General features: G+C 66.6%; 98 protein-coding genes, 2 tRNA genes and 1 pseudogene (1 of these 101 only partly in view). 50 read left to right on the top strand and 51 right to left on the bottom strand.

Annotated elements, in window-relative coordinates:
- Nucleotides 1-128, top strand: partial view of an NAD(P)H-dependent flavin oxidoreductase gene (locus IEY68_RS23050; protein ID WP_058856124.1) — the 3' end only. It extends 850 nt beyond the left edge of the window; only the last 128 of its 978 coding nucleotides appear in the window; the start codon falls outside the window, past its left edge; the stop codon is at nt 126-128.
- 150 nt (nt 129-278) lie between these two features.
- Here IEY68_RS23050 and IEY68_RS23045 read toward each other — a convergent pair whose 3' ends face one another.
- Entirely contained in the window at nt 279-1,232 is a 954-nt protein-coding gene (locus tag IEY68_RS23045; RefSeq protein ID WP_189094452.1) for an MBL fold metallo-hydrolase, read from the bottom strand.
- 279 nt (nt 1,233-1,511) lie between these two features.
- Here IEY68_RS23045 and IEY68_RS23040 point away from each other — a divergent pair, with 279 nt between their 5' ends.
- A complete protein-coding gene (locus tag IEY68_RS23040) occupies nt 1,512-3,491 on the top strand; it encodes an acyltransferase domain-containing protein (RefSeq protein WP_082681537.1) in 1,980 nt (659 codons plus the stop codon).
- A 152-nt stretch (nt 3,492-3,643) separates the two neighbouring features.
- Here IEY68_RS23040 and IEY68_RS23035 read toward each other — a convergent pair whose 3' ends face one another.
- Together IEY68_RS23035 and IEY68_RS23030 are read right to left on the bottom strand one after the other, a co-directional pair.
- The gene (locus IEY68_RS23035; protein ID WP_058856121.1) at nt 3,644-4,048 is read right to left on the bottom strand and encodes an RNA-binding S4 domain-containing protein; all 405 of its coding nucleotides are present in this window, start codon (nt 4,046-4,048) and stop codon (nt 3,644-3,646) included.
- 3 nt (nt 4,049-4,051) lie between these two features.
- On the bottom strand, nt 4,052-4,690 hold the full coding sequence (locus tag IEY68_RS23030; RefSeq protein ID WP_308434988.1) for a C40 family peptidase: 639 nt from the start codon (nt 4,688-4,690) through the stop codon (nt 4,052-4,054).
- Nucleotides 4,691-5,089: 399 nt separating this feature from the next.
- On the opposite strand from IEY68_RS23030, the gene IEY68_RS23025 reads away from it, so the two are divergent.
- From IEY68_RS23025 to IEY68_RS23005, 5 genes are all read left to right on the top strand, one after another.
- Nucleotides 5,090-6,277 carry an ATP-binding protein gene (locus IEY68_RS23025; protein ID WP_058856120.1) on the top strand — a complete coding sequence of 396 codons (1,188 nt, stop codon included), beginning with the start codon at nt 5,090-5,092 and terminating at the stop codon, nt 6,275-6,277.
- 397 nt (nt 6,278-6,674) lie between these two features.
- Nucleotides 6,675-6,965, top strand: a complete 291-nt coding sequence (locus IEY68_RS23020; protein WP_058856119.1) for an Rv0250c family protein — start codon at nt 6,675-6,677, stop codon at nt 6,963-6,965.
- A 308-nt stretch (nt 6,966-7,273) separates the two neighbouring features.
- Nucleotides 7,274-8,107: a succinate dehydrogenase subunit SdhC gene (gene sdhC, locus IEY68_RS23015; RefSeq protein ID WP_058856118.1), complete on the top strand. Its 834-nt coding sequence runs from the start codon at nt 7,274-7,276 to the stop codon at nt 8,105-8,107.
- Between the two features lie 15 nt (nt 8,108-8,122).
- Nucleotides 8,123-10,093: a fumarate reductase/succinate dehydrogenase flavoprotein subunit gene (locus tag IEY68_RS23010; RefSeq protein WP_058856117.1), complete on the top strand. Its 1,971-nt coding sequence runs from the start codon at nt 8,123-8,125 to the stop codon at nt 10,091-10,093.
- Between the two features lie 4 nt (nt 10,094-10,097).
- Nucleotides 10,098-10,844 (top strand): succinate dehydrogenase/fumarate reductase iron-sulfur subunit, encoded by a 747-nt coding sequence (locus IEY68_RS23005; RefSeq protein WP_058856116.1) that lies wholly within the window; start codon nt 10,098-10,100, stop codon nt 10,842-10,844.
- Between the two features lie 21 nt (nt 10,845-10,865).
- On the opposite strand, the gene IEY68_RS23000 is transcribed toward IEY68_RS23005, so the two are convergent.
- Both IEY68_RS23000 and IEY68_RS22995 read right to left on the bottom strand, forming a co-directional pair.
- Nucleotides 10,866-11,063, bottom strand: coding sequence for a hypothetical protein (locus tag IEY68_RS23000; protein WP_058856115.1), 198 nt, complete (start codon nt 11,061-11,063; stop codon nt 10,866-10,868).
- 72 nt (nt 11,064-11,135) lie between these two features.
- Nucleotides 11,136-11,372 (bottom strand): DUF397 domain-containing protein, encoded by a 237-nt coding sequence (locus IEY68_RS22995; protein ID WP_058856114.1) that lies wholly within the window; start codon nt 11,370-11,372, stop codon nt 11,136-11,138.
- Nucleotides 11,373-11,651: 279 nt separating this feature from the next.
- Between IEY68_RS22995 and IEY68_RS22990 the strand changes: the two genes are divergently transcribed.
- Entirely contained in the window at nt 11,652-11,852 is a 201-nt protein-coding gene (locus IEY68_RS22990) for a hypothetical protein (protein WP_058856153.1), read from the top strand.
- Between the two features lie 102 nt (nt 11,853-11,954).
- Here the strand turns inward: IEY68_RS22990 and IEY68_RS22985 are convergent, their stop codons facing one another.
- Nucleotides 11,955-12,902, bottom strand: a complete 948-nt coding sequence (locus tag IEY68_RS22985) for a DNA-3-methyladenine glycosylase family protein (RefSeq protein ID WP_058856113.1) — start codon at nt 12,900-12,902, stop codon at nt 11,955-11,957.
- Between the two features lie 278 nt (nt 12,903-13,180).
- A complete protein-coding gene (locus IEY68_RS22980; RefSeq protein ID WP_062999075.1) occupies nt 13,181-15,988 on the bottom strand; it encodes an FAD-binding and (Fe-S)-binding domain-containing protein in 2,808 nt (935 codons plus the stop codon).
- Nucleotides 15,989-16,357: 369 nt separating this feature from the next.
- Between IEY68_RS22980 and IEY68_RS22975 the strand changes: the two genes are divergently transcribed.
- Together IEY68_RS22975 and IEY68_RS22970 are read left to right on the top strand one after the other, a co-directional pair.
- Nucleotides 16,358-16,669 (top strand): hypothetical protein, encoded by a 312-nt coding sequence (locus IEY68_RS22975; RefSeq protein ID WP_062999077.1) that lies wholly within the window; start codon nt 16,358-16,360, stop codon nt 16,667-16,669.
- A complete protein-coding gene (locus IEY68_RS22970; protein ID WP_058856110.1) occupies nt 16,666-18,417 on the top strand; it encodes a hypothetical protein in 1,752 nt (583 codons plus the stop codon). Before IEY68_RS22975 ends, IEY68_RS22970 begins: the two co-directional genes overlap by 4 nt.
- 805 nt (nt 18,418-19,222) lie before the next feature.
- Here IEY68_RS22970 and IEY68_RS36840 read toward each other — a convergent pair.
- The gene (locus IEY68_RS36840) at nt 19,223-20,020 is read right to left on the bottom strand and encodes an MFS transporter (protein ID WP_199804976.1); all 798 of its coding nucleotides are present in this window, start codon (nt 20,018-20,020) and stop codon (nt 19,223-19,225) included.
- 190 nt (nt 20,021-20,210) lie between these two features.
- On the opposite strand from IEY68_RS36840, the gene IEY68_RS22960 reads away from it, so the two are divergent.
- A complete protein-coding gene (locus IEY68_RS22960; RefSeq protein ID WP_058856109.1) occupies nt 20,211-21,308 on the top strand; it encodes a DNA polymerase IV in 1,098 nt (365 codons plus the stop codon).
- An 89-nt stretch (nt 21,309-21,397) separates the two neighbouring features.
- The gene (locus IEY68_RS22955) at nt 21,398-23,278 is read left to right on the top strand and encodes an ABC transporter ATP-binding protein (RefSeq protein WP_058856108.1); all 1,881 of its coding nucleotides are present in this window, start codon (nt 21,398-21,400) and stop codon (nt 23,276-23,278) included.
- Nucleotides 23,279-23,303: 25 nt separating this feature from the next.
- Here IEY68_RS22955 and IEY68_RS22950 read toward each other — a convergent pair whose 3' ends face one another.
- The 4 genes from IEY68_RS22950 to lon all read right to left on the bottom strand — a co-directional run bounded on the left by IEY68_RS22950 (nt 23,304) and on the right by lon (nt 29,370).
- Entirely contained in the window at nt 23,304-24,902 is a 1,599-nt protein-coding gene (locus IEY68_RS22950) for a molybdopterin-dependent oxidoreductase (protein ID WP_082681536.1), read from the bottom strand.
- A 208-nt stretch (nt 24,903-25,110) separates the two neighbouring features.
- Entirely contained in the window at nt 25,111-25,986 is an 876-nt protein-coding gene (locus IEY68_RS22945) for an anti-sigma factor (RefSeq protein WP_058856107.1), read from the bottom strand.
- On the bottom strand, nt 25,979-26,638 hold the full coding sequence (sigK, locus tag IEY68_RS22940) for an ECF RNA polymerase sigma factor SigK (protein ID WP_058856106.1): 660 nt from the start codon (nt 26,636-26,638) through the stop codon (nt 25,979-25,981). Before sigK ends, IEY68_RS22945 begins: the two co-directional genes overlap by 8 nt.
- 443 nt (nt 26,639-27,081) lie before the next feature.
- A complete protein-coding gene (gene lon, locus IEY68_RS22935) occupies nt 27,082-29,370 on the bottom strand; it encodes an endopeptidase La (protein ID WP_058856151.1) in 2,289 nt (762 codons plus the stop codon).
- Between the two features lie 342 nt (nt 29,371-29,712).
- Here lon and IEY68_RS22930 point away from each other — a divergent pair, with 342 nt between their 5' ends.
- Both IEY68_RS22930 and IEY68_RS22925 read left to right on the top strand, forming a co-directional pair.
- The gene (locus IEY68_RS22930; protein ID WP_058856105.1) at nt 29,713-30,039 is read left to right on the top strand and encodes a hypothetical protein; all 327 of its coding nucleotides are present in this window, start codon (nt 29,713-29,715) and stop codon (nt 30,037-30,039) included.
- A gap of 5 nt (nt 30,040-30,044) precedes the next feature.
- Nucleotides 30,045-30,221, top strand: a complete 177-nt coding sequence (locus tag IEY68_RS22925; protein ID WP_058856104.1) for a cold shock domain-containing protein — start codon at nt 30,045-30,047, stop codon at nt 30,219-30,221.
- A gap of 366 nt (nt 30,222-30,587) precedes the next feature.
- Here the strand turns inward: IEY68_RS22925 and IEY68_RS22920 are convergent, their stop codons facing one another.
- Together IEY68_RS22920 and IEY68_RS22915 are read right to left on the bottom strand one after the other, a co-directional pair.
- Entirely contained in the window at nt 30,588-31,766 is a 1,179-nt protein-coding gene (locus IEY68_RS22920; RefSeq protein WP_062999079.1) for a hypothetical protein, read from the bottom strand.
- 75 nt (nt 31,767-31,841) lie between these two features.
- Nucleotides 31,842-33,209 carry a hypothetical protein gene (locus tag IEY68_RS22915; RefSeq protein ID WP_229718929.1) on the bottom strand — a complete coding sequence of 456 codons (1,368 nt, stop codon included), beginning with the start codon at nt 33,207-33,209 and terminating at the stop codon, nt 31,842-31,844.
- Nucleotides 33,210-33,394: 185 nt separating this feature from the next.
- On the opposite strand from IEY68_RS22915, the gene IEY68_RS36835 reads away from it, so the two are divergent.
- A complete protein-coding gene (locus IEY68_RS36835; RefSeq protein WP_267886587.1) occupies nt 33,395-33,520 on the top strand; it encodes a hypothetical protein in 126 nt (41 codons plus the stop codon).
- An 18-nt stretch (nt 33,521-33,538) separates the two neighbouring features.
- Nucleotides 33,539-33,754 (top strand): hypothetical protein, encoded by a 216-nt coding sequence (locus IEY68_RS22910; RefSeq protein WP_058856100.1) that lies wholly within the window; start codon nt 33,539-33,541, stop codon nt 33,752-33,754.
- A gap of 431 nt (nt 33,755-34,185) precedes the next feature.
- On the opposite strand, the gene IEY68_RS36830 is transcribed toward IEY68_RS22910, so the two are convergent.
- From IEY68_RS36830 to IEY68_RS22900, 3 genes are all read right to left on the bottom strand, one after another.
- Nucleotides 34,186-34,317, bottom strand: coding sequence for a hypothetical protein (locus IEY68_RS36830; protein ID WP_267886586.1), 132 nt, complete (start codon nt 34,315-34,317; stop codon nt 34,186-34,188).
- A gap of 283 nt (nt 34,318-34,600) precedes the next feature.
- Nucleotides 34,601-36,328: a thiamine pyrophosphate-binding protein gene (locus IEY68_RS22905; RefSeq protein WP_082681535.1), complete on the bottom strand. Its 1,728-nt coding sequence runs from the start codon at nt 36,326-36,328 to the stop codon at nt 34,601-34,603.
- Nucleotides 36,325-37,125: a cyclase family protein gene (locus tag IEY68_RS22900; protein WP_058856098.1), complete on the bottom strand. Its 801-nt coding sequence runs from the start codon at nt 37,123-37,125 to the stop codon at nt 36,325-36,327. Before IEY68_RS22900 ends, IEY68_RS22905 begins: the two co-directional genes overlap by 4 nt.
- A gap of 142 nt (nt 37,126-37,267) precedes the next feature.
- Between IEY68_RS22900 and IEY68_RS22895 the strand changes: the two genes are divergently transcribed.
- From IEY68_RS22895 to IEY68_RS22880, 4 genes are all read left to right on the top strand, one after another.
- The gene (locus tag IEY68_RS22895) at nt 37,268-38,623 is read left to right on the top strand and encodes a DUF445 domain-containing protein (protein WP_058856097.1); all 1,356 of its coding nucleotides are present in this window, start codon (nt 37,268-37,270) and stop codon (nt 38,621-38,623) included.
- A 135-nt stretch (nt 38,624-38,758) separates the two neighbouring features.
- Nucleotides 38,759-39,562, top strand: a complete 804-nt coding sequence (locus IEY68_RS22890; protein WP_058856096.1) for a TIGR03084 family metal-binding protein — start codon at nt 38,759-38,761, stop codon at nt 39,560-39,562.
- A gap of 366 nt (nt 39,563-39,928) precedes the next feature.
- Nucleotides 39,929-40,402 (top strand): SRPBCC family protein, encoded by a 474-nt coding sequence (locus IEY68_RS22885; protein ID WP_058856095.1) that lies wholly within the window; start codon nt 39,929-39,931, stop codon nt 40,400-40,402.
- Nucleotides 40,403-40,411: 9 nt separating this feature from the next.
- Complete coding sequence (locus IEY68_RS22880; RefSeq protein ID WP_058856094.1) at nt 40,412-40,984, top strand: ribonuclease H family protein; 573 nt, start codon at nt 40,412-40,414, stop codon at nt 40,982-40,984.
- 131 nt (nt 40,985-41,115) lie between these two features.
- On the opposite strand, the gene IEY68_RS22875 is transcribed toward IEY68_RS22880, so the two are convergent.
- From IEY68_RS22875 to IEY68_RS22830, 10 genes are all read right to left on the bottom strand, one after another.
- On the bottom strand, nt 41,116-41,745 hold the full coding sequence (locus IEY68_RS22875) for a hypothetical protein (RefSeq protein WP_062999082.1): 630 nt from the start codon (nt 41,743-41,745) through the stop codon (nt 41,116-41,118).
- A 39-nt stretch (nt 41,746-41,784) separates the two neighbouring features.
- Nucleotides 41,785-42,771: an Rv1363c family protein gene (locus IEY68_RS22870; protein WP_156426419.1), complete on the bottom strand. Its 987-nt coding sequence runs from the start codon at nt 42,769-42,771 to the stop codon at nt 41,785-41,787.
- A 133-nt stretch (nt 42,772-42,904) separates the two neighbouring features.
- Nucleotides 42,905-44,068 carry an MlaD family protein gene (locus IEY68_RS22865; protein ID WP_373292999.1) on the bottom strand — a complete coding sequence of 388 codons (1,164 nt, stop codon included), beginning with the start codon at nt 44,066-44,068 and terminating at the stop codon, nt 42,905-42,907.
- Complete coding sequence (locus IEY68_RS22860) at nt 44,068-45,162, bottom strand: MCE family protein (RefSeq protein WP_058856983.1); 1,095 nt, start codon at nt 45,160-45,162, stop codon at nt 44,068-44,070. Before IEY68_RS22860 ends, IEY68_RS22865 begins: the two co-directional genes overlap by 1 nt.
- Nucleotides 45,159-46,253, bottom strand: coding sequence for an MCE family protein (locus tag IEY68_RS22855; RefSeq protein ID WP_156426420.1), 1,095 nt, complete (start codon nt 46,251-46,253; stop codon nt 45,159-45,161). Before IEY68_RS22855 ends, IEY68_RS22860 begins: the two co-directional genes overlap by 4 nt.
- A gap of 2 nt (nt 46,254-46,255) precedes the next feature.
- Nucleotides 46,256-47,254 (bottom strand): MCE family protein, encoded by a 999-nt coding sequence (locus IEY68_RS22850; protein ID WP_308434987.1) that lies wholly within the window; start codon nt 47,252-47,254, stop codon nt 46,256-46,258.
- A complete protein-coding gene (locus tag IEY68_RS22845; RefSeq protein WP_058856985.1) occupies nt 47,251-48,282 on the bottom strand; it encodes an MCE family protein in 1,032 nt (343 codons plus the stop codon). Before IEY68_RS22845 ends, IEY68_RS22850 begins: the two co-directional genes overlap by 4 nt.
- Complete coding sequence (locus IEY68_RS22840) at nt 48,279-49,832, bottom strand: MlaD family protein (protein WP_058856986.1); 1,554 nt, start codon at nt 49,830-49,832, stop codon at nt 48,279-48,281. The genes IEY68_RS22845 and IEY68_RS22840 overlap by 4 nt, the downstream gene beginning before the upstream one ends.
- A gap of 3 nt (nt 49,833-49,835) precedes the next feature.
- Nucleotides 49,836-50,699: an MlaE family ABC transporter permease gene (locus IEY68_RS22835; protein ID WP_058856987.1), complete on the bottom strand. Its 864-nt coding sequence runs from the start codon at nt 50,697-50,699 to the stop codon at nt 49,836-49,838.
- A gap of 4 nt (nt 50,700-50,703) precedes the next feature.
- The gene (locus IEY68_RS22830; protein WP_229718928.1) at nt 50,704-51,522 is read right to left on the bottom strand and encodes an MlaE family ABC transporter permease; all 819 of its coding nucleotides are present in this window, start codon (nt 51,520-51,522) and stop codon (nt 50,704-50,706) included.
- 609 nt (nt 51,523-52,131) lie between these two features.
- Between IEY68_RS22830 and IEY68_RS22825 the strand changes: the two genes are divergently transcribed.
- Nucleotides 52,132-52,824, top strand: coding sequence for a chymotrypsin family serine protease (locus IEY68_RS22825; protein WP_058856989.1), 693 nt, complete (start codon nt 52,132-52,134; stop codon nt 52,822-52,824).
- Nucleotides 52,825-52,928: 104 nt separating this feature from the next.
- On the opposite strand, the gene lppU is transcribed toward IEY68_RS22825, so the two are convergent.
- Nucleotides 52,929-53,573, bottom strand: a complete 645-nt coding sequence (gene lppU / locus IEY68_RS22820; RefSeq protein ID WP_058856990.1) for an LppU family putative lipoprotein — start codon at nt 53,571-53,573, stop codon at nt 52,929-52,931.
- Between the two features lie 641 nt (nt 53,574-54,214).
- Between lppU and IEY68_RS22815 the strand changes: the two genes are divergently transcribed.
- Nucleotides 54,215-55,102, top strand: a complete 888-nt coding sequence (locus IEY68_RS22815) for a L,D-transpeptidase (RefSeq protein ID WP_058856991.1) — start codon at nt 54,215-54,217, stop codon at nt 55,100-55,102.
- A gap of 156 nt (nt 55,103-55,258) precedes the next feature.
- Here the strand turns inward: IEY68_RS22815 and IEY68_RS22810 are convergent, their stop codons facing one another.
- The 3 genes from IEY68_RS22810 to IEY68_RS22800 all read right to left on the bottom strand — a co-directional run bounded on the left by IEY68_RS22810 (nt 55,259) and on the right by IEY68_RS22800 (nt 58,703).
- Nucleotides 55,259-57,262, bottom strand: coding sequence for a M13 family metallopeptidase (locus tag IEY68_RS22810; protein ID WP_062999084.1), 2,004 nt, complete (start codon nt 57,260-57,262; stop codon nt 55,259-55,261).
- A gap of 59 nt (nt 57,263-57,321) precedes the next feature.
- Entirely contained in the window at nt 57,322-57,801 is a 480-nt protein-coding gene (locus IEY68_RS22805) for a DUF4190 domain-containing protein (RefSeq protein WP_058856992.1), read from the bottom strand.
- Between the two features lie 122 nt (nt 57,802-57,923).
- Complete coding sequence (locus IEY68_RS22800; RefSeq protein ID WP_058856993.1) at nt 57,924-58,703, bottom strand: pirin family protein; 780 nt, start codon at nt 58,701-58,703, stop codon at nt 57,924-57,926.
- Nucleotides 58,704-58,903: 200 nt separating this feature from the next.
- Between IEY68_RS22800 and IEY68_RS22795 the strand changes: the two genes are divergently transcribed.
- The 5 genes from IEY68_RS22795 (at nt 58,904) to IEY68_RS22775 (ending at nt 63,391) form a co-directional block, all read left to right on the top strand.
- Complete coding sequence (locus IEY68_RS22795; protein ID WP_058856994.1) at nt 58,904-59,407, top strand: NUDIX hydrolase; 504 nt, start codon at nt 58,904-58,906, stop codon at nt 59,405-59,407.
- A gap of 79 nt (nt 59,408-59,486) precedes the next feature.
- Nucleotides 59,487-60,809: an MFS transporter gene (locus IEY68_RS22790; RefSeq protein ID WP_058856995.1), complete on the top strand. Its 1,323-nt coding sequence runs from the start codon at nt 59,487-59,489 to the stop codon at nt 60,807-60,809.
- A 258-nt stretch (nt 60,810-61,067) separates the two neighbouring features.
- Nucleotides 61,068-61,823 carry a LamB/YcsF family protein gene (locus IEY68_RS22785; protein ID WP_058856996.1) on the top strand — a complete coding sequence of 252 codons (756 nt, stop codon included), beginning with the start codon at nt 61,068-61,070 and terminating at the stop codon, nt 61,821-61,823.
- 66 nt (nt 61,824-61,889) lie between these two features.
- Entirely contained in the window at nt 61,890-62,531 is a 642-nt protein-coding gene (locus IEY68_RS22780; protein WP_373293005.1) for a 5-oxoprolinase subunit B family protein, read from the top strand.
- Nucleotides 62,528-63,391, top strand: coding sequence for a 5-oxoprolinase subunit C family protein (locus tag IEY68_RS22775; RefSeq protein WP_058856998.1), 864 nt, complete (start codon nt 62,528-62,530; stop codon nt 63,389-63,391). Before IEY68_RS22780 ends, IEY68_RS22775 begins: the two co-directional genes overlap by 4 nt.
- Before the next feature lie 19 nt (nt 63,392-63,410).
- Here the strand turns inward: IEY68_RS22775 and IEY68_RS22770 are convergent, their stop codons facing one another.
- Complete coding sequence (locus IEY68_RS22770; RefSeq protein ID WP_082681667.1) at nt 63,411-65,075, bottom strand: glycoside hydrolase family 183 protein; 1,665 nt, start codon at nt 65,073-65,075, stop codon at nt 63,411-63,413.
- A 170-nt stretch (nt 65,076-65,245) separates the two neighbouring features.
- Between IEY68_RS22770 and IEY68_RS22765 the strand changes: the two genes are divergently transcribed.
- Nucleotides 65,246-66,070 carry a hypothetical protein gene (locus IEY68_RS22765; protein ID WP_058857003.1) on the top strand — a complete coding sequence of 275 codons (825 nt, stop codon included), beginning with the start codon at nt 65,246-65,248 and terminating at the stop codon, nt 66,068-66,070.
- A gap of 9 nt (nt 66,071-66,079) precedes the next feature.
- Here the strand turns inward: IEY68_RS22765 and IEY68_RS22760 are convergent, their stop codons facing one another.
- Complete coding sequence (locus IEY68_RS22760) at nt 66,080-67,540, bottom strand: CCA tRNA nucleotidyltransferase (RefSeq protein ID WP_058856999.1); 1,461 nt, start codon at nt 67,538-67,540, stop codon at nt 66,080-66,082.
- 483 nt (nt 67,541-68,023) lie between these two features.
- Nucleotides 68,024-68,143, bottom strand: coding sequence for a hypothetical protein (locus IEY68_RS37150; RefSeq protein ID WP_373293004.1), 120 nt, complete (start codon nt 68,141-68,143; stop codon nt 68,024-68,026).
- A 45-nt stretch (nt 68,144-68,188) separates the two neighbouring features.
- Between IEY68_RS37150 and IEY68_RS22750 the strand changes: the two genes are divergently transcribed.
- From IEY68_RS22750 to IEY68_RS22715, 8 genes and pseudogenes are all read left to right on the top strand, one after another.
- On the top strand, nt 68,189-68,725 hold the full coding sequence (locus IEY68_RS22750; protein WP_062999086.1) for an NUDIX hydrolase: 537 nt from the start codon (nt 68,189-68,191) through the stop codon (nt 68,723-68,725).
- Complete coding sequence (locus IEY68_RS22745) at nt 68,722-71,355, top strand: DUF6049 family protein (RefSeq protein ID WP_063916342.1); 2,634 nt, start codon at nt 68,722-68,724, stop codon at nt 71,353-71,355. Before IEY68_RS22750 ends, IEY68_RS22745 begins: the two co-directional genes overlap by 4 nt.
- Before the next feature lie 1,257 nt (nt 71,356-72,612).
- On the top strand, nt 72,613-76,440 hold the full coding sequence (locus IEY68_RS22740) for a lipid II flippase MurJ (RefSeq protein ID WP_062999088.1): 3,828 nt from the start codon (nt 72,613-72,615) through the stop codon (nt 76,438-76,440).
- 269 nt (nt 76,441-76,709) lie between these two features.
- Nucleotides 76,710-77,288 carry an RNA polymerase sigma factor SigM gene (sigM, locus tag IEY68_RS22735; protein ID WP_062999089.1) on the top strand — a complete coding sequence of 193 codons (579 nt, stop codon included), beginning with the start codon at nt 76,710-76,712 and terminating at the stop codon, nt 77,286-77,288.
- 134 nt (nt 77,289-77,422) lie between these two features.
- Nucleotides 77,423-78,277 (top strand): RsmA family anti-sigma factor, encoded by an 855-nt coding sequence (locus IEY68_RS22730; protein WP_189094450.1) that lies wholly within the window; start codon nt 77,423-77,425, stop codon nt 78,275-78,277.
- 559 nt (nt 78,278-78,836) lie between these two features.
- Complete coding sequence (trxB, locus tag IEY68_RS22725; RefSeq protein WP_062999095.1) at nt 78,837-79,826, top strand: thioredoxin-disulfide reductase; 990 nt, start codon at nt 78,837-78,839, stop codon at nt 79,824-79,826.
- A 25-nt stretch (nt 79,827-79,851) separates the two neighbouring features.
- Nucleotides 79,852-80,199 (top strand): annotated as a pseudogene (gene trxA / locus IEY68_RS22720) (thioredoxin); the annotation flags it as partial.
- 175 nt (nt 80,200-80,374) lie between these two features.
- The gene (locus IEY68_RS22715) at nt 80,375-81,568 is read left to right on the top strand and encodes an N-acetylmuramoyl-L-alanine amidase (protein ID WP_062999099.1); all 1,194 of its coding nucleotides are present in this window, start codon (nt 80,375-80,377) and stop codon (nt 81,566-81,568) included.
- Between the two features lie 23 nt (nt 81,569-81,591).
- Here IEY68_RS22715 and IEY68_RS22710 read toward each other — a convergent pair whose 3' ends face one another.
- From IEY68_RS22710 to rpmH, 10 genes are all read right to left on the bottom strand, one after another.
- Entirely contained in the window at nt 81,592-82,317 is a 726-nt protein-coding gene (locus tag IEY68_RS22710; RefSeq protein ID WP_062999101.1) for a hypothetical protein, read from the bottom strand.
- Between the two features lie 217 nt (nt 82,318-82,534).
- Complete coding sequence (locus IEY68_RS22705; protein WP_062999109.1) at nt 82,535-83,551, bottom strand: ParB/RepB/Spo0J family partition protein; 1,017 nt, start codon at nt 83,549-83,551, stop codon at nt 82,535-82,537.
- Between the two features lie 73 nt (nt 83,552-83,624).
- The gene (locus IEY68_RS22700) at nt 83,625-84,581 is read right to left on the bottom strand and encodes a ParA family protein (protein ID WP_189094449.1); all 957 of its coding nucleotides are present in this window, start codon (nt 84,579-84,581) and stop codon (nt 83,625-83,627) included.
- A gap of 1,554 nt (nt 84,582-86,135) precedes the next feature.
- Nucleotides 86,136-87,260: a DDE-type integrase/transposase/recombinase gene (locus tag IEY68_RS37345; protein WP_189094448.1), complete on the bottom strand. Its 1,125-nt coding sequence runs from the start codon at nt 87,258-87,260 to the stop codon at nt 86,136-86,138.
- 306 nt (nt 87,261-87,566) lie between these two features.
- The gene (gene rsmG / locus IEY68_RS22690; RefSeq protein WP_189094447.1) at nt 87,567-88,313 is read right to left on the bottom strand and encodes a 16S rRNA (guanine(527)-N(7))-methyltransferase RsmG; all 747 of its coding nucleotides are present in this window, start codon (nt 88,311-88,313) and stop codon (nt 87,567-87,569) included.
- 172 nt (nt 88,314-88,485) lie between these two features.
- Nucleotides 88,486-89,031 (bottom strand): Jag family protein, encoded by a 546-nt coding sequence (locus tag IEY68_RS22685; RefSeq protein ID WP_058854863.1) that lies wholly within the window; start codon nt 89,029-89,031, stop codon nt 88,486-88,488.
- Nucleotides 89,032-89,106: 75 nt separating this feature from the next.
- Entirely contained in the window at nt 89,107-90,210 is a 1,104-nt protein-coding gene (gene yidC, locus IEY68_RS22680) for a membrane protein insertase YidC (protein ID WP_058854862.1), read from the bottom strand.
- Nucleotides 90,211-90,214: 4 nt separating this feature from the next.
- Nucleotides 90,215-90,562 (bottom strand): membrane protein insertion efficiency factor YidD, encoded by a 348-nt coding sequence (gene yidD, locus IEY68_RS22675; RefSeq protein ID WP_058854861.1) that lies wholly within the window; start codon nt 90,560-90,562, stop codon nt 90,215-90,217.
- The gene (rnpA, locus tag IEY68_RS22670; RefSeq protein WP_058854860.1) at nt 90,559-90,963 is read right to left on the bottom strand and encodes a ribonuclease P protein component; all 405 of its coding nucleotides are present in this window, start codon (nt 90,961-90,963) and stop codon (nt 90,559-90,561) included. Before rnpA ends, yidD begins: the two co-directional genes overlap by 4 nt.
- A 105-nt stretch (nt 90,964-91,068) precedes the next feature.
- Nucleotides 91,069-91,212: a 50S ribosomal protein L34 gene (gene rpmH, locus IEY68_RS22665; protein WP_058854877.1), complete on the bottom strand. Its 144-nt coding sequence runs from the start codon at nt 91,210-91,212 to the stop codon at nt 91,069-91,071.
- A gap of 564 nt (nt 91,213-91,776) precedes the next feature.
- Here rpmH and dnaA point away from each other — a divergent pair.
- The 9 genes from dnaA (at nt 91,777) to IEY68_RS22620 (ending at nt 106,374) form a co-directional block, all read left to right on the top strand.
- On the top strand, nt 91,777-94,008 hold the full coding sequence (gene dnaA / locus IEY68_RS22660) for a chromosomal replication initiator protein DnaA (RefSeq protein ID WP_058854859.1): 2,232 nt from the start codon (nt 91,777-91,779) through the stop codon (nt 94,006-94,008).
- A 224-nt stretch (nt 94,009-94,232) separates the two neighbouring features.
- The gene (locus IEY68_RS22655) at nt 94,233-94,814 is read left to right on the top strand and encodes a putative glycolipid-binding domain-containing protein (protein WP_058854858.1); all 582 of its coding nucleotides are present in this window, start codon (nt 94,233-94,235) and stop codon (nt 94,812-94,814) included.
- Nucleotides 94,815-96,594: 1,780 nt separating this feature from the next.
- On the top strand, nt 96,595-97,770 hold the full coding sequence (dnaN, locus tag IEY68_RS22650; RefSeq protein WP_058854857.1) for a DNA polymerase III subunit beta: 1,176 nt from the start codon (nt 96,595-96,597) through the stop codon (nt 97,768-97,770).
- Nucleotides 97,771-97,951: 181 nt separating this feature from the next.
- Nucleotides 97,952-99,166 carry a DNA replication/repair protein RecF gene (recF, locus tag IEY68_RS22645; protein WP_058854856.1) on the top strand — a complete coding sequence of 405 codons (1,215 nt, stop codon included), beginning with the start codon at nt 97,952-97,954 and terminating at the stop codon, nt 99,164-99,166.
- A 346-nt stretch (nt 99,167-99,512) separates the two neighbouring features.
- Nucleotides 99,513-100,079, top strand: a complete 567-nt coding sequence (locus IEY68_RS22640; protein WP_058854855.1) for a DUF721 family protein — start codon at nt 99,513-99,515, stop codon at nt 100,077-100,079.
- Between the two features lie 307 nt (nt 100,080-100,386).
- Nucleotides 100,387-102,429, top strand: coding sequence for a DNA topoisomerase (ATP-hydrolyzing) subunit B (gene gyrB / locus IEY68_RS22635; protein ID WP_058854854.1), 2,043 nt, complete (start codon nt 100,387-100,389; stop codon nt 102,427-102,429).
- Nucleotides 102,430-102,501: 72 nt separating this feature from the next.
- On the top strand, nt 102,502-105,000 hold the full coding sequence (gene gyrA, locus IEY68_RS22630; RefSeq protein ID WP_058854853.1) for a DNA gyrase subunit A: 2,499 nt from the start codon (nt 102,502-102,504) through the stop codon (nt 104,998-105,000).
- 42 nt (nt 105,001-105,042) lie between these two features.
- Complete coding sequence (locus tag IEY68_RS22625; protein WP_058854852.1) at nt 105,043-106,152, top strand: DUF3566 domain-containing protein; 1,110 nt, start codon at nt 105,043-105,045, stop codon at nt 106,150-106,152.
- A 148-nt stretch (nt 106,153-106,300) separates the two neighbouring features.
- A tRNA-Ile gene (locus tag IEY68_RS22620) sits at nt 106,301-106,374 on the top strand.
- A gap of 32 nt (nt 106,375-106,406) precedes the next feature.
- On the opposite strand, the gene IEY68_RS22615 is transcribed toward IEY68_RS22620, so the two are convergent.
- On the bottom strand, nt 106,407-106,955 hold the full coding sequence (locus IEY68_RS22615) for a DUF1772 domain-containing protein (RefSeq protein ID WP_063916344.1): 549 nt from the start codon (nt 106,953-106,955) through the stop codon (nt 106,407-106,409).
- A gap of 77 nt (nt 106,956-107,032) precedes the next feature.
- Between IEY68_RS22615 and IEY68_RS22610 the strand changes: the two genes are divergently transcribed.
- Nucleotides 107,033-107,506, top strand: coding sequence for a MarR family winged helix-turn-helix transcriptional regulator (locus tag IEY68_RS22610; protein ID WP_058854851.1), 474 nt, complete (start codon nt 107,033-107,035; stop codon nt 107,504-107,506).
- Nucleotides 107,507-107,729: 223 nt separating this feature from the next.
- On the opposite strand, the gene IEY68_RS22605 is transcribed toward IEY68_RS22610, so the two are convergent.
- Entirely contained in the window at nt 107,730-108,230 is a 501-nt protein-coding gene (locus IEY68_RS22605; RefSeq protein ID WP_058854876.1) for a TetR/AcrR family transcriptional regulator, read from the bottom strand.
- Nucleotides 108,231-108,647: 417 nt separating this feature from the next.
- Between IEY68_RS22605 and IEY68_RS22600 the strand changes: the two genes are divergently transcribed.
- Together IEY68_RS22600 and IEY68_RS22595 are read left to right on the top strand one after the other, a co-directional pair.
- A complete protein-coding gene (locus IEY68_RS22600; RefSeq protein WP_058854850.1) occupies nt 108,648-109,925 on the top strand; it encodes an oxygenase MpaB family protein in 1,278 nt (425 codons plus the stop codon).
- Between the two features lie 94 nt (nt 109,926-110,019).
- Nucleotides 110,020-110,092: transfer RNA gene (locus IEY68_RS22595), tRNA-Ala, on the top strand.
- 219 nt (nt 110,093-110,311) lie between these two features.
- Here the strand turns inward: IEY68_RS22595 and IEY68_RS22590 are convergent.
- Nucleotides 110,312-110,656, bottom strand: coding sequence for a winged helix-turn-helix transcriptional regulator (locus IEY68_RS22590; protein ID WP_058854849.1), 345 nt, complete (start codon nt 110,654-110,656; stop codon nt 110,312-110,314).
- A gap of 141 nt (nt 110,657-110,797) precedes the next feature.
- Between IEY68_RS22590 and IEY68_RS22585 the strand changes: the two genes are divergently transcribed.
- On the top strand, nt 110,798-111,676 hold the full coding sequence (locus IEY68_RS22585) for an NAD(P)-dependent oxidoreductase (protein WP_058854848.1): 879 nt from the start codon (nt 110,798-110,800) through the stop codon (nt 111,674-111,676).
- 75 nt (nt 111,677-111,751) lie between these two features.
- Here the strand turns inward: IEY68_RS22585 and IEY68_RS22580 are convergent, their stop codons facing one another.
- Both IEY68_RS22580 and IEY68_RS22575 read right to left on the bottom strand, forming a co-directional pair.
- Nucleotides 111,752-112,279, bottom strand: a complete 528-nt coding sequence (locus tag IEY68_RS22580; RefSeq protein ID WP_063916346.1) for a helix-turn-helix domain-containing protein — start codon at nt 112,277-112,279, stop codon at nt 111,752-111,754.
- A gap of 156 nt (nt 112,280-112,435) precedes the next feature.
- Nucleotides 112,436-113,077, bottom strand: a complete 642-nt coding sequence (locus tag IEY68_RS22575) for a class I SAM-dependent methyltransferase (protein WP_058854847.1) — start codon at nt 113,075-113,077, stop codon at nt 112,436-112,438.
- 113 nt (nt 113,078-113,190) lie between these two features.
- Between IEY68_RS22575 and IEY68_RS22570 the strand changes: the two genes are divergently transcribed.
- Nucleotides 113,191-113,490 carry a cold-shock protein gene (locus IEY68_RS22570; protein WP_058854846.1) on the top strand — a complete coding sequence of 100 codons (300 nt, stop codon included), beginning with the start codon at nt 113,191-113,193 and terminating at the stop codon, nt 113,488-113,490.
- On the opposite strand, the gene IEY68_RS22565 is transcribed toward IEY68_RS22570, so the two are convergent.
- Entirely contained in the window at nt 113,487-113,996 is a 510-nt protein-coding gene (locus tag IEY68_RS22565; RefSeq protein WP_058854845.1) for a thioesterase family protein, read from the bottom strand. The genes IEY68_RS22570 and IEY68_RS22565 overlap by 4 nt on opposite strands.
- A 91-nt stretch (nt 113,997-114,087) precedes the next feature.
- Entirely contained in the window at nt 114,088-114,993 is a 906-nt protein-coding gene (locus IEY68_RS22560) for an oxygenase MpaB family protein (RefSeq protein WP_058854844.1), read from the bottom strand.
- Between the last annotated feature and the right edge of the window lie 350 nt (nt 114,994-115,343).

Here is a 115,343-nt window from a genome sequence, read left to right as displayed (position 1 = left end):
GGTCGGTCGGCCTGTGTCAGGGCCTGATCGAGGACATCCCGTCCTGCGCCGAACTCATCGGCCGGATGGTCGGCGAGGCCGAGGAACTGATCAGCGCCCGGCTCGCCGGTTTCGTGGCTTCGGCCTGATCGGGAGACGGTCGATCCGCTCCCGAGACCCCCGCGCCTCGTCGGAACAATGGCGATTCGATCCGACGCAGGAAACGCGGGAAGCCATCCGGGAAAGGCTGGCTTCCCGCACTCTCCGGCCCTGACCGCGCGGCGCCGGCACCGTATGGCTCAGTGGGCCGCGAGCGCGGCCACCGCCTCGTAGTCGTGCGCCGCGACCACCTCGATACCGTCGGGCAGCGCGTGCAGCCGATGGATGGTCTCGAAGGCGATATCACGATCGGCGTCGAACAATTGCCCGGGCATGGGCGCCTTCTCCCGGATCAGCTCGACCTGCAGCCGGTTCCACACCGAATCACCGGCGAGCAGTATCCGGCGGCCGTCCCGCGTGGCCAGTAGGACACCGATACTGCCCGGGGTGTGCCCCGCCAGATCCACCAGTACTACCGAACCGTCGCCGAACAGGTCCAAGCTTCGGGCGAAGGTGAGCACCGGCGGGCCGTCGAGTTCGAGTGGTTCCAGCGGACGGCCCTGTAGCGGCCCCCGGACCACCCCGACCGGCGCGTACGGACCGTCCAGCGCCCAGCGCAGTTCGTGGGAGGGCAGCCGCACCGGTACCGAAGCCGGTAGTTCGAGCACCCCGGAAATATGATCCCAGTGCAGGTGGGTGGGTAGTACGAAATCGATGGCGGCGGGGTCGAGATCGCGGGCGGCCAGCGCGTCCGCCAGCCCGAGCACCGGCTCGTCCGGTGCCACGAGAGACGGAATCGGAAAGGGCAGTCCCGGCAGCACCCGCCGGCGCACCTGGGCGCACAGTGCCGGGTCGACCAGAAACCGTGCCGAAGGATGCTCGACGATATAGGCGCCCATGACCATCGGCAGATGCCCGAGACTGCGGACCCCCTCGGCGACGATGGTCGTCGGCGCGGACATCCGGCCCTGCACGAGGATGGTCAGTTCTACGCTCGTCCGGGCCGCCGGGAGCGGCGCGGATACCAGCCGCGCCAGGAACCCGGTATCGGCGCGGCGTGGCCGCAGCAGCCGCGCCGGGGTGGCGGCCAGTGCCGCGCAGCAGCGCAGCACTGTCGGAAGGGTGCGGGTACGTCCTGCTGCGGAATCGGCCACACAGCAACGGTACCGGTCACGCCTCTCGGACGAGGTAGGGATAACGCCCCGTGTTCCGGGCCCCTTCCCGGCGCGGATCTCGCCGGGAGAGCCCCGGGAAGGAGATCCCCCACCGCTGCTCGTCCGAGATCGGTCCGGTCCAGACCACGAGGATGGAAGCCACACGGCGCCAACAGTTTCGGAAATCCGGGCAACCGGATCTGTCCGGCATAATCGAGTCGTGAGGCCATCCGTTCGCCACGGCCGCCAGGCAGTCCGTCCCTCCACAATGACACTACGATGATCGGTCCTCGCGACGGAGTGCTCTTCCTGTTCCCAGGAGAAGGTGGGGAACACGAGCGGATGGGCCGAATGCTGGCCGGGCGCTATCCGGCCTTCGCCGACGCGGTGACCGCCGCCGGCGACGCCGTCACCGCGGCCGGCGGCCCCCGGATCTGGACCCCCCGGTTCGGCTTCCGGCAGTCCGTCGCACGCATCGACGCAACGAATCCGGGCGCGACCCCGTCACACCCGGAATTCGTCCAACCGGCCCTGTTCGCCTACCAGGTGGCGATCGCCGCATTACTGGCCGCCTGGGGTGTGCGGCCGGATGCGGTGGCCGGATGCGGGATCGGGGAGGTCGCCGCCGCGGTGACAGCCGGAGCACTGCCGTTGGCCGAGGGCGCGCGGGTGGCGGTGGCGCGTGGTCGCGCGACGGGCCGGATGGCGGGTTCGGGTGCGGCCGCCGAGTTGCTGACCTCGGAGTCCGAGGCGATCCGGCTGGTGCGGCCACTGGCGGAGCAGGTGGCGATCGCGGCGATCAACGGACCACGATCGGTGCTGGTCTCGGGCACACCTCGCTATGTGGATGTGGTGGTGCGCCGGGCCGAACGCCGCGGTATCACCGCCGCCCGTACGAGTTCGGATCTACCCGTGCACAGTCCGGCCATGGCCGAGGTGGTTCCAGAGTTCCTCGCCGACCTCGGCCGGATCCGGCCGCAGGCCCCGCATACTCGGCTCTACTCCAGCGTCCACGGGGGCACAATCGTCGATTCGGCGAAAATGCTGCCCGGATATTGGGCCGAGAACATCACCTGCCGGGTGGAACTCGGCGCGGCGCTGCGGCAGGCGGCCGACGACGGTCTGGCAATGGTGCTGGAGCTCGGGCCCGAACCGCTTCTCGCGGCGGCCGTCCGAGCCGTGCCGGAGTTCGCCCACACCACCTACAGCAGCGCGGACCGCGACGACGAGGGCACGGCCTTTCTCACCTGCCTCGCCCAGTTCCACGCGACACGGGCGCTGGGTGCGAGGGGCACCGCCGACCGACCGGAGACCGGCCGCGACGGGACGGTGTGCCCGCTCCCCCATGGAACGGAGATGGGGGCAGGCGAAGAAGCCGGGCACCAAGAGTTCTCACCGACAGAACAGCGCCCGGACCCCGGTGGCCACGGATCAGGACTTCCGGCAACATCTTTCGAGAGTTCGAGTTCCGCTGGGACAACGGGCCGATCGCGGAGTTCGGGGGGCGAGGCCGGGGCCGATCGAGACCGGATACCCAACGGAGAAGGTATACGGGCGGAGGTCACGGGTGCCGGAACGCTGGCATCGATACGGCTCGCCGATGACCCCCCACCCACAGATATCATCGCATGGACTCGGGTGGTCGATGCCAATAGGGCTATCCGCTTCATAGCGGGCCGGGTCGCGCTCGAGCCGCCCATGGCGATCGATCGAGCCGGAACCTATGTCGTCAGCGGTGGTCTGGGCGCGCTCGGTTCGGTGATGGTGCGCCGCCTGCTCGCCGCGGGGGCCCGCGATGTGGTGGTGCCGACGCGCTCGCCGCGTCCGGTCCCACCGCTGCTCGAGGGATTCGAGGACCGGATCGTGGTGGTGCGCTGCGATACCGCCGACCGCCACGACCTCGACAACGCATTGCGCGATATTCGCGAAACCGGCTGCACCATTCGCGGAGTGGTCCATGCCGCACAGGTTTTCGAGGACACGGTGATCGGATCCGCCGTATCCGCCGATACCGCAGGCAGTCCGGAGAACGGGGTACCCGAGCCCGGGGCGACCGTCGAGCACCGGGACTCGCAGCAGCAGGATCCCGCACTCGACGCAGGACGACTGGCACGCAGGTTCACGCGGATCTCGGCGGCGGCGGCCAATCTCATCGAGCTCACCGCGGCCGACCCGGTAGCTTTCATCGCGGTGTTCTCCACCCCGGTCATCGGATCGCCACGACCGGCCGAATCGATTACCGAGGGCCCTTGGCCGTAGGTGGACATAGCGGATCCCCTCGAACCCACGACCGGTATCCGGGAGAACCGACCGAACCGGTATGACCCGAGCACATGGATCACACCGTTTCGGTAGAGGTCGGATCTACCCGGTGGGCAGGTAGAACGTCGAAGGATCTGCCGACACCGGTTTCAGCTGTCGGCGCGGCCGAGTAGCCGATCGGTTTCGCGGCGCTCCCGTTTCGTCGGGCGGCCGGTTCCACGATCACGCTGCGGGAGGGTGGCGAGAACTTCCCGCGGCGGAGGCGGCGGACTACGGTCGATCATGCATTGGGCGGCGATCGGAGCACCGACCCGTTTGGTGATCGCCCGTTCCACGACGACGATCCGCTCGATGCCGTTGTTCCGGATCCGGATCTCGTCACCCGGCCGTACCGGCTGTGCGGGCTTGGCCGTCGCACCGTTCACGCGTACATGCCCGGCTCGACAGGCGGTGGCAGCAGCCGACCGAGTTTTGAACAGGCGGACAGCCCAGACCCAGGAGTCGACCCGGGCTTGGGTGTCGCCGTTGTTCGGCTCGGTAGCGGCTCGGTTCACCCGCTATACGATACGGCGCGCGGTGACCACATCGTCGGCGGAAAGATGGGTGTAGGTGACCGGCTCGCCGGACTGCACCGCGTTCAGCAGGAGGCCGTCACCGGCGTACATGCCGACATGGCCGCCACCGTTGGTGATGACGATATCGCCTGGCTGCAGACTCGCGAATGAGATCGGCGCACCGACGTGGGACTGTTCGAAGCTGGTGCGCGGCAGTTTGATACCGGCCTGCTTGTAGGCCCACTGGACCAGACCGGAGCAGTCGAAGTTGGCCGGGCCGGCCGCACCCCAGGAGTACATGGCGCCGACCTTGGTCTTGGCGGCGTCGAGCGCGATATCGCCCAGACTCTGCTGCACCGGCGCGGGGGGCGCGAAGTTCGGCAGCGCGGGAGCGGCGGGCATCGCGTGCGGGGCCTGCTCGATGACCTGATTCAGCTGCTGGTTGAGCTGATCCGCCTGCGCGGCGTACTGGTCCGGCACCTCGACATCGAATTTGCCGATACCGGGAACGTCGATCGTGGCCGTCGCGGCCGAGGCGATCGCGGGCATCGTGCCCGTTGTCGCGGCCAGCGTGCCCATGACCAGCGCGCCCTTGACAGAATTAGGCAGCTTGGATTCTCGCTGCAAGCTGTGCTTACCCACCGAGCTACGTCTCCGATCCTTCGTGCTCTCCGTCGCTCCGATCGCGCGTCCTACTCGATTCGCGGCGATCGGCTGTGGCGGTGACCGAGTGGCGCCGCCTCACTTACGAAACGACTCGACTCCACTAAGTCACAAGAAGGTTACGATGCCTGTCCGATGTTGTCCAGCCGAACGGGTGTCCTTTTCGCGCCAACAGGGAGTACATGTGTAAACCACTGTGGCGACAGCGCTTTTCGGCTCGGCGACAGGTCACGCGAAGGTCTCGCCCGGGCGTGTCCGGTCCGCGTCCGGCCATCCGCCGATGCGCGACGACCGCGTGCCGCCGCCGCTGCTGGGCCTCTCTAGAACACGGAGTAGATACGGCCAGATTTCCCGATCGGCCCGCTACGGTGTGAGGGTATGGACCCCGTGCGGAACCCGTATGCGCCCGGCGCTGGTCAGCGTCCACCAGAGCTCGCCGGACGCGGTAAACAGCTCGATGCCTTCGATATCGTTCTCGAACGGATCGCACGGGGCCGCCCCGAACGCAGTGTGATGCTCACGGGCCTGCGCGGCGTCGGGAAGACGGTACTGCTCAACCAGCTGCGGTCGGCCGCGGTGTCGCGCGACTGGGGCACCGGCAAGATAGAGGCCCGCCCGGATCAGGAACTGCGCCGACCGCTGTCGTCGGCGCTGCACATGGCCGCGCGGGCAATCGCCAAAACTCATCACAACCAGGAACGGGTCGACGATTTCCTGGGCATTCTGAAGGCATTCGCGCTACGGGCGACCGCGGACAAGGGTATGCGGGAGCGGTGGCAGCCGGGTATCGACGTACCGGCGGTCACCGGCCGCGCCGATTCCGGTGATATCGAAATCGATCTGGTGGAACTACTGATGGAGGCCGCCGCGCTGGCCCAGGACATCGGCGCGGGTATCGCCGTGTTCATCGACGAGATGCAGGATCTGGGCCCGGCCGATATCTCGGCTATCTGCGGCGCCTGCCACGAGCTCAGCCAGGACGCCGCTCCGCTGATCGTGGTGGGGGCGGGTCTCCCCCATCTACCGGCCGTTCTGTCCGCCTCCAAGAGCTATTCCGAACGACTTTTCAGCTATCACCGCATCGATCGGCTGGATCGGGTTTCGGCCGACCGGGCGCTGATCGCGCCCGCCGAACGCGAGGACGTGAAGTTCTCCGACGAAGCTCTCACCGCGCTCTACCGCAAAGCCGACGGCTATCCGTACTTCGTCCAGGCCTACGGAAAGGCGACCTGGGACCAAGCGCCGGGTAGCCCGATCACCGCGGAGGATGTCGAGGTCGCGGCGCCGACGGCCGAGGAGGAACTGGCGGTCGGGTTCTTCGGGTCGCGGTACGAACGGGCGACCCCGGCCGAACGGGAGTACATGCGGGCCATGGCGGACCTGTCCGGCGACGAGGGCCCGGTCGCCACTTCCGCGGTCGCGGTCGAACTGGGCCGTAAGCCCGCATCGCTGTCACCCGCCCGCGACGGGTTGATCAAGAAGGGCCTCATCTATTCGGCAGAGCGCGGCACCATCGGGTTCACCGTGCCGCATTTCGGGCGCTACCTGCGCAGTGTCGCCACCTGACCGACTTCCTACCGATCTATCGGAACAACTACTACATTTCATAGAGATCGCTAGAGAGTCCGATTCCTCGGCAGATCTGGGCTTTATTCGCATTTATAGCTGCAACCCTAGATTGATCCATACAGGGATAGAGACCCCGATCGGGCGCTGTATACGTATTTCTGACCCAGCCGCTAGAGACCCGAATACGCCCCGAGGCGTCTGCGCCTTCCTGTCCGAGTTGTGCACATCGGCTCCCAACCGCAACCCGATCTTGATCATCGGACGAGCCGGAATCGGGATTTTGCCGTACTGTGTTGTAGATCACCATGTGTGGTCGGTCACAAGCCACGCCGGGCGGCCGATGCAGTCCGGGCGGCGTTCGCACCGCGACCGGTTAGCAACTCAGGAGGTATCCATGACACGCAGCGACATCGCGGAACTCCGATACGCCGTAAACCAGCTCCGGCGCTCCATCGGGGTGCTCCGCACCCACTATGGAGACGCCGGCACCGTACGCCGGCTGGAGAACGACCTGGAGCGGCTCTGCATCGATGCCGACGAACTCGAACAGAGCCCGCCGCCGCAGGTGGCAGCACCCCGCGGCCAGGAACCCATCTACGTACCGGACAGCAAATCCGACGAATCGGCGTGGATGGGCGCCCAGGACGAGGGCCTCGGCTTCCATTCGCGGCCGCGCACCCAGTAGTACCCGCCGGGATCCACCCGGCCTCGCGGGATTCACCGCCGGATAACTGAACACCGGACATCGGGCCCGAACCCGATGATCAGTGGACGACCGGGCGCCGGGCAGGCGACCGGTCGCTCGCGTTTGCGGCGGGTTCACCGAATCAAGATCGGCAGTAAATGTGGCGCAAATCACTACACCCTGAGGACACCGAGATTGCGCGGACCCTGCTCTTTCGATAGCGGGCCGGGCGTATGGTGCTCAGCATCACATTCGATCGCGGAGGTACCCATGACCACCCGCACCGCCGATCAGCGAGGCATCGACCAGTGAGTGCCGCAACGACAACAACCGCTCCCGAAGCGGGTACAGGCGTATTCAGCAGGGCCCGGGCCCGGATCACCACCCGGACCCTACGCACGGACCGGTGGTGGCTACCGCCACTGATCACGGTGATCGGCCTGGCCGCGTTCGTCATCTACGCGACCGTCAGATCCTTTGTGCGTACGGCCTATTGGGTGCCCGACTATCACTATCTGACGCCGTTCTACTCCCCCTGCCTGAGCACATCGTGCGTCGAGGGCGCGAGTCATTTCGGCACCCCGTTCGGCGATCTGCCGATGATCCTGCCGCTCGGTTTCCTGGTGTTGCCGTTCCTGCTCGGATTCCGGCTCACCTGCTACTACTACCGCAAGGCCTACTACCGGTCGGTGTGGTTCTCACCGCCGGCCTGCGCGGTCGCCGAACCGCATACGAACTACACCGGTGAGACCCGGCTTCCGCTGATCATCCAGAACGCGCACCGCTATTTCTTCTATGTCGCGGTGATCATCTCGTTGATCAACACCTATGACGCCGTCATCTCCTTCCACGGCAAGACGGGTGGTTTCGGCCTGGGGCTGGGCAGCCTGATCATCACCGGAAACGTGATCCTGCTGTGGGCCTACACCCTGTCCTGCCATTCCTGCCGGCATATCGCGGGCGGACGGCTCAAACACTTCTCCGCGCATCCGGTGCGGTACTGGTTCTGGACCCAGGTCTCCAAGCTCAACACCAGGCATATGCAGCTCGCCTGGACAACGCTGGGCACCCTCGTGCTCACCGACTTCTACGTGATGTTGGTTGCCAGCGGCACGATTTCCGATCTTCGCATCATCGACTGAGGAGTTTGCACGGCTATGCCCGAAGTGGAGCGGCACACCTACGACGTCGTGGTGATCGGTGCCGGCGGCGCCGGCCTGCGCGCGGTGATCGAAGCCCGGGAACACGGCCTTTCGGTGGCCGTGGTCTGCAAATCGCTGTTCGGCAAAGCCCATACCGTCATGGCCGAGGGCGGCTGCGCGGCGGCGATGGGCAATGCCAACGAAAAGGACACGTGGGAGACCCATTTCCGCGACACCATGCGCGGCGGAAAGTTCCTGAACAATTGGCGCATGGCCGAACTCCACGCCCGGGAGGCCCCCGACCGGGTCTGGGAGCTGGAAACCTACGGCGCCCTGTTCGACCGGACCGCCGACGGCCGGATCAGTCAGCGCAACTTCGGTGGCCACACCTATCCGCGGCTGGCGCACGTGGGCGACCGCACGGGGCTCGAACTGATCCGCACCATGCAGCAGAAGATCGTCTCGCTGCAGCAGGAGGACTACGCGCAGACCGGTGACTACGAATCGCGTATCAAGGTTTTCGCCGAATGCACCATCACCGACCTGCTCAAGGACGGGGACCGGATCAGCGGCGCCTTCGGCTACTGGCGCGAATCCGGCCGCTTCATCCTGTTCGAGACCCCGGCGGTCGTCCTGGCCACCGGCGGAATCGGCAAGTCCTACAAAGTGACCTCGAACTCCTGGGAGTACACCGGCGACGGTCACGCCCTCGCGCTGCGCGCCGGCGCACGGCTGATCAATATGGAGTTCCTGCAGTTCCATCCCACCGGAATGGTGTGGCCGCCGAGTGTGAAGGGGATCCTCGTCACCGAGGGCGTCCGAGGGGACGGCGGGGTGCTGAAGAACACCGATGGTAAACGGTTCATGTTCGACTACATTCCGGCCGTCTTCAAAGGGCAGTACGCCGAGAGCGAGGAAGAGGCCGATCAGTGGCTGCGCGACAATGATTCGGCGCGGCGTACCCCCGATCTGCTGCCCCGTGACGAAGTCGCCCGGGCCATCAACGAAGAGGTCAAGGCGGGCCGGGGCACCGAACACGGCGGTGTCTACCTGGATATCTCCTCCCGGCTCACGCCGGAGGAGATCATCCGCCGGCTCCCGTCCATGCACCACCAGTTCAAAGAACTGGCCGATGTCGATATCACCAAGGAGCCGATGGAGGTCGGACCCACCTGCCACTACGTGATGGGCGGTATCGAAGTCGATCCCGATACCGGTGCGGCGCACGTGCCCGGCCTGTTCGCCGCGGGTGAATGCTCGGGCGGTATGCACGGGTCCAATCGCCTCGGCGGCAACTCCCTGTCGGACCTGCTCGTCTTCGGTCGGCGGGCCGGGCTGGGCGCGGCGGAGTACGTCGAAGGACTCACCGGGCGTCCGGCAGTCGCCGATACCGATATCGCGACAGCAGCACGATCGGCCCTCGCCCCGTTCGATCCGCCGGAGGGCGGTTCGGGTGAGAATCCGTACACCCTGCACACCGATCTGCAGCAGACCATGAACGATCTGGTGGGCATCATCCGCAAAGAGCACGAGGTGAGCGAGGCGGTCAGCCGGCTCGAGGCGCTGCGCGAACGGTTCGAGCACGTCACCATCGAGGGGCACCGGCAGTTCAACCCGGGCTGGCATCTGGCCCTGGATATGCGGAATATGCTGCTGGTCAGCCAATGTGTGGCGCAGGCCGCGCTACTGCGCACCGAGAGCCGCGGCGGACATACCCGAGATGATCACCCGGGAATGGACCCGCAGTGGCGCAACAAGCTACTCGTCTGCGCCACCGCCGGTGGGGGTGTCGCGGACATCCCCGATATCTCGGTGAACGTGCGGGAGCAGACGCCGATGCGCGACGAACTGCTCGCCCTCTTCGATTTCGGTGAATTGGAAAAGTACTACACCCCAGCCGAACTCGCCGGTCACCCGACCGCGACGAGCGGCAGCGCGGCAGGGTCGACGCCCGAGGACCGCGTTTCGGACAGCAAGGAGGCGTGAGCGGATGAGTTACGACGCCCAGTTCCGGGTATGGCGCGGCGATACCGACGGCGGGGAACTACGGGATTTCACGGTGCCGGTGCACGAGGGCGAGGTGGTTCTCGACATCATTCACCGCCTGCAGGCCACGCAGGCACCGGATCTCGCGGTCCGGTGGAACTGCAAGGCGGGCAAATGTGGTTCGTGCTCGGCCGAGGTGAACGGAATGCCGAAGCTGCTCTGCATGACTCGTATGTCCACATTCACCCCGGAAGATGTCGTCACTGTGACGCCGCTGCGAACATTTCCGGTGATCCGCGACCTGGTGACCGATGTCTCCTACAACTACCGAAAGGCCCGGGAGATACCGTCGTTCACCCCGCCACCGGATCTCCGGCCCGGTGAGTACCGCATGCAGCAGGTGGATGTGCAGCGCTCGCAGGAGTTCCGTAAATGCATCGAATGCTTCCTGTGCCAGAACACCTGTCATGTGGTGCGTGATCACGACGAGAACAAGGAGGCCTTCGCCGGGCCGCGGTATCTGATGCGTATCGCGGAGTTGGAAATGCATCCGCTGGACGTGGCCGATCGCCGGGATGCCGCCCAGGAACAGCACGGCCTCGGCTACTGCAATATCACCAAATGCTGCACCGAGGTGTGCCCGGAGAACATCAAGATCACCGATAACGCGCTGATACCGATGAAGGAGCACGTCGCCGACCGGAAATACGATCCGATCGTCTGGCTCGGCAACAAACTCTTCAGGCGCTGACCGGTATCGAACCGGCGGGCGTCACAACATCGCGACAACACCGGTCGTGACCAGCCCCACCAGCACTCCGACGAACAGCGCCGAGAGCACAGAGCCGGTGAGTACGAACACACCCACCCCGGATGCCGCAAAGAGCAGGCCGACGATCAACCATGCGACGCCGTCGCCGGGCCCGAACTTGCGGAGCCGGGGATACAAATTCTTGATCCCTGGGTCCACATATCGTTGTGTACCCGTTACCTTATGGACCCAAACGCAGTGCTCGCGGCATGCGCAGCCGGAAGAAAGGGATCAGGGCCGGTCGAACTCGCCGTCGCGCACACCGGCGGTGAACGCCGCCCACTCCCCGGGGGTGAAGACCAGAACCGGTCCATCGGGGTTCTTACCGTCGCGCATCCCGACGTGACCGTCGGCGAGCATCGCGATCTCCACGTTATGGGTACCCGGCACGCCGGCGCTCGCACCGTCCGCGCCACTCACCCAGTGGGCGCCGGACAGGTCCACCTTCGTACCGTTGTCGATGCTCATCCAGGTTCTCCTTCGCCGCCGTGGAAATCGCCGTGTTTCGTGTCGAGGGCCCCGGCGCAGCGCGCCACCAGCATGTATCGCGATGCTACGCGCAGCCTCGTCGGCGCCGGGTTTACACCCGTCTACAAGAAATTTCGCAATTCGGTACCGGTAAAACCCCCGAATCTCACACCATATGCGCCGTTCTCGGCCTATGGTGAGCTGTTGGTCGTATGTACACACCCGGAAAACCACCGCGGACAACAGGAGTCGGCCGCGGGTTCAGAAGGAGGTCGTGTGATGCGGTTGAATCTGGACGCCCCGGTCCCCACACTGCTCGCCTGCGGTGCCGATCCCGGCGTGATGACCCTTGAACAAGCCCATTCGGCAATGCAGTTGCACTTGGACTGCACAGTCGACGAGTGCCGGGTCCGCCGGCGCGCCCGAGCCACCCTCGTAGAGTCGGGGCGCTGCGTTCTGGACAACCGCGCCCTCCAGTAGCGGCCCGGTTCCGCCGCCGTAACGGCCGGTCACCGGCCCGATTCGGGCGGCCCGATGGACCTGAGAACACCCGGTTCCGCGTTCGCGAATCCCGCTACCGGCTCAGTGCCAGCGGTGATCGGTGACCGAAGCGCGCGGACCGAACCGCGGCTTACGAGCTTGCCCGCTGATCTCGAGCAGACGGATGGTGCGGTATCGATGTGGACGTACCGGTTCGAGGTAGTTGATCATCTCGGCGTCGTCCATATCGCGACCGAGCAGAGTCCAGCCGACGATCGACGCCAGATGGAAATCACCCACCGAGAGCGCGTCGGCGTCGCCGAAAGCGCGCTGGGCGGTTTCCGCGGCCGTCCACTCCCCTATTCCGGGGATCGTACGGAGCCGGCGCGCGGCCTCACCCGGCGGCAGGGCGACCGTCCGCTCCAGCGAGTCGGCGACACGAGCCGCGCGTACGACCGTCTGCCAGCGCTGCGGCCCGACATTGGCGCGGTGGAAGCCCCATGACGGGATCCGGCTCCAGGTCGCCGCATCCGGCGGCACCCGCATTCCCTCCGGGGCCGGACCGGGCGGCGGGCTACCGAAGCTGTGCAGCAGGCGGCGCCACGCGGCGTGGGCGGAAACAATGGTCACCTTCTGTTCCAGGATCGCGGGGACCAGTGCTTCGAGTACCCGGCCGGTGCGCAGCATCCGCAGCCCGGGGTGCCGCTGGTGCGCGGCCGCCACCGTGGGATGGATGGCGACGAAATCGTCGACCTTCTCATCCAGGCACAGCATGCGATCGAGCCCGTCGAGGAACTCCGCGGTGCCCGCACCCCAGGCATCCGCGGTGACGGTGACCGGATCGTCCTGGACCAGCCGGTAGGTGACCGGCCCGGTCGGCATCCGCGAGGTATGCCAGTGCGCCCCGTCCGGGGTGATCTGGTGACAGGGGTCGCCGGGCCCGCGGCGCAACGGCGCGAGAGTATGGGCGAGGTGGACCGGGGCGTCGGCGGACACTGTCCGGGTCGCCCACGCGTCGTCGGCGGGTCCCGCTGTTCGGACTGGCACCATGTCATTGTGCGCTGCCGCGAGTAACAGTGCCCTATTGCACGACGATGAAGACGAGGGTTGAGCAAATATACGGTTCTTGCCGTGAATGGAGGGTTCCTATGATCACCGAGGCACTCAATTGGCTGCTCGAACTTTGGGGGTCGGTATTCGCGGGCAGCTCCGGGTACGAGATTCCACCCGGGACTCTTCCTTTCGGAAGTTGATCTTTCCGGAGGTGTGGCCGCCCCGTACGGATCGGCCGCTCCCCCGGCTGCCACGGAGCCGCTGAACAATCGAAATCAGCTGTCCTCCAATAGAATCTGCGCGAGATGTCTGCCCTGTCGCGCGGCCAGGTGGGCGGCCTGGGTGCGACAGGAGAATCCGTCTGCGACGACCACCGCATCCGGACCGGCTCCGTCGATCGCCGGTAGTATTCCGTTGGCCGCCACCGCTGCCGATATCTCGTAATGCCCTTTCTGCATTCCGAAATTTCCGGCCAGACCGCAGCATCCCGCAACTTCGGTCACCTTCACCCCCATCTGGGCAAATATCCGGCGATCGGCCTCGAATCCCAGCACCGAATAATGATGGCAGTGCGGCTGCACCACCATCGACAAACCCGGACGACTCGGCGGCTGCCAGTCCGGGTGCGCGGTCAGGAACTCGGCGAGCGTACGAACCGCGGCCGCGACCGGTGCGGAACGGGGATCGGAGGGCAACAGTTCCGGCAGATCGGCGCGTAGTGCCGCGGTACAGGAAGGTTCGAGACCGACCACCAGGCCACCGGCCCGTACATGGGCTTCCAGAGCACCGAGCGTGGCACGTAACCGCGCCCGGGCGCCGTCCAATTGCCCGGTACTGATCCAGGTCAGCCCGCAGCACACCGGCCGGCGCGGCACCACCACCCGGTATCCGAGGGAGTTGAGCAGGCGCACGGCCGCCAGCGCGATCTCCGGATCGAAGGCGTTGGTGAAGGTATCCACCCAGAGCATCACGGTGGTCGCGTTCGCTTCCGTAACCTGCTGGTTCTCCGATTCCCGCCGCCAGATCCGCCGGAACGGACGCGGCGCGAGTTCCGGTACGCCGCGGCGCGGATCGACCCCGGCCGCCCGCATACCCAGCCTGCGCAATGTCCCGGCGCCGGCCAGGGCGTTGATCAGCCGCGGCACCCGGGTCGCACCGGAGAGCCAGCGTGGGAGCATGCCCAGCGTGTAGTGGTCGCGGGGGCGCAACCGCCGCCGGTAGCGGCGATACAGGGTCTCGGATTTGTAGGTCGCCATATCGACACCCGCCGGGCAATCCGTCCCGCAGGCCCGACAGGAAAGACACAGATCCAGTGATTCGGCCACCGCGGGCGCCGACCAGTCCAGTTCGCCCCGGACGACCTCCTGCAGCACCCGAGCTCGGCCCCGGGTGGTGTCCTTCTCATCGGCTGTCGCCAGGTAGGAGGGGCACATGAAACCACCCACGGCTCGGGTATCGGCCCGGCATTTGCCCACACCGACACAGCGGTGCACCGCGGTCGACAGGTCCCCGGCGTCGCCGCCGAACGCGAAACCATCGGCCCGCGGCAGCGGCGGCAGGCCCACCAGCCGTAGATCGGCGTCCAGTGGGCGCGGATCCACCAGAACACCCGGGTTGAGGATGTTCGCGGGATCGAACAGTGCCTTGTAACCGGCGAAGACCGCGCGGACCTCGGCTGAGTACATGATCTCCAGCAGTTCCGAACGGGCCCGGCCGTCGCCGTGTTCGCCGCTGAGCGAACCACCGTGGCCCACCACCAGATGCGCCGCGTCGGTCAGGAATGCCCGGAATCGCTCCGGCGCGGTCGCTATCGGCAGGTCCAGCCGCACATGGATACAACCGTCGCCGATATGCCCGTAGAGCAGTCCGTCGACCTTGTGCTCGCGTGTCAGCTCCTCGAAATCGCGCAGGTAGGCACCGAGCCGGGCAGGCGGAACCGCCGCGTCCTCCCAGCCCGGCCAGGCCGGCTCGCCGTCGCGGGTCCGGCCGGCCAGACCCGCCCCGTCGGCCCGGATACGCCACAGCGCGGCCGCGGCTCGCGGATCCTCGATGATCCGCGTATCCAGGGCCCCGGCCGCCGCGCACAGCGTCCGCGCGACGGCATGGGTCGCGGCCGTGTTCTCCCCGGCCAGTTCCACGAAAAGCCAGCCGTTACCGCGTGGAAGGTCGGGGACCCGGCGGCCGTGCGCCCGCACCATATCGACCAGCCGGGCGTCGATACCCTCCACCGCGACCGGCGCGACCGACACCACCGCGGCGATATCGTCGGCGGCGGCAGCCAGATCCGGGTAGCCGAGTACGACCAGCAGGGTCGCGGGCGGAAGCTCCACCAGTTCCACCTCGGCCTCGAGCAGCACACCGCAGGTCCCCTCGGCACCGACGAAGGAACCCGCCACCGACCCGCCCCGTTCCGGCAGCAGATGTTCCAGGCCGTAGCCCGATGCCTGCCGCTCGAATCGGCCCAGATCGGTGCGCAGCACGGCGAGCGAGCGCGCGGTGAACTCGGGCAGTCCCGGAACCGCGTCCAGGGAATCCGCCAGCCGGCGGTTCGCACCGGTGCCGTCGATGATCCGCAGCTCCCGGACCCGGTCGGAGGTACGACCCCAGGCGATGGCATGTGGCCCGCAGGCGTTGTTGCCGATCATCCCGCCGAGAGTGCAACGGTTCTGGGTGGACGGATCGGGTCCGAAGCGCAGTCCGTGTTCCCGCGCCCGGCGCTGCAGGTCCGACAGCACCACGCCCGGCTGCACCCGGACGGTCCGGCGCTGCGGATCGATATCGGCGATACCGGTCATGTACCTGCTGAAATCGACGACGATGCCGGGGCCGACCGCGTTCCCCGCGACCGAGGTGCCGCCGCCACGCGGGGTGAGGACCGTCCCCTCGGCTCGCGCGACCTCCAGTACCGCGGCCACGTCCTCGTCGGTGCGGGGGAAGACGACCGCCTCGGGTAGCACCCGGTAGTTCGAGGCATCCGATGAGTACTCCACCCGCCGGCGGCGGGAGATATCCACCGCGTCGATACCGATCCGCGCGCGCAGATGCCGCGCGAGGGTGTCCCGTCGTACGTCCTGGTCGGTCACACGAACCAGCCTAGGCTCGCGGCCCGGGTTCTATCGGGACTCGCCACCGCGCTGCCGTCCTCGGTGAGTTGTCGCAGAAGAAGTCCGCGACCGCAGGGCTCGGTCTCGGTCGGGGACCGCACGCGTGGGCGCCGGGACGCCCACGCGGCCGCACCTTCCCGGGCTCACGGGGACGGCGATCTGCCCGAACAGCTCTCGGCGCCGTGAACGGCAAGGAAAATTCCGGTCGGTCGGGAACCTGCCTTCGTTCACTGCCGTCCAACCTTGTAGCAGAGCAGGATTCGCGCCGGCCCGGACGGATCCTGTGGTCCGTCGTCCGGGCGGACCCCGGCGGTGCGGATTGCCGCCGAAGCACGGGGAGAGATCGATATGTTGATGGATATCGCAGCGGTGCAGGGCATCGCAGGGGAACTTCGGGGATCGGCCGGGGAGATCAATGCCGCCGCACTACGCGCCGCGGACTGCCTGCGCGGGTTCGAATCCTCCGACGCGGGCCGCGATTACCGCACCACCGGCGAACGCCTGGGCCAGGGCCTCGCCGATATCAGCCGCTACCTGTTCTCCTGGGCCAACTGCGTGAACGATTGCGGGACGGCGTTACGCGCCAGCGCGGACAGTTGCGCCGGTGTGGATCAGGCCACGGCCACCAACCTCGGCGCGGTCGCGGGAGTATTCGAATGAGAACCGCCGATGACGCCGGCGCCGATGCCGTCCTGGATACCGGCACGGAGGGGCTGCGGTACTTCGAGGTCTTCCTTCCCCGCTACCGCGAATGGACCGGGCGTGTTCCGGCGGGCGGGGACTACCACACGCTGGCCGCCGCCTACGACCAGCAGCGCGGGCTGGATCTCGCCACCCTGCGCGATTTCGCCACGGTCCTGGCCGAGGAGCTGGACGGACGGGTCGACGACGAGGCCGGGACCCAGACCGCGTGGTTCGGGCGAGTGCCCGGTTTGTGGAACGGATCCGCCGCGGCCGCCGATGCCCAGCAGTTCCTCGACGACGCGGGCAGCCGGATCAGTACCGGCCTGGATTCTCTGACCGCCGTCCGGACGGCCGCCACCACCGCGGTCGAACAGATCGACGGTGCCTTACGGCAGAAAGCCGACGCCGCCCGAACCGGTTTCGATCCGGACGCGGCCGCGGGCAAGACGGCTCAGCAGATCGACGGGTTCATCGATATCGCTCGCGGACAGGGCGATACCGCCGGCGAATCGGTACGGGAGCGGCTGCGCACCGAACTCCCCGAAACGTACGCGGACGGCGTGGATCCGGAAACGGTCTGCCGCAATTGGCTGGACCAGGTCTTCGTGCCCGAAATCGATGCGCGGATCGCCACGTTCACCACGCTGTGCACCGACGCGCACACGACCGTATCCGGCGCCTACGAGCAACTGCTCACCGCCCTGGACGCGGTGCGGCCCGGCGCCTTCGTCTCACCCGGGGGTCTGCTCGCAGCCGAGTCCGACCTCACCTACACGGCCGGACAACCTACCTACTCGGCCGTCCTCGGCTCACCCATCGCGGCAACGGCACCGAGCGGGGAGACACCGCTTACCGGGACGACTCCCGCAGCGGTGACGCAGAGCCCGAACAGTAGTCAGGACGCACCGTCCAGCCTTGCGCTGACCACGACACCGGCCTCCACCGAAAGTCCCGCGACCACCGGAAACCCCGCGACCACCGGAAACCCCGCCACCACCGGAAACCCCGCCACCACCGGAAACCCCGCCACCACCGAAAGCCCCGCCACCACCGGAAACCCCGCCACCACCGGAAACCCCGCCACCACCGAAAACCCCGCCACCGACACTTCCGGAAGCTGGTCCCCCTCCGATATCACCGCCATGGTCACCGCGGTCGGCACGATCACCGGAACCATTCCCGACATGATCTCCGCGGTCGCGACACTCGCCGGAAATCTCGACGAGATCATCACGGCCGGAGGCGAGGCCACCGCCGCGATCATCGACGCGGTCGACAACCAGGGCGCAACCGATTCCGCGGCATCACCCGGTTCCCCGACGGGTTCGTCCGCCCCGGCCGGTGCCTCGGCCACCGGCGACAGCGCCACCGAATTCCCAGCCACCGGATCCCCAGCCACCGGCGACAGCGCAGCTGCCGCTCCGGTGGCCCAGGATGCGGGCAATAAGTCCCAGGGCGGGGAAGCCGCCGCGCCCGAACAACCGGCGAAGACCGAAACCCAGTCGGTGCAGGGCTCCGTCGGCAACGAGAGCCCGGCGCCTTCCTCCACCGGACTCGCCCGGACGGCAGTAGACGATACGAACACGGCCACCGCCTTTTCCAGCCTGCGGGGCCTGGCCACAGCGCAAGCCGCCCGGCCCGCAGGCGATGAAGACCGGGTGCGGCCCACCTCCAGCATCGTGCTCGCTACGGAACCGGAGAGCGAAAGCGCCGGTCAGCGATGAGCCCCGAGGCTGTTCCGGCGCAACGACATCCGTCACCGGCGGTCGCGGTGCCCGGCTCGGTGGTGACCACAGCCGGGCGCGGCAGTGGGGTTCGAGCATGATTGCCGATCGTCCGGCACGTGTGGGTTCCGCACCGCCGCGTCACGAAACAGCTGTAGCTCGCCGCGTAGTGCGTCGAAATATGAGCGCGACAACGATCGTCACCGCCATCGCCGCTGCCCCGAGCCAGGCCGCCGTCGTATATCCCGCGGGGTCGGGGAAGGTAGCGCCCGCCGGTATGTAGGCAGCCAGCGTCAACCCGCCCAGCGCACTACCGATGGAGAAGCCGACACTGCGGACCACCCCGTTGAAACTCATCGCGCTGGAGGTTTCGGCCGCCGGGGTGACCGCGAGGATCGCCGCCGGCATCGCCGCCGAGAAGATACCGACGCCCAGCCCGAGCACACCCATCACGGTGAACGCGAGCCACAGCTGGCTCCGGCAGGCGGCGAACAGGGCGAGCGCCACCAGGACCGCGGTGGCTCCGGCGGCGAGCACCGTCGCCGTGGCGAATCGCCGGCGCAGCGGTGGCACCACCTTTCCGCCCACAAAACCCAGTACGGAGAACGGCACCAGCACCAGGCCCGCGACGAAAACATCCACGCCGAAGCCGTACCCCGCCCCGGCGGGCGTCTGCACGTAGCGGGTCACCAGGGTCAGCAGCAGATACATACCGATACCGCCGAGCAGCATGACGATATTCGCGCCCGCCACCGCCGGGGTGCGCAGCAGGGTGAGGTCCACCAGCGGGTCGGCGCACCGGCGTTCATGGTGGATCCAGCCGGCGAACAGTACGGCGGCCGCGGCCACCAGCGCGAACGCGACTGCCGGACGGTCGGTCCACAGCGCGGTCTGACCGATTGTGAGCAGCAGTGCCACCAGCCCGCCACCCAGCAGTACGGCCCCTGGTGCATCGACCGCCGACGAACGCCCGGGCGGCGACTGGGGCATCGACCGCCGACGAACGCCCGGGCGGCGACTGGGGCATCGTCGCCCATGCCGCCGCCCACGCGATCACGGTGATCAGCAGACCGAGGCCGTAGGCCGGGCCCAGTCCGCCGACCTCGGTGAGAAGTCCCGCCAGCGGATAACCGACACCGATACCGACGGCGGAGGCGACCGAGAGCAGCGCGATGACCGGACCGGACCGTTCGGCCGGCAGATGGTCGCGAGCGATACCCATCATCAGCGCGGTCAGCCCCAGTCCCGCGCCCTGGGCCACCCGCCCGGCCAACAGCCAGCCGAACGACGGTGGTATCACGGTCAGCAGCCCGCCCACCACAGCCAGGGCGAGCGTTACCAGCACTACTCGGCGCCGGTACGGACCGGCGCCGAGCCGGCCCAGTACGGGCGTGGCGATCGCGCCGACCAGCAGCGGCGCGGTGAGGGTCCACTGCGCGGCCGTCAGCGATACCTCGAACTCGTCGGATACCGAGGTGATCAGGGGCGCGCCGAGGCTGCCGACGACAGCTACGACCAGCGCGACGAGCAGAAGGGCCGGGACCAGCCGGCGCGTGGCCGCCGGAGTCACGAGCGCCGCCGCCCCACTGAGATCTGCCGTCACCGCCACCTCCCGATAGGAAACAGGTGATGCCCCAGTAACCTACGGCTTTCGGCGGGCTGCCCGACACCCCCGGACGACGTCGCGAATCCCACATTCACGGGGCCGGACCGAGCCCGGACACCGGGCGTGCACCCGGGACGCTCTGCCCGATATCCACCGTCTTGTCACCCCGGTGGAGTAAGACGGAGTCGTGGCCAGATGGCTCTTGCACGTCGACCTCGACCAATTCCAGGCCGCGGTGGAGTTCCGGCGCCATCCGGAACTGCGCGGACAGCCGGTGATCGTGGGCGGAAACGGCGACCCGGAGGAACCGCGCAAGGTCGTGACCTGCGCGTCGTACCCGGCGCGCGCCTTCGGAGTGCGTGCGGGAATGGCGTTGCGGTCGGCGGCGCGCAGATGTCCGGACGCGGTGTTCCTGCCCTTGGACGTCCCCTGCTACGAGGAGGCGTCCGAGGAAGTCATGGCGCGGCTGCGCTCGTTCACCGACCAGGTCGAGGTCTGGGGATGGGACGAGGCGTTCGTGGCGGCCGATACCGACGATCCCGAACAGTTGGCACGGGCGATCCGGGCCGCCGTCGCGGAACTGGACCTCACCTGCGCGATCGGTATCGGCGACAACAAACTCACCGCGAAAATGGCCACCGGTTTCGCCAAATCGGTCGGGAAATCCGGTGATACCAGGGGCGACCCTCCGGGAGCGCACAGCGGGATGTTCCGGCTCACCGCCGCCAACTGGGCGGAGGTGATGGCACATCGTCCGACCGACGCGCTCTGGGGAATCGGTAGCCGGATCGCGGCCCGGCTGGCCGAACTGGATGTGCGTACGGTCGGGGATCTGATGGCCGCCGACCGGTCGCGGCTCGCGGCCGAGTTCGGGCCGGCCAACGGGCCCTATCTGTGGGTCATGGGGCGCGGCGCCGGTGATACCGAGGTGGTGACCAAACCGCCACCGGCGGTGGGGCGCAGCAGGTCGGAGACCTTTCCCCGAGATCTCGAGGACCGTGCGGAGATCGGCGCGCAGGTCGCCCGGCTGGCGGCGGAGGTCGCCGCGGAGATCACGGCGGCGGGTCGTATCGCGACCCGGGTGGCCGTCACCGTGCGCACCAGCACCTTCTACACACGCAGCAAACAGTCCAAACTGCCCGAGCCCACCACCGATATCCCCACGATCGTCGAAGCCGCGCTGCGGGTGCTGGATCGCTTCCCATTGGATCGCCCGGTCCGCTTGCTCGGCGTCCGCCTCGAACTCGCACCGGTCGCGGAGACATCCGGCACCGGCGACTCCTGATCGATCGGCGCTTGACCTCGAGGATGGTTGAGCTTTTAGTGTCGGTGCACTGGAGTTGAATCGAGCTCCGGAGCGGAAGGACATGTCAGATGAGCATGGAATCGGTGGCCTGGGACCAGATGTACCGGCGCATGCACGCACCCGAGGAGCAGCGGGCGTTCAGCCTCACCACGGCACGGCGCATCCTGCGGTTCGCCCGGCCGCATCAGCGGCGGCTGAGCGCCTTCCTGGTACTCAGTGTGGCCGCGGCGGTACTGGTGGTCGCCACACCGCTGCTAGCGGGCCGGGTGATCGACGATATCTTCGCCGGATCGCCGCCACGGACGGTGATCCTCCTCGCGTCGGCGATCGCGGGGCTCGCGATTCTCGATGCCGGAATGGGCCTGGCCATCCGATGGCTGTCGGCACGTATCGGCGAGGGCCTGATCCTCGACCTGCGGACCGCCGTATTCGATCACGTACAGCGCATGCCGGTCGCGTTCTTCACCCGGACCAGGACCGGTGCGCTGGTCAGCCGGTTGAACAACGATGTGATCGGCGCGCAGCGCGCGTTCAGCGACACGCTGTCCGGCGTGGTCGCCAATATCGTCACTGTGGCGCTCACCCTGCTGGTGATGCTCCAATTGTCTTGGCAGATCACGTTGCTCGCGTTGCTCCTGCTACCGGTATTCGTGATCCCCGCCCGGCGGATGGGCGACCGGCTGGCCGATATCCAGCGTGAGGCAGCGGGATTGAACGCGTCGATGGGCACACAGATGACCGAGCGCTTCTCCGCGCCGGGCGCGACCCTGGTGAAACTCTTCGGCCGACCGGCTCAGGAATCGGCCGAGTTCGCCGTGCGCGCGCAACGCGTACGCGATATCGGCGTGCGCACCGCGATGTTGCAGACCGTGTTCGTCACCGCGTTGACACTGGTTTCGGCCCTGGCCGTCGCGCTCGTCTACGGCCTGGGCGGATGGTACGCACTGCGCGGGCAACTGGACGCGGGCGCGGTGGTGGCCCTGTCGCTGCTGCTGACCAGGCTGTACTCACCGCTCACCGCACTGGCCAGTGCCCGGATGGAGATCATGTCCGCGCTGGTCAGTTTCGAGCGGGTCTTCGAGGTCCTCGATCTGCGGCCCCTGATCGAGGACGCACCCGATGCGCGGCCGGTGCCCACCGGACCCGTAGCGGTGGAACTCGACGATGTGCGATTCGGATACCCCGCCGCGGACAAGGTTTCGCTCGCTTCACTGGAGGAGGTGGCGACACTGGACACCCGCGGCGGTGAGGAAGTGCTGCACGGGGTGTCGCTACGAGCCGAGCCCGGTCAGCTCATCGCCCTGGTCGGTTCCTCGGGTGCCGGTAAATCGACTATCGCACAGCTGGTTTCGCGCCTCTACGACGTGGATTCGGGCGCTGTCCGGCTCAACGGCGCCGATATCCGCGGACTCACCATGGAATCGATTCAGGAAACCGTCGGCCTGGTCACCCAGGACGGGCATCTGTTCCACGACACCATCCGGGCCAATCTGTTGCTGGCGGCCCCGGAGGCCGAGGAGGAGCAGCTGTGGGACGCGCTGGAACGGGCACGCCTGGGCGATCTGATCGCCGACCTGCCCGACGGTCTGGACACGGTGGTCGGGGAACGCGGCTATCGCCTTTCCGGCGGGGAGCGCCAGCGACTCACCATTGCCCGGCTGCTGCTCAAACAGCCGCGCGTGGTGGTGCTGGACGAGGCGACGGCTTCCCTCGACTCCACCTCCGAGGCAGCGGTGCAGGCGGCATTGACCGCAGCGTTGCAGGGCCGGACCGCCTTGGTTATCGCCCACCGGCTCTCCACCGTGCGTGCGGCCGATCAGATCCTGGTGGTCGAATCGGGTGGCATCGTGGAACGCGGATCGCATACCGAACTGCTCGCCGCGGGTGGGCGCTACGCCGAGCTGTACCGGACCCAGTTCGCCGACGACCCGGCACCGGTGGCCGCATAGCGCCCAGCGGACCGGACGGTCACCGTCATCGGACGGTGACCGTCCGGCTGTGCCGGCCGGTCGCGCCGTCCGGCACAGGGTCGGCGCGTTCCTCGGTCTGCACCCGCCCCGTCCCGTCGGTGGCGCGCACCCGCAGTGTGTGCGAACCGGGTGTCGCGTCCCAGCGCCAGGTCCACTGACGCCAGGTGTCCAGCGAGTACTCCGGTGCCAGTTCGGCCGGCTGCCAGGGACCGTCGTCGACCTGGACCTCCACGGCGGCCACTCCGCGATGCTGAGCCCAGGCCACCCCGGCCACCACCGCCGGTCCCGGAGCGACACTGCCGAAGGCCGCCGGAACATCGATACGGGAAGCGGTTTTGATCGGGCCGAACGCCGACCAACCACGGCGAGTCCAATAGGCCTGGGCCCGATCGAATCTGGTGATCTCCAGATCGACGACCCATTTCGTGGCACTGACGTATCCGTAGAGACCGGGCACCACCATCCGGGCCGGGTAACCGTGCGCGACCGATAACGGTTCACCGTTCATACCCACCGCGAGCAGGGCGTCGCGACCGTCGGTGAGCGCTGCGACGGGTGTGCCCGCGGTGAAACCGTCAGCGCTGGTGGACAGCACCATATCCGCGTCCGGCCGGACCCCGGCCTCGGCGAGGAGGTCGGCGAGCGGGTATCCGATCCAGGTCGCGTTACCGATCAGATCACCGCCGACCTCATTGGACACACACGTCAGGGTGATCACCTTCTCCACGGCGGGCCGCCGCAGCAGATCGTCCATGGTGAGCTCGATTTCGCGCTCCACCATGCCGTGGATCCGCAGCCGCCAGTCGGCACTGGTCAACGCGGGTATCCGCAGTGCGGTGTCGATCCGGTAGAACGTGTCGTTGGGGGTGATGAAATCGGTGATTCCCGGTACGGGCGGATCGGTGCCCGGTGGTACGGGTGCGGCCGCGACCTGTGGACGCGGGACCACGAACCGCCGCAGATCGGCGGTCACCGCCCGCGCTCGTTCCCCCGCCCACCGCCCGGCCGCGGCGGATCCGGCGGCGAGGACAAGGGCCCCGGCGGCCAGCCCCAGGAACCGCCGCCGCGACGCGTCGGTGCCGTCCGTAGCTGTGCCCTCCGCGGATCCGCCGGCGGCGGCGTGGCGTGGCGCCCTGGTGATCAGCACCCGGAGCGTGCACACCCCGGCCGCGGCTCCGAGCAGGATCGGCACCGTGAACGCCGCGGTCGCGTTCGGCCGCTGCAACACGGCGACACCCACGGCCACCGCGAGCCCCGCCAGCAGCGCACTGCCGTAGGGCCGACGCCGTTCCAGCAGGCCCGCCACCACGGCGAGTACCACCATCATCAGACCCATGCACAGGAAAAGCACGAGTTTGTCGCGCGTACCGAACTGTTCGATGGCAAACTCGCGTAATGCCCGGGGTGTGTGGTCGACGACGGTCGCGCCGGTGGCCAGGAAGGGCGAGGCCTCCGGGGCGATCAAGGCCGCCGCCAGTTCACCGATACCGAGGACGACCGCGGCGGCCGCCAGACCGCTCAGTGCCGCCGCGAACCGTCCGGTGGTATCCGGGTCCTGCTGATCCGGCCCGGTGGGGCCGGTCGAACTCGTTGTGTCCTGCATCAGCGTCCTCGTTCATCCGCCGGGGCGGGGCGTCCGGCAGCTGGGAATTCGTCACATCGTCCACTCCGGATGGTGTCACTCCTGGCCGCAGCGGGGAAGACACCGGTGCTGCTGTCCTGGGCATCTGACCGGGACGGCCGTGGCCCACGCTGCGCTCGACCGCAGAGCGGGCCCACGGCGTGGGTGCGTCCCTGCCCGGACGCCGGGCTCAGCCCAGCGTGAGCGCCGCGAGCGGATCGCTGGTGGGCGCCGGTGATCCGCCGTCCGGCTCCAGGGTGATCGCGAGCTGATCCGAACCGGTGAACTCGGTGACATACGGATCGCTCGCACCCGGAAGATCGGTCAGCACACCTGCCGAACGCGGTATCCCGCTCGCGTCGATCAGCCACAGCTGATAGTCGCTGCCAGGGGGCGGCGCGGGTGTCGCGGCGAAGGACACGGTGGCCGCGCTCAGCGCATCGGAAACGTGGACGGTGAGGACACCGGCGGCACCGATCGGAGTACTGGCGGTCCGGGCGTCGGGCTGGGCCAGCACCTCCTGCGCGGTCACGGTCCCGGCGGGCTCGTCACCACGCTGCGCGACCACGCCCACACCGACCGCGATACCGACGGCCACCACCACCGCGGCCGCCGCGCCCGCCAGCGCCCACCGGCGCGAAAGCGCCCGCTTACGGTCGCGGGCGTGGGCCGATTCGGCTGCGCCGCCGGCACCGGGCCGGGTAGTCGCCGGATCGGCTTGCGTGGATTCGGTCGAGCCGAGCGCATCGTCCGGCGGCGAATCGGGCCGCGCGATCCCCTGCACCGTGGACCGGGCTCCCGGCACGCCATCGAGTGCCGCGCGAATTCGGGCCTCGACCCGGGCCGGGGGTGCTTGGGCATCGAGAACCGACAGCGCCGCCATCGCTTCCCGCACCTCTCGGACAGTGCCATCGAACGCGCGGACGGTCGAGGGATCGGCGGTGTGCAAACGCTGTTCGATTTCCGCGCCCTCGGCGGTGGCGACCGCGTCGAGGGCGTACGGAAAGGCGAGATCCAGTAGGTCGCCGCTGTTCTCCGGCGAATCGGGTGGTGAGGTATCAGGCATCGGAGACAACCCCTGCGAGGCAATTCTGGAGCCGCTTCAAACCATCGCGGATGCGGCTCTTGATCGTGGGTAGCGGAGATTCGAGGTGATCGGCCACCTCGCGGTAGGTACGCCCGCTGTAGTAGGCGAGGGCGACCGCCTCACGCTGGGTGGAGGTCAGCACCTCGAGACAGTCGCGAACCGCCTGCTCATCGAGGCGCTGATCCACCGTTTCGGAGACGATGTCGTGATCGCGTCCCAGATGAGTGTGCCCGTAGACGATTTCTCTGCCAGTGGCCGACTCCTCGGCCCGTACCCGGTCGACAGCGCGCCGGTGCGTGATCATCATCAGCCAGCCGATGGCGCTCGACCGGGCCGGGTCGTAGCGTGCCGCGGCGGACCAGACCTGGAGGTATACCTCCTGGGTGGCTTCCTCGGCGGCCGCCGGGCTGCGCAGGATCCGCCGCGCCAGCCCGAATACGCGTGGACTGGTCTCCCGGTAGAACCGGGTGAACGCTTCCCGGTCGCCGTCGCCTGCGGCGGACAGCAGATCGGCGAGCCGTCGTTGCGTCGCCCGGTCGTCGTACCCGTCGGTGCGAACCGGGCAGGCCGCCGCGTCGCCGGTCTCCGCATCGGCCAACCGGATCGGGCCGGACCCCGGCCCCTTCGTCATGATCGCACCCTGGACTGCATGGCAAGGCGTTCGCTACAGCCCCCGGCCGGGATCGGTGCACTCCCCGGGTTGTTGTTCAGATCACCGTGCAGAACACAACGCATCATGGCGCCAGTCTGGTGCACCCGGCCCGCACCCGCGTCCGAAACGGTCAGGCCGGCGGCATGAGGACCTTGTCGATCATGTACAGGCCGTCGACCCCAGCAGGGCGGTGGTCGAAACGATCGCCGCCGCAAGCACAACGCGCTGCATGCTCTTCATGGATTCCCATCACTTTCAGCCAGGACGACCCCTGTACGGCCGCACCGCGAACATTGCCGGACGGAATTCGGGTGGAGCGGCGTCGCGGATGGGCCCGGGCCACGATCGGCTGAAAGAAACCGCTGGACAAGAAAGGGCCGCGGCAGCCCCTGCGGGGAGGTGCCGCGGCCCGTGACCGGTGATCAGGCGCTGGCCGCCAGAGTGCGGCCGTCCAGGGCCGGTTCGCGCACCGGTTCGATGGCGTAGGCCAGGATCTCGGCGACATCGCCCACCGGACGGACGTCGAGATCGGCCAGCACATCGGCCGGGACATCGTCGAGGTCGGGTTCGTTGCGGGCCGGAATGAACACCGTCTTCAGTCCCGCGCGCTGCGCGGCGAGCAGTTTCTGCTTCACCCCGCCGATCGGCAGCACCCGGCCGTTCAGCGTGACCTCGCCGGTCATTCCGATATCGGAGCGCACCGGGCGCCCCAGCGCCAGCGAAACCAGCGCGGTGACCATGGTGACACCGGCCGACGGACCGTCCTTGGGTACGGCCCCGGCGGGCACGTGGACGTGCAGGTTCCCGTCCAGGACCGCCGATTCGATACCGATCTCACCCAGATGCGAGCGCACGTAGGTCAGCGCGATCTGCGCCGATTCCTTCATGACGTCGCCCAGCTGACCGGTCAGTGTCAGCGCGCGTTCGCCCGCGGCGGTGTTGGCCTCGATGTAGAGGACCTCACCCCCGAGACCGGTGACCGCCAGCCCGGTCGCCACGCCCGGCACGGCGGTGCGTTCCGCTGAATCCGGGGTGAAGCGCGGCCGACCGAGATAGTCCTTCAGATCGCCGATATCGATGGTCAGCGCTTCGGCGGTCCCGTCGACCTCCGACAGCCGGGTCGCCGCCTTCCGCAGCGCTTTGGCGAGCAGCCGTTCCAGCTGCCGGACACCGGCTTCCCTGGTGTAGTCGGCCGCGATCTCGCGCAACGCCAAGTCGGTGACCTGGACCTCTTCGACGGTGAGCGCATTGCGTTCCAGCTGCCGGGGCAGCAGGAAGTCGCGGGCGATGGCGACCTTGTCGTCCTCGGTGTACCCGTCGACGGTGATCACTTCCATCCGGTCCAGCAGCGGGCCGGGGATGGTGTCCATGACATTGGCCGTGGCCAGGAACAGCACATCGGACAGGTCCAGGTCCAAATCGAGGTAGTGGTCGCGGAAAGTGTGGTTCTGTGCGGGATCGAGCACCTCGAGCAGGGCCGCCGCGGGGTCACCACGGAAATCCGAGCCGATCTTGTCGACCTCGTCCAGCAGTACGACCGGGTTCATCGATCCGGCTTCATTGATCGCACGCACTATCCGGCCGGGCATCGCGCCCACATAGGTGCGCCGGTGTCCGCGGATCTCCGCTTCGTCGCGCACACCACCCAGGGCGACGCGTACGAATTTGCGGCCCAGGGCCCGGGCTACGGATTCACCGAGCGAGGTCTTACCGACCCCGGGCGGTCCCGCGAGGACCAGCACCGCACCGGACCCGCGGCCACCCACGACTTCCAGACCGCGCCGCGCGCGCCGCGCGCGGACCGCCAGGTACTCGACCATCCGGTCCTTCACCTCGTCCAGGCCGTGGTGGTCGGCGTCGAGCACGGCCCGGGCCGCCGTCACATCGGTGGAATCGGTGGTCTTGACCTGCCACGGCAGTTCCAGCACGGTGTCCAACCACGTCCGGATCCACCCGCTTTCGGGACTCTGATCGCTGGACCGCTCCAGCCGGTCGACCTCGCGCAGAGCCGCTTCGCGCACGTTCTCGGGCAGTTCGGCCTGCTCTACGCGGGTGCGGTAATCGTCGGCGCCGTCCGGTTCGCCCTCGCCCAGTTCCTTACGGATGGCGTTGAGCTGTTGGCGCAGCAGGAATTCGCGCTGACTCTTCTCCATGTTCTCGCGGACCTCGTCACCGATCTTCTCGGTGACCTCGGCTTCGGCGATATGGGCCCGGGTCCAGTCGATCAACAGGTTCAGCCGCTGCGCGACATCCGGGGTCTCGAGCAGTTCGCGTTTCTGCTCATCGGTGAGATAAGCGGCGTAACCGGCGGTATCGGCGATGGCGGACGGATCGGTGAGCTGGTTGAACGCGTCGACCATCTGCCAAGCCTCGCGCCGTTGCAACACCGAGACGACAAGCTTCTTGTACTCTTCTGCCAGTTCCCGTGTGCGACCGTCGGCGGCGGGGGTCTCGACCGGTTCGGCCTCCACCCACAGCGCCGCGCCGGGGCCGGTGACGCCGTGCCCGATCTTCGCGCGCCGTTCCGCCTTGAGGACCGCGGCCGCCGCACCGCCGCGCATCCGGCCGATCTGTTCGACTGTGGCGATCACGCCGTAGGCGGCGTAACCCTCGGTCAGGCGCGGGGCCAGCAGTACTGTCCCGGTCTTCGCGGCCTGCGCTGCGTCGATCGCCGCCTGCGCGGATTCGTCCAGTTCGATCGGCACGACCATCCCGGGGAGCACGATGGGATCGGTCAGGAACAGCACCGGAAGATTCAGTGGTGTAGTCACGAACACAACCTCCAATACTTGAGCTAATCCCACTCAACTTCACCGATGTCGCCTTTGTTCCACCTCGCGCCGTTGTTCGCCCACGGCGAATTGTAGATTCTCATTCGCGGTGTCGTTCTCTCATGTTTCTGTCGGTAACTTGTCGCCTCTTCTCATCTGTTGTCGCAGGTGAGGCCATGGAGTGGTGTCCGCGCGGATCCCCTCCGTGCTGGAGGTGGGACTGAGTTACGCGACCGAGGAGCTCGGCCGGGCGGACACGGACGTGCGTTCAGCGGACGCAGCGTGCTCGTGCACGGTCTGCCGGTGCGGCGGGTCCATACCGAGGCGGGGAAGAAGCACTACACCGGCGTCTTCTGGTCCTCGACCACAGAGACTCAGCACCACTACGAGAGCCGCTTGGAGTTGGACCGGCTGTGGCTTGCTGATTTCGATCCGCATGTCGTGTGGTTGGCCGCGCAGCCGTTCTGCCTGTGGGGTCGCGATGGTACTGCTGTTCGTCGGCATATGCCCGATCTGCTGTTGAAGCTGGAAACTCGAGGAGCGGGCGGCGCGCCTGCGTGTGGCCACCCCTACGCACAACTCCAACTCGCCAAACGCACCAAATCCTGAATGACATGGCATGGAAGGGCTTCGGGTTCATCGCGCAAGACGGTGGCAGTCCTGACATCTTCGTCCACTACTTCGAGATTTCCGGCGCCGGATTCAAGTCCCTGGACGAGGGACAGCGTGTCGAGTTCGAGATCGGCCAGGGCCAGAAAGGCCCGCCGGCGCAGAACGTCCGCGCCGTCTAAAGAGCCGTCACACCCGAAAAACCAGCGCTACGGCCCGGGGTTCGTGGTTTCCGAAGCCCAGGACCCGAACTCCGTCCCACCGATGCCGCCGACGGGGGTGGCTGCTATCGGCGCGGTGTCGACGCAGGCCAGGCCCACTTCGGGCCGCCCGGCGAGGCGAAACTACGGCCACCCGCACCCGGGCCCGAGCAGGCCCGTGGTGTCCAGATTCCCCGAAATCCGGCACTGAGTGTTTCGGTCCTGATCGGAGATGTTCGGTCGTAGGTGTGGGACCCAGGTACCGAACGGATGGATCGAACGACATCCGTTCTTCCTCAGCGATTCTGCGAAGCATCGATCGTCGACTTCGAGCGTATGACCGCCGACCTACTTCAGCAGGCCGGCGATGCCGGTCACGGCGTAATGGGACTTGCCGCTCTCGGTGGGGGAGTTGATGATCGCGTTGAGCCAGGGCAGTTCGATCGGGTCACGGGTGCGCTGGCCGGTGAGCAGGCCGTACTCGGTATAGGTCGGGGTGGCACTGTGGTCGATATGCGAGACCGTGGTGTTGGTGACTGTCACCGAGTGGCTGTCACCGTTGGCGGGCAGTATCCATTCCTGGCGGGCTTCGGACTCGCGGTCCAGCGGCAGGGACAGGACCGCCCCGTCGGAGCTGATCCAGTACAGCCGTTCGTCGACCATGGTCAGTGTATTGGTGCGAGTCGAGGCCGGATGGTGTCCGATGTCGACTGTCGTTTCGGTGTGCGCACCGGTGGTGGTGTCGATCCGGACCAGCATCAGGCCGGACTCTGCTGTGGCGGTGCGCCTGGCGTCGGTCGTGCCGTAGAGGTTGTACAGGGTCCGGCCGTCTGCTGAGCAGGCGTTGGTGCGTGACACCGCCCGGAAGTCGACAGGGTAATCCCACTCGCCGCGCACCACGGCCTCTCCGCCGACGCCTGGGAGCTCGTAGAGCCGATGTCGCACACTCGGTGCACCGGAGGTCAGATCGTCGAACCCGACTACCAGCCCGTAGCCGGCGGCTCCGCAGTAACTGCCGGTGAGCATCATGCCTGGGACCGACCCGACAACTGGTGAGCTACCTGGTCCGGTGATGACGTAGTTGTTGCGGTAGGCAACCTCGGGTCCATCTGGTCTGCCGGTGTTGAACCAGAACATCGCTCGTCCGGTCGCGGGGTCGATGGAAGCGCCTTCGACCATGTTTTCGTCGATCGGAACCGAATGGGTGCCGGCGGGGGTCGCGGTCACGACCGCGTACGCGGTGGCGGTGGTGAATCCCCGGTTCCAGCTGAGGACTCGGGACGAGTATGCGGCGGTTCCGTCGATCCGCCCGAGGGCGTTGCCGTGGTCGTCGAAGGTGAACACCATCGTGCGGTCGGTGTCGATCCCGAACGGGAGTGTCTCCGGGCCGACAACGACGGCCCCGACCGCATCGGGCGCCACCGACTGCATCTCGGGAATCGGGACGGTATCACTCCCGCATGCTGTGGCGAGGAGCATGGTGACGGTCACCGCGGTACCTCCCGTCGCACGGGTCGAGCGAGACATGATCGTTCCCTCGGATCGTTGGCGGCTCGGTCTGCGCGACCCATGGTTGGGCCGCGCAGACCGTCGTGGACCGAATCACGCAGTGTAGTGAGTCACCCAGTCCGAATCACGGATGTCCATGGGCCACACACCCCACCAGCCATTAGCATCGAGATCGATACCGCCGTCGGATGCGTTCATATAGGCGGCCCACACCAGCTGTGAGCAGTTGTAAGTCCCGGCCTCGCCATCCTTCCAGTCGCGGCGATTGAACGCGAAGTCGCTGTTGTAGCCGGATCCGATTCGTGTCCGGGCGTACGTGGCGGCTCTGGTTCGCATGTCGTCGGAAGTGTTGACCTCCATCAACGTCGGGTTGTACAGCTTGCGGTTCTCGTCTGCCCCGGGAACCAGCTGCACTCCACGGTCCGGGTCGAGCGCCTGCACAGTATCTTCCCTGGTGACGTAGATGCCGTTGTGGCCGTGCTCGTACTCAGCACCCTTCTCGATCACTGGGACCTCCAGCCCCTGCGCGGCGTCGGAGTAGAACACGTCGCCGGCGCGCCGCGCGACGGGGACCGGCACCGCGTCGGCAGGGTCTCGGCCGACCGCCCCGCTGTTGGCGTCCCGCGCTTCCTGCAGCGCACCCCGAACCACCTCGATCAGAGGCTTCGCGGCGGCCTGGGCCGCGGCGATCGCGGAGGCGAGAACCTGCTCATGGGTGATATAGGCCATGAAATTGCTCAGGTCCACGGTCACCGGCCCGGGCGCGGTGATCGATCCGTGCTGGAACTGCTGCTCAACAGTGGCGCCTTCATCCGGGCTCGACTCTTCTGCGACGGGGTTTCCGTAGCTGCCACGCTCGTAATCGGCAGCGGCCCAAGCGTCGAGCACCGTACCGGTTACGACGTGAGCTCCGGTGTCAGGATGCCAGTAGATCATCCCGTGCTCGAACCGGTTGAACCGCCCGGCACCATCCGACGTGGTCACTTCGTCGCTGACCGGGTAGCCGAGATATCCGCTCTCCCAGCCCGTCTCCCCCCACTTGTCGCGGATTGCGCCGGCGACGAAGTACGCATCGTTGAGCTTCCAGTAGATGGTGCCGCCCTGGAAGTACTGCCGCCGACCGAGGCCGTCGGGGTTGACCAGCTCATCGGAGGTCGGATAGCGCAGCGGTCCGGCTTCCCAGCCGTTGCGCTGCCAGCAGGCGAAAAAATGATTCGCCACCGGGTGCGCGCCCGCGTCGGGATGCCAGTAGATCGGTCCATTCATGAACACCGAACGCTTGCCGACGCCGTCCGGATCGGTCAGCTCATCGCTGGTCGGCCACAGCAGGAAACTGCCCGGACCACCGAGCTCGTTGTATTTGTCGAGGATCGCGCCACATACCTGGTACGGCGCCGGAGGAAAGGTCGGACATGCCATCGTGCTTTGCTCCCTTCGGATTGCCCCCGCGAGGTCGCTCATGGTCAGTCGCAGATGCGCCTGGCGATCGCGGCGACGATGTTGTCCGGGATGCCGGATCGCCCCCGAACGCGTGATAAGGCCATTCGCAGGCCGCCGACATGATCGAAGGTGGCCAGCTGGACCCGGCCGACGGCGCGTGCACGGCGGACAGGTGCTGGAGGCGCTGTCCGGAGGAGCAGGCCGCCGTGGATAACAAGAACGCGGGACGGCCCTACGATGTGGCGGCCTACAACCGTGCCCAGAAGAAGATCCAGCAGGCAGAGAAGTACGACGGCGACCGAAACAAGCAGAAGCGCGGTAAGAAGAAGTAGCCGAAGGAGCGAGGACGAATGACAATTCCGCAGTACACAATCTCTCACTTCTCTCAGTCGAATCCGGCTGGAGACAACCAGGGTGATGTCGTCGCATTGTTGCGGACAGTGGCCGCTTCGATCGAAAGCCTCGGCAACGTGGCCGTGCAAGACCTGGTCTTGCACAACGAGATCACCGCCGACGGCCCATGGCCGTCGATCACCGTCTACTACTCCGAAGAACCGAAAGAGTAGTTTCGACCTCACGCCAACCTCACCGAGCTACCTCTTGTACCGAGTGAGGTGAGTGTTGATCTTCGGGTCGGGCCGGGGAGCTCCCCGGCCCGACCTGGCCGGTCTAAGCCAAGAAGGCACGAGAGCTGGCTGAAAAACATGGTTGGCAAGTAACCCGAACAGGGTTTCTCCGTCGACGCACACGCATCAACGGCTAATGCCTCGGCAAACAACACGGGGAAGCTGATCCTGTTGTCCCCCCGGTTCTGTGGAGTCGAACTCGGTCGTAGAAGCAGTGGCGGCGGCTGTGGATCCGCGGCCACACCATTGCGGCTACTCCACCGATGATCAAGACCTTGCCCACCGGTTCCAGTGATGACAAGCACACCAGCACCAACCCGGGGGAAGGAGCAAGGTTCGCCCAGATCGTCGTGCACAGGCTGGACCGTCGATCAGGATGGCTCCTGCATGACGTTGTCCCAACCGGTGTCGTCGCGCGGTGGTCTGACCGGTTGCGGTTCGTACGGTTCGAAGCCAGGGTTGGCGATGGTGCCCTTGTCGGGGTCATGCGGATCGATCAGCATCCCCACCACCTTGTCCGCCGGGATGCCCTCCACGAAAACCACTTCGGCGGCCTCGGAGCCCCGGTGATTCGCCCTGCTCGTCCTTCCCGAGTAGCCGGTTCGCATGACCTGTCAGATGGCTACTGGTGGTGCTGGTCCGACCGGCGAGGAAATCACTGGCCATGGCCGGGCCGCACTCACCGCCGAAAACCCTCGACCGGGCGAATTCATCCTGCACTCCGACTTCGTCACCCGGAAGACCGGAAACGAGCTGTTCGAAGCGATTCATCGGGTATCGGAGTGCTCAGTGGCCGGCGAATGCTTCGGCCAGCCACCACGCGCCGCCATCACTGGTGATCTTCGCGTCGATCACCAGTGGCCGGGCCCGGCCGGTTTTCCGGTACTGCTCGACCCAGCCGCGGACCGCGGCGAGATCATCGGCGGACCGGACCGTGACCCCGGTGGCCCCGAAACCTTGTGCGATGGCGGCGATATCGGTCTCCGGGAAAGTGACCGTCCCATGGTCGGCGTCACCGAAATGGTGGACTTCGGCGCCGTAGGCGGAGTCGTTGTAGACGATCACCACCAGCGGCAGCGCACAGCGCACCGCGGTATCGAGTTCGGAGATCGCCATCAGGAACCCGCCGTCACCGGCGCCCAGTACCGGCAGCCGATCGGGCCGCGCGAAGGCCGCGCCGATGGCGGTGCCCAGTCCCAGCCCGATCGACTGGAACGCCTGGGTGAAACAGAATCCGTTCTCGTCGGGCACGGAAAGATGCGTGGCGGGATAGCCCATGAAGTTCCCGGAGTCGATCGAGACGATCCGCTGCGCGGGCAGTATCCCGTCGAGCGCGATCGTCAGCACCCGGGGGTCGATCCGGTCACCGGCGACCGAATTCTCCACCGGCACGTCCTGCCAGCGGCCGGTGCGCGCGATCCGGGACGCGACCTCCGCCGTGCGGTAGCCGACCACCCTGTCCGTCCCGGATCGCCGCAACTCGGTGAGCGCGTCCCGCGCGGTCGGATCGCAGTCACCGAGTACCCCGAACGCGACGGGGCGGTGCGCGCCGAGGGCGTCGATATCGTCGTCGACCTGTACGACCGTGGTATCGGGGCCGATCAGACGCCCATGGCGCATGGTCCACATATTCAGCGCACAACCCCATCCGACGACAAGATCGGCGCCGGCGATCAGGTCGGCGGTGGTCGGCGACGAGAAACCCCCGGAGATGCCGAGCGCGAACTCTGCGCCGGCGAAAAGTCCGTTCGCGACGGCCGAGGTGGCGAGCAACGCCCCACAGGCCTCGGCCAGGGCGGCGATCGCGGGACCCGCGTGACGCGCACCGCGCCCCGCGACGAACACCGGTTTGCGCGCACCGCGCAGCGCCTCGACCAGCTGTGCCACCGCCTCGGTACCGGGCCGGACCCGCGCCGGCGCCATGATCGCCGGAACCGGCCCGGTCGCGGTGGCGAGTGCGGCGGCGATATCGATCGCCACATTCAGGACCACCGTGCGACGCTGGGTCACCGCTGTGCGGAACGCCCTGGTCACATCGGCGACCGCGGTCTGCGCCGAGTACACCCGCTCACTCACCGCACCCACGCTGCGGACCAGAGCGTCCTGATCGACCCGGAAGTTGGACCGCAGCGCCGCCGCCGGGCTGTCCGCGGTCAGCACGATCATCGGAGTGCGACTCTTGGCCGCCTCGCTGATACCGGTCATGGCGTTGGTCAAACCGCAACCCTGGTGCAGCGAGAGCACCCCGACCCGGCCCGACATCCGCGTGTAGGCATCGGCCATGCTCGCCGCACCGCCTTCGTGCCGCGCCGCCGTGAACGGGACCCCGCCCCGGCGCAGCGCGTTGGTCGTCACGAAGTTGCCGCTGCCCACGACACCGAAACAGTGCCCGGCACCGAGGTCGGCCAGTATCCCGCCCACTACGTCGGCGACGGCCGGGCCGTAGCCGAGTTGTTCCGCGCCGTCCCGGGTACGGGTTGTTCCGATGGATTCCGCAGAGCCGCCGGAAGTCATGCCGCGCCGTCCCGCTCGAGCACCGCGAGCACCCGCGACGGGCTCCCGGTGCCGCCGACGATCGGCAGCGGACTCACCACCAGCATCGCGCCCACGGCCGGAAGGCGTCCGAGATTGCGCAGCGAGGTGAGTCCGTATTTGTCGTTACCGAGGAAATAGTGGTGCACCGGGAACGCGGGATCGAAACCACCGGCCAGACCGGCATCGACACCGACGGTTTCGACCCCGAGCCCGGTGATATCCCGTTCGGTGGCCAGCCAGCGCGCACAGTCGACCGCCAGTCCGGGCGTATGCGAACCGGTGTCGTCGGCATTGAGGAACTCGGTCTCGGAACCACCGCGTGACTCCCAGCCGGTGCGCAGCAGCAGCCACGTTCCCTCGGTCAACCGGCCGTGCCGCTGCTCCCATGCCTCGATCTCGGCGATCGTGAGCAGGTGATCCGGATCGGCGGCGACCTCGTCGGTCAGATCCAGGACAGCGGCCGGGCCGATGAGCCGGCGCACCGGGATCTGCGATACATCGTCGCCGTCCCGCCCGGTGACCCAGTGCACCGGGGCGTCGAGATGGGTGCCGATATGTTCCCCGGTGTGGATATTGTTGTGCCGCCAGAACGGGCCCGGTTCGTTGTAGGCACTGACTTCCTCGAGCCTGAAATCGATCAGATTGGCGAACGGTTCGGGCAGGCGCAGGGCCGGGGTCGAACTGCTCAGCGGGGTGGTCAGATCGATCACTTCCAGTCGCCCGGTCGCGAGGGCGGCGAGGAAGGCGGGGAGTACCGAGGTCTCGGGGTTGCTCATGTCGGCACCCTATTCCGCTTTTCCGCGGCACGGCGGACCCGCGCGCGGGCCGCGATACGCCGGTTAGCCCTGATTGACACCCGGGACGACCCGGTGACAGTGTGATCATCTCGAATACCGATCCGGCCAAGGGGAGCGCGCGATGATCACACTCTCGTCCGGAGTGTTGATCAATTGGGAAGAACTCACCGGTCAGAGCAAGTTCGTCGTCGATCTGATCAGTTTCCCGATATTCAGCGCGGCCGCCGGTTGGCTCACCAACTGGACCGGCGTACTCATGCTGTTCTGGCCGCTGATGTTCCGGGGTATCCGGATTCCGGGTCTGGACGTGCTGTATCCGTATCTGCCGCGCCGGGTCCAGGTCCTGCCGACCTTTTCCGAGGACGGGTCGCGGCTGGGTTTCCAGGGGTTCATTCCGGCGCGTGCCGAGAAAATGGCCAGTATCTGTGTCGACAAGGCTCTACTGCGGATCGGCAGTCCCCGGGATTTCATCCACGAGCTGGATCTCGACGGTATAGCCGACTATGTCGCCGCCCTGGCCCGCAAACAGGTGAAGAGCATCGTCGACGAGGTGATGAACCGGGAGAACCCCGATCTGTGGAACGCCGTACCACGGGCGATGCGGCAACTGATCTACCAGCGGGTGGAACGGGAATTGCCGGAACTCACCGGCCGGGCGTTCGATTCCCTCGGTGACAACGTCGATCAGCTCATCGACGTGAAGGGTTTCGTGATCCGGTATCTGCAGGAGAATCCGGAGATCCTCAAAGACCTCACCACCACCATCGCGGCACCGGAACTGAAATTCATGGTGCGGATCGGCCTGCTCGGCGCCCCGTTCGGCCTGCTGCTCGCCCTGTACCTGCACATCCACTCCGATATCCCGGTGTGGGGCTGGGTTCCGCCCTGGGTGATCGTGCTGGTCGCGGCGGCACTCATCGGCGTCGCGGTGAACATCATCGCTGTCCGGGTGGTGTTCACCCCCGGCGATCCGCAGCCCCGGTACAAATACATCTGGAAACAGGCCCTGCTGGCGAAACGGCAACCGCAGGCGGCCACCGATCTGGCCCATATCCTCGCCTACCAGGTGCTGACCCTGCCCAATCTGTCCAACGAGTTGCTCAACGGCCCCAACGGCGACAAGACCCGACTGCTGCTCGAACAGCTCATCTCCGATGAGATCCACCGGCAGCTGGGCCGGACGACCTCGGTGGTGCGGGCCGCGTTCGGGCGGCGGCAGTTCGACAATCTGAAGGTCGGTGCGGCGGGCGCGGCGGTCGGACTGGCGCCTTCGCTGGTGGAGGACGCCGATTTCATCCGGGAGCAGGCCGAGAACATCGATGAGTTCGCGGCGCGCAAATTACAGCTGCTGACCCCCGGCGAGTTCATGGAGATGTTCTACGCCTCGGTCGAACAGGACGCGTGGCTGCTCTATCTGCACGGCGCCGCGCTCGGGCTACTGGTCGGTGCCACCCACCTGCTGCTCTTCGGCTGGTAGGAGCGCGGCCCGGCGCGCGGGCCGTCGAGCTTTCCCGCGCGATCTCAAATCAAGCAAGCGTGCTTGTATTTTTCCCGTACCGCTGGAATGCTGAACCACGCACGACGGCCGTGCGTGACGGAGGTGAGGGAACCGATGGCCGATCTGGACGCGCTACTACGCGACCTCGCCGCGGAAGGCGCCGACCTGGAGAGCCTGGTCGCCGAACTACCCCAGCCGGACTGGGCCCGGCCCACCCCTGCGGCAGGCTGGACCATCGCCCATCAGATCGGGCATCTCGCCTGGACCGACGAGGTGGCCGGCCTGGCCGCCACCGATGCGCGGACCGGCGGCACCGCCTTCGCCGACCTGTTGACCGAAGCCGCCGCCCGGGTGACGACCTTCGTGGACGAAGCCGCCGAGGCGGCCGCCACCACACCACCGCCGGAACTGCTCGAGCGGTGGCGGCGCGGCCGGGCCGAACTCGCCGCAGCCCTGCGCGCGGCACCCGGGGACGCGAAGGTGCCCTGGTTCGGACCGCCCATGCGACCGGGGTCGATGGCCACTGCCCGGCTCATGGAGACCTGGGCGCACGGCCAGGACGTCGCCGATGCGCTCGGGGTCCACCGCACAGCGACCGGACGGCTGCGTTCGGTCGCGCATATCGGTGTACGGACCCGGAATTTCGCGTATGCCGTCCGGGAACTACCCGCACCCGGCGAGGAGTTCCGGATCGAACTGCGTGCTCCGTCGGGCGAACTGTGGTCATGGGGCCCCGAAGAGGCGCTCGAACGTGTCACCGGTCCGGCCCTCGATTTCTGCCTGCTGGTCACCCAGCGTCGGCATCCCGATGATCTGGCGCTGCGCACTACGGGCCCGGAGGCGGCACGGTGGCTGACGATCGCCCAGGCCTTCGCCGGCCCTCCGGGTAGCGGCCGCGCACCGGGCCGGCCGGGCTGACCGGGGCACCGGCGAGCGTCACACCAGGTTCCCGCGACAGCCGGACATCGTTGGCCGGATGGGCACTCGCGGCAGTCGAGTACGGCGCTCGCCGGCGGGTGATAGGTACCCCTGAGGCTGTCGCCGAAACCCGGTGCGGGTCACGGATGGGACACCCGGCTCGACATGTTCGGCGTCGCTGTGACGCTCGTCTCGAGTGTTTAGGCGGCTTGTTCACCCCAGTCGGCCCTCACCTGCTCTGATACGCTCTCCGAACGTTTCGGCCCTGTGTCACATTTGGTGTCCAACGGCTATCGAATCCTCAACTGCCTGAAATAAACCGGAAAGCTATAGTACTTTTATCGGGCAGCCGTGGAGGGAGGGCCCGTGGGCTTCATCAAATACGCGAGCGACGTAACGGCGCCGATCACCGTTGCCTTCGCTTACGCCGACAACCCGTTGTCCATTCCGAACTGGATGGCGGGCGCCACCGAGGTCATCCGGTGCGGCGATCCCGAACGCGGCCTCGGCGCGAAATACGGGATCAGATATCGGCTCGGCCCCTGGCATCCGGTGATCCACTGTGAGATCGCCGAACACCGCCAGGACGCGGTACTGGGTTACCTCCTGACCGGCGGCCCCCTCACCGCCCGGCTGACCCTCCGTTTCGACCCGCTCGGGCGCGGCCGCTCGGTGCTGACCTCCGAACTCGACTATCCCAGCTCCCGGGGATTCACCGCGATCCTGCGCGACAGGCCGCGCGACGCGCTGCTGCGCCGCGCGCTGCGGCGTAGCGAATCGCGATTGCGCAGGGCGATAGAGGAATTACACGGTACCGATCTTGTCGGCCGACTTGCGTAGGGTACATCCATGATCATCGTGAGTACCGACGGATCGTGTCTGCGAAACCCCGGCGGAGCGATCGGTTGGGCGTGGGTGGACCACGCGGGTGGTGCGGAGAGCGGCGGCGCAGCATCGGGTACCAATCAGATCGCCGAATTACGTGCGGTATTGGAGGCGGTAAGGGCCCACCCGGGGTCGGATCCGCTACTGATCGAAAGCGATTCGCTGTACGCCATCAAATGCGCGTCCGAATGGCTGCCGAACTGGCGCAACAACGGCTGGCGCACCTCCAACGGGGCCGCCGTCAAGAACGTCGAGATCATCCGGCAGATAGACCACGCCATCGCGGGGCGTCCCGGTCCGGTGCGCTTCCGCTGGGTACGCGGTCATGTGGGTAACTACTTCAACGAGCAGGCCGATGCATTGGCAGGGGCCGCCGCCCGTAAGGCCGCGGCCACGGCCTCCCCGGCGACGCGCACAGTAGCAATGGTCGCTGCGGCGGCCCCCGAAACCTCCGCGGCAGCAGGGAAGGCTGCGGAACCGGCGGTCGTACCGACCGCCGACTACGCGACAACAGCGCAGGCGCTCCACCTGTTCTGAACAGGGACGGGAGCGCCCACGCTGTTGTCGTCGTAGTCTTTGTATTCCGATACCACCCGAATAGCCTCCGGCGGTGGTGGCTCGACCCACCGCCGGGGGCGCCCGGGATCAGCGCCCGGATGCGCTTCGGATCAATTACCCGGCGCCGGGGCGGGCGCCCCGCCCTCGGGAGCGGCCGGCGCGGGGCCCGCCGGGGCGGGTGCCCCGCCCTGCGCTCCGACGCCCGCCAGCATGGCCAGCTCCCACTGGTTCACGATCCAGCGGTCGCCGTCCTTCTCCAGGCTCGCGACCACCGCGATGTCCTGGCGCTTCGGTTCGGGGGTCACCGAATTCGTCTTCATCAGGCCGATATTGACGAGAACCTTCGCGCTCTTCTCGTCACCGGACTGGAAACCACAGGTCGCGTCGTCGATCCAGGATTTCACCTTGGACTCGGTGAGCAGCTGGCGCAACACATCCCAGTTCTGCTCCAGCGAGGACACCACATTATCGGTGGCACCGTCCTTCATCGCCTGCATGAACCCGTCCAGATCACCCTGGTAGTCATAGGTATTGGTCTCGCGGGCGAAATCGCACGCCGCCTGGGTGGCCTGGTCCTGCGCGGCCAGCTCACCCCGGTTCTGCTGAAACGCGCGGAAGTACACGACTCCGGCGGCGACCAGCGCCACCAGCACCACACCCGCCACGAAGGCGGCCACCACCGGTAGCAGTCCGGACTTGTTGTCGTTGCCCGGTGTCGCCGCGGTCTCCTTCTCAGCCATAGCTTCGAGTCCTAACTTCTGTTCGTCTCGCGGCTGCAACTACTGCTGCATCATCGGTGTGTCGAAGTCGGCGACCAGCCAGGTGCCGTCGACTTTCTGCATGGAGACATTGGCAGCCACTTTGACCTGCCCCGGCCCCTGATCCTGCGGAACGTTGGCGGTGGTGAACTGCTGGTCGATGACCAGAACCACCCGAGCCTGGTCGCCGGACCCGGATTCGTAGCCGCATTGCACTCCGGTGGCGGTCGAACTCACCTTCGATTCGGCGAACCGGGTCTTCAGATCCGGCCCGATCTGGGACACCAGATCCTTCCACTTACCGGTGGAGGACTGGTCCAGGCGCTGCAGGTAGTCGTCTGCCTTGTCGCCGGTGTAGGTGGCGAAGTTGTTCCCGAAATCGCAAGCGGCCTCGGTCGCCGCGGCGCGGCGGTCCAGCTCCTCCTGCTTGTTCCCGGCGAGGAAGAAGAAAACCCCGACGGCGACGAGCGCCGCGACCAGCAGTACCGCCGCACCGATCAACGCGGGCAGCGGGAACGGCGACCGGCGGCCGGCGGGCTTTTCCGAATCGGCGCTCTCGTCGGTCCCGGATTTCTTCCCGGCCGTCGAGATCTTCTCGATGGCGTCGTCCGCCTTCTTCTCGGTATCGGTCGCGCCGGTGGAGGCATCGGCTGCCGTGTCCGATTCGTTCAGCACGACCGTGGCGTCGGAATCCACCTTCTCCGTGCCGACGCCTGCCGCGGCCTTGTCGATCCGGACGGTCGCGTCGTCGTCCGGGCCGGTCGCCTCGGAATCTGTCGCGGTCGTCGATTTCGTGGTCCGCACGGTCGATTTTTCGGCGACCGCCTTATCGGACTTCACGGTGGCATCCGGATCAGCGGATTCCGCCGTACCGATGTCGGTCTCATCGCTGCTGGTCACAGTGTCGTTCTCGTCGTTTCCGGAGGTGGCGTGCTCAGCCGCGGCGTCCGCTGGCACACCGGTGCCTTCCGGCTCCAAGGGGTCGGAGACGGGTTTTTCTGAGGACATCTGTACTGTTCACACCTTTCCGGCGCGGCTGAAAACGCGCCGTAATATACCGGTCGGAAAACGACCGCCGGGTGTGGCGGGCATCTCTGCGAGAGTATGCACCGTCGCACCCGGCGCCGGGCGACCGGTCCTTCTACCGCACGGGCGGCAGCGTACGTTCGTTCGGATCCACCCCCGGCGGAATGGTCGCGCCGTTGTTCGGGATGTTCGGACGCGGTGCGTTCACCGCGCCACGGATCTGCTCACCCGGTCCGGGGCTGTCACAGTAGTTCCACATCGGCAGCGTGCCGTCCTGCACCACCTGGGTCTTCATCGGGGTGGTCTGGTACTGGCAGTACGGCCGGAACCAGATATCGAGGATGGTGTGGAACTCGTTGTCGTGGGCGGGCACCCCGAGGGCCGCGCCGCCGAGCTCGAGCGACGGGAACAACGCCGCCAGCGCGGGGGTGCGCAACTGTGCCGCCCGGGTGAGGGCGAGGAAGTTACCGGCCAGCGCGGTGATCGGGTCACTGGTGCTTTCCAGGGTGGCGGTTACCGCCGCGAACTGTCCCGGCGCCTGGTCGAGCACCTTGATCAGTTCGGCGTTGGCCTTGTTGAACTGATCGAAAAGCACCCGCGAATTGGCGGTCAGCGTCCCCAGATCCGGCTGTGCCTGCGAGGTGGTGGCCGAGATGGTGCGCAGGTTGGCGATCAGGTTCGTGGTCTGCGGCAGCAGCGAATCCATACCCGCCGTCACCAGGCTGACCCCTTCGATCAGCGAACGCAGCTGATCGGGACCGCCACTGAGTGCGGTATCGAGCTCGTTCAGGATCACCGCGAAATGTTCCGGGTTCACCTGGGCGATGAGGTCGCTGGAGTTCTCCAGCACCGAGGACACCGGGACCGGGGTGCTCACGCGCTCCGGATCGAAGTCGATCTTCGAACCGTCGGTCAGGAACGGGCCCTGATCGGTGGCCGGCCGGAAGTCGATGTACTGCTCACCGGCACCCGACAACGCCTGTACGGCGACGTTCGTATCCACCGGAATGTCGTACCGGGAATCGATCTCGGCCTTGGCCCGGATTCCGGCACCGTCGTCGACGAGTTCGAGGTTGCTCACCTCGCCGACCCGGTAACCGCGCAGGGTGACATCGTTACCCGGTTGCAGGCCGCCGGAGCGGTCGAGATTCACGGTGACGGTGTAGGTGCTGCGCAGCGGATTGACCCGCATAACGTCGACCAGCAGATAGGTGCCACCGATCAGCAGCGCCACGACCAGTCCGATATTCGACAGCAGGATCTTGTTCCTGGACATCATCACTGGCCTCCTACGCGATACTGCACGACCTGGAGGATCTGGATCAGACTGCCCGCGAAGTCCTGCAGATCGCGCACATCGTAGAAGTGGCTGGTGCCGGGCGCGGTCAGCATCGCGATATCGAGGTTGGTGATGTTGACCTGGGCGGCCAGGCTGCTGCCCCGGAAAGTGGCGTTCACCGGCGCCTTCAGATCGTGCAGGGCGTCCATCAGTGCGCCGAAGTTGTCACCGGTCGCCGCGAGAGCCGCCATCAGGCTGTTCAAGTTGTCCAGCGTCCCGGCCAGGTCTCCGCCGGTGGTGTCGGCGTAGTCGCCGAGCGCGGCACTGGTGGTGGCGATCTTGCCGAGCAGATCGCCGAGCGCCCGATTGTTCTCCGCGATCGCGCCGATCATATCCGGCAGCGTGTCGGCCACCTGCCCCAGTTCGGTGCGCCGGGCGTCGAGCGTATCGGCCAGTACGTTGAATTCACCCAGCACACTGTCGATCTGAGCGGAATTGGCGTTGATACTGGAGACCACGCCGGTGATCTCGTTCACCAGGTGCACCAGCTGATCGCTACGTCCACCGACGATCGAGTCCAGCTCGGTGCCCAGCCGGGTCAGGTGGGCGATACCGCCGCCGTTGAACATCAGCGATACCGACAGCAGCAGTTCCTCCACCGTCGCACCGGCCGAGGTCTTGTCGATGGGCAGCGTATCGCCGTCCGTGAGCAGCTGACTGTTCTGTTCGGTGGGTGGTTTGGAGACCGCGATGAACACATCACCGAGCGGAGTCGCCTGGCGGAGTTCGGCCGTGGTGCCGACGGGGAGGTCGATATCCGTACGGATCTGCATATCGACGATGGCCTGGAAATTCTTGGTCTCGATATTGGTGACGACACCGACGTCGGAACCACCGATCTTCACCTTGGCCTGGTCGGGCAGGTTCAGCGCGTTCTCGAATACCGCCTTCAGCGTGAAGGTGTCACCGCCGACCCCGGGTTTCGGCAGTGGTATTTTCTCCACGGTCAGACCGCATCCGGAGGCCAGCACCACCGTCCCGGCCGCCGCGAGGGCGGCCATGGCGCGGCGGGCCCGGCGGATCGTTCGCATCATTTCGTCAGTCCCAGCAGTGCGGCGGTGAGTCCGAAGTCCGGTCCGAAATCCTCGGGCCGGCCGGTGCGGCAGCCGTCGGACTTCATCTGTATCCGTTCGCAGAACAGGCTGACGAGCTCACCATTTGCGAGGTTCGTGCCGATCAGCGCGTGCAGCCTGACATAGCCCTGTTCGTAGTTCATCGACCGGTGGATGCTCTGCAGCAGCATCGGCGCGACGTCGACCACCTCGGTGACGCCGTGCGCGTTCTGCCGCAGCTGGTCGATCACGCTGTTCATCTTGGTCAGCGTGTCCACCAGCTGATCCTGATGGGTCGCGAAAACCGAACTGGTGTTGTTCAGGAAGTCGTAGAGCTGCTGGAGGGTGGCCTGCAGACCGGGCGCCTGCTCGGCCAGCATCGTGGTCATCTGGGTGGCCTGATTGCTGAAATCGCGGACCGCCTGATCGTTCTCGGCCAGCATCGTGGTCAGCTCGTTGAGCTTGATGATGATGTTCGAGATGTGGTCCTTGTTGTCGACACCGAGCTTCAGCGCACTCGACAGCGCGTTGAGGGTGTCGCGCATCTTGGCACCCTGGCCGTTGAGCATCGGGTAGAGCACCCGGCCCGACAGCGGCCCGATACCCTCCTGGCCCTCTTGGGGTTTCAGGGCGTCGGCGAATTTGTCGATGGTCTTGAGCATCGTGTCCAGCTCCACCGGAACATCGGTGCGTTCCAGCGGCAGGTGGTCGCCGCTGGAGAGCATATCCCCCTCTACGTAGCGGGGAGTCAGCTCGATATGCCGGTCGGTGACGATGGAGGGCGAGACCACCACCGCCATGGCGTCCTTCGGGATCTGCACGTCACCGTCGATGGTCATATGGACCTCGATCAGATCGCCGTGCGGCACGATCTTGTCGACCTTGCCGACTTCGAGTCCGAGCACGGTGATCGAGTTGCCCTCGAACATACCGGCGATGTTCTCGAAATCGGCGGTGATCTTGGTATCGCCGCCGGTCACACTGTTCACCAGCGAGCAGCTGCCGAGAGCGACTGCCGATACACCGATGACCAGCGCCTGGGCGGCGCGCTTCACGATCCCGATCTTGTTCATGATCATCCCTGGCACCCCTCGGCGACTTCGGCGAAGCACAACCAGTTGTCCGGGAACAGCCACGGAATACCCACCTCGGCGTAGTTGCCGTTACCCCAGGCATTGGCCAGGTAGCGCACCGACGGCGGCATGATCGACAACAGCCGGTCCAGATTGTCCTTGTTCTTCTGCAGACCCGACGCCATGGTGTTCAGCTGATCGAGCGTATTGCCGAACTGGTTGTTGTTCTGTGCGCCGATGGCCTGCAACTGCGAGGTCAGCGTCGCCACATTGTCCAGCAGGGTCCGCAGCAACTGCTGGCGTTCCACCACCCGCGAGGCGATCGCCTCACCCTGGGTGATGATCAGCAGCGTGCTGTTGCGGTTGTCGGCCAGGATCGTAGTCACCCGATCGAGGTCCTTGAGCAGCTGCGCGACATCGTCCTTGCGGTTGTCGATCACCTTCGCCAGCGCGCCGATACTGTCCAGCGATTGGACGACCAGTTCCGGCGAACTCTGCAACTGCTCGTTGAACAGGTTCAGCGATTCGGCGAGTTTGCCGGGATCGAGTTCCTGGAACTCCGGAGTGCCCTTGGAGACCACATCCGCGAGGTCGTAGGGGACTGCGGTATTGGTCTTCGGGATCCGGTCGTCGGGCAGGCCCGAACCGTCACCGGGATCCAGATCCACGTAGCGGGCGCCCAGCAGGGTCGCCATCTTGATGGAGGCCCGCGCGTCGGGTCCGAGCTTCACGTCGTTTTCGACCTGGAGAGTCAGCAGGACATGATCGCCCTCGAGTTCGGCGGCGGCCACCCGTCCCACCGGAACACCGGCGACGTCGACCTTGTCGCCGACCGTGATACCGGCGGACTGTACGAATTCGGCCTCGATGGACTGCTCACCGATCCCGAGATTGCGGAATCCGCTCGAAGCCAGTACCAGCACACCCACGACGATGACGCCGATGATGCCGAGCCCGAAGTAGCGATTGTTGTTGAACCAGGTCTTGAATTTGGTCATCATGGCCGGCACACCGCCGATTGTGAGTTTCCGCCGATCTGGGAGAAGAGGCCGCGCGGGAAGAGAACACCGTAGAGCGAGACATCCAATCGGCAGATATAGGCGTTGGCGTACGCGCCCTCGGAGGTGAACCGCCCCGCGTCGGCGAGGATGGACGGCAGGTCGATCGCGGCCTGATCCAGTTTGGCGCCGTTGGCCAGGAACAGGGTCAAAGCGTCACGTGTCGAATTCTGCACCGCCTCCAGCTTCGGCTGGATATTGCCCACCATGCCCACGAGGGCGGTGGTCGCACCCGCGATCTGCTCGGTCGAGCCGAGCAGTTGCTGTCCCTGCTCGTACAAGCCACCGATCAGCGCCCGCGTCTGGGTTATCAGCGTCTCCAATTCGTCCCCTCGTTTGGCCAGACCAGCCATCACGCCGCTGAGGTTGGTGATCACATCGCTGAGGATGGCGTCGCGCCGCTGGAAATCGGTGGCCATGGTGGCGGCCTGGGTGATGAACGAACTCAACGACACCCGATCACCTTGCAGAGCGAGGATGAAGGTCTCCGAGAGCCGGTTCACCTGCTCGGGCTCGAGCACCTCGAACAGCGGCTGGAATCCGTTGAGCAGCGCCGAGATATCGAAAGAGGGCTCGGTGCGGTCTACTGGAATGTTGCCGTCCTCCGGCAGCTGGGACGCATCCCCGCCGGAGCCCGGCGCCAGCGCGACATAGCGCTGACCGATCAGGTTCTGGTAGCGCACCAGCGCCTTGGTGTTGCCGAAAAGGGTCTGATCGTCCTGGACGATGAAGCTGACCTTGGCATTGTGATCGTCGGTCAGCTCGATCTTCTCGACCTTGCCGACGCGCACACCCGCCATCCGGATATCGTCGCCCTCGCGTAGCCCCAGCACATCGGTGAAAACCGCGGAATACGATTTCGTACCACCGTCGACCGTGCGGGCCAGCGTGTTCCACACCAGCACGGTGACCAGCACCGAAACCACTGCGAACAGGCTGAACCCGATCAGCGGTTTGCGAACTCCCCTCACGAGGCGGCCTCCTCGGTCACGCGCAGGGTTCCGCCCTCCAGAATCGAACTCAGCATCAGGTACTCCATCGAGGACGGCTTCCGGCCGAGCAGAGTCGTCACGGCGGCGTCGCCCTCGTAGGTGATCGGTGCGGCCGCGGGCACCACGCCGGTGCCCGGGGCGGTGCCGTTGTCCGCGGCCGGCGCGGGCGCACCCGGAGTGGCCGGCGGATTCTGCGGCTGTTCACCGGGCTGCGCGGCGGGAGCCGGAGCCGGCGCTCCGGGCAGCCCCGGAAGTTGCGGCAGCCCCTGCGGGAACAACCCTTCCAGCGGCGTACCCGCGAAGGGGTTGTTGCTCTGCGCCTGGGTCGGCGCGGGCGTTCCGGCCTGGGTGGTGACACCCGGGATCTGCGGCAGACCGGGCAGCGGCGGCATGATCGGCAGACCGTCGGCGGCGGGCAGCCGGCGCGGTTTCACCTGTTCCGGGAGGTACCCGGGATCCGCGACCGCGGGGGCGGTGCCACAGCTCGGGCCGGCCAGATCGCCGTAGCGCGGGCAGTCCGCCACGGTGTTGGGGTTGAACGGGGTGAAGGTGACGCCCGCGTTCCACACCATCTGCCGCTGCGGCCCCCAGCTGAACACCGTATTCAGCTTGCGCGATGAGACGTTCAGATTGCTGATCGCATTGGTGATCGACGCCGGGTTCGCGGCCAGCGCACCGAAGGTCTGGTTCAACCCGACGGTGAGTTCCTTGCCGACATTCGGGTTGCGGGCGAACAGATCGTTGACCTGGTCGGCCATACTGCTGGCACCGGTGATCACGTTCACCAGTTCCTCGCGCCGGTCGGCGATCGTGCTCGCGGTCTGTACCGACGAGGCCAGAACATCCATCAGCTCCGGCGCCGACTCGTTGATCGCGTGCACCGACCCCGACAGATCGCCGAGGAATACACCGAGATCCGGGATCGACTCGTCCACCGAGGTCACCCACCGGTCGAGCCGCTCGATGGTCGAACCGGGGACTCGGCCGCTGCCGTCCAGCGCATAGGACAGAGTGCCGAGCACCCGCCCGAACTGGATCGGATCGATAGCGTCGAGGATGTTCTGAACCGTTGTCAGTGTGTCCTGCAGGGCGATGGTGCCCAGGCTGCGGTCTTCCTCGATAATCGAACCCTCGTCGAGGTGGTCGGCGTTGGGCCCGTTGTAGACCAGCTCCACCGAGGTGACGGCGAACAGGTTGCTGGGTACCACGCGGGCGGTGACCGTGGCCGGGATACCGTCGGCGAATTCGGGCTCGAGCTCGATGTTCACCTGCTGCAGTTCACCCTGGGCGGCGACCGAGACATTCTTGACCGCACCGACCAGCACCCCGCGGAACTTCACGTCCGCTTCTTCGGGCAGTCCGTCACCGGTGGTGGTGAGGTTGGCCGTGACCTTCACTTTCTCCACAAAGTAGCCCTGATATCGGGCCATCAGGAAGCCGAGAACGACCGCGAAGACGGCCAGGCCGCAAACGCCCGCGATGAGCAACTGCTTCATCGTGGGCCCGCGCCCACTGGGATCGATGATCATTGCCTACCCCGAGATCCGGATGCCGGGGTTGACACCCCAGATGGCCAAGGTCATGAAGAGGTCCACGAAAACAGTGGCGATGATGCACATCTTGATCGCGCGGCCGGCCGCGACACCCACGCCCTCGGGGCCACCGGAGGCGAAGAAGCCGTAGTAGCACTGGATGAACGTGGTGATAGCGACGAAGACGATCGCTTTGAGCAGCGAGTACAGCACATCCGTCGGAATCAGGAACTGATAGAAGTAGTGCTGGTAGGTGCCGCTGGCGGTACCGCCGATCAACTGCACCGTCAAGGCGCAGGAGATGTAGGCCATCGCCAAGCCCAGGCAGTACAGCGGCAGGATGGTGATCATCGCGGCGATCATGCGGGTGCTCACCAGATAGGGCAGCGGGCGGATCGCGATCGACTCGAGCGCGTCGATCTCCTCGGAGATACGCATGGCGCCGAGCTGAGCGGTGAAACGACAGCCCGCCTGGGCCGCGAAGGCCAGGGCGGCGAGCAGCGGGCCGAGCTCACGGGTGGTCGCGAAGGCGGAGATGGCGCCGGTGATCGGACTCAGGCCGAGCAGATCGAGCGAGGTGTGGCCCTGGATGGCCACCGTCATCCCGCCGAACGCGCTCAGGATGAGTACGACACCGATGGTCCCGCCACCGACGATGAGATTTCCGTTGCCCCAGGTGACATCCGAGAGCAACCGCCAGACTTCTTTGGGGTACTGCTTGAACGCCAGCGGCATCGAGCCGACCGAGCGCAGGAAGAAGAACACTTGGTGCCCGAGCCGGGCCAGCATATCGACCGGCGCGCCGGCCGCATTTCGCAGTTGCTGCAGGGGTTTCAGCAGCGGGGGCACATAGGTTGCGGACACCGGCTCACACCACCTGAGGGGGGAACAAAGTGTTGTACACCTGGGTGAAGATCACATTCACTCCGAACAACATCACCGCGGACATGACAACGGCGGTATTCACCGAGTTGGCGACACCACCCGGACCACCGCGGGTGTTCAGTCCGGTATCGCAGGCGATGATTGCGGCGAGAAGACCGAACAACAGCGATTTCACCAGCGCGACAAGCAGATCGAGCGTTACCGCAAATGAGGCGAAGGTCGAGATATATGAACCCGGGGTTCCACCCTGGGCGAAAATATTGAAAATGTATCCGGTCAGAAATCCGACGAATACTACGAAACCGCAGAGCAGTACGCTGACCAGCATTGCGGCCCCGAGCCTGGGCGCCACGAGCCGGCGCAGCGGATCGACGCCCATGACTTTCATGGCGTCGATTTCTTCGCGAATGGTCCGGGAACCGAGATCGGCGCAGATCGCGGACCCGACCGCACCCGCGATCATCAGCACGGTGACCAGTGGCGCGCCCTGCTGGATGATGCCGAGGCCGTTGGCAGCGCCAATGAACGAGGTGGCACCGACCTGCTGCGCGACCGCGCCGACCTGGATGGATACGATGACGCCGATCGGGATGGCCACCAGTAGCGTCGGCGCCGCGGCCACGTTGGCCATGAACGCGCACTGCCGGATGAACTCGTTGACGGGAAATCTTCCGCGAAAAATACTGACCACGAGTTCGGTAATCGCTTCGACGGCCATGGTCATCTGGCGGCCGAGCGTCTCCACTGAACGTCTGGGGTGGTCGCGCCAGTAGTCCCGCGTCCACTCGACCGCTCCGCTCAACCGAGAACCTGTTGGTGGACTCTTGGTCGACTGCACTGACTAACCCCTCTCGACGTCGGTTACCTACCCCGACGGCTGGTTTGCTTGAGGCACCTTACTACGTAGTAGTGCGGAACACACCATAGACGCGTGAGGGCAGTCACAGATGTTCATCACTTTGTGGCGTGACCATCGAGTTATCGCACGTTCCTTGGTGTGTATCCCAATGAGAGTTCCGCGATTCTGGAAGAACATACAGCTGACCGGCGGTAAATGTACCGCAGATCACGAGATCCTGTGCGAATCGTGGTTCACTTAAATACCGGAGAGTATTCCGGGAAATTAACCCTTTCGCGGCGGTGTGGAGATTCGACCGTTACTCGACCCGCGCACCCAAATCCGGGACAATTAATAGCGTTCGGCTATTCTTCCGAGGGTTATCGTGGCCGGAGTTCGCGCCGTGCGCACCGCACGCGGAGACACCGGCCGTATGCACGACCGAAGAGCCGAACTCCTCTGTTACGCAGTCGAACTCGCGGGTAGCGGCAACTCGGGGCGCGCATCGTGGTCTTTGCTGCCACGATGAGGTGCCACACATTGATATCGTGCGGCTTCAAGGTCTGGAGGGATATGTTCAGGAAACTCGCCCAGGCGGCCAGTGCCGTCTTCGCCGTCGCGCTGAGTACGGCGCTGCTCGGCACCGGGACGGCGGCCGCCGATCCCGCCCGGCCCGTACTCGGTGGCGGCTCAGGGCTCGTCATCTCCTCCGAGTCCGGTCAGATGTCCGAGTACGCGATCCAATGCACGCTCACCACGATCGGCCACGACGGCGCCGGCAGACTGGTCGGCCTCACCGCCGGACACTGCGGAACGCCTGGGCACGAGGTGTATTCGGAACAGGACCCGGGCGCCGGCGTGCTCGGCCGGTTCGTCTACTCCAACCAGGACCTGGACTACGCGGTACTCGAGTTCGATCCGGGCCGGGTGACCCCGGTCAACCGGGTCGGCAACCTGAGCATCACCGGCGTCGGCGCGCCGGCCCAGTTCCCCAATATCGTCTGCAAGGAAGGCCGCACCACCGGCAACACCTGCGGAATCGCCTACGGCGATGTCTTCGCCAGCAGTATGGAGACCTGGTCACAGATGTGCGTGATGGAAGGCGATTCCGGCGCACCGGTCGTCGTGGGTTCGACGCTGGTCGGCATGGTGAACGCCTACCTGGCCATCGCCTGCTTCGGCCCCGAGGTCGGCACCAATATGGCGACCATCATGGGCGATATCGACAGCCGCCACGGTGTGGGAGCGGGCTACCGGCCCATCTAGCCGACACCGGAGATCGAGACGAGGCGGGCACCCCTGGTGCCCGCCTCGTTTTCTTGTCGGACCCCCGGTGCGCGCCCGACGGCACCGTCCGGAGATCCCGAACCTCAGAGCTCCTCGACGCACACCACGAAACGCCGGTCCGGATACACATATCCGCTGCTGCCCGCCCCGCACGCGTCGACGTCCGTGGCGTCCTGCTCGATCGCGACGACCTTCACCCCGTCGGCCGCCGAGGTTTCGGTGCAGTCGATGCGCTCGGGGCCGGTGGTCCCGCCGCCCACGTCCATACAACCGCCGACCACCCAGTCGATATCGAGGCACAGCGCGCCCATCTCGATACCGTTGCGGCTCTCCGCGTAGTAGTTGTCGGCGTCGCCGACACACTGGGTGCTCTGCTCGGCCTTGCCGATCACCTTGTAGTTCGACTCGTTGCTGCCGCACGACGCCTCTTCGATACTGGCGTCGGTGGTCGTTCCACCGAGCGTCACACAGTCACCGACCGCGGCGTCGAAACCGACCTCGCCGCCCTCCTCGGTGGTGGTGGTGGTCGGCGCGCTGGAGGTCGTCGTACGCGAGGTCGTGCCGGCACCGGGGGTGCCGGTCACATCCACCGCGTCCACGGTGCCGGTCTCCATCACCGGCTGCGCCCGGCCCTCGATGGTGGAACTACAACCGGCCACCGCCAGGCCGGCCGCCACCGCGGCCCCGGCGATCGCCACCGTCAATCGAGATGATGTCCATCCAGACACGCACAGTCCTCCCGCTGTGATGCCGAATTCGCCCCCCGCATCGAATCCGACTCACTACAGCTCCGCCAGCAATATCACGCCATGAATACACCATGGCGGCGCGAGCGTCGACTCCGCTGACACCGCTCCCGGGGAGCCCGCCGCACGCGGCCCGAATGGCCGGGTACACCCGACATGCGGTGGCGTGACATATGTCATCAACAGGTTTGGTAACGCAGATCACTCGACACCTGTCCGGACACACCGCCCGAACAGGAATCCCCGGCCCACCGGCATCCTGCGGGCAACCGGCCGCCCCGCCACGGCGGCGTGTCGGGACACACTTTTGATGCATAACAGCTATGTCACGGAAATCCGGACTGGTCACGACTTCGTAAAGGCAGTACTAAGGAGCGTGGAGCGGAGGCGCATCAGCTGGATACCAGCGAGCTTCCGCGATGCGCGACAGCCCGTCGGGACCGCTCCACAACTCCACGACCGGGCGGCGCGCGGACGACCGTTCGAGAAGGTCACGAGCCGAAGCGGGCCGTGGAGGGGCTCCACAGAACTCCGCGAATACTTCGCCGGAGTGCTCCGAAGGCGTATCGGCGGCCCACCGGCCCCATACGCTCCAGAGTCGAAATGGACGGACGAACACTCTTATGCATGTCTTCAACAACACCGGGTCGCTGCCGACCGGTCGCCGCGCCTCGCAGCGACTCCGGCAGGGTGTCCTGTTGACGGCCGCGATCGCTGCGGCGACCACGGTGGCCACCGCGCCCGCCTACGCGCTGCCGAGCCTGCCTTCGGGTTCGGCGGCCGGTGTCACCGAGCCCGGCCCACCGGCGGCCAACTTCGCGCCGCCCGCGATCAACCCCTCCGAGGGTGAAGACGTCGGCATCGCGCAGCCGATCATCATCAATTTCAAGGATCCGGTCGATGATCGGGCCGCCGCCGAACGCGCCATCAAGATCACCTCGTCCAACGAGGTACCCGGTCATTTCTACTGGTGGAGCGATAAGCAGGTGCGCTGGCGGCCGAGCGAGTTCTGGCCGGCGCAGTCCGACGTCGTGGTGGAGGCCGGCGGCAGCCGCAGCGCCTTCCATGTGGGCGACGCCGTCGTCGCCACCGCCGACGACAACACCAAGATGATCACCGTGACCCGTAACGGCGAGGTCGTGCGCACCATGCCCACCTCGATGGGCAAGGTGGACCACGAAACGCCGAACGGCACCTACATCGTCGGTGAGCAGAAACGCGAAATGGTCATGGACTCGTCGACCTACGGGGTCCCGATCGACGCGCCCGAGGGCTACAAGCTCGACGTCGAGTACGCGACCCGTATCTCCAACAGCGGGATCTTCGTACACGCCGCACCGTGGTCGGTCGGTTCGCAGGGCTACGCGAACACCAGCCACGGCTGCCTGAACGTGAGCACCGAGGACGCCCAATGGTTCTTCGAGAACGTCAAGAAGGGTGATGCGGTCGTCGTCCAGAACACGCAGGGCGGCACCCTGAACGCCGGTGACGGCCTGGGCGACTGGAACTGAGTTGTCCGCCCCGCCTTCGGCGGGGCGCGGCCCTTGCTCCGAGAGTGGATGACTCAGGGGAGGGCTCCGCGCTTCCACGGCCTGGCAGAACCGGCACGAAACGGTGGCCCACCCGAAGATTCGGGCGGGCCACCGTTTTCGTCACCGGGGTACGGGCTACCAGATCTTGACGCGCTCCTCGGGCGCCAGGTACAGGGCATCACCGGGGGTCAGTTCGAAGGCCTCGTGGAACGCGTCGATATTGCGTACCACCGCGTTGCAGCGGAACTCCGGCGGGGAATGCGGGTCCACGGCCAGCCGGCGGACCGCTTCCTCCGGACGCGACTTGGTCCGCCAGACCTGCGCCCAGCCGAAGAACACCCGCTGCAGGCCGGTGAGGCCGTCGATCACCGGCGCCTCCTGCCCGTCCAGGGAGATCCGGTAGGCCTGCAGGGCGATCGACAGTCCACCCAGGTCACCGATGTTCTCGCCGATCGTGAACTCACCGTTGACGGTGTGCTCATCGGCCAGCTCGGCGGGGGAGAGCACGTCGTACTGGTCGATCAGCGCCCGAGTGCGCTTACCGAACTCGGCGCGATCGGCATCGGTCCACCAGTCGACCATATTGCCGTCGCCGTCGTACTTCGCGCCCTGATCGTCGAACCCGTGCCCGATCTCGTGCCCGATCACCGCCCCTATCCCGCCGTAGTTGGCGGCGTCGTCGGCATTCATATCGAAGAACGGCGGCTGCAGAATGGCGGCTGGGAAGACGATCTCGTTCATCCCCGGGTTGTAGTAGGCGTTCACCGTCTGCGGCGTCATGAACCATTCGTCGCGATCCACCGGTCCGCCGAGTTTGTTCAGGTCGCGATCGTGTTCGACAGCGTAGCCGCGCCGGTAGTTGCCGACCAGATCGGCCGGCGTCACCGTGATCGCCGAGTAGTCGCGCCAGCGGTCCGGGTAGCCGATCTTGGGGGTGAACTTCTCCAGCTTGGCCGATGCGGCCTGTCGTGTCGCCGGGCTCATCCACTCCAGCTCGGCGATATTGCGGCGATAGGCTTCGCGCAGGTTGTCCACCAGCCGCACCATCGCTGTTTTGGCCTCGGGCGGAAAGTGTTCGGCCACATAGAGTTTGCCAACGGCCTCGCCGAGCAGATCCTGGACCAGCGACACCCCGCGCTTCCAGCGCTCCCGGTTCTCCTGGGCCCCGGTCAGCGTGCGGCCGTAGAAATCGAAGCTCTCCTCCACCAGTGCTTCGGTGAGATAGGGCGCGCGGGAACGCAATACCCGCCACTGCGCCCACAGCCGCCACTCCTCGACAGGTTCGGAAGCCCACAGTTGCGCGAATGCCCGCAGGTAGTCCGGTTGCCGGACTACCAGTTCCGCCAACAGCTCCGGGCCACCGCCGGAAACGCCCTCGGCGAGACCGTCGGCCCACGCGGTCCAGTCGAATTCCGGGTCCGTGGCCAGCAGGTCGGCGAAAGTCGTGAGGTTGTAGCTCAGTTCGGCGTCGCGACGACGCACCACATCCCAGTGCGCCGCGGCGAGTTTGCGTTCGAGCTCGAACACCCGGGTGCCGACCGGCCCGGCGGGGACCAGTTCCGCGACCCGCGGATCGGCCGCGACCAGCGCGAATATCCGATCGATATGCGCGATATAGCGGTCGCGCACCTCGGCATAGTCGTCGGAGCGGTAGTAGGACTCGTCGGGCAGGCCGATACCCGACTGCGTCGCGTAGACGAGGTAGCGCTGCGAGTTCTTGTCGTCGGTATCCACATAGACCGCGACCGCGCCGGATACACCGACCCGTTGCAACCGGCCCAGCAGTCCGGCGAACTCACCACGGTCGGTGGTCCGCGCGAACGCGGCCAGTTCCTCGACGATCGGCGTCAGCCCCAGCGACTCGACGGTGCCGGTGTCCATGAACGAGGCGTAGAGGTCGGCGATCTTGCGGGCATCGCTGCCGGGCTCTCCGTCGGCATTGCGGATGATCTCCTGAACATCCAGCTCCGCCCGGTCGTAGAGCTTGCGGAACGCGCCGTCGACGGCCCGGTCGGCCGGGATGTCGTACCCGGCCAGCCAGGCACCGTTGACGTGCGTGAACAGATCGTCCTGCACCCGGACGGCCGGTTCGAGATGGGTCAGATCGATGCCGGAGGGGCTGGTCACGTCGGAAGTCACACAACCCAGTATGCCGGTACCGGACGGGGCCGGGCCGGATATGTCCCCGGCCCGCCCGTTCAGTTGGTCGGCTCCGGGGGAGCGATCGTCACCCCGTACTGGTCCTCGATCCGCTGGTTGAACTCGTCCTCACACTGCGAGACGGCGGTCTGGTCGCCGTTCGCGTTGCTCACGCAGTCCACGAAATCGCGACCGCCCGAATCCGACCAGATCCCCCAGCCGATGATGGCGACCACGATCACGCCGACGATGGCGAGCACACCGAGGATCAGGCCGATCACGGCCATGATCCCGCCGCCGGCGGTACCGCGGTTCGCCTTCACCAGGGCGACCACCCCCAGGATCACCGCGATCAGCCCGAAGAGGATGCCGCCGGCTATCGTCCAGAAAGTCAGTACGCCCAGGATGCCGAGGACCAGCGCGGCGATCGCCATACCTTTGCGTTTCGGCGATTCCTGCCAGTACTCGGGCTGTCCGCCGGGACCGGGATAGGGTCCCGGACCCGGCGCGGGGTAGCCCGGGGGCGGTGGGTAGGACATACGTTCCTCCTCGGCTGAGCTGGTCGAGACCCTGCGGGTAGCGCTCGGGCGATCTCGGTCCGCATATCATTGTCGAGGGTCCATACCGTTCGGGTCGACCCTCTATCCGGACTTTTCGGACGTTACCCGGCGCCGAGCCGGGCATGCATCTCCCAGATCAGTACTTCCGCCGGCTCCCGCGCGGTGAGCCGCTGGCCACCGGAAAAGGTCAGGCGCACCGCGTCACCCGCGTCCAGCAGGCCCACGCCCTCCATCTCGATCGCCCCGCGGGCCACGAACACGTGCACATAGGGCGCTTCGGGCAGGTCTACCGTCACCTGCCCCTCCGGGGACAGCTTCGCCACATGCAGCGCCGAATGCGAACTGTTGATGGCGATGGCGGTGCGGTCGCGATACCGCGGCAGCCCGGACGCGACGGTCACCAGCCCGCCCCCGGCCAACTGATCGTCGATCTCGAGTTGCTGATAACCCGGCTCGATCCCGGGTTCGTCGGGCAACACCCACATCTGCACGAAATGCACCGGTTCTTCGTGTTCGGACCGGTTGCCCTCGACCCGCCAGGAATCGTTCTTCTCCGAATGCCGGATCCCGGTTCCGGCGCTCATCCGCTGCGCGAGTCCCGGATAGATGACACCACTGTGGCCGAGCGAATCCTGGTGAACCAGGGAACCCTCCAGCACCCAGGTCACGATTTCCATATCACGGTGCGGATGAGTATCGAAGCCCTGGCCGGGGAGGACGATATCGTCATTGTTCACCAGTAACAGACCATGATGAGTGTTCTCGGGGTCGTAGTGCGCGCCGAAGGAGAACGAATGCTTGGAATCGAGCCAGGATATCCGGGTTTTCAGACGATCACCCGCACGATGTACATCGATATGCGGCGTCGGCAGCGTGGACATCGCACGACTCCTTTCCGGCTCGGGCACAATTACCTTTCCCGTATGTAGCACCTCGGCGATACCACGACCTGGTCGATTGTCCGCTCTCGGCATTTTACGCGAGCGACCCCGGGGTGAACGGACGGTGAGCAACGGGAGCGGTAATAGCGGTGTGGCACGTGTTTCGACGAAAATGGAAATTAGGAACCAGGAGGTGGAAGATGCGCCCCGAAGCACTCGCGCGAACCGAGCAGCGGCTGCGTGCCGCCGCGCGGCGCGACGGCGTCACCGACCTGGTGGTCGGCGTCGCGGTGTTCCGGGACGGAAAACTGCTGGTGGTGCGCCGGGTACCGGGCGGCTATCTCGGCGGTATGTACGAGCTGCCCGGCGGTGGGGTCGAATCCGGGGAGTCGCTCACCGAGGGCGTGGCGCGGGAACTGCTCGAGGAAACCGGGCTGGTGGCCCGCCGTATCACCGATTTCCTCGGCTGGTTCGACTACGCGACCCGGACCAAAGCCAAGGTGCGCAAATTCAGTTTTCTGGCCGAGGCCGCACCCGGCGAGATAACGCTGGACCCGGACGAGCACGACGACTACGCCTGGATAGACGCCGGTGCGCTGGGCACCCTGCCGATGGCCCCGGATATGCGTGAGGCCGTCGATCTGCTGATCACCGAGCGAGTGCCCGGACCGGCCGGAATGCCCCCCGGACTGCGGGGCGGGTAGCGTCGCGGCGGTGTCCAGCTCTGCGCCCGAACCCACCACCACAGACCGGACACCGGGAGGGGGCGGGCGCCGGCATCATTTGAAAGCCCTGCGCGCCGCGATCACCGAGAGCCCCGGCGCGATCCGGCTGACCCTGGTGCGTTTCACGAGCCAGTTCGGTGACGGCATGTTCCAGGCCGCGCTCTCCGGCGCGATCCTGTTCAATCCCGAGCGCGAAACCGATCCACTCGCCGTCGCGGCCGGTTTCGCTGTGCTGCTGCTGCCCTATTCGCTGATCGGACCGTACGCGGGCGCCCTGCTGGACCGATGGGATCGGCGGCTGGTTCTGTTGGTCGCCAATCTGGTGCGCGGCCTGCTGATCGCCGCTGTGGCGCTCGGGCTGCTCGCCGGCGCCGCGGCGAGCCCGTTGCTGCTGCTGGCCCTCGCGGTGGTCGGCATCAGCCGGTTCACCGCCGCCGGTGTCTCGGCGGCACTGCCGCGGGTGCTGGCGCAACACCGGCTGGTACCGGCCAACTCCGTTCTCGCCACCGTGGGTTCGGCCTGTGCCGCGGCGGGTGCGGGGGCCGCGGTGGCGGTGATCGGCGGGATCGGCGCCGGGGACACCGGATCGGCGGTCGCCGTGGCGCTGAGTGTGAGCGGTTCGGTGGCCGGAGTGGTGCTCACGGCCGGGTTCCGGCCCCGCACGCTGGGACCGGAATCGGGGCCCGGTGACCCGGCGGGCGCGGTTCGAGCGGTACTGGCCGGATTGCTGGTCGGCGCACGCGCGGTCCGGCAATCGGTCGATGTATCCACCGCGATGATCGGGATCGGAACACACCGGATCGTGTTCGGCGCCAATACTCTCGTCATGGTGCTGGTGCTGCGGGAGTCACCGTCGCACGGCGCGGCGGTGGACAGCGGACTGATCGGCTTCGGTGTCGCGATCACCGCCACCGCCGCCGGAATGCTGCTGGCGGCCCTGCTGACACCGCTGCTCATTCCGCGTTTGGGCCGGCCCCGGACGGTACTGCTCGCCCTGTCCTGCGCGATCGCGGTACAGCTGGCGCTGGTCCTTCCGACCGCCTTCGCGCATTCCCCCGATACCGTGCATCGAGCCCACCAGCTCCTGCTCGCCGGGGCGTTCCTGCTGGGTCTCGCCGGGCAGACGATCAAACTCACCGGCGATGCCGCGATGCAGATGGATATCCCCGACGACCGGCGCGGACAGGTTTTCGCCCTCCAGGACACGGTGTTCAATATCGCCTTCGTGCTGGCGGTCGCGCTGACGGCGCTGATAGTCCCGGCGGACGGCAGATCACCTGTCGTCGTGCTGGCCGGGGCCGGTTGTTACGGCGCGGGGATCATCGCACTGTTGCTCAACAACCGCAGGCGGAGCCGGCCGGCTTCCAGCGCGCAGGGTTGATCGGCGCGGTCATCCGCCGAACCAGCTCCCCAGCCCGGGTGCGCGGTCCCGCAACTCCGGCCGGACACATGGGCCACACTGCGGGGTGCCCTGTCGACAGCGGGCCGCCGGCTCCCACCGGAGCAGATCCGAACCGGGCCGCGACCTCCGGACACGGATCCGATCTCCGGTCACGGAGATGACGCCGCGCAGGTCCGGCTTCGATGCGTGGCGCGCCCATCGTGTGAACAATGGAGGCGGGGCCGGAAGGATGGTGCCATGGGACTCGACCTCAACAGTGACCTCGGCGAGGGGTTCGGGGCGTGGAGTATGGGCGAGGATACCGCCATGCTGGATATCGTGACCAGCGCGAACATCGCCTGCGGTTTCCATGCCGGTGACCCGTCCATCATGCGGCGAACCTGCATGACGGCGGTGGAGAAGGGCGTGCGGATCGGGGCGCATATCGGATACCGGGATCTGGCCGGATTCGGCCGCCGGGCCATGGCCGTACCGCCCACCGAACTGCGCGACGAGACGCTCTATCAGATCGGTGCCCTGGACGGTTTCGCCCGAGCCGCCGGTGACCGGGTGCGGTATGTGAAACCGCACGGCGCGCTGTACCACGCCGCGGCGGCCGATGCGGCGCTCGCCGACGCCGTGGTCGGGGCGCTGCGCGACTACGACCCCGCCCTCGTACTGCTCGGTCCCGCCGGTACCCATCTCGAGAAGTCCGCGCTGGCCGCGGGGACGCCCTTCGTGAGCGAGGGATTCGCCGACCGGGGCTACACCGCGGCGGGCGGGCTGGCAGCCCGGGGAACCCCCGGCGCCGTTCTCGACACCGATATGGCTGTCGCCCAGGCGGTATCACTGGCGGAGACCGGTACCGTCCGGGTGGCACACGGGGGCGCCACCGTGGCGGTCTCACCCGACAGTATCTGCGTCCACGGCGACACTCCGACGGCGGTCGGGATGGCCCGGCGGATCCGCGCGGCACTCGAGGACGCCGGGATCGCGGTAGCGTCCTTCACCTGAACGAGCGGAACGGGGTGAGGTGAATTGTCGCGACCACCACAGATCCGGGAGACCGGCCCGGCGGCGATACGGTGTGCGGGCGACCGTGCCTTCCTGATCATTCCGGGTGATCCGGATCGGGTCGGACAGCTGGTCGCGGAATTGTCCGGGCGGCCCATCGCCGGGGTGGTGGATATTCTGCCGGCCGCGGAAACAGTTCTCATCACTCTGGACTCGGTCCGTTCCGCGCCCCGGGTGCGCCGGGAGCTGGAGCGGGTCGCCGCCGGGCTCGGCGCGGTGGAAATCGATGTTTCCCGTGGAACATTCGCAGCCGCGACCGAACTCGTACGGATCCCCGTCCGCTACGGCGGTCCGGATCTCGATACCGTGGCCGAAATACTCGAAATGCGTCCGGATCAGGTCGTTTCCGCACATACCGCAGCGGTGTGGCATTGCGCCTTCGTCGGTTTCGCGCCCGGGTTCGGATATCTCACCGCCACCGGCTGGCAATCATCGATCGCTCGCCGGGCCGCGGCACGCACCCGGGTACCGGCCGGGTCGGTAGGACTGGCCGGTACGTACTCGGCCGTCTACCCGCGAGAGACTCCGGGCGGCTGGCAGCTCATCGGCACCACCGATCTGACCATATGGGATACCGACCGGAACCCGCCCGCGCTCGTCCGCGCCGGCGCCCGGGTGCGGTTCGTCGATGTGGATGCCGCCCCATGATCGTGATCGAACAGGTCGGCCCGTTGGCCACCGTCCAGGATCTCGGTCGGCCGGGCTGGTTCGATTCCGGGGTCGGCCCCGCGGGGGCGGCCGACCGTGGGGCGCTGCGGCTGGCGAATCGCCTGGTGGGAAACCCGCAGGGGACGGCCGGGATCGAGGTCCTGTTGGGCGGACTGACCCTGCGAGCCGAAACGTCATTGCTGGTGGCGGTCACCGGAGCCCCTGCCCCCGCCACCGTCGACGGGACCCCGGTGGGCCATGCGAGCGTGCTGCATCTCGAACCCGGTCGGCGGCTGCGGCTCGGTTTCGCCCGGTCCGGACTGCGCAGCTATATCGGGGTGCGCGGGGGAGTGGACGTCGCGCCGGTCCTGGGTTCCCGCAGTCACGACACGCTGTCGGGTATCGGTCCGCCGCCGTTGCGCGAAGGCGAATCCCTCCCCATCGGTCCACAACCCCGCGACTGGCCGAATATCGACCAGGCCCCGCAGCCCGGACCACCCGGGACGCTGGAGATCCGCGCCCTACCCGGCCCCCGCGACGACTGGTTCACCGACCCGGACGCCCTGTTCACGGGGCATTGGACGGTGAGCGCCGATACCGACCGCGTCGGCGCGCGCCTGGACCGGGCCGGCGGGCCGCCGTTGCACCGGACCTTTTCCGGTGAACTCGCCACCGAAGGTATGGCACTCGGATCGGTGCAGGTGCCGCCCAGCGGGCAGCCGGTGATCTTCCTCGCCGACCATCCGATCACCGGCGGTTATCCGGTGATCGCGGTGGTCGCCGACGCCGATATCGACCGGATGGCGCAGGCCCGGCCCGGTCAGCGGATCCGGTTCCGCCACGCGGCCGGGCCCGGCTGAACTCGCGCGTCCGCGACCGTCACGACGCGGGTGACCCGTCCGGCGGAGCCAGCTGCGCGTGCAGCAGATAGACGTTGTACGTATCCCACGCGGACAGCGTGAAATACAGGTCCCGCGACGTGGACCACGGGTGGAGGAAACCGCCGTAGGACTTGGGATAGTCGGCCGTCGACACGAGCTGGACGGATTCGGTCCAAGTTCCCTGCGGGTCGGCGGCGGTGCGCAGGACGATCGCGCCGCGCGCCGGGTCCAGATAACTCATCTGCCACTGCCCGGTACCCGGATCGACCCGCACCGACAATTCACTGGCGATACCCGCCACCAGCGGTGTCGCCTGGTTCTCCGCCGCGGGCGCCCAGGTGCCGTTCACCCAGTACTGATACGCCGATTTGTTCAGCACCTCGCCCTTCGGGACCCGGGCCAGACCGATCACGCCGACCCGCCCGTTGGGTGTGCCGAACATATAGACGTAGTCCCCGTGCGGCACCATGGCCGCCACCTGGAACCGTCCGAGCCCGAACAGGTTCTCCCACCGGGCGTGCTGGTCCTTCACCCAAGTGCTGCCGTTGTCGTCGGAGTAGGCGATACCGCCGTAGTTGGTCCACCACATACCGGGTATCCGGCTCCACCTGTTCACCGACATGAAGCTGAGGTACTGCCGGCCGTCCAGCGCGAAACCGGAAGTCGGGATGGTGGTGGTCTCCCAGTTCTTGATCTTGCGACTACCCAGCAGTTCGGCGGCATGGCAGCGGCTGTCCTGGACCATCGTGTCGAGGGACAATCCGTCGGAGAGATCGCGATCGGTGCTGTAACCCAGCACATTGCTGCGCCAGTCGTCGTCGGGATCGCCCACGCCGCCGGCCGACCAACCCTTGCCGAACGTGTCGCCGAAGACGACCGCGACCTCACCCGGTTTCGTCTCCCACATCAGCCCCAGGTCGGTGCCGTCGACCTGCCAGCGCATATCGGTCCGGTTCCCGGACCCGGGCCCGGTGATCTGCTCGACCAGCCGCGCCGATTCGACCCGCGGCGGCGCGACCGGCGGCGCGACCGGGCCGGGTTCGGCGGGGTGCACCACCTGTGGCGGCGCCGGTTGCGGAGGATCTCCCGCACCGCCGGGCACGGGGTAGGGGATGGGTTCGATCTCCGGGTTGATCCGGATCTCGGGCAATCTCCACGGAACCCCGGAACCGGATCCACTGCCCGAACCGCTTCCGCTCGCCGAGCCACTGTCCGGAGCCGCGGGAGGCGCCGGTTCGCCGGGCTCCGATTCCGGCCCCGGCTCCGGTGGTTTCGGCGTGTCACGGATATCGGGACACGGATTCCGGCAGGGGTCGGCGGGCAGTGGATCCGGTGTGATCCGCGTGTTGTCGAGCGGCGGATCGGGGACGGGCACCGGCTGCAGCTGCGGCACCGGGATCGGGATATCGATCCGTGGAGGCAATTGCACCGGCGGCGCGGGCGGCGCCGCCGGATCGGGTTCGCGGGCCAGCGGATCGAATCCGGTCTCGCCGCACGCGTTCACCGGTGGCGGGGCCCACGGATGCGGTGCGGAACGAGCGGGGACCGGCACCGCCACATACCCGACGAGGACCACACCGAGCAGGACGAGCCCGCAACGATTCGTTCGATCCCGCCGCGCCGCGTATTTCAAAGCAGTTCGCAGTCTCCTGTCGAGTCCCATCGCTGCAGTGAACCTACCCGAACCGGACACACCTCGCGGCCATTGCCGGTCAGCGCGGCCGAGTATCGCGGGATGAGTACCGGTTTCATCCACCCGGGTTCGGCCGCCCGCTGAACAGACGACATCCGAATGGTTACGGGCCCTCCGGACCAGTACGCTCATGGGTGATCATGGACGCCTACTCCGATCCCCGATCGGCCTCCCCGTTCTCCGCGCTGCGGGCCGTCGAGCTGGGCAGACGACTGTTCGAGCAGTCCTGGCTGGAACAGTGGGTCGGCTATACCACCGCCTGGGTGGAACCGGTCGCCGATCTCGGCGCCGGCACCGTCACAGCGCTGCTGCCCGACACACTGCTCACCGTGCTCAGCGAAGGAATCCTGAGCCGGTTCGGCGGGCAGGAGATCAGCGCGACACTGCTCGGACATCGATTGACCGGGACCCTGGACGTGCTGAAGGTGCGCCGCCGCGGCGCTCATTTCCAAACCAAGGCCGCGCTGCGGGAACTCCGCTGGGACGAACGGCCTGTCGAAGAGGTCACGGTGATCTCGCACGAGGTCCGGTTGGTTCCCGGCATGCCGACCCGGGTCCGCGCCGGCCGGGTCGATATCGAGGGCACAGTCGGCCTCGACGCCGTGGTCGACTGGCTCGCGAACCGCCAGCACGAATGGGAGCTGTCGGTCACCGAACTGGGGCTCGTCCGCGCGGTGCACCGCCGCAAACGGATCACCGCCGAACTGGACGCCTCGGTGACCGACGATGTGCTGAAACTACAGGTCCGCCGTGCCACCTGGTCCGGCCTTCCGGTACCGCGACGGTGGCGCACCCTGAGCCCCATCCCGATGGGGGAGCTACCGCGGGGCGCTCGGGTGCGGTGGGCCGTCCGTGACGGCGCACAGGTACGGTTCCGGATCGAACTGGCGCCGGTCAGCGGTTCGTTCGACCTGGCGCAGATCCGTTCCGCGATCGTGGCCGGCACCACGCTGATCGTTTTCTGACCGGCTGGGTCATTTCTGGGTCTGCCACCACTGCTCGAGCGCCTGCTCGGCCTCGTCCCGGGTGAGCGGCCCGCGATCGAGACGTAGTTCCTTCAGGTATCGCCAGGCCCGTCCGACCTCGGGCCCCGGCGGCAGCCCGAGCAGTTCCATGATCGCGTTACCGTCCAGATCAGGCCGTACCCGGGCCAGATCCTCCTGCTGCTGCAGTCGCGCGATCCGTACTTCGAGATCGTCGTAGGTGGAGCGCAAAGCCGCCGCACGGCGCTTGTTCCGGGTGGTGCAGTCGGCCCGCACCAACTTGTGCAGGCGGGGTAACAGGTCCCCGGCGTCGGTGACGTAGCGGCGGACCGCGGAATCGGTCCATTGTCCCTTGCCGTAGCCGTGGAACCGCAGATGCAGGAACACCAGCCGGGCGACGTCCTCGGTGAACTGCTTCGGATATTTCAGCGCGCGCATCCGCTTGCGCACCATCTTGGCGCCCACCACCTCATGGTGGTGGAAGCTCACCCCACCACCGGTCTCGTTGCGCTTGGTGTCCGGTTTCCCGATGTCGTGCAACAGTGCCGCCCACCGCAGCACCAGATCGGGGTCGCCTTCCTCCTGGTCGATGGCCTGGTCCAGCACCGTCAGCGAATGCCAGTAGACGTCTTTGTGCTGGTGGTGCTCGTCGATCTCCAGTTTCATGGCCGGGACCTCCGGCAGCACCCGCTGAGCCAGACCCGTTTCGCACATCATGTTGATGCCGTCGATCGGGTGAGCGCCACCGATCAGCTTGTCGAGTTCGGTCCGCACCCGCTCCGCGGTGATCCGATCGATCTCCGGCGCCATCTCGGTGATCGCGTCCTGAACCCGTGGATGCGCCTCGAAACCGAGCTGCGATACGAACCGCGCCGCCCGCAGCATGCGCAGCGGGTCGTCGTCGAAGGAGTCCTCCGGCGCGGCGGGTGTATCCAGGACCCCGGCCAGCAGCGCCGCCATTCCGTCCAGCGGGTCCACGAACTCCAGCGACCCGTCCACCGCGATCCGCACCGCCATCGCGTTCACCGTGAAATCCCGGCGGACCAGATCGCCTTCCAATGTGTCACCGAAGCTGACCTGCGGATTACGCGAAACCCGATCATAGGTGTCGCTGCGGAACGTAGTGATCTCCAGCTGCTGCCCGTCCTTGGCCGCACTCACCGTCCCGAATGCCAGCCCCCCGGTATCCCACAGCTGATCAGCCCAGCCGCGCACGATCTCCTGCACCTGTTCCGGCCGCGCGTCGGTGGTGAAATCCAGATCCGTCCCGAGCCGCCCCAGCACGGCGTCGCGCACACTGCCCCCGACCAGATACAGCTGAAACCCGTGCGCGGCGAACATCTCCCCGAGAGGTGTCAGTACATCGGAGAGCCGACCCAGCGTAATAGCGGCCGCCGCGAGCAAACGGGTACGGCGATCCTGCACAACGTCGTCGGACTCGGTCGAAACCACAGCAGAACCTTACTGTGCCTGTTTACCCGCGTCCGGCGCACGGGGTTGCGGCCCCTGAAGTCCCACCTCAGGCTGCGGGCCTCGCGCCTCGAGTACATGCGCTTCGAGGCCTGGGCGGCGGGGCGGCTGTAGTGTCCCGCTGAACTCGACGCGGGCCGGGTTACCTGGGCACCCGACGCAAGCCGACAACGCCAGCGCACCGCCCGTCTGCTCGGCTCGGCGTTCTCCGCGGTCAGCCGAGGGGCCGGCCTCGCAAACCCGGTCCGAACCGTCACCGCGCAGCACTCATCGCACCCGTTTGCGTCCACCGGCAGCCGAGTCTCACAAGTAATTCGCGACGCCACCCGGCAGCGCCAGGAACACAACGCCGATACGAACAGTTTCACTTTCCCTTCCGGCACCACATCCCGAAAACCGAACTCCGTTCACTCCTCCAGGAAGCTCACCTCCGCACAACCTTCCGTCTACTCCGAATGGCCCACCTCAGCGGCGGGGCCCGCCCCGGTTCCGGAGCGACTGAGCGCCGGAGTGAAGCGACTGAGCGCCGGAGTGAAGCGACTGAGCGCCGGAGTGAAGAACCGGGGTTAATAGGGTCCCGCCCAGCGCCGCCGAAGGCGGCGCAAATAAACACTGCTCTAGTATTGCGTAGTGTCTCCGGCCGATCGTGCGAACAGTAGACGCCGCCAGCCGCGGCGCCGTGGTTCGGCCGGTGGTGCGGCGAAACCTCGTATGCGTACCGTGCGGGAGACTTCGGCCGGCGGTTTGGTCGTCGATGGTCTGGACGGCCCGCCGGAAGCGCGTTGTGCCGCGTTGATCGGCCGTACCGACCGCCGGGGCCGGCTGCTATGGTCGCTGCCCAAAGGACATATCGAAGAGGGTGAATCCTCGGAACAGACGGCGATCCGTGAGGTTGCCGAGGAGACCGGTATCCAGGGCCTGGTGGTCGCCGAATTGGGCAGTATCGATTACTGGTTCGTCACCGAGGGTCGACGGGTACACAAAACAGTGCATCATTTTCTGCTGCGTTCGGTCGGTGGTGAATTATCCGACGCGGATGTGGAGGTCACCCAGGTCGACTGGGTACCGCTGAGCGAATTGAACTCTAGGTTGGCCTACGCCGACGAGCGCAGGCTGGCCGAGGTGGCGAACCGCCTGATCGACCGGATGGAGACCGGCAAGCGATGATGCGTGGACTGAGTCGGATCATGCTCGTGATCCTGACCATCCTCGGCTCGGCGGCGCTGCCCGCGCTGCTCGGATCCCCGGCGCACGCCCAGCCGACGGGCTCGGCCGAGGACACCTCGGCCCCGCAGTTCCTGAAACTGTCCCTCGATTCGGTGAGTCCCGGCACTGTCACCACCCAGAGTGAGCCGGTGCTGACAGTGGCGGGCACAGTGACCAATATCGGTGACCGCGGCGTGGACGAGGTGGCAGTACGGGTGCAGCGGGCGCGGGCGGTATCGGACCCCAGTGAGCTGCGGACGAGTTTGAAGCTCGATCAGGTGAACTACGACTTCCCGACGCCGTTCCAGGATGTGGCGGTGCGGCTGGAGCCGGGGCAGCGCCAGCAGTTCACCATGACCGTCCCGCTGCGGGACGCGGCGGGGACATCGCTGAACATCACCGAACCCGGTGTGTATCCACTGCTGTTGAACGTGAACGGGACCCCGGACTACGGCGGTCAGGCGCGGTTGGACGATGCGCGGTTCCTGTTGCCGGTGCTGGGTTTGCCCGCGGCCACGGACGATAGTGCTCCGCCGCTTCCCGCTCCCGCGACCCCGCCGGTGCAGACCACCCTGTTGTGGCCGCTGGCCGACCGTCCCCGCATGGTGGCCGGGCAGACCGGGGATCTGGATCGGGAGGTCGAGCTGACCGATGATGAGCTGGCCGCCTCGGTGAGCCGGGGTGGCCGGTTGGACGAGCTGGTGGGGGCGCTGGAGTCGGTGTTCGGCGAAGACCGGGCCGACGACGGCCCGTCGTCGGCGGTCTGTCTGGCGATCGATCCAGATCTACTGCTCACCGTGCAGGCCATGACCAGCGATTATCGAGTGCTGGCCAGTCCGTCGGACCCGGATGGCGCGACTCGGCCCGGGGCCGGCACCGAATCTGCTAAGGCCTGGCTGGATCGGCTGCGGAATCTGGCGTCGTCGATGTGCACGGTGGCGCTGCCGTTCGCGCAGGTCGATATCTCGGCGCTGGCGGCGGCCGCGGATCCCGCACTCACCGCGCGGGCGCTGGATGCGCCCGCTTCGATAGTCGATTCGATTCTGAACACCCGGTCCGTCCGCGGTGTGAGTCTGCCCGATGCCAGCAACCTGGATCAGGGCGCGGCGCAGCTGTTGAAGGCGCAGGGTTTCGGGACGGCGGTGCTGGCGGGTAACGCGGTGGCCCCTGAGGGCGGTGCCGGCGACCCGTACGCGGCCGTACCGGATGTGGTGCGGCTGCCCGGTGTGGCCGGCGCGACTCCACCGTCCACCCCGGCGCCGGAATCCGGCGGCACCCCGGAGGCAGTGCCCGCCGGGGACACTGCCGGCGACGGTGAGCAGGCGGGCGCCGGGACACCACCCCCGGAACAGACCCCGGCGGGTGCCGCGCCTTCGCAGGCCGGCGGCGGCGCCGCCTCGACGGCCGATCCGGCGCTGCGAGTGGCGACCTTCGACATCTGGCCCGCGGCCGCGCTGGCGGGCGTCGGTTCCAATCCACCCACCCCTGCCTATGTGCCGGAATCGGCGCGCTACGCGGTGACCAACGATTCCCGTACCGCGCGCCTACAGGACGCACTGGGGGCGGTGTCGTGGCGAGCGCTGCAATCCGATCCGGGCCGCCCCCGTTCGCAGTTGATCATGCCGCCGCAGCAGTGGGGCGCGAACCGTGACGAGGCCGCCGCCCTGCTGCGGCAGCTGGACCTGCTGGTCGAGAACAAGCTGGTCGATCCGCGGCCGTTCGACGATCTCGTCGGTCAGGCGCCCGATGCCGTCCCGTATCAGCTGGCACCGCTGCCGGAGGCCGTGGTCGAAGCGGTGCCCGGACATTTCGCGACTCCCGCCCGCGACCAGTCCCACCGGATCTCCCAGTTGCTACAGGCGATGGTGGAGGTGCCCGAAACGGCGCCGACCCCCCGCGCCTATCTCGACCCGTTGCGCGACGATCTGGTGCGCGCGTTGTCGCTGTCGGACCGGCGCGGCGGGCCCACCGCGCAGGCCGAGGTCTTCGCCCAGCGCCGGATCGAGAAAGCGACGTCCACCGTGGACGAGATCTTCCATTCGGTATCGGTGCTGCCGCCCGGCGGGGTGTACACGCTGGCCTCCGAGTCGAGCCCGTTGCTGCTGGTGGCCCGCAACGATCTGCCCGTCTCGGTGCGGATCCGGTTCCGGATCGATGCCCCACCGGAAACCAAGATCACCGATATCGGCGAGCAGTTGCTGCCCCCGCGGGGCACCCGGTCCTTCCAGATCCCGACCGAGGTCAGTGACAGCCGCAAGCTCGTGGTGCCGATCTCGCTGAGCACTCCGGAGGGGGTGCCGCTCGGGTACGCCACTTCGATCTCGGTGCGATCCAACGCCTACGGTCAGATTCTCGCGATCATCACCGCGTGCGCGGCGGCTCTGCTGTTCCTGCTGGCCGGACGCCGATTGTGGCGGCGCTTTCACGGCAAACGCGACCCGGCCGACAAAGGTATCGATCCAGGATTGCGGCAGCGGGTCGTCCGGCTGGGCCGAGCCCGCCGCCGTGGGCGTGCGCGTTCCGGGCCCGAGTCGAGTATGCAGGCCCAGCAGACAGCCGGACGGAAGGCCCGGAGCCGGGAACACGTCTAGCCGCGGATCCCCGCGTTCGGCGGGGCCGACGGCGGCGAGTTGCCGTACGCACGGCCGGGGGAGGGTGACCAGGACCCGCGTCCCATGGAAGATGGAGAGTGCGCATCGGCTGTCCGGAGATCCGTCCGGGTGTCGGTGCGCAGTCGGACGCGCCACCGCCGACGGACCGCACGGTTCGTCGCGCGTTGACGCCGAGACAATGTGTTCGACGCGACACAGGGGACAACCGCCACGCGGAGTCCGGGCGATACAGGAGGCATGATGAGCGACGATGAATCCTCCGCTCATCGGCAGCAGCCCGGTCGACAGCCCGACGGTCCACGAGCCCGCCGGCCCCCCAGCGCACCGTGGGAGCGAGTGCATCGAGCTCCCGGCCCGGAGACGGATATGAGCGGTCACCAGGGTGATCCGGAGCTCGACCGCGAACGCCCCGGCGCGTTCCGGGAGCCGCCTCCGCAGATGCGCCGGCCCGAGCGGCCCGGTGGTCCGGCGGATCGGGCCGTCCCGCCCGGTCCACGGCCGAGCCCGCGCCCCGGTCCGCATCCTGGGGAGGACCGCTACGCACCCGCCCGCCAGCCGAACCCGGATCCGCGTGTGCCCCGGAATCCGGGGCCCGGTCGGCCCGCGAACCCGCCGTCCGGCGCCCGCCCAGCAGTGCCCCCGGAGCAGCGCCCCGCGCCTCCGTCCGGCGCCCGCCCAGCAGTGCCCCCGGAACGGCGCCCCGCGCCTCCGGCGGCCCGGCAGGGTTCGGTACCACCCCTGCCCGGGGCCCGGCCGCAACAGGCACCCGGCCGTCCGCCGGTGCCCCCTGTCCAAGGCCGGCCCTCCGCTCCCGGCGTCCGCCCGCCGGCCCAGGGTCGCCCGGAAGACGGGCGCCCCCCGCAGCGGCCCCGACCCGGGGGTGGCACACCCACCGCGGGCCCGCCCTCCGAACCGTTCCCCGCGCAGCGGATGAGGCCGATGCAACCGCCGCCCGGTGGGCCGGCGCCGGGGCGTCCGGGCCCGCAGGAGCGGCCACCGGCGCCGTCCCAGGCCCGCCCGCCGCAGGCACCGGATTCGCAGCCTCGCGTGCGGCCCGACAGACCGGGGCAGCCGTCCGCCGCACCGGGCCGACCGCCGCATCCGCAGGCCCCACCGCAGCGGCAAGCGCCGCCTTCCCAGCCGTTCCGGCAAGTATCGCCGGGCCGCGAAGCCGGACGGCCCACAGCGGCTCCTGCTGCCGCGGCTCCCGCGCGCGGCCGGACGGGAACCGGCCCCATGTCCGCGGTCGCCGTCGCGGAGAAACCGGCGGCGATCCCGGAGAAAGCGAGCAACAGTCAGGTCAAGCTGCTCAAGGATTCCGGATCCATCGCGATCGCGACCTTGATCAGCCGAATCACCGGTTTCGGTAAACAGCTGCTCCTGCTGGCGGTGCTGGGTCCGGCCATCGCCAGTTCGTTCACCTCCGCCAGTCTCATCCCGAACATGATCGCCGAGCTGGTGCTGGGCGCTGTACTGACGGCGATCGTCGTACCGACCCTGGTCCGGGCCGAACAGGAGGACCCCGACGGCGGCGCCGCCTTCATCCGGCGCCTGGTCACAGCCGCGTCGGTGATCCTGGCCACCGCCGCGCTCCTGGCCACCGCGGCCGCGCCTATCCTGGCCACCCATGTCTTCGTCTCCGAGAACGGCAAGGTCAACACCGCGCTCACCACAGCGCTGACCTTCCTGCTGGTACCGGCCGTACTCTTCTACGGCTTGTCCGCGTTGTTCACGGCCGTCCTCAACACCCGGGGAGCGTTCAAACCGGGTGCGTGGGCACCGGTGCTCAACAACGTGGTGGTACTGGTCGTTCTGGGCCTGTACGCGCTCACCCCCGGGGAGATAACTCTGGACCCGGTACGGATGAGCGATCCGAAACTGCTCGTCCTGGGGTGCGGTGTGACCCTGGGCGTTATCGTGCAGGCCGCCAGCCTGCTGCCCGCGATCCGCCGCCAGGGTATCGATCTGCGCCCGCTGTGGGGTATGGATGCCCGGCTCAAACAATTCGGCACGATGGCGGGCGCCATCATCCTGTACGTGCTGATCAGCCAGATCGGCGGCATCTTCGCGAACAATATCTCCTCGCAGGCCGACGAGGCGGGCCCGGCGATCTACCAGAACGCGTGGCTGCTGCTCCAGTTGCCCTACGGCGTCATCGGCGTCACCCTGCTCACCGCGATCATGCCCCGGCTCAGCCGTAACGCGGCCAACGACGACACCCCCGCGGTGGTGGACGATCTCTCGGCCGCCACTCGGCTGACCATGATCGCGCTGATCCCGATCGTCACGTTCCTCACGGTGGCCGGTCCGCAGGTAGGCGATGCGCTGTTCGGCTACGCCCGGTTCGCCGAGGACGCTTCCCGGCTCGGTACCGCGGTCAGTTTCTCGGCGTTCACCCTGATCCCGTACTCGCTGGTGCTGATCCACCTGCGGGTGTTCTACGCCCGCGAACAGGCCTGGACACCCACCTGGATCATTCTGGGGATCACCACGATCAAGATCCTGTTCTCGGCGCTGGCCCCGTTCATCGCCGACAGCAGCCAGCAGGTCGTGATCGTCCTCGGCGTCGCGACCGGTCTCGGATTCACCACCGGCGCGGTGATCGGTGGCTACCTGCTGCACCGCAGTCTGGGTGATCTGCGGATGGCCAATGTCGGGCGGACGGTCAGCCGCGTCCTGCTGGCCTCGCTGGCCGGCGGCGCGGTGATGCTGATCGCGGACCGGGTCATGGGACTGGACCGCCTGACCGAATCGCTGGGCGGTCCCGGCTCCTTCATCCGGGTCGGCATCACGGGGATCGTCATGTTCGCGGTGGCGTTCGGGCTGATGCGCCTGGCGGGTATCCCCGAGGTGGTCGCCATCACCGTCGCCATCTCGCGGCGCCTCGGCATCACCCCGCCGGCCCCGGATATCGACCTCGGACCCGCCGAGGACGAGTACGCCACCCGCATCCTGCACCGCCGGGATCCGTATCTGGCGTACTCCGGCTTCGACTCGGCCATGGACGCGCAGAGCACAATGGTGCTGCCGGTAATCCGGCCGGACTCGGTTGAGCGCACCGGCTCGGGCCAGTTCCCGTACCCTGTTCGGCAGACGAGCACAAGAGGCAGGACCGCGGAAGTTGCGGCATACCAGGGCGAAGGAGGTCCGAGGGTGAGCGACGACGCGGTGGGCGAGCGCCCAGCCGCCGATTCTTCCTCGAATCCGGCGAGCGGTCGCCTGTCCACCGATGTTCCCCCGGAGCAGACGGAACCGGGCGGCCCGCACACCCAGCGCGTGGGCGGAGGACCGTCCACGCATGATTCCGCCTACCCGGCGGACCAGCGGCCGGATTCGGGGAACTACCCCGATCACGAAGCCGCCGGTTTCGCGGGCGAATCGGACGAAGGATACGAACCGGAGGACCCCGGCGAACAGTTCTCGGAAGAGCATCTGCACCAGACCGGTTCGACGGTCTCGGCCACCGATCCGGTCTACGACACCGGCATGATCCCGGTGCCGCCGATGACCCAGTCCAGCCGGGTCCAGCGCGGGCCGAAACTCATCGCCGGTGCCTCGGTGGCCGGTGGCCGTTACCGGCTGCTGGCCGGGCACGGCGGGGCGCGCGGGTTGCGGTTCTGGCAGGCGCTCGATATCAAACTCGACCGTGAGGTCGCACTGACCTTCGTCGACGCCGATCAGAAGGATGCCGGTAATTCCGGCCACGACGGCCCGCAGGCGATCCTTTCCCGGACGCTACGTCTGGGCCGGATCAATTCGCCCGGCCTGGCCCGGGTGCTGGATGTGGTGCGCGGTAGTTCCGGCGGCATCGTGGTCGCCGAATGGACTCCCGGTCGCTCGCTGCGCGAAATGGCCGAAACCGTCCCGTCGCCGATCGGCGCGGCTCGGGCCATCCGCGTCCTCGCCTCGGCCACCGAAATGGCTCATCGCAGCGGCGGAGCCCTGTCCATCGACCATCCGGACCGGATTCGTATCAGCGCGTCCGGTGATGCGGTATTGGCCTTCCCGGGCACCCTGGGAGACGCCGACCCGCAGAGCGACGTACGTGGTCTGGGCGCCATGCTGTACGCCCTCATGACCGCCCGCTGGCCGCTGCGTCAGGGCGGGATGAGCGGGAATGCCGCCACGGTCGGGGGCTTGTACCCGGCCGATCTCGGTCCCGACGGCACCCCGATCGAGCCCCGCCAGATCCGTCCCGAGGTCCCGTTCGAGATCTCCGCGGTGGCGGTGCGGTCGCTGGAACCGAACAAGGGTGTGCGGACCGCGGCCACCATCCAGCATGTGCTGGAGCAGGCCTCGGTCGTGGACCAGAAGACCGATTTCATTCCCGTACTGCGCCTCGGTCAGCGCGCGCCCGCCCCGGCCGACGAATCACTGGCAGATCCGGAACTGCTCGCCGCCGAACGCGAGAAATCGCAGCGGATGATGTGGATCATGGTGGCCCTGGGCATCCTCACCGCCCTGGTCGTCGGCATCGTCATCTGGTGGCTGGTCAGCGTTTTCGCCCCGGGTAGCTCCAGCGAGCCGCTCAATGAGCAGAAGATCATCGGTCTCACCACCAGCCGTGCACCGGATGCCTCGGAGACCCCGGCGAGCCCGTCGGCTGCGCCCGCCGCGGCCGACGGCGCACCGGTACCGGCCAGTGGGGTCGTCGTGTTCTCCCCGGAGGGCACGCCGGACGATCCTTCCGGCGCCGCCGCGACGACCGACGGCGACCCGGCGACCTCATGGAGCACCGATCAGTATTTCCAGCAGTTCCCGGCGCTGAAAAAGGGCGTCGGCCTGCTGGCGACGCTGCCCAGCCCCGCAACCCTGACCAAGGTTTCGATCACCTCGTCCACCCCCGGTACCAGTGTCGAGATCCGTACCTCGCCCACCGAGGCGGCGACACTGGACCAGACCCAGCTCGTCGGCACGGCGGTCCTGGGCGACGGGGTGACCGAAGTACCGATCCAGACCGATCAGGCGGCCCGTTACGTCCTCATCTGGGTCACTGGGCTGGGTAATTCGGGTGCGCAGTTCCAGAGCTCCATCGCCGAGCTCGGATTCGAAGCGAAACCCTGACCGGCTACGTCCCGCACGCCCGCGTAACACGGGTGTGCGGGACGAAATCGGTTGCCGCCGAATCGTTTGCCGGGATATGATCGCGATCCGCGCTCTCAGCAGGGAGCCCGGCGGGATCAGGGGTACGATTCCGCACGCTGCCTTCTCGCAGTGGCTTTCGGTGCCGAATCGCCGACCGTCGTTGCTGTCGTGAGCGCTGTCCAAGGGGTTGGCTATTGTCGTCCGAACTGAACGCGGGGGGTCGTGCGGGGACAACGGGGACCGGCACGGTGGGAACAGGGGAATCCCGGCTGGATACGACAACCGATACAGATCTGCTGCGGGCGCACGCGAACGGAGCTCCGCACGCCTTCGCCGAACTGATCCGCAGGCACAACGATCATTTGTGGCAGACCGCCGTACGAGTCTGCTACACCCCCGAGGACGCGGCCGACGCTCTGCAGGAGGCGCTGCTTTCCGCGCACCGCAACGCCGGCTCGTTCCGTGCGGAATCCGGCGTCCGCACCTGGCTGCACCGGATCGTGGTCAATGCCTGCCTGGACCGGATCCGCCGTAACCGCGCCCGGCCCGCAACATTCCTGCCGCCGGAGGTATGGCCCGAAATATCCGACGAATCCGACGATTACAGCCGGGTCGATATCTCACTCGTGCTCGAACGCGCGCTGTTTCAGCTTCCCCCGGACCAGCGTGCGGCAGTGGTCGCGGTGGACGTGGAAGGATACAGCGTCGCGGACGCCGCGGAACTGCTCGGCGTTCCGGTAGGCACGGTGAAGAGCAGATGTGCGCGGGCACGGCAGCGTCTGAAGACCGAACTGGATTCTCTGCACGTGGAGAGGAACCAAATGTAGGCCCGCCGCGTCATTATCAGTGACACATTTTTCCTCCCGAACGGTATGTACCCGAGGGAGTACACAACCACCGGCCATAGGGATCGGTACCCGAGTCAGATGGACGCAGTAGCAGCATTGGAGGTGTGCAGGTCATGAGCCCTATTCCGCAACCTCCTTTCACCGAGGAGTTGCTCGCCGATCTGCACGCCGGAAATATCGATCCGGAACTCGGTGCCCGCCTGTGGCCCGCGGCACAGCGCGACCCGGAGGCCAAACGCTATCTGGATTCGCTCGACGAGATCCGGGGTTCCCTGGCCGCGCTACGCGGCTCGGAGCGGATAACCAGCCCGATCCCCGGCGATATCGCCGCACGTCTGAACGCGCTGGCCGAATCGCTGGGCGGGCCGGTGGGTGATTCGGGACGGGATAGGGCGTCGGTCGAAGTCACCGAACCGCTGGATGGCCGAGCACCCGGTCGCTACCACTTCCCGCAACCCTCTCCCGGTCCCGCGGCCACCCGTTTCGGGAACGCAGGTCCCGGAACACTTTCCGAGCATTCCGGCGCCGCCCCGATTTCACTGGACGCGCGCCGCCGCAAGCGTCCGATCGCAGCCGCACTGGCCGCCGCGGCGGTGATCGTGGTCGCCGCCGGCGCCGCTTTCTTCGCCGTCGGCGATTCCGATCGCGAAACCACTCCCACAGCCGCTCCACCTTCGGACAGAGCCGAACCGGGCCCCGAGCTCGATACCGCGGTGGCCCTGCGTGCTCTCGGCCGCAACGATGTCCGCGGCCGGCTCGCCGACCCCGCCGCCCTCACAGCGTGTGTAGCGGCAGCCGGGATCGACCGCCCGGTATTGGGGTCCGCCGATATGGACTTCCGCGGCCGCGAAGCGGTACTCATCCTGGTCGGGGGGCGTAACGGAGCCCAGATCACCGCGCTGGTGGTCGGCCCCGGTTGCGGGCCCGGCAACCCCGAAGTCCTCGCGCCCCCCACCGATATCGGCTAGGCGTACCTCCGCATTCGCTCCGGCCGTGCGCTCCCTGCGTACCACCGCATTCGCTCCGGCCCTGCGCTCCCTGCGTACCACCGCATTCGCTCCGGCCCTGCTCTCCCTGCGTACCACCGCATACGCACCGGCCCTGCGCTCCCTGCGTACCACCGGGTCCGCTCTGGTCATGCGCGGGCTATGGAAGCTCCGCCCCACTGCGGCCCACCAGGCGTACCTCCACCTTCGCTCCGGCTGTGCGCGAAGTACGGAGGGCTCCACCCAACTGCACCCACCAAGCGACGGGACGGCGGCCGAATCGACGGCGTCCTGCATATATGCGCCGGCCTGCAAGCCGAACCGGATACCGACCTCCGCCTTCACCGCGGCCATGGGCGGACCAGAGAGGTCTCTGCTGAACTGCCGCCCACAGGCGTGCGTCCGCGCGCGCTGCGGCCATGTGTCGGCTGCCGAAGGGGCTGCGCTCAGCGGCATCCGCCAGGGGCGGGAGAGCGGGAACAAAGCGCGTCTACGCTGTTGTTGACCGAAACGTCCCCGCTAGCTTTTCTGGAAGGGTCCCATGAGCACGCCAGTTCGCGACCTGATCATCGTCGGCTCCGGACCGGCCGGTTACACCGCAGCCGTGTACGCCGCCCGCGCCGAACTCCAGCCGCTCGTGTTCGAGGGCACTCAGTTCGGTGGCGCGCTGATGACCACCACCGAGGTGGAGAACTACCCCGGTTTCCGTGACGGCATCATGGGCCCCGACCTCATGGAACAGATGCGTGAGCAGGCAAAACGCTTCGGCGCGGATATCCGTACCGAAGATGTGGACGCGATCGACCTGAGTGGTCCGGTGAAGAAGATCACCGTGGGCGACGACGTCTACGAAGCGCATGCGGTGATCCTCGCCATGGGCTCGGCCGCACGCTACCTCGACGTACCCGGTGAGCAGGATCTCCTCGGCCGCGGCGTCAGCGCGTGCGCCACTTGCGACGGCTTCTTCTTCAAGGGCCAGGATATCGTCGTGGTCGGCGGTGGTGACTCAGCGATGGAAGAAGCGATCTTCCTCACCAAATTCGCCGCCAGCGTCACCATCGTGCACCGTCGCGAAGAATTCCGGGCCTCGCGGATCATGCTCGAACGCGCCAAGTCCAACGAGAAGATCCGCTTCCACCTCAACGCCGAAGTCGTGCGGGTACACGGCGAAACCAGCGTCACCTCGCTGACGCTGCGCGATACCCGGACCGGTGGAACCTCCGAGGTCGCCGCCACCGGCCTGTTCGTCGCGATCGGCCACGATCCGCGCAGCGAACTCGTCCGCGGCCAGGTCGATCTGGACGCCGAGGGCTATGTGCAGGTGCGCGATCCGGGTACCCAGACCACTGTCGAGGGCGTCTACGCCGCCGGTGACCTGGTCGACCACACCTACATGCAGGCGATAACCGCGGCCGGTACGGGCTGCCGCGCCGCTATCGACGCCGAGCGCTGGCTCGCCGAAAAGGGCGATATCACCAGCAATACGCTGCCGCATGCCGACGAGTCGATCGACGTCGCCGTAGCGAACTGACCCGCGGGCGAGTCACGCCCGGAGATCAAGGAGAACATCCATGTCCGAGAGCACCAATACGGTCACCGTCACCGACAAGTCGTTCGCCGACGACGTACTGCTGAGCGAGAAGCCGGTGCTGGTCGATTTCTGGGCCACCTGGTGCGGACCGTGCAAAATGGTCGCCCCGGTCCTGGAGGAGATCGCGGGTTCGCACGGCGAGAAACTCACAGTGGCCAAGCTGGATATCGACGCCAACCCCGAGACCGCCCGCGATTATCAGGTGATGAGCATCCCGACTATGATCCTGTTTGCCGGTGGCAAGCCGGTGAAACAGATCGTCGGAGCCAAGGGCAAGGCCGCTCTCCTGCGGGAACTCGACGGCGTTATCTGACGTCTCGAATACGCCAACAGGCGGCCGTGACACGGCGACGCGCCGTATTATGCCCTGACCAAGATTGTCGAATTCCGGTCCGGGTCTGACAGAATCGACCACGCTCCGTCGTGCGAGGGTGTAGGCCGTCGCATGAGTGGGTACCCGGGATTGACGGAAGGAAGGGCCCTCACGCATGCACCGACTTCGTCACGGCGACACCGGTCCAGCCGTAGCAGAGGTTCGGAGCACCCTGGCAAGTCTGGGGTTCCTGCACGCGCACAACGGCGTGGACACCGATAGCGCGGGCGAATACTGGAAAGACACCGAAGCCACCTTCGATTATCAGCTCGACTCCGCGGTGCGTGCGTTCCAGCAGCACCGCGGGTTGCTGGTCGACGGTACTGTCGGTCCGGCCACCTACCGGGCGTTGAAAGAAGCGTCGTACCGCCTGGGTGCCCGAACCCTCATCTACCAACTCTCCGCACCGCTCTACGGTGACGATGTCGCGACATTGCAACGCCGGCTGCAGGACCTCGGTTTCTACGTGCACCGGGTGGACGGTTTCTTCGGTCCGCATACCCACGAGGGTCTCACCTCGTTCCAGCGCGAGATCGGCTTGTCGGCCGACGGTATCTGCGGTCCGGACACCCTGCGCTCGCTGGAGCTGCTCGGCGCCCGGGTCACCGGCGGCAATCCGCACCGGATCGCGGAGGAGGAAGTGGTGCACCGGGCGGGTCCACAGCTCACCGGTAAACGCATCGTTATCGACCCGGGTCTGGGGGGAGAGGATCGCGGCCGCTCCGTACCCACCGAGTTCGGCGACGTGTACGAATCGGAAGTCCTGTGGGATCTGGCCAGCCGGCTGGAAGGCCGGATGGCCGCTACCGGGATGGAGACGTTCCTGTCCCGCCCATGGGGGAGCAATCCGACAGATGTGGAACGCGCGGAAACCTCCAACGCCTTCGATGCCGATCTGATGATCTCGCTGCGGTGTGCATCCAACTCGAGTCCCATGGCCAACGGCGTAGCCGGGTTCTATTTCGGTAATTCACACGGCTCGGTCTCCATGATCGGGCAGGTGCTGGCCGGGTTCATCCAGCGCGAGGTGGTGGCCCGGACCTCCCTGCAGGACTGCCGCACCCATCCACGTACCTGGGACCTGCTGCGACTGACCAAGATGCCGACCGTTCAGGTCGATCTCGGCTACGTGACCAACCAATACGATGCGTCGGTACTGGCCAGCCCGCGCATGCGCGATGTCATCGCCGAAGCCATACTGATCTCGGTGAAACGCCTCTACCTGCTCGGACAGGACGACCAACCCACCGGTACATACACTTTCGCCGAACTACTGGCCGAGGAACTCGCCGCCGCCGACAGCGGATAGCGAATTCCTCAGCCGCGCGGCTTCTACAGGGTGAGCACCCGGGTCGGCACGGTCATGGACGCGGCGGCGAGCAGCTGATCGAGAGCGTGCTCGACGTCTTCCTTCCAGCCGTGGTCGGAGTCGAGTTCGAGCCGCAGCCGCGGGAAGCGATGATGCGGTGCCACCACCTCGAATCCGACTTCCTCCAGGAAATCGGATTCGATCATGCAGTTCTGCGGACTGCATTCCAGACTTGACCGTCGCGCTCCGCGGTCGGGCGCGCCGATCCGTTCCATCAGGCGCATGGTCCCGGTGGGTCGGTCGGAGAGGGCTGTACTCGATGGGGCCCCCCGGATACCGAATGCTTCGAGGGCCCGGACGCCTCGCCGGATCAGATCGGTGACCACCCCCTGCACCAGACGGTAGGCGATATCTCCATCCAGGTCGGGGTACTCCGTGCCGAGTGTGGTGAGCAGTATCGCGTCGGGGCTCACCGGCGAGGTAGGGAACAGGCCCGACCTGGGGACGACCCGCGGTGGTGCGTACAGAGCGCACCCGACGGTTTTGTCGTCGACTGTCGCGAGTTGGCCACACGACCCCCACTCGAGCATGACCGTGGAGATCCAGGCTTCTTTCTCGAATACCGGATCGCTGAACCCACAGGAGTCCGCGGCCACCGCGGGATCCATTTCCCAGAACACACAGCGGCGGGCATGCGCCGGTAGCCGGCTGATGCTCTCCAGGGTTAGTCCCGTGACGCTGGTCGACACCGCTCTGCTCAGCCTCCAGCTATCCGATTCGTCTACACTCACGCCGCATCATAGTTTTCTCGACAGCCAGAATATGCGATCAAGCGAACCCGCCTCATTTCGCGTCACCATGATCTTCGATTGATGTCCGCCGTCACGCTCGACGCCCCGATTCCGTTCATGTCACAGTGACGTTTCATCTCCGGGGGAGAGTTCGCGTGGTCGACGCGGCAAATTTTCAATTCTCGAGTGCGGATTGCATCATCAGATCGACGATCCGTTCCAGATCGTCCACCGATCCGAACTCGACCACAATCTTGCCCTTCCGCTTACCGAGACTCACCGAAACTCGAGTATCGAACGACGTGGACAATCGATCGGCAACATCTTGTAGACCGGGAGAGTGGATGGGCGGCCGCTTCGGTGCCGGCGGTTTGAGCGGTTCCTGTTCGCGGTTCGCCAGCTTCACCGCTTCTTCGGTGGAGCGCACCGAAAGCCCCTCGGCGACGATTCGAGCAGCCAGCACTTCCTGCCCGTCCGCTCCACCTTCCAGACCGAGCAGCGCCCGCGCATGCCCGGCGGAGAGCACCCCTGCCGCGACCCGGCGCTGCACCGGAATCGGCAGTTTCAGCAGCCGGATCATATTGGTCACCACCGGCCGGGACCGGCCCAGCCGGGTCGCAAGCTCTTCCTGAGTGACGCCGAACTCCTCCAGCAGCTGCTGATAAGCCGCCGCTTCTTCGAGGGGGTTCAGCTGGACGCGATGAATATTCTCCAGCAGTGCGTCCCGGAGCATGGCATCGTCATTGGTCTCCCGGACGATGGCCGGAATCATCTCCAGCCCGGCCTTCTGACAAGCCCGCCAGCGACGCTCACCCATGATCAACTGATAGCGGCCGGCACCGGGCTCCAGCTCGCGGACCACGATCGGTTGCATCAACCCGAACTCACGGACCGAGTGCACCAGTTCGGCCAGTGCCTCGTCGTCGAAATACTGGCGCGGCTGCTTCGGATTCGGCTCGATCTTGTCCGGCGCGATCTCTCGATACACCGCGTCACCCGCCGGTGCCAGGTCCAGCACTTCCACCGGCTCCGGCACCTGATGCAGATAGGTGGACGCGGGGCGAGGCCCAGGATCCAGACCTATCACCGCATTGGCCGCCTCGGTGCCCAATCCCGCTGCGACCGGCGCCGGTCCCGTCGGGATCAATGCCGCAAGACCGCGTCCCAGTCCACCCTTTTTCGACTGACTCACCGGCCTACCCTTTCCCTTGCCCGCGTCCACAACCACGACCGATCACACACCCGATCCATTCACTTCGCGTCATTCACTCCGCGCCGTCTGCTGACGCGACTTTCTTCACCGCACCGCGTGCAGCCATCTCCCGCCCGGCATCCAGATAACTCAAGGCACCACGGGAGCCCGGATCATAATCGAGGACCGTCATCCCATATCCGGGGGCCTCGGAGACTTTCACACTGCGGGGGATCACCGAACGCAGTACGACATCGCCGAAGTGACTGCGAACCTCTTCGGCGACCTGGTCCGCCAGCTTGGTGCGGCCGTCGTACATGGTGAGCACCACAGTCGACACATGGAGTTCGGGGTTGAGATGCGACTGCACAAGACCGATATTCCGGATCAACTGCCCCACGCCTTCGAGGGCGTAGTACTCGCACTGGATAGGAATCAGGACTTCACGTGCAGCAACCATCGCATTGATGGTGAGCAGACCGAGCGAGGGTGGGCAGTCGATCAGGACGTAATCGATGCCGTAGCCCGCGATATTGGCTTCCTGGATAGCTCCTTTGAGCCGTGCCTCCCGGGCCACCATCGAGACCAGTTCGATCTCCGCACCGGCCAGATCGATTGTCGCCGGAATGCAGAGCAGGTTATCGCTGTGCGGGCTCTGCTGGATCGCATCCTGAACCTTGATCTCGCCGATCAGTAGTTCGTAAGTGGACGGGACACCGGAATGATGCTCGACCCCGAGAGCAGTACTGGCGTTACCCTGCGGATCCAGATCGATCACGAGCACCTTCATCCCTTGGTGCGCCAGAGCTGCGGCTAGATTCACCGTCGTCGTGGTCTTACCCACTCCGCCCTTCTGGTTGGCCACGGTGATGATGCGTTGCTCATGCGGTTTCGGCACTGTCACCTTTCCTGGGTGCATTAGCTGGCTCGCGCGGTGCGCTTCGGCAGCGATCGGGGTTTCGGTAGGGGAGATATGCCCATACGGCGTACTCCCGAAGGCTTCCGGGCCGATATTGCTGCCGTCCAGCATTCCCGGTACGCGTGATGTTTCCCGTGAAACATTCGCTGAACCGCTCGACATAGACCGCTCCTAACGCGAGAACTGCAAGATCACGTGGCGTGACGGACGTCGGCGCCGTGTCGTCGAAACAAGCTGTACTGAGTCGAATCACGCTCCACGGCGACCTCGGCGTCTGCGAACGGACCGGACGGCTTCGCAACATGCGTGATCATGCGAAGCTACCTCCTCCGACGCTGACACTCAGCCGCCAGTCGACCGAGCGGAGCTTTGCCGTCGCAACACCAAGATTCCTTACGTGGCACCGACGCTCACGCCCGACGCTCAACAGCTTGCCAGCCGCAGGCGTGATAAGAAAGCTGAATCGCGGCGACGCGCCCATGACACGCACAATTTTTCCGGATTCGGACCCAAATCGTGGGGTCGCAACCGATCCGCGCATCGATGTTTCCCGTGAAACATCGATGCGCGGCTCACGAAGAGGCCAGTGGGTACACACCGCGGCTTCGTCGGCGCGGGGCAGAAATGACGCCACCACCTCTGGATGCGCACCATAACCCGGCTGAGCCGAAACGATCGCTACCGCCTCTCGCCATTGTCCCGATGAGTTTCACGGAGAACCGTGATATCCCGTCTGGAGTCGCCGATTTCCGGCTTGCGGAGTAGGAGCAGAGACCGATGAATGACCAGCCTCGGCGGTCAGCGCGCTGGCCATCACGCTACACATGGACCCCGGGTTACGAGCCCAGTTGTCACAGTGACGTTCCGGGAGGTAGGCGGGGTGACACCGGGCAAGTGGACGTCGACGGCGCCCACGACATCAACAGAGTCGAAAAGCGTGGGGAGCAAACACCCACGTAGCCTCGACCGGCAGCGCCATTTCACGACTCGCCCGCGCAGGCCGCCCCACATCCGCCCATCAACGCCAGCGCGTCCACCGCATCAGCGGCCTCACCGCGGATCGCATCGACTTCTGGATCCCGGCGGCAACACCAGGGAGCCCCGATCCCGCGTCGGCCGCACCCAAAGGCGGCAACGGAACAGAGTGCACCGGGGGCCGACTTCGCCGGCCGCGCCGGGCCGACAGCTCAAACCACACCAGGGACTCACAGGACCACCGCACCGGGGAAGAAGCGCGAATGGATCGTCTCGATGTGCCACGCGACGTGCTGGAGCTGATCGCCAGAGCGGACTACGCCAAACGTGCCGGGGGAGCCGATGCAACGCCGACCGTTTCGTCCACGACGACCTCCGACTGATCCGTGCGGCTGCGCCCCTCTGACCGAGTCCGATCCGGCCACCTTCGCTCGCATCGGCCGTTCCGCCGGGCGCGATGAGCGCGACCAGCGCGGATCCCGGCCGATATCGGCATTGCGCTACCCGCGCGGGAGTGTTCCGTCGATACGCACGGCCGGCGCGCAAACTCCGGCGGCGCTGCCCCGTCTCGCACGAAGAGGCTCACACACCCTGCCTGCCGAAGATTGTCGGCGCACCGCCCGTTCGAGAGATTCTCAGGATCGGGGCGTTGAAGTCCGGTGACAGGCGCGCCCGGTAGCCCGAGCGGACCTACGTCGCCAGTACATCCACGACCGCAGTACCGGCTGATGCACGACGAACGCTTCCCGAAACCGGCCGCCCTGAATCTCCGGCCATCGAGCTCCGGCCATCGAGCCGCCGCGGCGCAGACCTGGTCCGCGCGATGCGCTCAGCGGATCCATGCTTCCGCACCCGGCAGACAGCCATGGGCGCATCGAAGACGGGGTGCGCAGCCTTTTCGCTTCGATAGCCGGGACTCCGGCGGCTGTACTCGGTCATGACGTTGGTGTCAGTCGGGTGATCGGGGGCGGCCGCCGCAGGCGGTGTGTGGGCGAGCGTAGTTGTAGTGCTCCAGCCATGGGGCGAGTGCGTCGTGGCGGGCCTGGTTGGAGGTGAACGGGTGACGGTAGGCCCAGTTCTCCTGCAGTGTCCGGTTGACCGTTCGGCTTTGCCGTTCCGCCAGGGGCAATGCGGTTTGGTCCTGATGTGTTTCGCGTTCAGAGCCGAGAGCGTGGACTGGAACTCTCGGGAGCGTCGATAGTTCAGTGCGTTATCGGTCATCACGCGACGAACCTCGACACCGTGACCGGCGAAGAACAAGGCGGCGGCGTTCAGGAACGCTGCGCAGGTCCCGCCTTTCTCGTCGGGCAAGATCTGGGCGAACGCAAGCCGGGAGTGGTCATCGACGGCGACGTGGACGTAGTCGAACCCGATCCGCACCCGCCTGTCGGTACGGTGGTTGATCGTGTCGTAGCCATCGAGGCGCCAGCCGCCGCCCTCAGGGATACGCCCGAGCTTCTTGACGTCGATATGGAGCAGGTCGCCGGGGCGAGGGTGTTCATAGCGCAACTGTGTGCGCCGTGATGCGCGGATCACGACACCGGTGACCGGGTCGAGCTCGAACAAGCGAGGCAGACCCGCACGGGCGATCAGGCGTGAGGCGGTGGACGCACTGACTCCGGTGCGCAGCGCGAGCGCTGCCGGGCCGAGACGCTCGGCCTGACGCAGGCGCAGCACTTCACCTGCCAGCTCGGGTGGGGTCACCGACGGTAACCGTCGTGGTCGTGAGGACCGATCGAGCAGCCCCGCTCGGCCCTGGGCACGGAACCTCGATACCCATCGGTGCGGAATCCGCAGGGTAAGCCGCGAGAACACCACGGCACCGGGGGAGACCGCCGGGGGAGGAATCCGCAGGATCGGCCCAACCCCGACCCGACCGTCCTCCACGGGCCCCAGCCGGGACTCCGGGACTCCGGGACTCCGGGACTCCGGGACTCCGGGACTCCGGGACTCCGGGACTCCGGGACTCCGGGACTCCGGGACTCCGGGACTCCGGGACTCCGGGACTCCGGGACTCCGGGACTCCGGGACGGATGATCGTTCATCCCGCAGTCGGCGGCAAGTGAATGTTTCCCGTGAAACATTCACCGCCGGACCGAGCACGGATGGACGGACTTCTCTCTACGGCCGACCGACCCGGCGCTCCGCACGCGCCGCGCGCCTGGCGGATTTCTTCGGCGCACGCTCAGAGCGCCGCAGCCGTTCCGCCGACAGGACCACGGTGGGTGTGGTGACTATTCCGGCCCCACATTCCAGTACGGAGAAATTACCGGCGCCGACTCGCTCCACCGCTGCGCGATCACGCTCCAACTCCTCGGCAACACTCGAGCCCTTGAGGGCGAGCATATGTCCATGGTCGCGGAGCAGGGGGATCGACCACTCGGCCAGGCGCGCCAGGGGAGCGACCGCCCGGGAGGTGACAACATCCGCGCCGCCGGCCTCTTGGATGACGCCGGGTTGTTCGGCTCGGCCGCGAACCACCGTGATCGTGAGACCGGCCGCGTCGATGAACTCTTTCAAGAAGACGGTCCGGCGCAAGAGAGGTTCGACGAGGACTATGCGGAGATCCGGGCGGGCCAGTGCGAGCGGTATCCCGGGCAGTCCGGCGCCGCTACCGATATCGACCACCGATGCGCCCTCGCCGATCAGTTCACCGACGACCGCGCAGTTGAGGATGTGCCGATCCCAGAGTCGCGGAACTTCCCGGGGCCCGATCAGTCCACGCTCGACGCCTGCTGTGGCGAGGGCCGTCCAGTACTCACGTGCCAACTCCAACCGCTCACCGAATACCATCTCCGCTTCGGCCGGTGGCAGCGATTCCGGTGGTCCGGCCTCCGTATCGCCGAGATCAGGTTTCACGTGAAACACCCTTCTATATGGTCGTGGCGAATTGTCTGCATGGAATCATCCGCTACCGACCTACAACCGTAGCCGCGGCGCGACGACGATGTCCGGCCACCGGATACGGAGGAGGCCCGGGTCCGTGGACCCGGGCCTCCTCCGGTCGCTCTGCACCCGACTACTGCTCGGGCCCGCAACCTCATTCCGGTACGACGACCACCCGGCGATTCGGCTCGACACCCTCGCTCTCGCTCGCGACACCGTCGATCGAGGCGACGGCGTCGTGCACGATTTTGCGCTCGAACGGGGTCATCGGAGCGAGCTCTTCGGGCGCACCCGTCTGCAGGACGCGCTGCGCGGCCGCGGCGCCGAGGGCACTCAGATCCTCCCGGCGCTTGGCGCGCCAGCCCGCCACATCCAACATGAGGCGACTGCGAATACCGGTCGACTGCTGGACCGCCAGGCGGGTGAGCTCCTGGAGCGCGTCGAGCACCTCGCCGCTGTGGCCGACCAGCTTCGTCAGATCCTTGCCGCCGTCGATGCTCACCACCGCGCGGTCACCCTCGACGTCGAGATCGATATCACCGTCGAAATCGAGTACATCGAGGAGCTGCTCAAGGTAGTCGGCGGCGATCTCACCCTCTTCGATGAGCGCCTCTTCGGCGTCGATCACCGCATCATCGGACTCGGCCTCCACGACAGTCGTGGATACGGTGGCGTCCCCACCTTCGGTCTCGAGAGTCATATATTTCCTTTTTCTGCTCGCCGGACTTCGGCCGCCCCGGCCGGAGTCACGATCACAAGGGGTCTGGGGAGTGGTTCAGCGTCGGCGCTTCTGATTGGCGCGGCCGCGGTTGCCCGGTCGCTTCTGGCCACTCGACCGCCGCTGGCCCGACTGCTGCTTTCCACCCGCCTTGGCCGCCGGCTTCGCCGGTGTCGAACCGTTGGTCTCCGCAGCGCCGGTCTCCACCGAACCGGAGTCCGACTCACTGTCCGCCTGCACAGCCTTCTTCTTGGTGTCGACGGGTTTGGCTCCGGGTTTCGGCGCGTTCTGAGCCTGCTTCTCCGCTTTGGCCGCTCGCTTGGCTTCCTCTTCCTTGGCCATCCGACCGAAGACGAGGTGCTGCTGACCGTAGGTCCAGATGTTGTTGGAGACCCAGTAGAGCAGGATGGCGATCGGGAGGAACGGACCACCGACGAGCACACCGAACGGGAACACCCACAGCGCCAGCTTGTTCATCAACGCGGCCTGAGGATTGGCCGCGGCCTCGGCGCTCTGCCGGGCGACCGACGCCCGCGCATTGAAGTGAGTGGCGATGGCGGCAATGACCATCAGCGGAATGGCGACCGCGGCAATGCTCACCTTGCTCGGGATACCGCCGTAGTCGGCGAAGGCCAGCAGTTCGTCGGCCGGCGCGGTGATGAATGCCGATATCGGGGCACCGAAGATACGTGCGCTCAGGAACGACTGCACATCGTCTGCGTTGAAGACGTAGTTCGGGGTGTGTGCGTTGGTGTAGGGGTCCATACCGATTTGACCGAACCCGTGGCCGGTCCGGTTGAACGACCGCAGCACATGGAACAGACCGAGGAACACCGGGACCTGGGCCAGGATCGGCAGGCAGCCCATGAGCGGGTTGAAGCCGTGGTCCTTCTGGAGCTTCTGCATCTCCGTCGCCATTTTCTGGCGGTCGTTTTTGTACTTCTTCTGCAACTCTTTGATCTGTGGCTGCAGTTCCTGCATCTGCTTGGTGGTACGCACCTGCCTCACGAACGGCCGGTAGAGCACCAGACGCAGCGTGAAGACGAGGAAAACGACGGCCAACGCCCAAGACAGGCCGTTGTCCGCCCCGAAGGCGAAGCCGAAGACCCGGTGCCAGAACCAGAGGATCCAGGACACCGGATAATAAATGAAATCGAGCACGGCTCTATGCACTCCCGTCGGTAGTGTCACCGATCACCGCATGCGGTGATCCCTTACAAGCTTCGGTCCGCGGATCGTCGTGGCTGACGCTGCGCCGCCGCTCCGGCACGGGATCCCATCCACCAGGGTGCCAGGGGGCGCATTTGGCCAGACGCACGGCCGTCAGTCCGAGTCCGAACACCAGCCCACGGGTGCGTAGCGCGGTGACCGCGTATTCACTGCAGGTCGGCGTGAACCGGCACACCGGCATACGGGTGGGGGAGACATAGGTCCGGTACAGCTCGATCAGAAAGATCAGAATATTCGCGGGCCACCGGCGAACGGTGGCTGTGCACACGCTCAGGGCGTTCATCGCGAAATACCCCGGCCGGCTACCGTCACGGCCGATAGGGCACCGAGCTTGCGCAGCCCGCTCACCAGTTGCCGGCGCAGCTCACCACTGTCGGCCGTGGCGGCGCCGGGAAGTGCGCGGATCACGATATCCACCTCGGCGGGGATGTCGGCGGTCAGTTCTGCACAGATATGACGCAGGCGGCGGGCCACGCGGTGCCGTACGACCGCATTGCCCACCGCCTTGCTGACGATCAGCCCGAAACGCGGACCACCGAAACGAACCGGCGCGTCAGGCGCTGCCGGATCCACCTGGCCGACCAGAACATGGACGACCAGATCACCTTTTCCCACTCGCCGGCCGCGCCGTACCGTTCGGGAGAAATCGGCACGATCGTGTAGCCGGTGCGGCTCAGGAAGCACCCGGACACCCGGGGCTCGTCGAAGCCGCCGCTGCGGCGCAGCTACCGGCGGCGTGGGTCACGGGGTTCGGCGGACCCGGCATCGGACACCGAATTCGACGGGGAATCAGGCGGTGAGGGTGCCGCGGCCCTTACGGCGACGCGCGGAAACGATGGCGCGGCCCGCACGGGTCCGCATCCGGAGACGGAAACCGTGGACCCGCGCCCGACGACGGTTGTTCGGCTGGAACGTCCGCTTGCCCTTGGCCACGGTGAACACTCCTCGAATTGGTGGGCGCCCTGCGGCACCCGAAGCTTTTCGGTGATTCTGGCGATGTCTACCCGGCGCCGCGGTTCTGGCGAACGGTCAGCACAGAACTGTCACCACGCCGGGGGGTGACTGTACGAGGGTACTTACCCAGTTATACCGGGTCAAACTCGCCCCCGTTGTGGCGATCCGCGCGACCCCGGTACCCGCTTCGCGGCGGGGATCGTCACCGTGCGATCGTGGTGGCGCACAGGGGTGCAGACCCAGGCACCACCCGCCGACCCGCGCACAGCGCGGACTGCGGTCGGCGGTCCGCTGAGATTGTCCCCACCTGTGGATAATTGTGTGGAAATACCCTGTGGATGACATATTCGTAGGGCCGAAGGTGCCACGCCGCAGCCGGGAGAACGGGGATTCCGAGCAGCGTCTCCGGGGCGCCGTATCCACGGGGTACGGCTGATCGGTGGTGCGGACGTACGCGGTGTCACTGGGACGAACCAGTACAGTAGACGCACCGCGAGCCCCGGACGTCTGCGCCGAGCAACCGACTCCCGGGGAGGACACTGGATGGACGACGAGCAGAACGTACTGGCCACCGTGTGGCCGGAGGTGGTCGCGGAGTTGACCACCGGTTCGCCCGACGGTGCCATCGGCGCGGTGACCCGAGCTCAGCAGGCCTGGCTCAAACTGGTCAAACCGTTGATGGTTGTTCAGGGTTTCGCGCTGCTCTCGGTTCCGTCCTCGCTCGCCCAGGAAGCCATCGAACGTGACCTGCGCGAACCCATCCTCCGGTCACTCGCCCGGCGGCTCGGGCCGCAGGTGGAGGGCCTCGGAGTCCGGATAGCCGCACCATTGCCCACCGGTACCGACAACGGGCCCGCCCGGCACGCCCGGATGACCAGCAGGCCGGAACCGGTCATCCCCCGGTCCGAACAGTTCGGCACCGGTCGATCCGGGCCGGCGCCCGTCGCCTATCCCGCAACCGGGCCCAGCGGGCCCGCGTGGCCCGTCGACGGCGTGCGCAATTCCGACGGCGGCGAGGTCCCCGGCCGCGGATATCCGCCGCAGCCCGGATTCCCGCGCACTCCGGAAGCGCCCGGTGAGCCGCGTTATGCGCGGCGTGGCTTCTCGCACGAAGCCGAACTGCCGCTCACCGGTGAGTTGCCTCTCAATCCGGCGCTCCCACGCACCACCGACCCGATCGGGGGCGAGCCGGTACGCCGGTCGACCCTGCCCGAGCTGCCACACGGGGGGGACTTCCCGACCGAACCCGCGCATCCCCACGAGGCCGAGGACCCGAGGCGGGAGCCTTATCCCGCCGCACGGCCCTACCCGCGCGAGTACGCGCCGGCCACGGACTATCCGCGGGACAACGGCTACGAGCGGGACCGGGAGTATCCGCCGGCGGAGTACCTGGATTCCTATGGGGGCAGCCGCGGCGATATCGCCGACCCGGCAGCCAACAGCCATGAGCGTGGTGCGCCCCCGCTTCGGGACTCCGCCTCCGAACTCGATCCGATCGTGCCGCCGCGGCGCGCCGGCCGGCCCGCGCAGGACACCCTGTTCGCGCCCGACCTCGCCCCCGGCGATATCGCCGCACGGGACGGGATCCGCGATACCGATCGCAACAGTCTGCGCGAGAGCGTCCGCGATTCGGGGGTCGAGCCCGAGCCCGACGTCCACCTCGAGGACGAGAAGGTGGTGAACGTCCGGGATTCCTGGCCGACCTTCTTCGCGAAATCGTCGGACTCCGGTGATACGGCCAGGCCCGCGGCGAGCCTGAACGCGAAGTACACCTTCGAAACATTCGTCATCGGCGCGTCCAACCGGTTCGCCCACGCGGCGGCGGTCGCTATCGCCGAGGCCCCGGCCCGGGCCTACAACCCGCTGTTCGTATGGGGTGCCTCGGGCCTGGGCAAAACTCATCTGCTGCATGCCGCCGGCCACTACGCCCAGCGTCTCTTCCCGGGGATGCGGGTCAAATACGTCTCTACCGAAGAATTCACCAACGACTTCATCAACAGTCTGCGTGACGACCGCAAGGTGGCGTTCAAACGCCGCTACCGGGAGACCGATATCCTGCTGGTCGACGATATCCAGTTCATCGAGGGCAAAGAAGGTATCCAGGAAGAGTTCTTCCATACCTTCAACACCCTGCACAACGCGAACAAGCAGATCGTGGTGTCCTCGGATCGCCCGCCCAAACAGCTGGCCACGCTGGAGGAACGGCTGCGTACTCGCTTCGAGTGGGGCCTGATCACCGATGTGCAGCCGCCCGAACTGGAGACGCGGATCGCCATTCTGCGCAAGAAGGCGCGAATGGATCGGCTCGACGTGCCGCACGATGTACTGGAGCTGATCGCCAGCCGGGTCGAACGCAATATCCGCGAACTCGAGGGCGCACTGATCCGGGTCACCGCTTTCGCGTCGTTGAACGGGCAGCCGCTGGATCAATCGGTGGCCGAAGTCGTGCTGCGCGATCTCATGCCCGAATCGCAGGATGTGGAGATCACCGCGTCCACGATCATGGGTGTCACTTCGGAGTACTTCAACACCTCGATGGATGAGCTCACCGGCCCGGGTAAGGCCCGGCCGCTCGCCCAGGCCAGGCAGATCGCGATGTATCTGTGCCGCGAACTCACCGATCTGTCGCTACCCAAAATCGGGCAGGCGTTCGGTCGTGACCATACGACGGTCATGTACGCGGAGAAGAAGGTCCGCAAGGAGATGTCGGAGCGTCGCCGGGTGTACGACCAGGTTCAGGAACTCACCGCCCGGATCAAACAGCGCTCCCGGTGACCTTCTCGGGCAGACGGTCCCGGCATCGGGTTCGCGCAGAGCATCGACCGAGGCGATGACTTCGGCCCGGTCTGCGTCGGCAATCTGTTCGATCGGGGCGGCGGTGATACGCGGCCGGGCGGCCGATACAGCCGGGGTCCCGATGTGGACACGCAGTCGACCCTCGGGAGCGGACCGGGGCTGACCCGCCGAGCAGTCGACGGTTCGGGAGAGGCAGGACAACCATGTCGTTCACCGAGCTCCCGGCGACCGCGGCCTGGGCGCACCGGGAGGCGCGGTCGGGCTTCGAGGTGGCTCACCTGCGGCACGATGGCGGCGGCCACCGGATGGACGGCTGTACCACCGCCGTCGAGCACGGACAGGCCTGGTTCGTGCAGTACGACATCACGATCGATCCGAACTGGGCCACGCGGGCGGCGCGCGTGACCGCATGTTCGGCAGCCGGACGGCGGTCGGTACGACTGGAGGCCGACGGCGCCGGGCACTGGATGATCGACGGCTCGGCAGCACCGCATCTGGACGGCTGCCTCGATGTGGACCTGGAATCCTCGGCGTTGACCAACACACTGCCCGTACACCGGCTCTCGCTGTCCGTCGGTATGACCGCCGCGGCCCCCGCGGTCTATGTCCGCGCGACCGACCTGGCGATCGAACGACTGGAACAGCTATACCGGCGCGCCACCGACGACAGTAGTCACCAGTGCTACGACTACACCGCGCCCGCATTCGATTTCGCCTGCCGGTTGGTCTACGACGGTTCGGGCCTCGTCCTGAGCTACCCGGGTATCGCCACCCGCGTCGCCTGAGCGCGCTTCCACCGCTTCTCACGCGGCCCCGGTCGGCCCGTTCAGCCCGATCTCGCTGAGTTGAACGCGGGGACAACGGCGTCCGGATACGTTCGGGGGCGGATGGCCGACCGTATCCCCCGTACCGCATCCGGTTCGGCGAGCGCGACGCGGGAAGCAACGACCGGCTGTGAACAGGCAGACCCGTGGAAACGGAGCACGCGGCTCGAAAACGGAGCAGTTCCATCGCATTCAACCGGGCCAGAGGATGCGGCAACGTCCGTGCGGGTGCCTGCGTGGCCGAGCGCCCGCTTATCGAAGGCAGGTGCGCGGTCCACCGGCGGCGGGTAGATCGCCTGTGGTCGACACCCGAACTGTCTGCGGCTGCACCGCGCCCACTCCGCATCGCCCCGTCCCGGCCCACCACCGGAAACAGCAAAGTGCCACCGGCGCAATCCGGTTCGCCGAGCGGACGAATTACCTCGGTTTCCCCGAGGCAGAACCCCGATCTGTCCGGCATCGGTGTGTCGGAACCATCCACAGGTGTGTCGCTAACAGGCTGCGGGGGCTCTGAACTGGTGTTTCACGCTATACACACCTGTGGATTCCCCAGGTTGTCCACTGGTGCATCCACAGGATCAGCAGCCTGCTGGGGGCAACTTGTCCACATGCTGTTTATCCCCAGTTTCCACAGGCTGATTCGTCCACAACCACTGAACAGCCACGATCCGGTCAGAGGGTTGGGGACAACCTGTTGAATCCCTGTGGAATCCTCGAGGAATCCACAGGTTATCCACGGATCCATGCACAGTGTGCACAAGTGCCCGGAATCTGGGGACCAAGTTGGGGACCAGCTGTGGACACAGTGTGGACAACAAAATCTGTCCACAGCCACCGCGAATTCATCCTCGAGTTATCCTCGAGCCATCCACAGCCGGACACGCGGTGTGAACTGGAAGAACAGGGGAAATCCACAGTTTCCACAGGGCCTATTACTACTCCTGTTCTTCATCTAGATAATTCCTCTTGAAAATAGGCTGTGTGGACAAGTCTCGATCGGCTCGTCCGACCGCACGAACCTCGAAACGAGACCTGGACAACGGCGAAGCAGCTTCGCGGGGTATCGATGTCACCTTCGCGAACCGTTCGCCACCTCTGCACCGAGCGCACCGCCGGTCCGGTAGCCGACACACCGAGACGCTTGCCGGGTACCCCTGTCCGCGCTCGAACCACGGATCGCGGATCCACCGGCTCCGCCGCTCCCGCACGCAGGATCCGTAGCGCAGACAGCGGGCTCGGTCGGGATAGGCGCTCTGTCCTTGTGCGCGGTCGTCCTTGTGCGCGGTCCCGGTCGCTGAGCGGTCGGCACGGAGTCCTCTCGATCACCGAGTGCGACACGGGTAAGGAGAGGTGGGTACCGGAACCGGGTGCGGAAGTTGTCCACACCACAAACGGGGACGAATGTGGACAGAGCCGCGCGGCGGGGGAGTTCGCTGTTCATCCACAGCTGTGCACAGCCCATCGGCGCAGGTCGAGCCGATACGCCGTGCTCCCTACGCCCGGCCTGGCCCGCACACCCCCGGAGGACGTATCCTCCACTCGGAGGGGCAGCCGACCCGGTCGCTCGAAACGGGGTACGGTCTGATGTCGGCCGCTCGTGCCAGACTCCTGGGGCGGTCCGGATCCTCGGCCGCCGCATCGACCGCCGCGCCCCGCGCCGGTGGCGGAGTCGGCACAGCGGGGATATACGGGGGCAGTACAGCAGTCGATCCACACTGAACGGGAGAGGACACCTCGGGCGATGGACCTTGCAGGCATGAAGTTTCGGGTCGCGCGTGAGGATTTCGCGGAGTCGGTCGCCTGGGTGGCGCGCAGTCTGCCGTCTCGCCCGCCGGTCCCGGTACTCGGCGGAGTCCTGCTGGTCGCGGACGAGGACGGGTTGACCGTCTCCGGGTTCGACTACGAGGTCTCCGCACAGATGCGGGTCGCCGCGGAGGTCGCCGGTCCCGGCCGTGTCCTGGTCTCCGGCAAACTGCTGGCCGATATCACCAAGGCGCTGTCCAACAAGCCGGTGGATGTCTCCGTGGACGGCACTCGCGTACTGATCCAGTGCGGTAGTGCGAAGTTCTCGCTGCCGACGATGCCGGTGGAGGACTATCCCCAACTGCCCGAGGTACCCCAGTCGAGCGGAAAACTGGCGGTCGAGGTGTTCGGCGAAGCGGTCGGTCAGGTGGCCGTCGCGGCGGGACGCGACGATACGCTGCCCATGCTGACCGGTATCCGGGTCGAGATCGAGGGACCGCAGGTCGTCCTCGCGGCCACCGACCGGTTCCGCCTCGCGGTGCGGCATATCCAGTGGCAGCCCGCTCGTACCGATATCGAGACCGCGGTGCTCATTCCCGCCCGAACCCTGTCCGAAGCCGCCAAGACGCTGGGTGCGTCCGATCAGCCGGTGCAATTGTCGCTGGGGTCCGGCGCGGGCGCCGACGGGCTGCTGGGCATCGTCAACGGTGGCCGGCGGACCACGACGCGTCTGCTCGATGCCGAGTTCCCGAAGTTCCGCCAGTTGCTGCCCAAGGAGCACACTTCGCTCGCGACATTGGCGGTGGCCTCGCTCACCGAGGCGATCAAGCGTGTCGCGCTGGTGGCCGAGCGTGGCGCCCAGGTGCGGCTGGAATTCTCCGGCGAAGGACTGCTGTTGTCGGCGGGCGGTGACGAGGCCGGCCGGGCCGAGGAATGGCTTACTGCCGATTTCCGGGGCGAACCGCTGACCATCGCCTTCAACCCGGGATACCTCATCGACGGGCTGTCGGCACTGCGCTCGGAGCGGGTCACCTTCGGATTCACCACCCCCAGTCGCCCGGCTGTGCTGCTGCCCGCCCGTGCGGAGGAGCCGGAGCCGCTCGATTCCGGGGCATACCCGGCGCTGGAGAGCGATTACATCTACCTGTTGATGCCGGTCCGGCTCCCGGGCTGAGCGGGCGTGGGTTCGGTAGCGACGAACCGGCGCGCATCCGCCCGGTACTGCGGGTGTCCCTGTACTGTGCGAACGGCAGTCGGTAGCGATACTTCCGCAAACCACCGTCCCGACCTGCGCCGTACCCAGTTATCCACAGCTGTGGATAACTGGGCTGTCATTTCCCGGATGGTGTGAACAGGTGCATATCCGTGCTCTGACCTTGCGTGATTTCCGATCCTGGGAGCACGCTGAGATCGAGTTATCCACAGGCCCTACGGTTTTCCTGGGGGCGAACGGTAACGGCAAGACCAACCTGCTCGAAGCCCTGGGCTACCTGTCCACACTCGGGTCGCATCGGGTTTCCGCCGATGCACCGCTCATCCGGTCCGGCGCCGAACGCGCCCGGGCCGGCGCGAACGTGGTGCACCTGGGCCGGGAACTGCGTATCGACGTGGAAATCAATCGCGGCGTCGCCAATCGGGCACAGATCAACCGGTCACCGGTGCGCCGGCCGCGTGAGATCCTCGGGATCCTGCACACCGCGTTGTTCGCGCCCGAGGACCTGGCGCTGGTCCGGGGTGATCCGGGGGAGCGCCGTCGTTTCCTGGACGAGCTGTGCACCGCGCGCCGACCCGGTCTCGCCGGTGTGCGCGCCGACTACGACCGGGTCCTGCGTCAGCGATCCGCCCTGTTGAAGACCGCGGGCCGGTCCTCGCGCGCGGATCTCGGCACGCTGGACGTCTGGGACGGCCACCTGGCCGGTCATGCCTCGGTACTGCTCGCCGAACGGCTACGCCTGGTTCATGAACTGCATCCCCATCTGGCCGGGGCGTACGCGGCTCTCGCGCCCGAATCCCGCCCGGCCGCCATCGGCTACCGCAGCGGCGCCCTACCGGCCGAACTGCTCGATCCCGCCCGTTCGCCCGAGACGGACGACCCCGCGCTGCTCGAGGAGATCCTGCTGCGGGAACTCGCGGCAGCGCGCTCCAAGGAGCTGGAACGTGGCATCTGCCTGGTCGGTCCGCATCGCGACGAGCTGGAACTCATGCTCGGCGAAACACCGGCCAAGGGGTTCGCCAGTCATGGGGAGTCCTGGTCGTTCGCGCTGGCGCTGCGGCTCGCGGCCTTCGAACTACAGCGGGCCGACGGGACCGAGCCGGTTCTGTTGCTCGACGATGTCTTCGCCGAACTCGACCGGCGTCGCCGCACCGCACTGGCCATCGTGGCGGCGGCCGCCGAGCAGGTGCTGATCACCGCCGCGGTGCCCGAGGATGTCCCTGCCGAACTGATCGGCGACACCCTACGGGTGACGACCGCCGGTGATCCGGAGCATCGGATATCCGGTATCGCGTCGGATCGCCCGGCCGCTGGAGGTGACCCGCCGCGTGCGGTCGCGGGCGATTCGCCGGGATGACGGACACGCGCCCGCCGCCACCTTGCATGCGGGCCGGGGCATTCGTAGAGTGAGCCGATACACCGGGCCGTTATCCTCCGTCCGGTATCGAAACCAAGTTATCCACAGCCTGTGGATAACTTGTTCGACCAGGTCGTCGGTCCGCATCCCGGGCACCGTCCGGGTCTACTCGGTGACAACCGGCACCGGCACTCGAAATACCTACCTTGAACTGGGAATTTACCCTGTGAATCGGTCTTCTGTCCGATTCGGCTACCGCGGTGCCGCAGTCCGGTCCCCGGATGTGCACAGCCTGAGGAAAACCGGTCGAACCTGGGGATAACTCGGATCGGTGAGTGGAGCAGCGATGACCGACCAGCCCGGAACGCCAGGTGGCGCGCCGCCCCCGTCCGAGCCGGAGCTGCGCGGGGTCGATCTGGCCCGCCGGGCGCTGGAGGAGGCTCGGGCGGCGGCGCGGGCCAGTGGGAAATCCGTCGGTCAGGGCCGGGCTTCGCCGCGGCGCGGCAGTCGTTCCGGGGCTCGCCGCCGTAGCGGCTGGTCCGGCGCTCGTCCCGACGACCGCGACCCACAGCCGCTGTCCAAGCTCGCCAACTCGATCGCGCGTAACCGGGGGTGGTCCACCAAGGTCGCCGAGGGCACGGTGTTCGGTCACTGGTCGGGTGTGGTCGGGGAGGACATCGCCGCGCACGCGAAACCGGTGAGTCTCGAGAACGGGGTGCTCAGCGTCGCGGCCGAGTCCACGGCCTGGGCGACCCAGTTGCGCCTGTTGCAGGCGCAACTGCTGGCGAAGATCGGCGCGGCGGTGGGTCCCGGTGTGGTGCGCTCGCTGCGGATCTCCGGCCCGACGGCGCCCAGCTGGCGTAAAGGACAACGTCATATCCGTGGCCGTGGGCCGCGCGACACCTACGGCTAGGCCCCGGTTTCACGTGGAACGCGGGCTGCTTTTTCCGCCTCGATCCCTCGGTGAACTCTCAGGCTTGATCTGATGGTTCGAAAGGGCCGGATCGCGAGGGGACCCGTGCCGGTTCGATTTCTCGCATCCAGGAAGCCGTCAGGGGTGTCGCAGGTGCACTGTAAGTTGAGCCGCGAAGTAAGATGGAAACGTAAATCAGCGGCGATACCCTCGGCGCGTTGTGTGCAGCCCTCTGATCGGTCTCGTGCCCACGTGCGCTGTCCCACCGCCGTCCCGGGGATCAGCAAGTAAGGAGAGCTACCGACCAGTGGCTGCCAAAGACTCCAAAGCATCAGGCTCGAGTACATCGGAAAAGCAGGACTACGGCGCTTCCTCCATCAGGGTCCTGGAAGGCCTCGAGGCGGTACGGCTGCGCCCGGGCATGTACATCGGCTCCACAGGTGAGCGCGGTCTGCACCACCTGATCTGGGAGGTCGTGGACAACTCGGTCGACGAGGCGATGGCCGGCCATGCCACCAAGGTGGAGGTCACCCTACTCGCCGACGGTGGCGTCCAGGTCGTCGACGACGGTCGCGGTATCCCGGTGGCGATGCACGCCCAGGGCATCCCGACCATCGAGGTCGTCATGACCCAGTTGCACGCCGGCGGCAAGTTCGACTCCGATTCCTACGCCGTCTCCGGCGGTCTGCACGGTGTCGGTATCTCCGTGGTCAACGCGCTGTCGAGCCGGCTCGAGGCCGAGATCGAGGTCGACGGCTACCACTGGAGCCAGACCTACAAGGATGCCGTTCCCGGCCAGTTGGTCCAGGGCGAACCCACCAAGGCCACGGGTACCACCATCCGATTCTGGGCCGATTCCGCGGTCTTCGAGACCACGACCTACAACTTCGAGACCGTCTCGCGGCGTCTGCAGGAAATGGCCTTCCTCAACAAGGGCCTGACCATCGTGCTGACCGATGAGCGGGTCAGCGAAACCGAGATCACCGACGAGGTGGTCAGCGATACTGCGGAAGCACCCAAGCACGACGACGGCGAAAAGCCCGCGGTCGAGCAGAAGGTGAAGACCCGCACGTACCACTACCCGGGTGGCCTCGAGGATTTCGTCCGGCACATCAACCGGACGAAGCAGCCGATCCACAACTCGGTCGTCTCGTTCAACGGTAAGGGCCCCGGGCACGAGCTCGAGGTCGCGATGCAGTGGAATTCCGGTTACTCCGAGTCGGTGCACACCTTCGCCAACACCATCAACACCCACGAGGGCGGCACCCACGAAGAGGGCTTCCGGGCGGCGCTGACCACGGTGGTCAACCGGTACGCCAAGGAGAAGAAGCTCCTCAAGGAGAAGGACGGAAACCTCACCGGTGACGATATCCGTGAGGGTCTGGCCGCCATCGTCAGCGTCAAGGTGAGCGAGCCCCAGTTCGAGGGCCAGACCAAGACCAAACTCGGCAATACCGAGGTGAAGTCGTTCGTGCAGCGTGCCTGCAACGAGCATCTCGCGCACTGGTTCGAGGCCAATCCGGCGGATGCCAAGACCATCGTCAACAAGGCGGTGTCCTCGGCGCAGGCCCGGGTCGCGGCGCGTAAGGCCCGTGAGCTGGTCCGACGCAAGAGCGCGACCGATATCGGCGGCCTGCCGGGCAAGCTGGCCGACTGCCGGTCCAAGGACCCGAGCAAATCCGAGATCTACATCGTGGAGGGTGACTCCGCCGGCGGTTCGGCCAAATCGGGTCGCGACTCGATGTACCAGGCGATCCTGCCGCTGCGCGGAAAGATCATCAATGTCGAGAAGGCGCGTATCGACAGAGTCCTCAAGAACACCGAGGTCCAGTCGATCATCACCGCCTTCGGTACCGGTATCCACGACGAGTTCGATATCGCGAAACTGCGGTATCACAAGATCGTGCTGATGGCCGATGCCGACGTCGACGGGCAGCACATCTCCACCCTGCTGCTGACGCTGCTGTTCCGCTTCATGCGACCGCTCATCGAGCATGGGCACGTGTTCCTGGCGCAGCCGCCGCTGTACAAGCTGAAGTGGCATCGCGTCGACCCCGAATTCGCCTATTCCGACCGCGAACGCGACGGTTTGCTCGAAGCCGGGCTGGCGGCCGGGAAGAAGATCAACAAGGACGACGGTATCCAGCGGTACAAAGGTCTCGGCGAGATGAATCCGAAGGAACTGTGGGAAACCACCATGGACCCCTCGGTTCGCGTGCTCCGTCAAGTGACGTTGGACGACGCGGCCGCCGCGGACGAGCTGTTCAGCGTCCTCATGGGCGAGGACGTCGCGGCTCGCCGCAGCTTCATCACCCGTAATGCCAAGGACGTTCGCTTCCTCGACGTATAGGGGCGGCGGTTGTACTCGCTGCGCATGCGCGCGCGGTGATCCGCCGTATTCCGTCAGTACCTAGGAGATTGCATGACCGACACCACCCTGCCGCCGGAGAGCGCGGGCGACCGGATCGAGCCGGTCGATATCCAGCAGGAGATGCAGAACAGCTACATCGATTACGCGATGAGTGTGATCGTGGGCCGTGCACTGCCCGAGGTCCGCGACGGCCTCAAACCGGTACACCGCCGAATCCTGTACGCGATGCACGACAACGGCTACCGGCCCGACCGCAGCTATGTGAAATCGGCGCGTCCGGTGGCCGATACGATGGGCAACTACCACCCGCACGGCGACTCGGCCATCTACGACACCCTGGTCCGCATGGCGCAGCCGTGGGCGATGCGGTACCCGCTGGTCGACGGCCAGGGCAACTTCGGCAGCCGGGGCAACGACGGCGCTGCCGCGATGCGCTACACCGAATGCCGGCTCACCCCGCTGGCCATGGAGCTGCTGCGGGAAATCGACCACGACACGGTCGATTTCATCCCCAACTACGACGGTAAGACCCAGGAACCGGTAGTCCTGCCCAGCCGGGTGCCGAATATGCTGATGAACGGCAGCAACGGCATCGCGGTCGGGATGGCGACCAATATCCCGCCGCACAACCTCAACGAGCTGGCCGCGGCCATCTACTGGATCCTCGACAATCACGAGGCGGACGAGGAAGCCACCCTCGCCGCCTGTATGGAACGGGTGAAGGGTCCCGACTTCCCGACCTCCGGCTTGATCGTCGGGTCCCAGGGCATCCACGACGCCTACACCACCGGTCGCGGTTCCATCCGGATGCGCGGTGTGGTGGAGATCGAGGAGGATGTCCGCGGGCGCACCACGATCGTCATCACCGAACTGCCCTACCAGGTCAACACCGACAACTTCATCAACGCGATCGCCGAACAGGTCAAGGACGGCCGGATCGCGGGCGTCGCCGATATCCACGACGAATCGTCGGACCGCGTGGGTATGCGCATCGTCATCACGGTCAAACGCGACGCGATCGCCAAGGTCGTGCTGAACAACCTGTACAAGCACACCCAGTTGCAGACCAGCTTCGGCGCGAACATGCTCTCCATCGTCGAGGGCGTACCGCGCACCCTGCGGCTGGATCAGATGCTCCGGCTGTATGTGAACCATCAGCTGGAAGTGATCGTCCGGCGGACCCGCTACCTGCTGCGTAAGGCGGAGGAGCGGGCCCATATCCTGCGCGGCCTGGTCAAGGCGCTGGATCAGCTGGACGAGGTCATCGCGCTGATCCGCCGGTCGGCCAATACCGAGACCGCTCGTACCGGCCTGATGCAACTGCTCGATATCGACGAGACCCAGTCCACCGCGATCCTGGATATGCAGTTGCGCCGGCTGTCCGCGCTGGAACGACAGAAGATCGTCGACGAATTGGCCAAGCTCGAGGCCGAGATCGCTGATCTGAAGGACATTCTGGAGAAGCCCGAACGCCAGCGCGCGATCGTCAAGGACGAACTGGCCGAGATCGTCGAGCGATACGGCGACGATCGGCGCACCCAGATCATCTCGGCCGACGGCGACGTGGCCGACGAGGATCTGATCGCCCGCGAAGATGTGGTCGTCACGATCACCGAGACCGGGTACGCCAAACGGACCAAGACCGACCTGTACCGCAGCCAGAAGCGCGGCGGTAAAGGCGTCCAGGGTGCGGGTCTGAAGCAGGACGATATCGTCCGGCACTTCTTCGTGACCTCGACCCACGACTGGTTGTTGTTCTTCACCAACAAGGGCCGGGTATACCGGGCCAAGGCATATGAATTGCCGGAGGCCAACCGCACCGCACGCGGTCAGCACGTGGCGAATCTGCTGGCTTTCCAACCGGACGAGAAGATCGCCCAGGTCATCCGGATCAAGTCCTACGAGGATGCCGCCTACCTGGTGCTGGCCACGCAGAAGGGACTGGTCAAGAAATCGCGGCTGGTCGACTTCGACTCCAACCGCAGCGGCGGGATCGTCGCGGTGAACCTGCGCGACAACGACGAATTGGTCGGCGCCGTACTGTGTTCGGCCGAGGACGATCTGCTGCTGGTCTCGGCGCAGGGTCAGTCGATCCGCTTCTCGGCCACCGACGAGGCGCTGCGCCCGATGGGTCGCGCCACGTCCGGTGTGCAGGGCATGCGGTTCAACGCCGAAGACGCCCTGCTGTCGCTGAATGTGGTCCGGGACGGGACATATCTGCTGGTCGCGACCTCGGGCGGATACGCCAAGCGGACCGCTATCGAGGAGTACACCGCCCAGGGCCGGGGTGGAAAAGGCGTATTGACGATCCAGTACGACATCCGGCGTGGCACCCTGGTGGGGGCACTGATCGTCGACGACGACGACGAGCTGTATGCGATCACCTCCAATGGAGGCGTTATCCGTACTGCCGCCCGGCAGGTGCGCAAGGCCGGTAGGCAGACCAAGGGCGTGCGATTGATGAACCTCGGCGAGGGCGATACCTTGCTTGCGATCGCACGTAACGCCGACGAGCCCGAGCAGATCGACGGCGGCGGTTCTCCCGAGTAGTAATCCCATATCGGCGGCAAAGAACGGACCCGAGGATTCCCATTGACCACTCCGAAACAGCCGAGCGACGAGCGGCAGCAGACGAACGGTGTGACCGAGCGGGTCACCCCGTCCCCGATTTCGCCGCGCCCGACTCAGCGGCCGGGCGAGGCCGTGGACAACGAACAGGCCGGTGGGCAGTCGGGCGGTAATCCGTCCGGCGGATCGCCCGCCGGTGGTCCGCAGCCCGAGAAGCAGGAGCAGCAAGGCGAATTCACGTCCGAATCGCGCAACGTCCCGGCGGACCGGAATTCCGGCCCGCCGGGCGGTGGCGGGTCGGGCGATCAGCAGGGCGGCGCGGGTAATCAACAGGGCGGCAACGCACCGGAGGCCAACCGGTATCAGGAGGGTTGGTCGCAACTGCCGCAGCGGGAACCGCAGTCGAACCTGTCACGGCCGGGGCATATGCCGGTCGGCGGGGCGCCGCAGCGCTCGGGCGGCGGGCTCCAGGGCGGCGGGCTCCAGGGCGGGGGGTTGCAGGGCGGAGTCACCAATGCCCGTACCACCAGCGATCTGGCGGCCAAGGCGGCGCGCAAGGAAGCGGCCATGGCCAAATCCGTTGGGCTGGACGGGCCCACCCGCAGTATCGCCCGGCCGGAGCTGGTGAAGGATATGCCGGATCTTTCCGAGATCCGGCATCCGCTACCCGCGGAACACCTTCCGCACCAACAGCACAACCCGTACACCCCGCCGCCGGTGGCCCCGTCCGCCCCCGCGGCGCCCCGCGGGCTACCGCAGGCGGTGCTCAGCGGAGAACCGTTGCGCGCCACCGTCCAGGTTCGCCGGATCGATCCGTGGTCGACGTTGAAGATCACGCTGGTGATCAGCGTGGCCATGTTCTTCGTGTGGATGATCGCGGTCGCGCTGCTGTACATGGTGCTCGCGGGTATGGGCGTCTGGGAGCGGCTCAACAGCACCTTCACCGATATGGTGTCCCCGGACAGCGGGTCGGTGGGGCTGATCGACGCGGGTACGGTCTTCGGCTACGCCGGGGTGATCGGACTCATCAATGTCGTCCTGTTCACCGCACTGGCCACGGTCGGCACGTTCATCTACAACCAGTGCTGCGATATGGTCGGCGGAATCCAGGTCACACTGGCCGACCCGGACTGATCTCGGTGTTCACGGCCTACGGCCGGCGCCCGACGCGGGTGCCGGCCGTAGGCGCTTTCCGAGTATGCTCTAAGCCATCTGACCTGCTGTTTTGGTTGTAGAGGATTCGGTCGGGTAATCTCTATCGCGGTTCGGCTACGAGCCCCGCGGGTCTATAGCTCAGGCGGTTAGAGCGCTTCGCTGATAACGAAGAGGTCGGAGGTTCAAGTCCTCCTAGACCCACAGATACACACCCGATCTGTTCCGACGTCCGGTTACACCGTGCGGGACGGGTCGGGTTTTTTGTTGCTCGGCGCGGATTCCGCCGGAATTTCCGGGCCGGTCGTCCGCCCGGAGAGCGAGAGCGCGCGAAGTGCGAACAGCCAGCCGATTCCGCCGAGCACCATGCGCGGATAGTTGAGCGTGGTCCAGGTATCGATGAAGGATTCCACGTGCTCGGGGGTCCATTGCGCGCCTTCGGCCTGGAAGATGAGCATCTGCGGTACGAAGTAGGTGTAGCTCGACAGGGCGTAGCACGCCATGAGGGCCGATGCGGCAATCCACCAACGTCGGAAGTCGACCGGGGTTCGCCACGCGAGGTAGAGGTTGATCAGCGCGAGTAGTGCCACGACCGGAGAGACGAAAGGCCAGAAGGCCCGTCCCGCGCGATGGAATCCCGATTCGGCCATCGCCTGATGTGTTTGCGCGGTCGGAGCATCGGCCCACTGTGGGATCACGCCGAGCTTCTCGTACCACCCCGCGCCGAACTGGATGCCGACGAAGATCACCAGCAACCACAGGGGTATCGCTCGTTTGGTACTCATGATGTGTTCTCCTGACCGGAATATTCTCTATATGAGAGCTTCTCTGATTCAGAGAGATTAAGAGGAGGAGGCTGCCCGTGACATCGGGGAAGACCCGGAGCGAGACCCTGACCGCGCTCCAGCTGGCGTTCCGAGCCCAGTCCAGCGGGACCGTGCTGTTGCATTCGGCTGTCGCGAACCGGCTGGGAATCGGGATCACCGATCTCAGCTGCCTGAATATCCTGACTATGTACGGGCCCCAGACCGCCGGGCAGCTGGCCGACCGTATCGGTATCACTCGCGGGGGTGCGGTCACAACGATGATCGACCGGCTCGAAACCGCCGGATTCGTACGGCGAGAACGCGATCCCGCCGATCGCCGGCGGGTGCTGGTGATCGTGCGGGACAAGGCGCTACAGGAGGTAGCGCCCATGTTCGAAGGGCTCTGGGAGATGCTCGGTGACCAGTTCGAGACGCGCACCGACGCCGAACTCGCACTGCTGACCGATATCGTCACCGAGAGCGTGACGGCGCTGAACCGGGCGCGGGAAAGTCTGCGTGAACAGCACTGACCGGACGCGGCCCGCGGTGGGCGCAAAACGGCGGAGCCACTAAGCTATCGATATGAAATACGTTCTCACCATCGGTCTTGTCGCTGCGGTTCTCATCGGTATCAGCAAGCTGCGCCAGCGTGATGACGCCGACCTGTGGCATGAGGTCACCACGCGCTGACCCCGCCGCGGGCGACGTCCTCCATCGTTGCCGCCGGACCCGGTGACCACCGGGTCGCTGTGATCACGGCCGGGCCAGTAGTTCGATAACCGAGTGCACCTGTTCGGTGGTCGGTGTCGGCAGATTGTCCCGGCCGTGGATCAAGCCGAGGCCGATGTAGACCATCGCACCCGCCCGCAACCCGGCCTGGTTCTCGTCGAACCCCAGGTCCAGCATCGTCCGGTAGACGGTTTCGAATACGCGCTGGTCCAGGTTGCGTACCGCATCGGCCACCTTCGAATTACTGCGTGACCATTCCCGCACCGTCGTTTCGACCATCCAGTGCCGCTTGTCCACGAGCATGGCGGCCATTTTCTCGATCCGCTCCTCTACCGGGATCGCAGCGAAGGCGCCCAGTTCGCGCACCGTTTCGCTCTGCACCGCGCTCCAGCGGTCGGCCATCGCCGCCATGAGCTGCTCGATATCGTCGAAATGCCAGTAGAAGCTGCCCTTCGTGACACCCAGCTCCTGGCACAATCTCGGAATCTTGATCGCTCCGACGCCTTCGCGCGACAGGAGATTCAGCGCGCCGTCGACCCAGTCGTCATAGGAAAGCCGTGCGGTGCGCCGCCGACGGGTTTGCTGGGCGCGAGCCTTTTTCGAGCGAGGTCGCGGTGGGGCCGTCCGATCATCGGGCGAGTCGGAATGCGAAGCGGTGGACGAACCCGCCGTCATCGGCCCGACAGGTCAGCGCTGAGTCTCATACTCCGATGGTAGGGGAGGTGGTCGACGGCCTCGACGGATTCGCCCCATCAAGACCGGCTCGCGCTGCGGAGGGCGGTAGGTGCCTCCATCGGCCGGCCGCGCGGATTTGCCCACGCATATCCATACCTTCCAGTACTGTATTTCCATACGCAAAAGTACGGGTGGTCGCCGCTGCCGCGGCGCACCACCACGGTCCCGGGTGGTCGGCGAACGGCCGCGTGGGGGAGGAGAACAGCGATGTCGAAACCCGCGGTGGCACCGGTCGAGGAGCCGGCGGCAATACGGTGCCCGACCGCCTTTCGCTACTGGCAGGCACGCGCTACTCCGGCGGTCCGGCGGGTCGAATGGATCTTCCGGGCGGTGACAGGCTCGGCGTTGTTCCCGACCGACGAGCAGGCCCGGGCGCTGTGTGCGGATATGTTCGCCGGCGACCCGGTCGCGGAACGGTTCGTCGAGGAGGTCATGCGAGGGGAGAGCGGTCGCGACCACGGCCGCCGATTGCTGGAAACCGCGCTGCGCGAGGGTATCGGCGCAGTTCCGGACGCCCCCGATTCCATGCGCGCGCTGTTCGGCGAATTCGAGACGGTGCCCGGCTGGGTCCGTCCGGAACTGGTCGAACGCGGCGCCGCGGTCTGGCGGCGCTGGGGCACCGTGCTGTTCAGCTTCGCAGGGGCCGAAACGCTGGAGATGTACACCGAATCCGCGGTCGCCACACCACTTTCGCTGGCGGGCGGTTATGCCGGCGACAGCGCATTGCGCCGATTCCTGGAAACCTGCCGGTTCTGGATGGACGTCTCCCGGCCCGGAGCGCTGCTGACGCCGGGGTCGCCGGGGCGGGCCACGGCTTTGAAAGTCCGGATCATGCACGTCTCGGTGCGTGGGGGTGTGCAACGGCATCCGGAATGGGAGACCGAGCGGTGGGGGCTGCCGATCAGTCAGACCTATCAGCTGCTCACGTTGATCGCGGGAAGCACGATTCCGGGCCTCGGGCTGTGGGCGCTCGGCTACCAGACGACCCCCGCGGAGTTCCGGGCGCTCCTGCACTTCCAGAGGTACATGGGATACCTACTGGGTGTGCGGCTGACCTGGCATCCGGAAACCGTATCCGACACGCTTCGCGTTATGGCGATGACGATGGTCGCCCGCGCCCACGACTCCGGGGCTCAGGGCGCCGAACTCATCGAGTCCTATCCCGCGGCGTTCGCACCCCGTCCGGAGCAGCGCGGCCTGGCCAGGCTCCGGGCGCACTACAACTACCGGATCAATTCGGCGTACTCGGCGCTGTACACGCTGCCGACTACCCGCCGTCACTATCGGATGCCGCGGGCCTTCCCGTGGCTGCTGATTCCCATCGCCAGGATCCCGCTGGTCACCGCCGTGGAATTCCTCCGGCGGATCCCGCCTGTCGGCCGGGCGCACGAACGACTCATGCTCTGGCATCGGGAGAACTGGTACCGCGAGCAGATGCAGGGACGGGAGGCGGAGTTCGCGGCTGTGGGCGCGCTGCGCAGGTGATATACCGACCGGTGCCCGGGTATTCTTGTTTGACGGTGTACGTGCCGGAACGCTACTGTTTCGCAGGCGACTCGCGGCACGGTCCGCCTGTCCAGGGGCCTTAGCTCAATTGGCAGAGCACTGCCTTTGCAAGGCAGGGGTTAGGGGTTCGATTCCCCTAGGCTCCACTTTTGAATATGCAGGTCAGAGGGTGTTTTCGTGCTCTCTGGCCCGCTCTCGTCCACAACGCGTCCATGAACTCGGTTCGTGGATAGCGGTTCATCGTGATCCGAGGGATTTCGGCGCATACCTACCGGGGATGCGTGGTGCCCACTCCCGCCGAACACCGACGGCGCATCATGCTCTCCGATACCGGAATCGATTCCGGACGCCTCGATCCGTGTGTTTCAGCAGGCTGCGGCGCCGAGCCGATCCCGGTGCCGGTCGCCCCATTCCTCCAGCGGCCGAAGCGCCGCGGCGAGGTCCTCACCGAGCGGAGTCAGCGAGTACTCCACCCGAGGCGGGATTTCGGGGTATATCTCGCGGTGCACGATGCCACTGGTCTCCAGCTGGCGCAGATTCTCGGTGAGCACCTTCTCGCTGACGCCCGTGAGCGTCCGGCGGATCTGCCCGAATCGCTGTGGACCCGCACCGAGGACCCACAGCAGATGCATTTTCCATTTGCCGCCGACGGCATCGATGGCCAGAGACATACCGCAGATCTCGTGATCCGTATCACTGGTACCGGTCACTGCGTCCTCCCGACCTCACTACGGACCTCGCGGTAAGCAACCACACCCGCAAGTGCGTTCTTCCCGACTCTACCTGCGCCGACGAGTATCGGTACCGGCGCCGAAACACCCGAACCACTCACTATCGAAAGGGGCATCGGTATGTCTCAGCAGGGCAGCCGTTCGGTCAGCGTCATCGGACTGGGTCCGATGGGCCAGGCGATGGTCCGGGCATTGCTGGCCGCCGGAACGGCGGTCACCGTATGGAACCGCAGCAGCGAGAAAGCCGACGAGATGGTCGCGCTGGGGGCGAAACGGGCGGCGACGGTAGCCGAAGCGCTCGACGCCAACGACGTGATCGTGCTGAGCCTGACCCACTATGCCGCGATGTACGACGTGCTCGGTCGGGCAGTCGACCGGTTGCCGGGAAAAGTGATCGCCAACCTGTCGTCGGATTCGCCGGGCAACGCCCGCGAGGGCGCCGCATGGGTGCGGTCCCACGGTGCCGAATTCCTCTCCGGCGGATTCATGTCCGCGGGTGACAACATCACCCATCCGGCCTCGTACGTCTTCTACAGCGGGCCCCGGGCGGTGTTCGAGGAACATGCCGAACTCCTGCGGCCGCTGAGTCCGCAGGAGTATCTCGGCGAGGACGACGGCGTGGCACAGGTTTTCTATCAGGCGCTGTTGGTCACCTTCCATCCGTGGATGCTCGCCTTCGATCAGGCGCTGGCCGTGATCGAACGCTCCGGTCACGATATCGACCAGTTCCTGCCGTACGCCCAGCGTTCCAGCGAGGCCTATCCGTTTTTCATGGCCGAATACGCCGCGGCCGCGAAGAGCGGCGGCTGGGGTGACCTCGCGGCATTCGCGATGATGGACGCGGGTGCGCAGCACATCATCGATGCCAGCGACGAGGTCGGGGTGGACGCCACACTTTCCCGTGTCGCGCAGGGGTGGTGGCGCCGCGCTCGGACCGCCAGCGAAGAGGCCGGTCGTCCGGTTTCGATCTTCGAACTGATGCGGTCCGAAGTTTCCTGACCGCGTAGCGGTTTTCGCCGGCGCCGGGTGGTCGGCGGTGCCCCAGCCGGGCACCCGGCGAGGCGATAATCGGCGCTACCCGCGTCGGCCCGCATCGGGATTCGCCAGACGAGCCCGCTCGGCGATCTCCTCCGCGTACTCCTGGTGGCCGACGCCCGGGAGTTTGTCCAGTGTCAGGCTCTCGATATCCCAGCGTGGCCGGGCGTCGGCGATGAACCGGATGGCATCGCGAACGTTTCGCTCGCCGGCCGGTTTGCCGATATGCGCCGACGGGGTGTGCAACCGGAGCCATCCCAGGAGATCGGCGGCTGTGCCCTCGATACAGGTGGCGGTGACGATCTCGTCGGCGCCGGCGGAGTCGGGAAGCAGCAGGCTCGTCGGGGAGACGCCCAAGGCGACCGCGAGCGCCATCAGATCGTCGATATCGACGCGGCGCTCGCCCCGCTCGATCCGTGACAGACCGAGCACCGGGATCGGCCGGCCCAGGGCCTCGAGCCGTCGCGCGAGATCCGCATAGCCGAGGTTCATCCGGTTGCGATACCGAAGGACATTCGCGCGAACAGTATCGCCCGACGGGCCCAGCGGGTTCTTCTTGATCACCACCTGACCAGGGTGACCTATCGAAATGATCGCGTCAATTCTCGTTTCGATGCATACGCCGAAGCGGGTGAGCGCCGGGTCTCGGGCATCGATCGATCACCTTGATATCTATCGAAAAAGTAATGGATAGTATCATTTCGATAGATCATCTCGGCCCTATCAACTCGAGCGCGTCAGCATGAGATAGCCCTGGGGAGCTCTCTCCCCGTCCTCGGCCCGGCGTTCGACCCGCAGATCGATCGTGAACCCGTCGGCTTCGAGTGCACCCGCCAGTTCACCGATCGAGAGCCGATGGAAGTCCAGCGAGATGGCTTGCCCGTACCCCTCGTCCAGATGCAGGATGTCGGTGCCCGTTTGGAAGGCCAGCAGCAGCTTGCCCTCGGGGCGCAGAACCCGCCGGAATTCGGCGAGCACACCGCCTCGTTCGTGCGGCGGAATATGGATGAGGGAATACCAGGCCACCACACCGGCCCGAGTTCCGTCGGCGATATCGAGTGCGGTCATCGATCCCACCTCGAAGTCGATATCCGGGAACCTTTCCCGCGCCACCGCCACCATCGCCGGGGACAGGTCGACTCCGTGCACCCGGGTTCCGCGCGCCGCCAGGAAACCGGCTATGCGGCCCGGCCCGCACCCGATATCGGCGACAGGTCCGCGGTCCCCGACGGACTCGGCGAACGCCGTGAGAACCGCACGGTCCCAGAACTTCTTCTCCATCTCGCCCTCGGCGTGTTCGGCGTAGGCGGTGGCGATCGCGTCGTAGCCGGCGCGAGTTCGAGAGAGAAAACAGGATTCGGTCACGGTAGGCGACAGTAGTATCCCGGTACGAAACCGACGCGACCGTGACGTTCGCGGTGCCGGGGCGTAGCTTTGGTGGTGTCGACCCTGACGGAACGAGCGGAGAAGACCTGGTAATGCCTGCTTCGGAATACGGCGGGCCCGGGATCGACGGATCGGACTGGAGACGCGGGCGAGTTTTCTGGTTCGACTCGGAGAAGGGCTTCGGCTATATCAAACCCGACGACGGAACCGATCAGGTATTCGTCGAATACCGGTGCATAGAGACAGACGGCTATCGCACCCTGCACGCGGGCCAGCCGGTGCTGTTCGTCAGCACCTCCCGGCCTCGCGGTCACGAGGCGGTGACGGTCCGGCCCGAGGCGGGTGCCGCACTACCCGAGACCGCTGCGGGTGGTGACCAGGTCAAGCGCTAGCGCCGGACTCCCATCGCGCCACAGATCGGCGCCGGCCAGCCCACGGCCGCGGGTGCTAGTTCGCGGTCGATCGCGGCCGCGGTATCGGCGGCGAACGCGACGGCCGATCGACTGCGCAGATCGACGTGGATCGCCGTGATCTCGAGGGTGCAGCTGAGCCGCCGAGTGGTGTCGTTGACCAGTAGCGCCATGGCGTGGACGACCTTTTCGGAGCGGTCCAGTCCGCGCGCGTACACCGAAATCTCTTCGCCGATCCGGGTTTCGGAGTAGTACCGGATATGGTGCTCGCCGGTGAAGAATCCGGCGCCCCGGGCGGTTCGGTACTCCTCGGTGATGCCGACGCGATCGAAGACCCGCGTCGTGGCCGCCACGCACAGATCGAAATAGTGCGCGATGTTCATATGGTCGTTCTCGTCGCGGTAGGCCTCCGGGACGGTGAGTGGGCCCAGTTCGCGGGGAAGCGCTACGACCTGCTCGTAACTGGGAATCGAAATCGCCCCGGTCATGATCAGCTCCTCATCTCTTGTCCCCGGCAGAGGGTACCGACGCACGGCTCGGCCCCGGATCCCAGGGATCCGGGGCCGGAGAATTGTTCGTTCAGAGCGGTCGCACGTTGATGACCTTGCGCAGCCGCGCCTTATCGCGTTCGAGCTTGCGAGCCTCGTAGGCGATGGGGAAGTAGCGCACCCGTTCCGGCAGCAGTGGTACCAGCCGCGCGAGGAACCAGCCGAGGATCCGGAGTTTACGTTCGTCGGACTCGCTCCAGGTGAGACCCAGCTTCTGCCGTGCGGCTTCCGGGGTGGTGCCCACGGTGACGAAATATTGCATACGGCCGAAGGGGCCGGTCAGCGCGCGCCATACCGGGTGCAGGGCCCGCGGCAGTTGGGTGGGCGGGGCGATGGTCCGGATGACCTTCAGGTAGTCCTTCGAGGTCTGCGTGGCCTCCAGGTGGTTTTCCACCTGATCGGCGAAGAACTTCTCGAAATCGGCGTAGGTGGCCGGCAGTTCCTTCGGCGGCACCGAGAAGTTGCGCATCAGCTGCAGGGCTTCGCGGTAGTAGTCCTCTTTCTCGGCGGCGGTGAGCGGCCGCTTCGAGAAGTATTCGGCGTTCTCGGAGAAGGCGAACGTACCGGTGTGCAGCACCCAGGCCCACGGGCCGCTGGACAGTGCTGTGTGCCGGACGCCGTTGGCGTCGGTGGTGTTGAGGGTGGTGTGCATCTTGCGTAGCCGGTCGGTTTCGCCCAGCGATTCCTCGCCGCCGTAGGTCCACATCATCACCGCGGACAGGCTGCGCACCGCGCGGCCGATCGGATCGGTGCGGAAGGTGGAGTGGGCATCGACCACCGCGGAGATACTGGGCTCCATGGTCTGCAGGAGAAAGGCCGAGCCCGCGGTGAGGGAGAAGGTGATGAGGCCGGTTTCTTCCCAGGTCCGGGTGCCGGGACCGAATGGACGACGCTCCGCCGGAGCGTGCGTGTCGATGGCTGCGACGGACGCGGTCATGCGGATCTCCCTTGATCTACTGCATCGATCTGATGAGACGATGATACTGCAAATCTCTCATCATTGCGTCAAATGTCCCATGGGTATCGCGCCTGGATCTTCGGGAATGGCCGGTACGCCGTGGCCGTCGGATTCCGGGAGTATCCGCGGAGCGCAACGGCCGTGCGATCGCACGGCCGTTGCGGCGGTAGTGACGGATCCCGGATATGAGAGCGGGCCTCGGCGAAGGGGGGGAGTTAGCCGAGGCCCGCATAAGGTCGACCCGGGGGGGAGGGGCCGACGGAACCGATCCTACGCGATTTCGCGAAAATGCGCGCACAAGGGGCCCAAGAGTTTCGAACTTTTTCCGT

This window comes from Nocardia jinanensis (genome assembly GCF_014645735.1).
GTDB lineage: Bacteria > Actinomycetota > Actinomycetes > Mycobacteriales > Mycobacteriaceae > Nocardia > Nocardia jinanensis.
This window is presented reverse-complemented; position numbering and strand designations above follow the sequence as displayed.

Coding starts and splice junctions, on each gene's coding strand:
- IEY68_RS23040 (WP_082681537.1), top strand. CDS start 1,512: ATGATCGGTCCTCGCGACGGAGTGCTCTTCCTGTTCCCAGGAGAAGGT.
- IEY68_RS23025 (WP_058856120.1), top strand. CDS start 5,090: ATGGACCCCGTGCGGAACCCGTATGCGCCCGGCGCTGGTCAGCGTCCA.
- IEY68_RS23020 (WP_058856119.1), top strand. CDS start 6,675: ATGACACGCAGCGACATCGCGGAACTCCGATACGCCGTAAACCAGCTC.
- IEY68_RS23010 (WP_058856117.1), top strand. CDS start 8,123: ATGCCCGAAGTGGAGCGGCACACCTACGACGTCGTGGTGATCGGTGCC.
- IEY68_RS23005 (WP_058856116.1), top strand. CDS start 10,098: ATGAGTTACGACGCCCAGTTCCGGGTATGGCGCGGCGATACCGACGGC.
- IEY68_RS22995 (WP_058856114.1), bottom strand. CDS start 11,372: ATGAGCATCGACAACGGTACGAAGGTGGACCTGTCCGGCGCCCACTGG.
- IEY68_RS22990 (WP_058856153.1), top strand. CDS start 11,652: ATGCGGTTGAATCTGGACGCCCCGGTCCCCACACTGCTCGCCTGCGGT.
- IEY68_RS22985 (WP_058856113.1), bottom strand. CDS start 12,902: ATGGTGCCAGTCCGAACAGCGGGACCCGCCGACGACGCGTGGGCGACC.
- IEY68_RS22975 (WP_062999077.1), top strand. CDS start 16,358: ATGTTGATGGATATCGCAGCGGTGCAGGGCATCGCAGGGGAACTTCGG.
- IEY68_RS22970 (WP_058856110.1), top strand. CDS start 16,666: ATGAGAACCGCCGATGACGCCGGCGCCGATGCCGTCCTGGATACCGGC.
- IEY68_RS22955 (WP_058856108.1), top strand. CDS start 21,398: ATGAGCATGGAATCGGTGGCCTGGGACCAGATGTACCGGCGCATGCAC.
- IEY68_RS22950 (WP_082681536.1), bottom strand. CDS start 24,902: ATGCAGGACACAACGAGTTCGACCGGCCCCACCGGGCCGGATCAGCAG.
- IEY68_RS22945 (WP_058856107.1), bottom strand. CDS start 25,986: ATGCCTGATACCTCACCACCCGATTCGCCGGAGAACAGCGGCGACCTA.
- sigK (WP_058856106.1), bottom strand. CDS start 26,638: ATGACGAAGGGGCCGGGGTCCGGCCCGATCCGGTTGGCCGATGCGGAG.
- lon (WP_058856151.1), bottom strand. CDS start 29,370: ATGGTCGTGCCGATCGAACTGGACGAATCCGCGCAGGCGGCGATCGAC.
- IEY68_RS22925 (WP_058856104.1), top strand. CDS start 30,045: ATGGCATGGAAGGGCTTCGGGTTCATCGCGCAAGACGGTGGCAGTCCT.
- IEY68_RS22920 (WP_062999079.1), bottom strand. CDS start 31,766: ATGTCTCGCTCGACCCGTGCGACGGGAGGTACCGCGGTGACCGTCACC.
- IEY68_RS22915 (WP_229718929.1), bottom strand. CDS start 33,209: ATGAGCGACCTCGCGGGGGCAATCCGAAGGGAGCAAAGCACGATGGCA.
- IEY68_RS22910 (WP_058856100.1), top strand. CDS start 33,539: ATGACAATTCCGCAGTACACAATCTCTCACTTCTCTCAGTCGAATCCG.
- IEY68_RS36830 (WP_267886586.1), bottom strand. CDS start 34,317: ATGCTGATCGATCCGCATGACCCCGACAAGGGCACCATCGCCAACCCT.
- IEY68_RS22905 (WP_082681535.1), bottom strand. CDS start 36,328: ATGACTTCCGGCGGCTCTGCGGAATCCATCGGAACAACCCGTACCCGG.
- IEY68_RS22900 (WP_058856098.1), bottom strand. CDS start 37,125: ATGAGCAACCCCGAGACCTCGGTACTCCCCGCCTTCCTCGCCGCCCTC.
- IEY68_RS22895 (WP_058856097.1), top strand. CDS start 37,268: ATGATCACACTCTCGTCCGGAGTGTTGATCAATTGGGAAGAACTCACC.
- IEY68_RS22890 (WP_058856096.1), top strand. CDS start 38,759: ATGGCCGATCTGGACGCGCTACTACGCGACCTCGCCGCGGAAGGCGCC.
- IEY68_RS22880 (WP_058856094.1), top strand. CDS start 40,412: ATGATCATCGTGAGTACCGACGGATCGTGTCTGCGAAACCCCGGCGGA.
- IEY68_RS22875 (WP_062999082.1), bottom strand. CDS start 41,745: ATGGCTGAGAAGGAGACCGCGGCGACACCGGGCAACGACAACAAGTCC.
- IEY68_RS22870 (WP_156426419.1), bottom strand. CDS start 42,771: ATGTCCTCAGAAAAACCCGTCTCCGACCCCTTGGAGCCGGAAGGCACC.
- IEY68_RS22865 (WP_373292999.1), bottom strand. CDS start 44,068: ATGATGTCCAGGAACAAGATCCTGCTGTCGAATATCGGACTGGTCGTG.
- IEY68_RS22860 (WP_058856983.1), bottom strand. CDS start 45,162: ATGATGCGAACGATCCGCCGGGCCCGCCGCGCCATGGCCGCCCTCGCG.
- IEY68_RS22855 (WP_156426420.1), bottom strand. CDS start 46,253: ATGAACAAGATCGGGATCGTGAAGCGCGCCGCCCAGGCGCTGGTCATC.
- IEY68_RS22850 (WP_308434987.1), bottom strand. CDS start 47,254: ATGATGACCAAATTCAAGACCTGGTTCAACAACAATCGCTACTTCGGG.
- IEY68_RS22840 (WP_058856986.1), bottom strand. CDS start 49,832: ATGATCATCGATCCCAGTGGGCGCGGGCCCACGATGAAGCAGTTGCTC.
- IEY68_RS22825 (WP_058856989.1), top strand. CDS start 52,132: ATGTTCAGGAAACTCGCCCAGGCGGCCAGTGCCGTCTTCGCCGTCGCG.
- IEY68_RS22815 (WP_058856991.1), top strand. CDS start 54,215: ATGCATGTCTTCAACAACACCGGGTCGCTGCCGACCGGTCGCCGCGCC.
- IEY68_RS22805 (WP_058856992.1), bottom strand. CDS start 57,801: ATGTCCTACCCACCGCCCCCGGGCTACCCCGCGCCGGGTCCGGGACCC.
- IEY68_RS22800 (WP_058856993.1), bottom strand. CDS start 58,703: ATGTCCACGCTGCCGACGCCGCATATCGATGTACATCGTGCGGGTGAT.
- IEY68_RS22795 (WP_058856994.1), top strand. CDS start 58,904: ATGCGCCCCGAAGCACTCGCGCGAACCGAGCAGCGGCTGCGTGCCGCC.
- IEY68_RS22785 (WP_058856996.1), top strand. CDS start 61,068: ATGGGACTCGACCTCAACAGTGACCTCGGCGAGGGGTTCGGGGCGTGG.
- IEY68_RS22775 (WP_058856998.1), top strand. CDS start 62,528: ATGATCGTGATCGAACAGGTCGGCCCGTTGGCCACCGTCCAGGATCTC.
- IEY68_RS22770 (WP_082681667.1), bottom strand. CDS start 65,075: ATGGGACTCGACAGGAGACTGCGAACTGCTTTGAAATACGCGGCGCGG.
- IEY68_RS22765 (WP_058857003.1), top strand. CDS start 65,246: ATGGACGCCTACTCCGATCCCCGATCGGCCTCCCCGTTCTCCGCGCTG.
- IEY68_RS22745 (WP_063916342.1), top strand. CDS start 68,722: ATGATGCGTGGACTGAGTCGGATCATGCTCGTGATCCTGACCATCCTC.
- IEY68_RS22740 (WP_062999088.1), top strand. CDS start 72,613: ATGTCCGCGGTCGCCGTCGCGGAGAAACCGGCGGCGATCCCGGAGAAA.
- IEY68_RS22730 (WP_189094450.1), top strand. CDS start 77,423: ATGAGCCCTATTCCGCAACCTCCTTTCACCGAGGAGTTGCTCGCCGAT.
- trxB (WP_062999095.1), top strand. CDS start 78,837: ATGAGCACGCCAGTTCGCGACCTGATCATCGTCGGCTCCGGACCGGCC.
- IEY68_RS22715 (WP_062999099.1), top strand. CDS start 80,375: ATGCACCGACTTCGTCACGGCGACACCGGTCCAGCCGTAGCAGAGGTT.
- IEY68_RS22700 (WP_189094449.1), bottom strand. CDS start 84,581: ATGCTGGACGGCAGCAATATCGGCCCGGAAGCCTTCGGGAGTACGCCG.
- IEY68_RS22685 (WP_058854863.1), bottom strand. CDS start 89,031: ATGACTCTCGAGACCGAAGGTGGGGACGCCACCGTATCCACGACTGTC.
- yidD (WP_058854861.1), bottom strand. CDS start 90,562: ATGAACGCCCTGAGCGTGTGCACAGCCACCGTTCGCCGGTGGCCCGCG.
- dnaA (WP_058854859.1), top strand. CDS start 91,777: ATGGACGACGAGCAGAACGTACTGGCCACCGTGTGGCCGGAGGTGGTC.
- IEY68_RS22655 (WP_058854858.1), top strand. CDS start 94,233: ATGTCGTTCACCGAGCTCCCGGCGACCGCGGCCTGGGCGCACCGGGAG.
- dnaN (WP_058854857.1), top strand. CDS start 96,595: ATGGACCTTGCAGGCATGAAGTTTCGGGTCGCGCGTGAGGATTTCGCG.
- IEY68_RS22640 (WP_058854855.1), top strand. CDS start 99,513: ATGACCGACCAGCCCGGAACGCCAGGTGGCGCGCCGCCCCCGTCCGAG.
- gyrA (WP_058854853.1), top strand. CDS start 102,502: ATGACCGACACCACCCTGCCGCCGGAGAGCGCGGGCGACCGGATCGAG.
- IEY68_RS22615 (WP_063916344.1), bottom strand. CDS start 106,955: ATGAGTACCAAACGAGCGATACCCCTGTGGTTGCTGGTGATCTTCGTC.
- IEY68_RS22600 (WP_058854850.1), top strand. CDS start 108,648: ATGTCGAAACCCGCGGTGGCACCGGTCGAGGAGCCGGCGGCAATACGG.
- IEY68_RS22585 (WP_058854848.1), top strand. CDS start 110,798: ATGTCTCAGCAGGGCAGCCGTTCGGTCAGCGTCATCGGACTGGGTCCG.
- IEY68_RS22570 (WP_058854846.1), top strand. CDS start 113,191: ATGCCTGCTTCGGAATACGGCGGGCCCGGGATCGACGGATCGGACTGG.
- IEY68_RS22565 (WP_058854845.1), bottom strand. CDS start 113,996: ATGACCGGGGCGATTTCGATTCCCAGTTACGAGCAGGTCGTAGCGCTT.
- IEY68_RS22560 (WP_058854844.1), bottom strand. CDS start 114,993: ATGACCGCGTCCGTCGCAGCCATCGACACGCACGCTCCGGCGGAGCGT.